Source organism: Halorubrum luteum (genome assembly GCF_054652935.1).
Genome location: NZ_BAAIGT010000002.1, coordinates 2,939,718 through 3,053,067, shown reverse-complemented (window position 1 = coordinate 3,053,067; position 113,350 = coordinate 2,939,718). Strand labels below are relative to the sequence as shown.

At 65.5% G+C, this 113,350-nt stretch carries 107 protein-coding genes, 4 tRNA genes and 2 pseudogenes (2 of these 113 only partly in view); 43 read left to right on the top strand and 70 right to left on the bottom strand.

Annotated elements, in window-relative coordinates; translation table 11 throughout:
- Positions 1-432 carry the 5' portion of a rhomboid family intramembrane serine protease gene (locus ACYQ0R_RS15140; protein WP_459825427.1) on the bottom strand. 129 nt of this gene lie to the left of the window's left edge, so 432 of the gene's 561 nt are visible here — the first part of the coding sequence; it begins with the start codon at positions 430-432; the stop codon falls past the left edge of the window.
- Between the two features lie 116 nt (positions 433-548).
- On the opposite strand from ACYQ0R_RS15140, the gene ACYQ0R_RS15135 reads away from it, so the two are divergent.
- Positions 549-620: transfer RNA gene (locus ACYQ0R_RS15135), tRNA-Ala, on the top strand.
- Between the two features lie 21 nt (positions 621-641).
- Here the strand turns inward: ACYQ0R_RS15135 and ACYQ0R_RS15130 are convergent.
- The 3 genes from ACYQ0R_RS15130 to cca all read right to left on the bottom strand — a co-directional run bounded on the left by ACYQ0R_RS15130 (position 642) and on the right by cca (position 3,928).
- A complete protein-coding gene (locus ACYQ0R_RS15130) occupies positions 642-1,943 on the bottom strand; it encodes a ribonuclease catalytic domain-containing protein (protein WP_459825425.1) in 1,302 nt (433 codons plus the stop codon).
- A 96-nt stretch (positions 1,944-2,039) separates the two neighbouring features.
- On the bottom strand, positions 2,040-2,357 hold the full coding sequence (locus ACYQ0R_RS15125) for a DUF7562 family protein (protein ID WP_459825424.1): 318 nt from the start codon (positions 2,355-2,357) through the stop codon (positions 2,040-2,042).
- A 170-nt stretch (positions 2,358-2,527) separates the two neighbouring features.
- Complete coding sequence (gene cca / locus ACYQ0R_RS15120) at positions 2,528-3,928, bottom strand: CCA tRNA nucleotidyltransferase (protein ID WP_459825423.1); 1,401 nt, start codon at positions 3,926-3,928, stop codon at positions 2,528-2,530.
- Positions 3,929-4,102: 174 nt separating this feature from the next.
- On the opposite strand from cca, the gene ACYQ0R_RS15115 reads away from it, so the two are divergent.
- Positions 4,103-4,211, top strand: a tRNA-Asn gene (locus ACYQ0R_RS15115).
- Between the two features lie 33 nt (positions 4,212-4,244).
- Positions 4,245-5,051 (top strand): aldo/keto reductase, encoded by an 807-nt coding sequence (locus ACYQ0R_RS15110; protein WP_459825421.1) that lies wholly within the window; start codon positions 4,245-4,247, stop codon positions 5,049-5,051.
- Between the two features lie 30 nt (positions 5,052-5,081).
- Here ACYQ0R_RS15110 and ACYQ0R_RS15105 read toward each other — a convergent pair whose 3' ends face one another.
- The 5 genes from ACYQ0R_RS15105 to cheB are packed head-to-tail and all read right to left on the bottom strand — an operon-like array spanning position 5,082 to position 11,381.
- On the bottom strand, positions 5,082-5,954 hold the full coding sequence (locus tag ACYQ0R_RS15105; protein WP_459825419.1) for a CheF family chemotaxis protein: 873 nt from the start codon (positions 5,952-5,954) through the stop codon (positions 5,082-5,084).
- A 24-nt stretch (positions 5,955-5,978) separates the two neighbouring features.
- Positions 5,979-7,187 carry a HEAT repeat domain-containing protein gene (locus ACYQ0R_RS15100; RefSeq protein ID WP_459825417.1) on the bottom strand — a complete coding sequence of 403 codons (1,209 nt, stop codon included), beginning with the start codon at positions 7,185-7,187 and terminating at the stop codon, positions 5,979-5,981.
- Positions 7,187-8,014 (bottom strand): CheR family methyltransferase, encoded by an 828-nt coding sequence (locus ACYQ0R_RS15095; RefSeq protein ID WP_459825415.1) that lies wholly within the window; start codon positions 8,012-8,014, stop codon positions 7,187-7,189. Before ACYQ0R_RS15095 ends, ACYQ0R_RS15100 begins: the two co-directional genes overlap by 1 nt.
- Positions 8,011-10,299, bottom strand: a complete 2,289-nt coding sequence (locus ACYQ0R_RS15090; protein WP_459825413.1) for a chemotaxis protein CheA — start codon at positions 10,297-10,299, stop codon at positions 8,011-8,013. Before ACYQ0R_RS15090 ends, ACYQ0R_RS15095 begins: the two co-directional genes overlap by 4 nt.
- The gene (gene cheB / locus ACYQ0R_RS15085) at positions 10,299-11,381 is read right to left on the bottom strand and encodes a chemotaxis-specific protein-glutamate methyltransferase CheB (protein ID WP_459825411.1); all 1,083 of its coding nucleotides are present in this window, start codon (positions 11,379-11,381) and stop codon (positions 10,299-10,301) included. Before cheB ends, ACYQ0R_RS15090 begins: the two co-directional genes overlap by 1 nt.
- 102 nt (positions 11,382-11,483) lie before the next feature.
- On the opposite strand from cheB, the gene ACYQ0R_RS15080 reads away from it, so the two are divergent.
- From ACYQ0R_RS15080 to ACYQ0R_RS15065, 4 genes are all read left to right on the top strand, one after another.
- The gene (locus ACYQ0R_RS15080; RefSeq protein ID WP_459825409.1) at positions 11,484-11,993 is read left to right on the top strand and encodes a chemotaxis protein CheW; all 510 of its coding nucleotides are present in this window, start codon (positions 11,484-11,486) and stop codon (positions 11,991-11,993) included.
- A 120-nt stretch (positions 11,994-12,113) separates the two neighbouring features.
- A complete protein-coding gene (locus ACYQ0R_RS15075; protein WP_459825407.1) occupies positions 12,114-12,809 on the top strand; it encodes an RAD55 family ATPase in 696 nt (231 codons plus the stop codon).
- A gap of 20 nt (positions 12,810-12,829) precedes the next feature.
- Positions 12,830-13,210, top strand: a complete 381-nt coding sequence (locus tag ACYQ0R_RS15070; RefSeq protein WP_459825799.1) for a DUF8057 family protein — start codon at positions 12,830-12,832, stop codon at positions 13,208-13,210.
- Between the two features lie 43 nt (positions 13,211-13,253).
- A complete protein-coding gene (locus tag ACYQ0R_RS15065; protein ID WP_459825405.1) occupies positions 13,254-13,862 on the top strand; it encodes a DUF7504 family protein in 609 nt (202 codons plus the stop codon).
- Here the strand turns inward: ACYQ0R_RS15065 and ACYQ0R_RS15060 are convergent.
- Entirely contained in the window at positions 13,859-14,032 is a 174-nt protein-coding gene (locus ACYQ0R_RS15060) for a hypothetical protein (RefSeq protein WP_459825403.1), read from the bottom strand. The two genes, ACYQ0R_RS15065 and ACYQ0R_RS15060, sit on opposite strands and share 4 nt — an antisense overlap.
- Positions 14,033-14,128: 96 nt before the next feature.
- Between ACYQ0R_RS15060 and ACYQ0R_RS15055 the strand changes: the two genes are divergently transcribed.
- The gene (locus tag ACYQ0R_RS15055; protein WP_459825401.1) at positions 14,129-15,487 is read left to right on the top strand and encodes a CobW family GTP-binding protein; all 1,359 of its coding nucleotides are present in this window, start codon (positions 14,129-14,131) and stop codon (positions 15,485-15,487) included.
- 24 nt (positions 15,488-15,511) lie between these two features.
- On the opposite strand, the gene ACYQ0R_RS15050 is transcribed toward ACYQ0R_RS15055, so the two are convergent.
- The 9 genes from ACYQ0R_RS15050 to ACYQ0R_RS15010 all read right to left on the bottom strand — a co-directional run bounded on the left by ACYQ0R_RS15050 (position 15,512) and on the right by ACYQ0R_RS15010 (position 26,728).
- The gene (locus ACYQ0R_RS15050; protein WP_459825399.1) at positions 15,512-17,218 is read right to left on the bottom strand and encodes a cation:proton antiporter domain-containing protein; all 1,707 of its coding nucleotides are present in this window, start codon (positions 17,216-17,218) and stop codon (positions 15,512-15,514) included.
- Entirely contained in the window at positions 17,211-18,965 is a 1,755-nt protein-coding gene (locus tag ACYQ0R_RS15045) for a cation:proton antiporter domain-containing protein (RefSeq protein WP_459825797.1), read from the bottom strand. The genes ACYQ0R_RS15050 and ACYQ0R_RS15045 overlap by 8 nt, the downstream gene beginning before the upstream one ends.
- A 142-nt stretch (positions 18,966-19,107) precedes the next feature.
- Positions 19,108-20,535, bottom strand: coding sequence for a dihydrolipoyl dehydrogenase (gene lpdA, locus ACYQ0R_RS15040; protein WP_459825397.1), 1,428 nt, complete (start codon positions 20,533-20,535; stop codon positions 19,108-19,110).
- Positions 20,535-22,142, bottom strand: a complete 1,608-nt coding sequence (locus ACYQ0R_RS15035; protein WP_459825395.1) for a dihydrolipoamide acetyltransferase family protein — start codon at positions 22,140-22,142, stop codon at positions 20,535-20,537. Before ACYQ0R_RS15035 ends, lpdA begins: the two co-directional genes overlap by 1 nt.
- Before the next feature lie 2 nt (positions 22,143-22,144).
- The gene (locus ACYQ0R_RS15030) at positions 22,145-23,131 is read right to left on the bottom strand and encodes an alpha-ketoacid dehydrogenase subunit beta (protein WP_459825393.1); all 987 of its coding nucleotides are present in this window, start codon (positions 23,129-23,131) and stop codon (positions 22,145-22,147) included.
- Positions 23,132-24,238 (bottom strand): pyruvate dehydrogenase (acetyl-transferring) E1 component subunit alpha, encoded by a 1,107-nt coding sequence (pdhA, locus tag ACYQ0R_RS15025; RefSeq protein ID WP_459825391.1) that lies wholly within the window; start codon positions 24,236-24,238, stop codon positions 23,132-23,134.
- A gap of 331 nt (positions 24,239-24,569) precedes the next feature.
- Positions 24,570-24,974: a DUF8146 domain-containing protein gene (locus ACYQ0R_RS15020; protein ID WP_459825795.1), complete on the bottom strand. Its 405-nt coding sequence runs from the start codon at positions 24,972-24,974 to the stop codon at positions 24,570-24,572.
- A 184-nt stretch (positions 24,975-25,158) separates the two neighbouring features.
- Positions 25,159-25,800: an RPA family protein gene (locus ACYQ0R_RS15015; RefSeq protein ID WP_459825389.1), complete on the bottom strand. Its 642-nt coding sequence runs from the start codon at positions 25,798-25,800 to the stop codon at positions 25,159-25,161.
- 1 nt (position 25,801) lies between these two features.
- Positions 25,802-26,728 (bottom strand): replication factor A, encoded by a 927-nt coding sequence (locus ACYQ0R_RS15010; protein WP_459825387.1) that lies wholly within the window; start codon positions 26,726-26,728, stop codon positions 25,802-25,804.
- Between the two features lie 209 nt (positions 26,729-26,937).
- On the opposite strand from ACYQ0R_RS15010, the gene ACYQ0R_RS15005 reads away from it, so the two are divergent.
- Positions 26,938-27,240 (top strand): DUF7091 family protein, encoded by a 303-nt coding sequence (locus ACYQ0R_RS15005; protein WP_459825385.1) that lies wholly within the window; start codon positions 26,938-26,940, stop codon positions 27,238-27,240.
- A 65-nt stretch (positions 27,241-27,305) separates the two neighbouring features.
- Here ACYQ0R_RS15005 and ACYQ0R_RS15000 read toward each other — a convergent pair whose 3' ends face one another.
- From ACYQ0R_RS15000 to ACYQ0R_RS14970, 7 genes are all read right to left on the bottom strand, one after another.
- Positions 27,306-28,148 (bottom strand): phosphatase PAP2 family protein, encoded by an 843-nt coding sequence (locus tag ACYQ0R_RS15000; protein WP_459825383.1) that lies wholly within the window; start codon positions 28,146-28,148, stop codon positions 27,306-27,308.
- Positions 28,145-29,956, bottom strand: a complete 1,812-nt coding sequence (locus ACYQ0R_RS14995; RefSeq protein ID WP_459825381.1) for an ABC transporter substrate-binding protein — start codon at positions 29,954-29,956, stop codon at positions 28,145-28,147. The genes ACYQ0R_RS15000 and ACYQ0R_RS14995 overlap by 4 nt, the downstream gene beginning before the upstream one ends.
- 111 nt (positions 29,957-30,067) lie before the next feature.
- Positions 30,068-31,243 carry a hypothetical protein gene (locus tag ACYQ0R_RS14990; RefSeq protein ID WP_459825379.1) on the bottom strand — a complete coding sequence of 392 codons (1,176 nt, stop codon included), beginning with the start codon at positions 31,241-31,243 and terminating at the stop codon, positions 30,068-30,070.
- A 47-nt stretch (positions 31,244-31,290) separates the two neighbouring features.
- Entirely contained in the window at positions 31,291-31,887 is a 597-nt protein-coding gene (locus tag ACYQ0R_RS14985) for a hypothetical protein (RefSeq protein ID WP_459825377.1), read from the bottom strand.
- Between the two features lie 82 nt (positions 31,888-31,969).
- Positions 31,970-32,491, bottom strand: coding sequence for a hypothetical protein (locus ACYQ0R_RS14980; protein WP_459825375.1), 522 nt, complete (start codon positions 32,489-32,491; stop codon positions 31,970-31,972).
- A 57-nt stretch (positions 32,492-32,548) separates the two neighbouring features.
- Positions 32,549-34,600 (bottom strand): excinuclease ABC subunit UvrB, encoded by a 2,052-nt coding sequence (uvrB, locus tag ACYQ0R_RS14975; protein ID WP_459825373.1) that lies wholly within the window; start codon positions 34,598-34,600, stop codon positions 32,549-32,551.
- A 131-nt stretch (positions 34,601-34,731) separates the two neighbouring features.
- Positions 34,732-35,517, bottom strand: a complete 786-nt coding sequence (locus ACYQ0R_RS14970; RefSeq protein ID WP_459825371.1) for an HAD-IIA family hydrolase — start codon at positions 35,515-35,517, stop codon at positions 34,732-34,734.
- 169 nt (positions 35,518-35,686) lie between these two features.
- Between ACYQ0R_RS14970 and ACYQ0R_RS14965 the strand changes: the two genes are divergently transcribed.
- On the top strand, positions 35,687-36,460 hold the full coding sequence (locus ACYQ0R_RS14965; RefSeq protein WP_459825369.1) for a GTP cyclohydrolase III: 774 nt from the start codon (positions 35,687-35,689) through the stop codon (positions 36,458-36,460).
- 91 nt (positions 36,461-36,551) lie between these two features.
- On the top strand, positions 36,552-37,130 hold the full coding sequence (gene thpR / locus ACYQ0R_RS14960; RefSeq protein ID WP_459825367.1) for an RNA 2',3'-cyclic phosphodiesterase: 579 nt from the start codon (positions 36,552-36,554) through the stop codon (positions 37,128-37,130).
- 117 nt (positions 37,131-37,247) lie between these two features.
- Here the strand turns inward: thpR and ACYQ0R_RS14955 are convergent, their stop codons facing one another.
- Positions 37,248-37,928, bottom strand: a complete 681-nt coding sequence (locus ACYQ0R_RS14955) for a DsbA family oxidoreductase (protein ID WP_459825365.1) — start codon at positions 37,926-37,928, stop codon at positions 37,248-37,250.
- Positions 37,929-38,061: 133 nt separating this feature from the next.
- Between ACYQ0R_RS14955 and thiD the strand changes: the two genes are divergently transcribed.
- The 3 genes from thiD to ACYQ0R_RS14940 all read left to right on the top strand — a co-directional run bounded on the left by thiD (position 38,062) and on the right by ACYQ0R_RS14940 (position 44,100).
- Positions 38,062-38,943, top strand: a complete 882-nt coding sequence (gene thiD, locus ACYQ0R_RS14950; protein ID WP_459825363.1) for a bifunctional hydroxymethylpyrimidine kinase/phosphomethylpyrimidine kinase — start codon at positions 38,062-38,064, stop codon at positions 38,941-38,943.
- 72 nt (positions 38,944-39,015) lie between these two features.
- Positions 39,016-41,796 (top strand): DNA mismatch repair protein MutS, encoded by a 2,781-nt coding sequence (gene mutS, locus ACYQ0R_RS14945; protein WP_459825361.1) that lies wholly within the window; start codon positions 39,016-39,018, stop codon positions 41,794-41,796.
- An 81-nt stretch (positions 41,797-41,877) separates the two neighbouring features.
- The gene (locus ACYQ0R_RS14940) at positions 41,878-44,100 is read left to right on the top strand and encodes an ATP-dependent DNA helicase (protein WP_459825359.1); all 2,223 of its coding nucleotides are present in this window, start codon (positions 41,878-41,880) and stop codon (positions 44,098-44,100) included.
- Between the two features lie 37 nt (positions 44,101-44,137).
- On the opposite strand, the gene ACYQ0R_RS14935 is transcribed toward ACYQ0R_RS14940, so the two are convergent.
- From ACYQ0R_RS14935 to ACYQ0R_RS14925, 3 genes are all read right to left on the bottom strand, one after another.
- Positions 44,138-45,097, bottom strand: a complete 960-nt coding sequence (locus ACYQ0R_RS14935; RefSeq protein WP_459825357.1) for a CPBP family intramembrane glutamic endopeptidase — start codon at positions 45,095-45,097, stop codon at positions 44,138-44,140.
- Positions 45,098-45,236: 139 nt separating this feature from the next.
- Positions 45,237-45,596 (bottom strand): DUF7473 family protein, encoded by a 360-nt coding sequence (locus tag ACYQ0R_RS14930; protein ID WP_459825355.1) that lies wholly within the window; start codon positions 45,594-45,596, stop codon positions 45,237-45,239.
- Between the two features lie 190 nt (positions 45,597-45,786).
- A complete protein-coding gene (locus tag ACYQ0R_RS14925) occupies positions 45,787-46,347 on the bottom strand; it encodes a TATA-box-binding protein (protein WP_459825353.1) in 561 nt (186 codons plus the stop codon).
- A 119-nt stretch (positions 46,348-46,466) separates the two neighbouring features.
- Between ACYQ0R_RS14925 and ACYQ0R_RS14920 the strand changes: the two genes are divergently transcribed.
- The 3 genes from ACYQ0R_RS14920 to rpiA all read left to right on the top strand — a co-directional run bounded on the left by ACYQ0R_RS14920 (position 46,467) and on the right by rpiA (position 49,599).
- A complete protein-coding gene (locus ACYQ0R_RS14920; protein ID WP_459825351.1) occupies positions 46,467-47,582 on the top strand; it encodes a TIGR01177 family methyltransferase in 1,116 nt (371 codons plus the stop codon).
- Positions 47,583-47,687: 105 nt separating this feature from the next.
- Positions 47,688-48,815, top strand: coding sequence for an ORC1-type DNA replication protein (locus ACYQ0R_RS14915; RefSeq protein ID WP_459825349.1), 1,128 nt, complete (start codon positions 47,688-47,690; stop codon positions 48,813-48,815).
- Positions 48,816-48,894: 79 nt separating this feature from the next.
- The gene (gene rpiA / locus ACYQ0R_RS14910) at positions 48,895-49,599 is read left to right on the top strand and encodes a ribose-5-phosphate isomerase RpiA (RefSeq protein ID WP_459825347.1); all 705 of its coding nucleotides are present in this window, start codon (positions 48,895-48,897) and stop codon (positions 49,597-49,599) included.
- A gap of 135 nt (positions 49,600-49,734) precedes the next feature.
- On the opposite strand, the gene ACYQ0R_RS14905 is transcribed toward rpiA, so the two are convergent.
- A complete protein-coding gene (locus ACYQ0R_RS14905) occupies positions 49,735-49,902 on the bottom strand; it encodes a DUF1931 family protein (protein WP_004267503.1) in 168 nt (55 codons plus the stop codon).
- 213 nt (positions 49,903-50,115) lie between these two features.
- Between ACYQ0R_RS14905 and larB the strand changes: the two genes are divergently transcribed.
- The 3 genes from larB to ACYQ0R_RS14890 all read left to right on the top strand — a co-directional run bounded on the left by larB (position 50,116) and on the right by ACYQ0R_RS14890 (position 51,589).
- Complete coding sequence (gene larB / locus ACYQ0R_RS14900) at positions 50,116-50,874, top strand: nickel pincer cofactor biosynthesis protein LarB (RefSeq protein ID WP_459825344.1); 759 nt, start codon at positions 50,116-50,118, stop codon at positions 50,872-50,874.
- Positions 50,875-51,011: 137 nt separating this feature from the next.
- Positions 51,012-51,164 (top strand): DUF7563 family protein, encoded by a 153-nt coding sequence (locus ACYQ0R_RS14895; RefSeq protein ID WP_459825341.1) that lies wholly within the window; start codon positions 51,012-51,014, stop codon positions 51,162-51,164.
- A 152-nt stretch (positions 51,165-51,316) separates the two neighbouring features.
- Positions 51,317-51,589 carry a GIY-YIG nuclease family protein gene (locus ACYQ0R_RS14890; RefSeq protein ID WP_459825338.1) on the top strand — a complete coding sequence of 91 codons (273 nt, stop codon included), beginning with the start codon at positions 51,317-51,319 and terminating at the stop codon, positions 51,587-51,589.
- Between the two features lie 277 nt (positions 51,590-51,866).
- Here ACYQ0R_RS14890 and ACYQ0R_RS14885 read toward each other — a convergent pair whose 3' ends face one another.
- Genes ACYQ0R_RS14885 through ACYQ0R_RS14870 form a run of 4 tightly spaced genes read right to left on the bottom strand, consistent with a single transcriptional unit; the run spans position 51,867 to position 54,664 of the window.
- The gene (locus tag ACYQ0R_RS14885) at positions 51,867-52,559 is read right to left on the bottom strand and encodes a competence/damage-inducible protein A (protein ID WP_459825335.1); all 693 of its coding nucleotides are present in this window, start codon (positions 52,557-52,559) and stop codon (positions 51,867-51,869) included.
- Positions 52,560-52,613: 54 nt separating this feature from the next.
- A complete protein-coding gene (locus ACYQ0R_RS14880) occupies positions 52,614-53,441 on the bottom strand; it encodes a DUF5803 family protein (RefSeq protein WP_459825332.1) in 828 nt (275 codons plus the stop codon).
- A 9-nt stretch (positions 53,442-53,450) separates the two neighbouring features.
- Positions 53,451-54,140, bottom strand: coding sequence for a DUF2110 family protein (locus ACYQ0R_RS14875; RefSeq protein WP_459825329.1), 690 nt, complete (start codon positions 54,138-54,140; stop codon positions 53,451-53,453).
- The gene (locus ACYQ0R_RS14870; RefSeq protein WP_459825326.1) at positions 54,140-54,664 is read right to left on the bottom strand and encodes a transcription factor; all 525 of its coding nucleotides are present in this window, start codon (positions 54,662-54,664) and stop codon (positions 54,140-54,142) included. The genes ACYQ0R_RS14875 and ACYQ0R_RS14870 overlap by 1 nt, the downstream gene beginning before the upstream one ends.
- A 115-nt stretch (positions 54,665-54,779) precedes the next feature.
- Here ACYQ0R_RS14870 and ACYQ0R_RS14865 point away from each other — a divergent pair, with 115 nt between their 5' ends.
- Entirely contained in the window at positions 54,780-55,724 is a 945-nt protein-coding gene (locus tag ACYQ0R_RS14865) for a M48 family metalloprotease (RefSeq protein WP_459825323.1), read from the top strand.
- Positions 55,725-55,742: 18 nt separating this feature from the next.
- On the opposite strand, the gene ACYQ0R_RS14860 is transcribed toward ACYQ0R_RS14865, so the two are convergent.
- Entirely contained in the window at positions 55,743-56,333 is a 591-nt protein-coding gene (locus ACYQ0R_RS14860; protein ID WP_459825320.1) for a tRNA (cytidine(56)-2'-O)-methyltransferase, read from the bottom strand.
- Between the two features lie 154 nt (positions 56,334-56,487).
- Positions 56,488-56,808: a BolA family protein gene (locus ACYQ0R_RS14855; RefSeq protein ID WP_459825317.1), complete on the bottom strand. Its 321-nt coding sequence runs from the start codon at positions 56,806-56,808 to the stop codon at positions 56,488-56,490.
- Between the two features lie 72 nt (positions 56,809-56,880).
- Here ACYQ0R_RS14855 and ACYQ0R_RS14850 point away from each other — a divergent pair, with 72 nt between their 5' ends.
- Positions 56,881-57,324, top strand: a complete 444-nt coding sequence (locus ACYQ0R_RS14850) for a DUF7988 family protein (RefSeq protein ID WP_459825314.1) — start codon at positions 56,881-56,883, stop codon at positions 57,322-57,324.
- Positions 57,325-57,383: 59 nt separating this feature from the next.
- On the opposite strand, the gene ACYQ0R_RS14845 is transcribed toward ACYQ0R_RS14850, so the two are convergent.
- Positions 57,384-57,722, bottom strand: coding sequence for a cupin domain-containing protein (locus ACYQ0R_RS14845; RefSeq protein ID WP_459825311.1), 339 nt, complete (start codon positions 57,720-57,722; stop codon positions 57,384-57,386).
- 149 nt (positions 57,723-57,871) lie between these two features.
- Between ACYQ0R_RS14845 and thrC the strand changes: the two genes are divergently transcribed.
- The gene (thrC, locus tag ACYQ0R_RS14840; RefSeq protein WP_459825308.1) at positions 57,872-59,155 is read left to right on the top strand and encodes a threonine synthase; all 1,284 of its coding nucleotides are present in this window, start codon (positions 57,872-57,874) and stop codon (positions 59,153-59,155) included.
- A gap of 66 nt (positions 59,156-59,221) precedes the next feature.
- On the opposite strand, the gene ACYQ0R_RS14835 is transcribed toward thrC, so the two are convergent.
- From ACYQ0R_RS14835 to tatC, 3 genes are all read right to left on the bottom strand, one after another.
- Positions 59,222-60,535 (bottom strand): hydroxyacid-oxoacid transhydrogenase, encoded by a 1,314-nt coding sequence (locus ACYQ0R_RS14835; protein ID WP_459825305.1) that lies wholly within the window; start codon positions 60,533-60,535, stop codon positions 59,222-59,224.
- Entirely contained in the window at positions 60,532-61,338 is an 807-nt protein-coding gene (locus ACYQ0R_RS14830) for an N-acyl homoserine lactonase family protein (RefSeq protein ID WP_459825302.1), read from the bottom strand. Before ACYQ0R_RS14830 ends, ACYQ0R_RS14835 begins: the two co-directional genes overlap by 4 nt.
- A gap of 197 nt (positions 61,339-61,535) precedes the next feature.
- Positions 61,536-62,798 (bottom strand): twin-arginine translocase subunit TatC, encoded by a 1,263-nt coding sequence (tatC, locus tag ACYQ0R_RS14825; RefSeq protein WP_459825299.1) that lies wholly within the window; start codon positions 62,796-62,798, stop codon positions 61,536-61,538.
- A gap of 140 nt (positions 62,799-62,938) precedes the next feature.
- On the opposite strand from tatC, the gene ACYQ0R_RS14820 reads away from it, so the two are divergent.
- Complete coding sequence (locus ACYQ0R_RS14820; RefSeq protein ID WP_459825296.1) at positions 62,939-65,155, top strand: twin-arginine translocase subunit TatC; 2,217 nt, start codon at positions 62,939-62,941, stop codon at positions 65,153-65,155.
- Positions 65,156-65,318: 163 nt separating this feature from the next.
- Here ACYQ0R_RS14820 and ACYQ0R_RS14815 read toward each other — a convergent pair whose 3' ends face one another.
- The 3 genes from ACYQ0R_RS14815 to pyrG are packed head-to-tail and all read right to left on the bottom strand — an operon-like array spanning position 65,319 to position 68,233.
- Positions 65,319-65,660, bottom strand: coding sequence for a DUF7126 family protein (locus ACYQ0R_RS14815; protein WP_459825293.1), 342 nt, complete (start codon positions 65,658-65,660; stop codon positions 65,319-65,321).
- On the bottom strand, positions 65,660-66,577 hold the full coding sequence (gene guaA, locus ACYQ0R_RS14810) for a glutamine-hydrolyzing GMP synthase (protein ID WP_459825290.1): 918 nt from the start codon (positions 66,575-66,577) through the stop codon (positions 65,660-65,662). Before guaA ends, ACYQ0R_RS14815 begins: the two co-directional genes overlap by 1 nt.
- Positions 66,578-68,233 carry a CTP synthase gene (pyrG, locus tag ACYQ0R_RS14805; protein ID WP_459825287.1) on the bottom strand — a complete coding sequence of 552 codons (1,656 nt, stop codon included), beginning with the start codon at positions 68,231-68,233 and terminating at the stop codon, positions 66,578-66,580.
- A gap of 252 nt (positions 68,234-68,485) precedes the next feature.
- Between pyrG and ACYQ0R_RS14800 the strand changes: the two genes are divergently transcribed.
- Together ACYQ0R_RS14800 and ACYQ0R_RS14795 are read left to right on the top strand one after the other, a co-directional pair.
- Positions 68,486-68,752 (top strand): AbrB/MazE/SpoVT family DNA-binding domain-containing protein, encoded by a 267-nt coding sequence (locus ACYQ0R_RS14800; protein ID WP_459825284.1) that lies wholly within the window; start codon positions 68,486-68,488, stop codon positions 68,750-68,752.
- Positions 68,753-68,755: 3 nt separating this feature from the next.
- Positions 68,756-69,157: a type II toxin-antitoxin system VapC family toxin gene (locus tag ACYQ0R_RS14795; RefSeq protein WP_459825281.1), complete on the top strand. Its 402-nt coding sequence runs from the start codon at positions 68,756-68,758 to the stop codon at positions 69,155-69,157.
- A 51-nt stretch (positions 69,158-69,208) separates the two neighbouring features.
- On the opposite strand, the gene ACYQ0R_RS14790 is transcribed toward ACYQ0R_RS14795, so the two are convergent.
- The 3 genes from ACYQ0R_RS14790 to ACYQ0R_RS14780 form a co-directional block, all read right to left on the bottom strand.
- Complete coding sequence (locus ACYQ0R_RS14790) at positions 69,209-70,390, bottom strand: metal-dependent hydrolase family protein (RefSeq protein ID WP_459825278.1); 1,182 nt, start codon at positions 70,388-70,390, stop codon at positions 69,209-69,211.
- 84 nt (positions 70,391-70,474) lie between these two features.
- Positions 70,475-71,377 carry a serine/threonine-protein kinase Rio1 gene (rio1, locus tag ACYQ0R_RS14785; RefSeq protein ID WP_459825275.1) on the bottom strand — a complete coding sequence of 301 codons (903 nt, stop codon included), beginning with the start codon at positions 71,375-71,377 and terminating at the stop codon, positions 70,475-70,477.
- Positions 71,378-71,422: 45 nt separating this feature from the next.
- Positions 71,423-72,070, bottom strand: coding sequence for a methyltransferase domain-containing protein (locus ACYQ0R_RS14780; protein ID WP_459825272.1), 648 nt, complete (start codon positions 72,068-72,070; stop codon positions 71,423-71,425).
- A gap of 79 nt (positions 72,071-72,149) precedes the next feature.
- Here ACYQ0R_RS14780 and ACYQ0R_RS14775 point away from each other — a divergent pair, with 79 nt between their 5' ends.
- Together ACYQ0R_RS14775 and ACYQ0R_RS14770 are read left to right on the top strand one after the other, a co-directional pair.
- Entirely contained in the window at positions 72,150-73,028 is an 879-nt protein-coding gene (locus tag ACYQ0R_RS14775; RefSeq protein WP_459825269.1) for a DUF6663 family protein, read from the top strand.
- A gap of 67 nt (positions 73,029-73,095) precedes the next feature.
- On the top strand, positions 73,096-73,614 hold the full coding sequence (locus tag ACYQ0R_RS14770) for a DUF4442 domain-containing protein (RefSeq protein WP_459825266.1): 519 nt from the start codon (positions 73,096-73,098) through the stop codon (positions 73,612-73,614).
- A gap of 15 nt (positions 73,615-73,629) precedes the next feature.
- Here ACYQ0R_RS14770 and ACYQ0R_RS14765 read toward each other — a convergent pair whose 3' ends face one another.
- Positions 73,630-74,562, bottom strand: coding sequence for an alpha/beta fold hydrolase (locus ACYQ0R_RS14765; protein WP_459825263.1), 933 nt, complete (start codon positions 74,560-74,562; stop codon positions 73,630-73,632).
- Positions 74,563-75,459: 897 nt separating this feature from the next.
- Between ACYQ0R_RS14765 and ACYQ0R_RS14760 the strand changes: the two genes are divergently transcribed.
- Positions 75,460-75,915 carry a hypothetical protein gene (locus tag ACYQ0R_RS14760; protein ID WP_459825260.1) on the top strand — a complete coding sequence of 152 codons (456 nt, stop codon included), beginning with the start codon at positions 75,460-75,462 and terminating at the stop codon, positions 75,913-75,915.
- 59 nt (positions 75,916-75,974) lie between these two features.
- Here ACYQ0R_RS14760 and ACYQ0R_RS14755 read toward each other — a convergent pair.
- Both ACYQ0R_RS14755 and ACYQ0R_RS14750 read right to left on the bottom strand, forming a co-directional pair.
- Positions 75,975-76,048, bottom strand: a tRNA-Asp gene (locus ACYQ0R_RS14755).
- 3 nt (positions 76,049-76,051) lie between these two features.
- A tRNA-Gln gene (locus ACYQ0R_RS14750) sits at positions 76,052-76,127 on the bottom strand.
- Positions 76,128-76,852: 725 nt separating this feature from the next.
- Here ACYQ0R_RS14750 and ACYQ0R_RS14745 point away from each other — a divergent pair.
- A complete protein-coding gene (locus ACYQ0R_RS14745) occupies positions 76,853-77,473 on the top strand; it encodes a hypothetical protein (protein ID WP_459825257.1) in 621 nt (206 codons plus the stop codon).
- Between the two features lie 391 nt (positions 77,474-77,864).
- Here the strand turns inward: ACYQ0R_RS14745 and ACYQ0R_RS14740 are convergent, their stop codons facing one another.
- The 4 genes from ACYQ0R_RS14740 to ACYQ0R_RS14725 form a co-directional block, all read right to left on the bottom strand.
- Positions 77,865-78,740 (bottom strand): DUF8172 family protein, encoded by an 876-nt coding sequence (locus ACYQ0R_RS14740; RefSeq protein ID WP_459825254.1) that lies wholly within the window; start codon positions 78,738-78,740, stop codon positions 77,865-77,867.
- Positions 78,741-78,867: 127 nt separating this feature from the next.
- Positions 78,868-79,158, bottom strand: a complete 291-nt coding sequence (locus ACYQ0R_RS14735) for a hypothetical protein (protein WP_459825251.1) — start codon at positions 79,156-79,158, stop codon at positions 78,868-78,870.
- A gap of 140 nt (positions 79,159-79,298) precedes the next feature.
- Entirely contained in the window at positions 79,299-79,706 is a 408-nt protein-coding gene (locus ACYQ0R_RS14730; protein WP_049987546.1) for a MarR family transcriptional regulator, read from the bottom strand.
- A gap of 104 nt (positions 79,707-79,810) precedes the next feature.
- A complete protein-coding gene (locus ACYQ0R_RS14725; protein ID WP_459825248.1) occupies positions 79,811-80,611 on the bottom strand; it encodes a DUF8170 family protein in 801 nt (266 codons plus the stop codon).
- Between the two features lie 115 nt (positions 80,612-80,726).
- Between ACYQ0R_RS14725 and ACYQ0R_RS14720 the strand changes: the two genes are divergently transcribed.
- Positions 80,727-81,215 carry an ArsR family transcriptional regulator gene (locus ACYQ0R_RS14720; protein ID WP_459825245.1) on the top strand — a complete coding sequence of 163 codons (489 nt, stop codon included), beginning with the start codon at positions 80,727-80,729 and terminating at the stop codon, positions 81,213-81,215.
- 62 nt (positions 81,216-81,277) lie between these two features.
- On the opposite strand, the gene ACYQ0R_RS14715 is transcribed toward ACYQ0R_RS14720, so the two are convergent.
- Positions 81,278-82,108: a type IV toxin-antitoxin system AbiEi family antitoxin domain-containing protein gene (locus ACYQ0R_RS14715; protein WP_459825793.1), complete on the bottom strand. Its 831-nt coding sequence runs from the start codon at positions 82,106-82,108 to the stop codon at positions 81,278-81,280.
- Between the two features lie 641 nt (positions 82,109-82,749).
- Between ACYQ0R_RS14715 and ACYQ0R_RS14710 the strand changes: the two genes are divergently transcribed.
- The 6 genes and pseudogenes from ACYQ0R_RS14710 to ACYQ0R_RS14685 all read left to right on the top strand — a co-directional run bounded on the left by ACYQ0R_RS14710 (position 82,750) and on the right by ACYQ0R_RS14685 (position 87,742).
- Positions 82,750-83,565 (top strand): IS5 family transposase, encoded by an 816-nt coding sequence (locus ACYQ0R_RS14710; protein WP_459825242.1) that lies wholly within the window; start codon positions 82,750-82,752, stop codon positions 83,563-83,565.
- 497 nt (positions 83,566-84,062) lie between these two features.
- Positions 84,063-85,442: an ATP-binding protein gene (locus ACYQ0R_RS14705; RefSeq protein WP_459825239.1), complete on the top strand. Its 1,380-nt coding sequence runs from the start codon at positions 84,063-84,065 to the stop codon at positions 85,440-85,442.
- A 236-nt stretch (positions 85,443-85,678) separates the two neighbouring features.
- A complete protein-coding gene (locus tag ACYQ0R_RS14700) occupies positions 85,679-86,065 on the top strand; it encodes a nucleotidyltransferase domain-containing protein (RefSeq protein WP_459825236.1) in 387 nt (128 codons plus the stop codon).
- A 32-nt stretch (positions 86,066-86,097) separates the two neighbouring features.
- Complete coding sequence (locus ACYQ0R_RS14695) at positions 86,098-87,063, top strand: IS1595 family transposase (RefSeq protein ID WP_459820822.1); 966 nt, start codon at positions 86,098-86,100, stop codon at positions 87,061-87,063.
- Between the two features lie 23 nt (positions 87,064-87,086).
- Positions 87,087-87,170 (top strand): annotated as a pseudogene (locus ACYQ0R_RS14690) (nucleotidyltransferase domain-containing protein); the annotation flags it as partial.
- Between the two features lie 73 nt (positions 87,171-87,243).
- Positions 87,244-87,742: pseudogene (locus tag ACYQ0R_RS14685) on the top strand (DUF8154 family protein).
- A 131-nt stretch (positions 87,743-87,873) separates the two neighbouring features.
- Here ACYQ0R_RS14685 and ACYQ0R_RS14680 read toward each other — a convergent pair.
- From ACYQ0R_RS14680 to ACYQ0R_RS14655, 6 genes are all read right to left on the bottom strand, one after another.
- A complete protein-coding gene (locus ACYQ0R_RS14680) occupies positions 87,874-88,719 on the bottom strand; it encodes an ABC transporter permease (protein ID WP_459825233.1) in 846 nt (281 codons plus the stop codon).
- Positions 88,712-89,281, bottom strand: a complete 570-nt coding sequence (locus ACYQ0R_RS14675) for an ABC transporter permease (RefSeq protein ID WP_459825230.1) — start codon at positions 89,279-89,281, stop codon at positions 88,712-88,714. The genes ACYQ0R_RS14680 and ACYQ0R_RS14675 overlap by 8 nt, the downstream gene beginning before the upstream one ends.
- Positions 89,265-90,698, bottom strand: coding sequence for an IS66 family transposase (tnpC, locus tag ACYQ0R_RS14670; RefSeq protein ID WP_459821240.1), 1,434 nt, complete (start codon positions 90,696-90,698; stop codon positions 89,265-89,267). Before tnpC ends, ACYQ0R_RS14675 begins: the two co-directional genes overlap by 17 nt.
- 111 nt (positions 90,699-90,809) lie before the next feature.
- Positions 90,810-91,268, bottom strand: a complete 459-nt coding sequence (locus ACYQ0R_RS14665) for a hypothetical protein (RefSeq protein WP_459825227.1) — start codon at positions 91,266-91,268, stop codon at positions 90,810-90,812.
- A 34-nt stretch (positions 91,269-91,302) separates the two neighbouring features.
- Positions 91,303-92,457 carry an ABC transporter ATP-binding protein gene (locus ACYQ0R_RS14660; RefSeq protein ID WP_459825225.1) on the bottom strand — a complete coding sequence of 385 codons (1,155 nt, stop codon included), beginning with the start codon at positions 92,455-92,457 and terminating at the stop codon, positions 91,303-91,305.
- A 6-nt stretch (positions 92,458-92,463) separates the two neighbouring features.
- Positions 92,464-93,525, bottom strand: a complete 1,062-nt coding sequence (locus tag ACYQ0R_RS14655; RefSeq protein ID WP_459825222.1) for an extracellular solute-binding protein — start codon at positions 93,523-93,525, stop codon at positions 92,464-92,466.
- 328 nt (positions 93,526-93,853) lie between these two features.
- Between ACYQ0R_RS14655 and ACYQ0R_RS14650 the strand changes: the two genes are divergently transcribed.
- Complete coding sequence (locus ACYQ0R_RS14650) at positions 93,854-95,107, top strand: Zn-dependent hydrolase (protein WP_459825219.1); 1,254 nt, start codon at positions 93,854-93,856, stop codon at positions 95,105-95,107.
- A 27-nt stretch (positions 95,108-95,134) separates the two neighbouring features.
- On the opposite strand, the gene hutH is transcribed toward ACYQ0R_RS14650, so the two are convergent.
- Together hutH and hutI are read right to left on the bottom strand one after the other, a co-directional pair.
- Entirely contained in the window at positions 95,135-96,784 is a 1,650-nt protein-coding gene (gene hutH, locus ACYQ0R_RS14645; protein WP_459825216.1) for a histidine ammonia-lyase, read from the bottom strand.
- Positions 96,781-98,229, bottom strand: a complete 1,449-nt coding sequence (gene hutI, locus ACYQ0R_RS14640; RefSeq protein ID WP_459825213.1) for an imidazolonepropionase — start codon at positions 98,227-98,229, stop codon at positions 96,781-96,783. Before hutI ends, hutH begins: the two co-directional genes overlap by 4 nt.
- Positions 98,230-98,288: 59 nt before the next feature.
- On the opposite strand from hutI, the gene ACYQ0R_RS14635 reads away from it, so the two are divergent.
- Positions 98,289-98,735: a RidA family protein gene (locus ACYQ0R_RS14635; RefSeq protein ID WP_459825210.1), complete on the top strand. Its 447-nt coding sequence runs from the start codon at positions 98,289-98,291 to the stop codon at positions 98,733-98,735.
- A gap of 53 nt (positions 98,736-98,788) precedes the next feature.
- Here ACYQ0R_RS14635 and hutU read toward each other — a convergent pair whose 3' ends face one another.
- On the bottom strand, positions 98,789-100,522 hold the full coding sequence (hutU, locus tag ACYQ0R_RS14630; RefSeq protein WP_459825207.1) for a urocanate hydratase: 1,734 nt from the start codon (positions 100,520-100,522) through the stop codon (positions 98,789-98,791).
- Between the two features lie 83 nt (positions 100,523-100,605).
- On the opposite strand from hutU, the gene ACYQ0R_RS14625 reads away from it, so the two are divergent.
- On the top strand, positions 100,606-101,253 hold the full coding sequence (locus ACYQ0R_RS14625) for a helix-turn-helix domain-containing protein (RefSeq protein WP_459825204.1): 648 nt from the start codon (positions 100,606-100,608) through the stop codon (positions 101,251-101,253).
- A gap of 152 nt (positions 101,254-101,405) precedes the next feature.
- On the opposite strand, the gene ACYQ0R_RS14620 is transcribed toward ACYQ0R_RS14625, so the two are convergent.
- The 6 genes from ACYQ0R_RS14620 to ACYQ0R_RS14595 form a co-directional block, all read right to left on the bottom strand.
- Positions 101,406-102,662, bottom strand: a complete 1,257-nt coding sequence (locus ACYQ0R_RS14620; protein ID WP_459825201.1) for an RNA-guided endonuclease TnpB family protein — start codon at positions 102,660-102,662, stop codon at positions 101,406-101,408.
- A 226-nt stretch (positions 102,663-102,888) separates the two neighbouring features.
- Positions 102,889-103,101, bottom strand: a complete 213-nt coding sequence (locus ACYQ0R_RS14615) for a hypothetical protein (RefSeq protein ID WP_459825199.1) — start codon at positions 103,099-103,101, stop codon at positions 102,889-102,891.
- Between the two features lie 240 nt (positions 103,102-103,341).
- The gene (locus ACYQ0R_RS14610) at positions 103,342-104,556 is read right to left on the bottom strand and encodes an MFS transporter (RefSeq protein WP_459825197.1); all 1,215 of its coding nucleotides are present in this window, start codon (positions 104,554-104,556) and stop codon (positions 103,342-103,344) included.
- Positions 104,553-104,714: a hypothetical protein gene (locus ACYQ0R_RS14605; protein WP_459825194.1), complete on the bottom strand. Its 162-nt coding sequence runs from the start codon at positions 104,712-104,714 to the stop codon at positions 104,553-104,555. Before ACYQ0R_RS14605 ends, ACYQ0R_RS14610 begins: the two co-directional genes overlap by 4 nt.
- Positions 104,715-104,908: 194 nt before the next feature.
- Complete coding sequence (locus ACYQ0R_RS14600; RefSeq protein ID WP_459825192.1) at positions 104,909-106,495, bottom strand: succinic semialdehyde dehydrogenase; 1,587 nt, start codon at positions 106,493-106,495, stop codon at positions 104,909-104,911.
- Positions 106,496-106,768: 273 nt separating this feature from the next.
- Positions 106,769-108,655 (bottom strand): bacterio-opsin activator domain-containing protein, encoded by a 1,887-nt coding sequence (locus tag ACYQ0R_RS14595; protein WP_459825189.1) that lies wholly within the window; start codon positions 108,653-108,655, stop codon positions 106,769-106,771.
- Positions 108,656-109,049: 394 nt separating this feature from the next.
- Between ACYQ0R_RS14595 and ACYQ0R_RS14590 the strand changes: the two genes are divergently transcribed.
- The 3 genes in view from ACYQ0R_RS14590 to ACYQ0R_RS14580 are tightly spaced (at most 2 nt apart) and all read left to right on the top strand, a layout consistent with a single transcriptional unit that may run on beyond the window.
- Positions 109,050-110,096: a 4Fe-4S dicluster domain-containing protein gene (locus tag ACYQ0R_RS14590; RefSeq protein WP_459825186.1), complete on the top strand. Its 1,047-nt coding sequence runs from the start codon at positions 109,050-109,052 to the stop codon at positions 110,094-110,096.
- Between the two features lie 2 nt (positions 110,097-110,098).
- The gene (gene nrfD, locus ACYQ0R_RS14585) at positions 110,099-111,358 is read left to right on the top strand and encodes an NrfD/PsrC family molybdoenzyme membrane anchor subunit (RefSeq protein ID WP_459825184.1); all 1,260 of its coding nucleotides are present in this window, start codon (positions 110,099-110,101) and stop codon (positions 111,356-111,358) included.
- Positions 111,351-113,350, top strand: the 5' portion of a protein-coding gene (locus ACYQ0R_RS14580; protein WP_459825181.1) for a molybdopterin-dependent oxidoreductase. 1,279 nt of this gene lie beyond the right edge of the window; only the first 2,000 of its 3,279 coding nucleotides appear in the window; it begins with the start codon at positions 111,351-111,353; its stop codon lies beyond the right edge, outside the window. Before nrfD ends, ACYQ0R_RS14580 begins: the two co-directional genes overlap by 8 nt.

The window sequence follows — 113,350 nt, the reverse complement described above, 5'->3', positions numbered from 1 at the left end:
AGCGAACTGCGCGCGATCGGAGAGTCGAAGGCGGTCGAACAGCGTCGCACTCACCACGTTGCCGGCGAGCAGATAGCCGCCGAGCGCGAACACCGCGCCGCTCAGTCCCAACACGGCGGGAGTCGGTCCAAGGAAGCCGCCGACAAGTACCTGTGAGACGCCCGCGATCGCGCCCGTCGTCACGACGAACGCGTGAAACCGTAGCCGAGTCGTGTGCCGCTCGACAAGCGGGCCGACGATCAGGAGCCCGACAGCGTTCGCGAGGAGATGTGTCGCGGAGCCGTGTGCGTACACGCTCGTGACGACCGTCCACGGTGCGACCGTGACCGGAGCCGATAGCGCGAACACCCACGCGAGATCGATGACACCTAACGCGAGCTGGGCGACGCCGACGATCATGATGACCCCGAGCGTCTCGACGGTGGCACGCATCACGCGACGGTTGGGCGCGAGGCGGGATAAATCCGCGAGCCGGAGGGTGACACTGACTCTCGGACGGGCCACCGAAAGGTAAGGTACAAGTACGAACGACGGTTTCATTGCTATGAGGGCTCGTAGATCAGCGGCAGATCGCTTCCTTCGCAAGGAAGAGGCCCGGGGTTCAAATCCCCGCGAGTCCACTTTTCACCCCCTTCGGTCGTTCAGACGGTGTGTTTCGCTTCCTCCGGATCCTCGACGACCTCCAGTCCACGGTTGTTCACGGCGTACGGATCGAGCCCCTGTTCCTCGAGGAACTGCTTATACAGTCGCTCGGCGGTCTCGCCGTCCTTCTGTTTGTCGCTTGCGCGGTCACACAGCTCGACGAGGGTCTCGGGCACGTCGTACTCGTGGACTATCCAGTGGTTGATCATATCCGAGAGCCGCCTGATCGGCGAGGTGAAGTGGCCGTAGATGTCGAAGTTGAGCGCGTGGTGACCGCCGAACGGGTCGTTCATGTACTTCGCTCGTGGCATCACCTTCAACACGGCGCGCTGGATCTTGTTGAGCTGGCGGTCCGGGGACTCCTCTAAGGCGGCGTTGACCGCCTTCCGCGGATCGTCTCCCCAGGCGTCGCCCGGTATGGAGACGCCGTTGAGCTCCTGAATCTCCTTGAGTGCGTCGTTCCACTGGTCGGGCGTCGGCTGTGGGTGGACCCGATACATCGCCTCGACCCCGCGGTCCCACATCAGCGTGTGCGTGACCGCCTTGTTCGCTTTCAGCATCGACTCCTCGATGATCGTGTGCGCGCGGTCCCGCCGGGGGTTCAACACGAGCGAGCCGTCCTCCTTGCGCTGTTCGTGCATCCGGTCGGCGAGCTCGAAGGCGAGTTCGTTCTCCTCACCGAGCGGAAGCGACGGGTCCTCGAGCCGCTCCTCACACTGCTTGTAGGTGAGTCGCTCGTCGGAGTTGATGACGGATTTGTAGATCTCGATATCCTCGAACGAGAGCGTCTCGTCGTCGATCTCCATCTCCACCGTGTGCGCGAGCCGATCCTCCTCGGGAACGAGCGAACACACCGTCTCGGCGAGGATCGGCGGTAGCATGTGGATCGTGTACGCCGGAAGGTAGACGGTGTTTGCGCGCTGAACTGCCTCCTCCCACATCGCCGTGTCGGGCGTAACGTAGTGTGTGACGTCGGCGATGTGAACCCAGAGACGGTACGCATCCTCCTCGCGCTTGATCGAGATGGCGTCGTCGAAGTCCTGCGCGTCGATCGGGTCGGTCGTCCACGTCGTCAGGTTCCGCAGGTCTCGCCGCTCGTCGATCTCGGATTCGATCTCGTCGTACACGCCCTCCGTCCGGGTCTCCGCCTCTCGAAGAACCTCGGCCGGGAACTCGTCGCGGATCCCGAACTCCTCGAACAGCTCCTCGCGCTTCTCGGCGAGGCGGTCCGCCAGCTCCTCGGTGATCGTGACGGGACCCTGGTCCTCTGCGGAGCCGGGCTTCGGCTCGTCGTCTGTCATACGCAAACTAACGCGCGTCCGTTAGAAAGGCCTGTCGGGGCGCACGGAGCGGTCGGTCGAGAGTTGATCCGCACGACACGGCTCGGGACTGGGTGACTACCGGTCGCGCTCGGAGTGCGTGCCGGAGTCGGTCGCGTCCGTGGAGTCCTCCACGGCATCGGTGTACCGGTCGAGGAACTCGGCTTGCGAGAGCCCGTCGGACTCGATCGAGAGGATCAGCGACTCGAGGCCGCCGCGGGGCTGATGGCAGATGTCGTCGTCACAGTCGGTACAGAGGTACTCGAACTCCTTGTCGAGTCGGTCCCAGCGGTTCCCCTCCTTATCGTACTCGCGTGCGTCCTCACGCAGCACGGAGTCGCCACACGCGATACACACCACCGTCCGCCGGTCCCGGCTCCTCCGGGCACGCCACATATCGATCCCCTCGACCCCATCCCACTTAGCGTTTGGTGCGTCCCTTGACGGCCGTGGCATCGACGGCCGGGGTACCGACGCGGGTGGGGAGGCCCGCACCGGCCGAGTCGATCCGGACACGCTTCGAACGGTCGTCGCCCGAGTGAGTTCGCAGGTGACTCGGTTATCGCTCACGGGTACGGCTCGTAGAACTCCCGAAGCGCGCCGCCGAACTCGTCAGCCAGCGTCGCAACTGCGTCGCCGACGAGGACGTCTCTGTCGGCGAACTCGCGCTCGACGTGTGCGCCGAGCGCGACGTCGCTCGCCGCGGTGCTCTCGAGGTACGCACGGACCGTCGTGAACTCGCGCTCGCGCTCGACGACGTACCGCTCGCCGTCGATGAACGGGCCGTACGTGTCGGGATCGACGTCGTCTGCGTACGTTTCGTAAAACCCCTCAGCGTGTTTCCGCACGGCGACCGGCGGCCCCTCGTGGCGTTCGACTCGCGGTCGTTCGGTCACCTCGAGCTCCGCGTACAGCGCCGCACGGTCGTGTGGACGCGCGCGGTCGCTGACGTCGTCCCCGGCGGGCTCCTCGCTTACCATCGCGCGCGCTCGGAGCACGTCGAACCCGTGGTCGTTCAGTCCGCGAACGATGCCGTCGAGCGACCGGCGGAGCTGGGGCCACAGCTGGTCGTCGACCAGCTCCGGGGCATCGAAGACGACGGCCACGGGCGTCGCGCCGCGTCGGTCGAGATGCTCGCGAACCGCGTCCGACTCGAGCGGCTCCGGCTCCTCGACGACGAACGGCTCCTCGCGCGGGGTTGCAAGCAAGTCGCGAGCGTAGTGCTGGAACCGAGCGAGGTTCGCGGCGGAGAGCACGGCCGCGACGTTTCGATTCGGGTCGGTCGGATCGACGACGACGAGCGGATCGTTGAACGTCGTCGCCGCGTGCCCCTCCGGATCGAACTCGACGGGCGGGTGCCAGCTGCGCGCGGATTCGACGAGCGGCACGAATCCGCCCAGCTCGACGACGAGCAGTTCGGTGAGATATCCCGAAAACCCCTCCGTCCGGAGGTCGCTGCCGTACGCCCCGATCCCCTTCAGAAACGCCTTCGCCAACACGACGTCCCCGGCGAGATCGTCGGTCAACCGCTCGGTGAGATACGCGTCGTGAAACGGGGTGCGGTCGACGGCAGACACCATCTCCGTCGCGTCCGAGACGCGATAGCAGGGAACGAGATCGACGTCGAACCCCTCGTGCTCTCCCCTGACGTACGGGTGCTCGGCGTACTCCTCGTGACCGTCCGGAAGCACCGCGTGGCCGACGGCGAGCCCGTACTCCTCCAGCATCTCGCGGTCGAGATCGGGGGGAAACCGGACGAACAGGTCGATGTCGCGGTCGCCCGCCACCCACGTCCCGCGGGCGGTCGAGCCGACCTGCACCACGTCGGCGTCGACCGGAAGCTCCGCGATCGCGTCGTGGGCGCGGTCCGCGAGCGCCGCCGCGGTCTCGCGCAGTCGCTCCCGCTCGCTCGGCTCCGGCGTCACACGGTCGCGGACCCGCGCCAGCACCGCGTCGAGTTCGCTCATGGCCGGAGTTCTCCCGGTTCGGCCGAAAGCGTGTCGGTCGGATATCCGTGAGAATCGGCACCGCCTGTATGTCAGTTAGCCTTGGGAGATCCGCGGGCCCACCCCGTCACTCGCCCGCGCAGTCGGGTGGAAACGAAAGCCCTATCAAAACGACGCGAGTACTGGGGAGTGCGAGCCGAAGTAGCTCAGTTGGTAGAGCGCCTCGCTGTTACGACGCTTGGCGGAGCGTCCCCCGAACGTCGCAGAGACGAGGCGGTCCCAGGTTCGAGTCCTGGCTTCGGCGTCTTTTTGTCCGTCGCACGACCGACAACGGTGTATGTCCGACACCTTCGACCGACTCGGCTACGGAACGTACAAGCTCGAGGACCGCGAGACCTGCGTCTCCGGCGTCGTGCACGCGATCGAGACCGGCTACCGCCACGTCGACACCGCACAGATGTACGACAACGAGGCGTTCGTCGGCGAGGCGATCGCGGACGCACCCGTCGACCGCGAGGAGCTGTTCGTCGCGACGAAGCTGAACACCGGCAACTGCGCGTACGACGACGCGATCGAGACGGCAAAGGCGAGCCGCGACCGGCTCGGCGTCGACACGATCGACCTGCTGTACGTCCACTGGCCGACGGAGACGTACGACCCCGACGAGACGCTGCCGGCCCTCGATCGACTCGTCGACGAGGGTGTCATCGACCACGTCGGCCTCTCGAACTTCCGTCCCGACCAGCTCGACGTCGCACTCGATCGACTCGAAACCGACGTGTTCGCCCACCAAGTCGAGTGTCACCCGTTCTGTCAGCAGGAGACCCTTCGGGAGTACGCCGTCGAACATGACCATTGGCTCGTCGCGTACTCGCCGATCGCGCGCAACCGCGTCGTCGACTCCGCAACCATGCGGGATATCGCGGAGCAACACGACGCCACGCCGGCGGCGGTGAGCCTCGCGTGGCTCCTCTCGAAAGAGCGCGTCGCGCCGATCCCGAAGGCCGCCTCCCCCGAGCACGTCGAGGCGAACTGGGCCGCCCGGGAGATCGCGCTCGACGACGAGGAGCTCGCCCGGATCGACGACATCGACCGCGAGGAGCGCGTCGTCGATTTCGAGTCGGCTCCGTGGAACCGGGCGTGAGCGGCGCCTGGCGGACGACGCCGCCGCGAACTACTGCTCGTTCATCGCCTCGCTGGCGATGTTGCGGCCGCGAGAGTTAAGCGTCACTTCGCGGCGCACGCGGACCTCCTCGACGACGTCGAGCTCTATCAACCGCTCGAACGTCTCCTCGACGACGTCGACGTCGATCCCGAGGAACGACGGGATCTCGAACGGTGACACCCCCGAGTACAGCGCCATCAACACCTCGCGCTCGCGGCCGGAGAGGTCGACGTTCGTCGAGGATCGCTCCTCGCCTTTCCGCAGCCACGCCTCGACGAACCGGACCCGCTGGGGCGATCCGGCGATGTGGGTCTCGATGCTCGTCCCGTCGTCGTCAGTGTGAGACACCTCGATGACGGGTTTCTTCTCGCCGTCGACGGTGCGTTTCGCCGCGTCGAGTCCGCTGATGTCGTCGAGATCGAACTGCACGAACGCGCCGCTTTCCAGCGCCGCGTTGAGCCCGTTTTCGTCGATCTTCACGCGAGCCTGCTCCCACTCCGTCTCCTGAACGACGCCGCCGGCGACCGCCGGGTGTTTCGCTCTCACCGTCCGCTGGTCGAGCAGCGCGCGGTACACGTCGCGCTCGAACGTCTCGTGGTCGGCGGCGGCGACGATAAGCACCTGGTCGCCGAGATCGAAGCTCACGTAGTTCGATACACGCGTGATCGACTGGTTCGCGTCGTGGCGACCGCCGAGCCCCTCAAGCTGCGATAGCGGGATCGTCCGTTTTCCGTCGTTGCTCGCGAGGATCAGTCGCCGATTCGACAGCAGCACGCGTCCGGGCGTCCACGAGACGTCGTTTACCGCCCGTCCGTCCCGCACGGCGACTGCGAACCGCGCTTGCGTGTCAGCGATCTTGTACTCGCTTTCGTTGTTGCTCATTCACTGGCCCTCCGAGGTGGTCATTCAGGTGCCTCCAGCACGAAGCTTCGAAACGGCCGAGAACGCCCGCTTTCTGACCTCGGTACTGTCGTCGTCAGTCAGATCCTCGAGCCGGTTGAGCGTCTCCTGTCCACCGACTTGGCCGAGAACGAACACGGCCTTTGCGCGGGCGTCATCGGAGTACTCCGGCGTGAGCCTGTCGAGTAGCGTCTCCTCGACGACCGGCCCGCCGAGAGCTTTGAGGCTGGTCGCCGCGAACTGTGCGGTCTGTGCGTCGTCATCGTCGAGAGCGTCTGCGAGCGCCTCGATCGCGTCCGCCGACTCCGGCTCCGCGACCCGACCGAGGATCCACGCCGCGTTCCGGCGCTGCCGGTCCTGTCGTCCCTCAGTGAGGATCTCGACGAGCGGCTCGACGACCGTCGCGTCGTCGGCCGCCTTCAGCTCCGAGACGACCTGGTCACGCACCGCGTGGCTGTGTTGGGTGGGGACGTTCGACAGCAGCTCGATGACGGAGTACACCGCCGCGTTGCGGACGACGGCGCTCTCGTCACCGAGCGCGCGAGCGAGCGGTTCGACCGGCTGTGGGTTGTTCGCCTTGCCGAGCGCGCCCGCAGCGATCCGACGAAGCGACTCGTCGGGGTCCTCGAGCAGCTCGATGAGGGGTTCGAGCGCTCGGTCGGTGCCGACCCCGCCGAGCGCGTTCGCCGCCGCCCGCCGGACGCGCGGCTCGTCGTCGAGCCGTTCGACAAGCGCGGGGACGGTCCGGGGGTTCGCAAACGAGCCGCAGGCGTGACAGGCGCGGAGTCTGACTCGTGGGTCCTCGTCCTCGAGCGCGTCGATGATCGCCGGGAGCGTGCTCGGCTCGTCGAGCCGTGCCAGCGCGTTCGCCGCCGCCATCCGAAGCTCCGGTCGATCCGACTGTAGCGCCCGTGCGAACTTCTTCGCGGTGACCCAGCCGGCCTCACCGGTGCTCCCGCCGGTGAGGTCCGCGAGGAGCTGCTCGACCGCGTCCTGACCGATCTCGTCGAGTGCGTCGACGGCCGCCCCACGAACGTCGGGGTCGTCATCGTCCGTGGCAAGCCGCAACAGCGCGTCGATCGTTGCCTGCTCGCTCTCTCCGGAGAGTTCGCCGAGGAACTCGACCGCACGCCTTCGGACCGCCGGGCTGTCGCTGCCGAGCGCGTCCCGAAGCTCCTCCACGTTCCCCTCACGGGCGTGCTGGTACAGCGACATTAGCGCCTCCTGAACACGCGCCGGCGTTTGTCGATCGGAGCGTATCGGTCCGACCGGTCCGGCGGAATGCTCTCGGTCATGCCGACGACGAGCACCCCGCCGTCGGAAAGCGATGCCTCCAGCGTATCGAACAGCGCCCCCTTATGATCGACGTCGATGTAGATGAGCAAGTTCCGACACAACACGATGTCGAATGGGCCGCGCGACCCGTCGCGTATCAGGTCGTGGCTGTCGAACTCGACGAGTTTGCGGGGCGCGTCGCGAACGCGGAACTCGGAGCCGTCCTGCTCGACGTACTGCCCGGGGTCGGAGAGCGGTTCGAGCTCCTCGGCGATGTCGGTCGTCCGGGTCGTGTGGTACACGCCCTTGCGCGCGCTTGCCAACGCCTCCTCGCTGATGTCGGTTCCCAGTATCTCGATCCGACGCTCGGCGATCCGGTCGTCGTCACAGGCGAGCATCGCGAGCGAGTACGGCTCCCGCCCGTCGGCGCTGGGTGCCGACCAGATCCGGACGCGGCGCTGCTCGTCCGTGAGATCGACGAGCAGCTCCCGGAGCGCCTCCCACATCTCCGGGTTCCTGAAAAAGCCCGTCACGTTGATCGTGAGCGAGTCCATCAGCGCCTCCCGCTCCTCGGCGTCCTCCCGGAGGATCCGCTGATACTCCTCGTGTGAATCCGTGTCGCGGCGTCGCATTCGTGCCGTGATCCGCCGGTCGAGGTACGACTCGTTGTAGTAGCCGGGCTCGAACGGAACCGAATCGTCGATCTGGCGTAACACGCCCTCGAACGGCGTCTCGCTCGCCACGGAGTCGCTGTCTCGTCCGGTCATAGACTCACCACGTCGAGCACCGCGACGACGTCACCGTCGCCGAGGACGGCAGTCCCGCTGAGTCCCGGCGTCCCGGAGAGCGGACCGTCGAGCGGTTTAACGACCACCTCCTCTTGGTCTAACACGTCGTCACAGTGGAGCGCGACCCGCCTCGTCTCCTCCCGGATCCGCACCAGCATCCCGTCGTCCGCCGTCGCCGAGGCCGCGTCGACGTGATCGGTGCCGCCGTCAGCCGCCGCGACCGGGTCGGCTCCATCCTCGCCAGCGGCAGGGCGGGCGTCGCCACCAGTGTCGTCCGCTTCGAGTCGGTCGTGCAGCCGGATCACCGGATAGAGATCCTCCTCGTGGCGGACGACCTCGTCGCCGTGGACCTCCTCGATCCCGTCCGCGCGGCCGACCTCCGCGATCGACTTGATCGGGATCCCGTACTCCGTGCCGCCGACGTCGACGAACATCACCTTCACGATGGCGACGGTCACCGGAAGTCGGAACCGGACGGTCGACCCCGCACCCGGCTCGCTGTCGATGGAGACGGAGCCGTCCAGATCGCGTGCCGTCGTGCGCACGACATCCATGCCGACGCCGCGTCCCGAGACGTCCGTCACCTCCTCGGCGGTCGAGAAGCCGGGATGGAACACGAGGTCGTACACCTCGTCGTCGGACATCGACTCGACCGTCTCCCGACTCTCGACGCCTTCGGCCACCGCCTTGTCGCGGAGCGCGTCCGGGTCGAGCCCGCTACCGTCGTCCGACACCTCGATGACGACGTGGTCGCGATCCCGGCGGGCGGTGAGTTTGACGTGACCGGTCGGGTCCTTCCCAGCCGCTTCCCGCTCGGCCGGCGGTTCGATCCCGTGGTCGACCGCGTTTCGAAGGACGTGCACCAGCGGGTCGCGCATCTCGGTGAGGATCGTCCGGTCGAGTTCGACGTCGTCACCTTCGATATCGAACCGCACCTGCTTGTCGACGTCGCGGGCGATGTCGCGGACGAGTCGGGGGAACGAGTCGGACACCTGCGAGAACGGGATGAGCCGCATGTCCATGGCGGTGTCCTGGAGGCTGGAGGCGAGCTTGTCCAGCTCGTCAAGCGCGTCCGACGTGACATCGGACTCCTCCAGCTCCCGACGGAGCTTGATCCGACTCGTCACGAGCTGTTCGACCAGCCCGTACAGCTCGTCGACCTGATCGACATCGACCCGGATCGACTTGATCTCGTCCGCCGCCGCTTCAGCAGGGCCGTCCTCGGAGGGCGTCTCGTCCTCGGAGGGCGTCTCGTCCTCGGAGGGCGTCTCGTCCTCGGAGGGCGTCTCGTCCTCGGAGGGCGTCTCGTCCTCGTTCGTCGAGTCCGTCTCCGAGTCGGAACCGTCATCCGCGGTCGTCTCCACGTCGCTGTCGGCGTCGGTATCGGTGACCGCGTCCTCCTCGCCGGAGGCGTGCGTCTCCGTTCCCGCGACTCGGACGGCGTCGACCGACTCGACCTGTGTGAGCGAGTTGAGTCCGTCGGCGACGATTGCGGGCTCGTCGGCGACGACGAACGCGTCGAACGCCTCATCGTACTCGCCGTCCTCCAGCGTGTCTTCGTCCGGCGAAGTGACGTGGTCGTCGAACCCGTCCTCGAGCGCCTGCAACACGAACGTCGCGTCGACGCCCGGCATCGCCGTCTCGCTCATTCGCACGTCGGCGTACACGAGCGAGTCGTCCGGGAGATCGCCGGCGTCGTCGGGAATCGGCGGAACCTCGACCGTCGAGTCGTCCGTCTCCACGACCGCGTCTCCGGCCTGCTCGGCTCCGTCATCAGTCGAACGGTCGGCTTCCGCACCCTTCTCGTCCGGCGACACTCCGGGCCTCGCGCCCGCATCGTCCGGCGACGCTCCGGGCTTTGCGCCCCCGTCGTCGGAGCTGCCGACGGTACCGTGTTCCTCCATCTCGCGCAGTCGGCGCTCGATATCGGACGGATCCGTCGCCACCTCGCCGGAGTCGGCGATCTCCGCGACCATCGCCTCGACTGCATCGACCCCCTCGAAGAGGAGGTCCATCAGCTCCGGCGTCACCTCACGGTCACCCTGCCGGACGGCGTCGAGAAGATCCTCGAGTGCGTGTCCGAACGAGGAGACGTTCTCGTACCCCATCGCCGCCGCGTTCCCCTTCAGCGTGTGCGCGACTCGGAACACGTCGTCCATCGCCGCGTCGTCGTCCGGGTCAGCCTCGAGCGCGAGCAGGGCGTTGTTGAGATCCGTGATCCCGTCCTCGGCTTCCGCGACGAACGCAGCGCGGTGGGAGTCCATCAGGCCTCACCCCCGACGATCGCGTCGGCGACGCCGTCGAGGTCGTGCACCTCGTCGACCGCGCCGGTTTCGACCGCACGTTTCGGCATCCCGTAGATGACGCAGGTGTCCTCGCTCTGTGCAAGCGTCCGCGCGCCAGCGTCCGCCATCGCGCGGATCCCCTCCGCACCGTCCGATCCCATCCCGGTCAAGATTGCCCCGACGAGCGGGTCGTCAACCGTTTCGGCGGCCGATCGCATCGTCACGTCGACGGAGGGTGCGACCGGCAGCGAGTCGTCGTCGACGAGCTTCACGCGGAGTCGTCCTGCGCGGTACCCGTCGATCCGGGTGTGGTTCCCGCCGCGAGCGACGAGCGCCTCACCCGCCCCGATCCGCCCACCATCGGTGGCCTCCCGGACGTCGTACGCCGACGCGGCGTCGAGCCGGTCCGCGAACCGCGAGGTGAACGCCTCGGGCATATGCTGGACGATCACGATCCGACAGTCCATGGCCGGCAGCGACGCCATCACGCGCTCGACCGCGTTCGGGCCGCCCGTCGACGCACCGATGATCACCGTCACCGGCTCTTCGAGCGACGTGTCGCCCGTGGTCGACGCTGCGCCCGCACTGGCGTCGTCGCGGACGGACCGACCGCGGGTCGCGGCGTCGAGGTCCGCGCCGGCGACGGACCGGACCGCTTCGACGAGCCGGTCCGCCTGACTCGAGACGCCGGCCGACACCTCGCCACCCGGCTTCGCGAAGAAGTCGACCGCGCCGCGCTCGAGCGCCTCAAACGTGACCTCCGCCCCTTCGTCGGTGTGTGCCGACAGCATGAGAACCGGCGTCGGCGTCTCGTCCATCAGTCGGTCGACCGCTTCCAGTCCGTCCATACCGGGCATCTCGACGTCCATCGTCACCACGTCCGGCTGCTCGGACGCGACGACCTCGAGCGCCTCCGCGCCGTCGCCCGCCTCACCGACCACGGAGATCCCGGCGTCCGCCAGAAGATCGGTGATCAACCCGCGCATGAACGGCGAGTCGTCGACGACGACCGTCCGTGGGAAGTCGCCGGGCTCGTCACGTCGATCCGTCGTCCTACTCATACTCAATAGCGGACGCAGAATCATCATAAACCCACGGACCCAGTAATCACCCCTGATAACTCGAGGGATACGGTTATGAGTCCGATCCCCACAATGACTGGTATGGCAGCCACCGAAACGGACACCGAGCCCACCAAGGTGTTGGAGTTCGGTCTCGGCGACGGAACGTACTGTCTGGACATCGGCGTCATCGACGAGATCGTCGATGCGGGCGAACTCACTCGCATTCCCAACTCCCCGGAGCACGTGGAGGGCGTCATGGATCTGCGTGGACGGACGACCACGATCGTCGACCCGAAGACGCTGTTCGGGATCGACGAGGACGGCCGGCGCGAGCGGATCGTGGTGTTCGACGACGACCACTTAGACGAGAGCGGCACGGTCGGCTGGATGGTCGACGAGGTGTTCCAGGTTCGCGACGTCGCACCCGAGGCCGTCGATACGGGCATGACGAACGATGACGACGGAGTCAGCGGGATCGTCAAATCCGACGATCGGTTCGTCGTGTGGGTCACACCGGACATCGACGAGCTGTCGGATGCCGTGGCGAACGCCGGCGACCGTTCGGACGCCGTGGCTGACTCCGCTGGATCGTCGGTGGCCGCCGAGTAAGCCAACGCTTGGAGAGTGTACCGGGGACTCCCGGCAGATCAAGCGACGTCGTGGCCCCTCGATTCTCATCAGTGAAAAACGGGGACGAACACTTATCCAAACTCCGGCAAGCATCGACGCATGCGCGTTTCAAGCGGCATCCCCGGGTTCGACGAACTCGTCGACGGGGGGTTTCCGTCCGAGCGGTTGTACGTGGTGAGCGGACCGCCCGGGAGCGGTAAAACGACGTTCTGCGCGCAGTTCGCTGCGAACGGCGCTCGAAACGGCGAGGACGTTCTGTACGTAAGCATGCACGAGACGAAAGCGGGAATCCAAGAGGATATGAGCGGTTACGAGTTCGGATTCGACCGCGCGCTCGACACCGAACGGGTGACGTTTCTCGACTCCTTCTCCTCGGACGGACGGCGGTTTTTCGGCCTTCCCGGGGACCGACGCGATCGGTCGGGGGTCACGAACCGGCTGACTGGATTTATAAACTCTCGCGGCATCGACCGCGTCGTGTTGGATTCGACGATGCTGCTACGGTTTCTCCTCGACGACGACGAGGACACGATGATCCAGCTGCTGTCCTCGCTGAAACGCACCGACGCGACGACGCTTCTCATATCCGAGATGACGGATCCGAGCGCGTATGCCGAGGAGCATTATCTCGCACACGGCGTCGTGTTCCTTCATAACTATCTGGAAGATGAGGGGATGCGACGCGGCATCCAGGTGTTGAAGATGCGCGGAACCGGGATCGACACGGCGATCAAAGACGTAATGTTCACCGACGGCGGCCTCCGCGTCGGCGACGCGGCGGCGGTGACCCGATGAGCCGAGACGACGACACGACGATGTACGACCGGACGTTCGGTACCGACTGGGACGAGCTGACACGCGAGGAGGCGATACACCGAGCGTTCGCTCTCGGCGTCGTCGTCGGAGTCGGAGCCGGACGCTCCGAGGAGTACGACAGCGTTCGAGCGGCCGTCGACAGCCCGTACGACCGGAGCCTCGTCGAGCTCGCGTACGATGAGGGTCGAACGAAGGCGCTCGAAGCCCCCGAATCGGAGCCCGAGGCGGTTTGGGGCCGCCTCGTCGACGAAGACGGAGCGGTCCGGTCCCAGCCGCTGCCGGCTGCGCTTCCGGGAGCCCTCAGTGAGCTGACCATCGGCCGAAAGCCGCGTGAGGGACCGCCGTCATCACTTACATTTCCCTCGATGTTCCGAAAGTGATCCCTCGGAAGGGTTTTACCGGACTCGCCCTCACTGATAACGTATGAGCGCACTTCCCGACGCTGTCGTCGGTGCCGACAGCGTGCTCGTCAGCGGGCCGCCGATGAGCGGGAAGTACGAGCTGTTCACGCGGCTGCTCGCCGAATGGTCCGATGCACCCGTGATCATCTCGACCGGAACCACTGCCGAGAAGGTGCGCTCCGACTACGAGCAGATAACCGGACACGACGCGGACGAGATCGTCGTCATCGACTGTGTCACCCACGAGCAGGGCGACAAGCGGGCCGATACCCCCGCCACGAAGTACGTCGCTAGCGCCGGGAACCTCACCGACATCGGGATCAAGTTCACCGACGTCGTCGAGTCGTCGGCCGGACGCGATCGCGCCGTCGGCGTCTACTCGCTGTCCCAGCTGTTGATGTACTGGGACCCCGAGCGAATCTACCAGTTCACCCGCGTCATGGTGTCGCAGGCGTCCGGTGAGGGATGGCCGCTGGTCGGCGCGGTCGGCTCGACGGCACACGACGAGCAGGTGATCCACACCCTCCACGAGCCGTTCGAGATCGTCGTACAAACGCGCGTCGAGGGCGACGAGCGACAGTTCCGCGCTCGCGGCCGAGTCGGCGGGCCGACCGAGTGGACGGCGTTTTAGGCGGTGTCCTCCTCGTCAGATCCGAGTTCGGGACGATCGGTTCCGTCGTCGAGCCGAGGTGTGTGAGCGTCGTCCCCGATGGCGAGCCACACGAGATACAGCGTCGCGATGACCATCACCAGCGTTGCGACCGATCCGACGACCGCGACCGGGAACACGAGCGAGTTCATACGCTCCGATCCACGATCGGGACGTATCAACGTGTCGGCTCCGCCCGGACCGTCGCTGTCGGGAGGTTCAAGGGACGAGCCGCCGAGGAGTCGGGTATGACGGACCGGATCCCGGTGACGGTACTGTCCGGAAGCCTCGGGGCTGGCAAGACGACGCTTCTGAATCATCTGTTGAAACACGCCGGCGACCGCGACCTGGCGGTGCTGGTCAACGACATGGGTGACGTGAACGTCGACGCCGAGCTGATCGCGGAGGGGTCGGAGCTCGACGTCGACGACGGCGTCGCGGAGCTGTCGAACGGCTGTATCTGCTGTGAGCTGCAAGACGACCTCGAAACCGCCGTCGTTCGGCTTGCGAACGATCGGTCGTTCGACGCCCTCATCGTCGAGTCCTCCGGGATCTCCGAACCGGCTCCCGTCGCGCGGCTGTTCACGACGGAGTCGCGTGCGGCCGCCCGATATCGCGTCGACGCGCTGGTGACCGTTCTCGACACGCCGCTGTTTCTCGACGCGTTCGCGGGCGAGGAGGTTCCAGAGCGACGCGGCACCGACGAGGAGGGACGACCGCTCTCGGATCTGCTCGTCGAGCAGGTGGAGGTGTCGAACGTCGTCCTCCTCAATAAGGCCGACCTGTGTACCGACGACCAACTCGCGGAGGCCGAGTCGCTCGTCCGGGCGCTCCAACCGGACGCCGAGACGATCCGGACGGAGTTCTCCGCCGTCGATCCCGACCGACTTCTCGACGTCGACCTGTTCGAGGAGCGTGCTGTCGGCGACCTCCCCGGGTGGAAGCGTGCGCTCGCGGAGAGCCACGAGGAAGGGAAGGATCCGGGACGTAACGACGACCACGACCACCACGACGACGACCACGACCACCACGACGACGACCACGACCACGACCACCACGACGACGACGACCATCACGACGACGACCACGACCATCACGACGACGACCACGACCACCACGACGAACACGAACACGATCACCGCCATCCGGACGAGCTGTACGGCGTCACCTCGTTCACGTATCGGCGCCGACGACCGTTTCACCCCGGACGGCTCGCGGCGCTGTTTCGAAACCTCCCCACGGGGGTCGTGCGCTCGAAGGGAACGCTGTGGGTCGCCGGCAACGACCTGAAACAGCAGGCGAGTCAGGCCGGACCGTCGGTTCGGGTCACCGCTCCGGCCCCGTGGATCGCGACGCTGCCGGAGATCGAACGCGAGATGCTCCGGTCGAATCGGCCCGAGCTCGACTGGGACGAGGAGCACGGCGATCGGCTCACCGAGTTCGTCGTCATCGGCACCGACATCGACGAAGAGACCCTCCGAGGGCGGTTGAATGACGCACTCGTCGACGACGACGAGTGGGCGGCCGTACGGGCGGGTGAGACGCTCGACGGAGCCGACGCGTTCCCGGGTGAGCAGGGCGAGGAGGTCGTGGTCGCCCAACCGTAACGCCAAGCCCCGAACGGGCTCTCGTCAGTCGTCGGAGGGTCCGGCTGTGTTCCGGTCGACCATCTCGGCGTACTCGGTCAGCTCCGCCCTGCGCTCCTCGCGGAGCTCCTCGGGGGTGAGCTCCGTCTCGAACAGCGACCGCATCTGCTGGATGACGTGTTCGCTCGCGAGCAGATCGGAGATGCTGACGTACAGTGCGCCCCGCCCGAGATACTCGAGCGCCCGCGAAACGTCGTTCGTCCGGAGCATCAGGTCGGCGTCGAACGACAGTGAGAGCAGCCGCTTCGACACCGGATCCGAGTCGATCGTCGAGACGACGAGCGTCGCGTCCTCGACGTTCGCTTTCGTCCACGTGTATCGCTCCATCGCATCGCCGAAGACGTACGCGTCACACTCGTCCGCCACGGCGTCGAACATGACGGGATCGTTCTCAATGACGACACAGGGTCGATCGAGCGCCTCGCACGTCTCGACGAGCTGCTGGCCGTGTCTCCCGTACCCGACGATGACGACGTGGTCGGCGAGGTCGTCGGGAACGGAGCTCTGTTCGTCGATCTTGCCGTGCTGTTCGCTTATAAGCCCGAGCTGCGCTACCCTCCGGTAGATCCGTTCGTTGTGTCGCTGTGTGAGATTCGAGGTGATCATCGTCACCGCCGCGGCGAGGATGATCGCGTCGAAGACGGCCTGGCTCAACAGCCCGAGTATCAGGGCTTCGATGGCGATGATGAGCGCGAACTCGCTCACCTGGTCGATGCTGAGGCTGGTCAGCGTCGCCGAGCGAGACTCGTACCCGCGATAAACGAGGATCAGCGTCGTAATGATGGGTTTGATCACTGCCGTCAGAACGACGAGTCCGGCGACGACGGCGAGCTTTTCGACCGACGCCGCCGGACCCATCTCGACGAACGGGAGCACGACGAGCGCTCCGACGGTGACGAAGAAGATCGCCAGGAAGAAGTCCTTGATCGATTCGATACCGTTGAACAGTCCGAGATTGCTAACTGGATCGTGTCGGATCGCCAGCCCGGCGGCGAACGCTCCGACCACGATCGACACGCCGGACAGCTCCGCCGCCGCGACGAAGACGACGAGCAGCGAGACGACACCGATGATCAGCAGCTCGTCTGAACCCCCGGCGAGACGCTCGACGACGTCGTACAGGTATCTGTTGATCAGCACCGCGAGGATGAGCAGCGAGACGCCGTACCCGATCTGGAGCGCGATCGGATCCGGTGCGAGCGTTCCGGCACCGAGCACGAGCAGGACGAGGATCGCGAAGAGGTCCTGAACGAGCTGGATCGATTCGGCCAGCCGCCCGCGAACGAGGCTTCGGCGTATCTCGGTCCGAACCAACGCCGTCCCGACGATCGTCGAGGACAGAGCGGCGGCGATACCGAGATACACCGACTCGGAGAGCGGAACCCCGACGACGAGCCCGAACCCGACCCCGACGACGCCGACGACGAAGATCTGTGCGACTGCGGCGACTTCGCTGTCACGAAGCACCAGTCGCGAGCTCGATAAGTCGATCCCGACGCCGAACGTGAACACCAGCAGCGCGATGCCGAACTGCGCGAGCTCCAGCGTCAACGCCTCCTCGACGACAAAGCCCGCGACGATCCCCGCCAGGATCAGGAACGGGACCGTCGGGAGGTCGAACCGGTTGGCGACGAGCAGGAACGGCCCGGCGATGATGAAAAGCAGCGCGACGGTGGTGAGCAGTTCACTCATCGAAACCACCCTGTACGTACGCGAAGGCGTCCGGGAACTCCTCGTGGGTTCGCAGCAACTCGCGGTCGCCCTCGACCGCGCTCTCGAACGTCTCCCGGTCCTCGAAGTACGCTCTGAGATATCCGGAGAGGCGGCCGGACGCGAGCTGTGAGCTCATAATGACGGAGTGAGCGCCCCGTTCGTAGAGCTCTCGCGCGTCCGCTATCGTTTCGGCTTCGACGAAGACGATGGCGTCGTCGCTCACCTCCCGGAGCAGCGCCTTGTTCACTTCGGGCTGGACGGACGAGGAGAGAACGAACCCGGCCTTCTTTATCCCCGCGTCCTTCCGAACCGTCGAGTTCCTGAAGTCGCCGTAGAGCGCATCGTAGCCGTTCGCTTCGAGCGTCTCGATGTGCTCGGAGCGACGGTCGGCGACGACGACGTCACCGTACTGCTCTCGAAGCAGCGAGAGCGCGTTTCGGGTCACGTCGTCGTAGCCGACCACCACAGCGTGGTCGGCGTACGACTGCTTGCCGTCCCGGAACGTCCCGTCCGTGTCCCACCGAGCGAGATACGGCCGCGCGCGCTCGAACAGCCGGTGGTTGTACTCGATGAAATACACCGAGACGCTCATCGTGAGGAGCGCGATCAGCGTCAGAAAGCCGAGCATCTCGACGTCGATGAACTCGCCCTGAAACGCGGCGACCCCGACGATGATCCCGAACTCACTGACCTGCATCATGGTGACGCTACCGAGGAACGTCGTCTCGAGGTCGAACCCCTGCCAGTCGATCAGCAGGAAGAAGACGATCAGCTTGCCGACCATCAACACCGCCGCGGCGATCACCGCCTCCTGCCAGTAGAACAGCAGCTCGCTTGCCTCGAGCGTCAGCGCGACCGAGACGAAAAACACCATCACGAACAGGTCCGTCAGCGGATTTACCCGGTCTTTAAGCTCCGTACTGTACGGCAGCTGCGCGATCGCGAGCCCGGCCAGAAACGCTCCCATCTCGATCGAGAGATACGCCTCGACGCCGAACGGGGCCAGAAAGAGGTTGATCTCGTCGGAGACGAACACGAACAGAAACGCCCACGAGATCGCCAGGAGGAAGAAGACGTCCTTGTTGTCGGCGACCCGTCGAAACACCGTCGGCAACAGGTACTGCGAGGCGACGAGCGCGGCGACCGTGATCGCCGCGACCAAAGCGAGCACGATCCCGAGCGTCGTCGCGACCTCAGCGAGGTCCTCGGGGCGTCCGGCGGCGAGCACCGCCAACAGGATGACGACCACGATGTCCTGAATGAGCAGCACCCCGACGTCGATCTTGCCGTGGAGCGACGTCGCCTCGTCCTTGTCGGTGAGCATCTTGATCACGACGGCCGTCGAGCTGTACATGACGGCGAGGCCGACGATCAGCGACTCGAGAAGCGAGAAGCCGAGCGCCAGCGACACCCCGATACCCACGGCCGCGACCGCCGCCATCTGTGGGATCGAGATCTTGACGATCGGCGCGAGCACGTGGCGAATATCGTCGATCTGCATCTTGATGCCGAGCAGGAACAACAGGAACGCGAGCCCGAGCTCCGAGAGCGTCTCGGTGAGCGCCGTCACCTCGACGATGCCGAGCGCCGCCGGACCGATCAGCACGCCCGCGATGATGTACGCGATGATCGTCGGCTGTCCCGTCTGCTTCGCCAGGAAGCCGACGAACGTCGCACTCAAAAGGATGACAGCCAACTCCGCCGTGAGACCGACCTCGATGACCATCGACAGTTGTTGCACACGTGTCGACTGTGCGGATTAAGCGTACCGGTACTCCCGAACGCGTACGCACTCCCCACCAAGGACGGTTGTCGTGGAGCGGTGGATCCCGTGAAGAGACGATTGCCGTGAAGAGACCAGCGCGACGCTACCGGTTCAGCGTGTGGATCGCCTGCCCCTGTGCGTTCTCGGCGGCCTCCATCACCGCCTCCGCGAGCGTCGGATGGGTGTGAACCGTCGAGGCGACGTCCTCGAGCGTCGCGCCCATCTCGACGGCGAGCGTGAGCTCCGCGATCAGCTCCGACGCCTCCGGACCGACGATCTGGCCGCCGAGGACGAACCCCGTGTCGGCGTCGGCGACGATCCGAACGAACCCCTCCGTGTGACCCGTCGTCAGCGCCCGTCCGGAGGCGTTAAACGGCATCTCGCCGACCGCGACGTCGAACCCCTCGGCCTCCGCGTCCGCCTCGGTCATCCCGACGGTCGCGACCTCCGGATCGGTGAAGACGGCGGCCGGGATCGCCTGCTGGTCGAGCGCGGCCGGCTCACCCGCGATCACCTCCGCCGCGACGATCCCCTCGTGAGAGGCGGCGTGCGCGAGCATCGGCTCGCCGGCGACGTCGCCGACCGCGTGAACGTGCTCGACCGCGGTGCGGGTCCGGTCGTCGGTCTCGATGAACCCCCGATCGGTCGTCTCGATCCCCGCGTTCTCGACGGCGAGCGTGCCGGTCACGGGCTCGCGGCCGACCGCGACGAGCACCGTATCAGCCGGGTACGAGGACGTCTCGCCCGCCTCCGTCTCCGTCTCGATCAGGTACCCGCCGTCCGGGCCCGTCGACCAGCCGGTGGCGCCCTCGCCGAAGTGGAACTCGATCCCGAGCGCCTCCGCGCGCTTCCGGACCGTCCGTTTCACGTCGTCCTCGTACGGGTCGAGGATATCCTCGAGCATCTCGACGACCGTCACCGAGGAGCCGAGCTTGGCGTACACCGTCGCCAGCTCCATCCCGATGTACCCCCCGCCGACGACGACGAGGCGGTCGGGAACCGAATCGGCAGACAGCGCTGCCTCGGCGGTCCAGACGTGGTCGTCGGCGAAGTCGAACCCGGGGATGGCGACCGGCCGTGACCCGGTCGCGACGATCGCGTGCTCGAACTCCACCGTCTCGGACCCCTGCCCCTCGCCGCCGTGAGCGATCCGCGCGGTGTGCTCGTCGACGAACGACGCCTCGCCCTCGATCAGGTTGACGCGGTTCGCCTTACACAGCTTCTCGACGCCGCTCGTGAGCCGGTCGACGACGCCGTCCTTCCAGTCGATCATCTTCGCGAGATCGACGGCAGGGTCGGCGTGGATCCCCATCTCTTCGGCGTTGCCGGCCTCGTGTGCGAGCCCGGACGCCGTGATCAGCGCCTTCGAGGGGATACAGCCACGGTTCAGACACGCCCCGCCGTAGGCGTCCTTCTCGACGAGCGTCGTGTCGAGCCCCCGCTGTGCCGCGCGGATGGCGGCGACGTAGCCGCCCGGTCCCGCGCCGATCACCAGTACCTCCGTCCCAGTTGAAACGTCTCCGACGACCATCACTCTGATAATAACAGCAACGGGTTTTCAAGGTGATCCATCACGGCGTTCGCGAACGACGCCGCCTCCGCGCCGTCGACGACGCGGTGGTCGATCGTCAGCGACAGCGGCAGCGTCGGCGCGGGGACGACCGTCGTCCCCTCCTCGTCGTCGAGGAACCCGTCATCGACGTCGGCGTGGCTCCGGACGACCGGCCGCTCCTCGATCGCACCGAGCCCGAGGATGGCGGTTTCGGGATAGTTGATGATCGGCGTCGCGTACTCGCCGCCGATCGCCCCGAAGTTGGTGATCGAAAAGGTTCCACCGGACATCTCCGCCGGCGTCAGCGTGCGGTCCCGGGCGCGGCTCGCGAGGTCGTGAACCTCCTCGGCCAGCTCGAACAGCCCCTTCTCGTCGACGTTCTCGACCACGGGTACCATCAGCCCGGCGTCGGTCGCGACCGCGACCCCGAGATTGTACTCGGGTTGTAAGAGGATCTCCTCGTCGTCCTCGCGGAGCTCGCTGTTGAGCACCGGGTACTCCTCGAGCCCGGCGACGACCGCCTTCATCACGAACGGCATATACGTGAGTTTCACACCTTTCGCGTCGGCTTTCGGCTTCAGTCGCTCGCGCGCCTCGACGAGCGCGTCGACCTCGGCGGTGTCGTGATGGGTGACGTGGGGCGCGGTGAACTTCGACTGCTCCATGCGCTCGCCGATCGTCCGCCGCACGCCACGGTACGGGATCGTTGCCGCCGCCTCGTCACTCGATCCGGCGGGCGACGCCTCGTCTCCCGCCGCGGCGACATCGTCGTCCGCCTTCGCCGTCTCTCCCTCCGCGTACGTACGGACGTGCTCAGCGGTGACGAACGCCTCGCCCTCCCGGGACGCGTCAGTCGGAACGTCGTCGATTTCGACGCCGAGATCCCTGGCGACCTTCCGGGTCGCGGGCGTCGCTAACGTGCGATCCCGTCCCGCCGGCTCGGAGCCACGAGCCGACGCCGCAGCGTCCGTCTCTCCCCGCTTGCTGACGGCTGACCGTCGGTCGGCCCCATCGATATCAACGGGCTTCGGGCCGGAATCGGTCGACGTCCCCGGCTCGTCAACCTCGTCCGTGGTCTTCCGGTCGACGCCGTCGGCAGCCGACCTGATGTCGGCCTCGCTGACCCGACCGCCGACCCCGCTTCCGGCGACCGCGTCGAGGTCGACGCCGAGTTCGCGGGCCAGTCGTCGGACCGACGGCGGGGCGAACGTCCGACCCGGCGGCACCGGCGGCTCGGAGTCGGTCGTCGACGATTCCGCCTCGACAGTCGACGACTGAGCGTCCTCGGACGGCGACACCCCCGTACCGGCCTCGGACGGCGACTCGGCCTCGGCCGTCCCCTCCTCGTCGACGCGGAACGAGATGATCACGTCGCCGACGGGGACGATCTCGCCCTCCTCGGCGAACAGTTCCTCGACGACGCCGTCGTATCGTGACGGCACCTCGACGAGCGCCTTGTCCGTCTCGACCTCCGCGACCGGCTGGTCCTCCTCGACGCGGTCGCCGGGGCTGACGAGCCAGCGAACCAGCTCCCCCTCCGCGACTCCCTCACCGACGTCAGGAAGCGTGAACTGCTCGATCGGCATGGTCAAAACTCCACCGCCTCCCTAATACCGTCCTCGATCCGAGCCACGCTCGGGAGGTAGTAGTCCTCCAGCGCGTACAGCGGATAGGGAACGTCGAACCCGGTGATCCGAGCGATCGGAGCCTCCTGATACAGCAGCGCTTCCTCCTGAATGATCGCCGTGATCTCCGCGGCGAGACCCGCGGTTTTCGGGGCCTCGTGGACGACCGCGGCCCTGCCGGTGCGCTCGAACGCCTCGAGTATCGCCTCGCGGTCGAGCGGCGACACCGTCCGGAGGTCGACGACCGTACACTCGATCCCGTCGTCGGCGAGCGTCTCCGCCGCCTCCATCGTCGGACGCGTCATCGCGCCGTACGTGAACACCGCGACGTCGTCGCCCTCGCGGCGGGTGGCCGCCTCGCCGATGGGCACCGTGTGCTCGCCCTCGGGCACCTCCTCGCGGAACGCCCGGTAGATAAGCTTCGGTTCGAGGAAGATCACGGGGTCGGGGTCGCGGATCGCCGATATCAGCAGCCCCTTCGTGTCGGACGGGGTCGACGGCATCACGACCTTCAGCCCGGCTTCGTGGGCGTAAAACGCCTCCTTCGATTCGGAGTGATGCTCGGGAGCACGAATCCCACCGCCGTACGGGGCGCGCAGCGTCATGGGGAGGGTGTACCGGCCCCGGCTCCGGGTCCGGAATCTCGCCATATGCGAGACGATCTGGTCGTAGCCGGGGTACATGAACCCGGAGAACTGGATCTCGGGCACCGGGCGCAGCCCCATCGCCGCCATCCCGACCGCACAGCCGACGATGGCGGACTCCGCGAGCGGCGTGTCGACGACGCGGTCCTCGCCGAACTCCTCGTAGAGCCCCTCGGTCGCGCGAAACACGCCGCCGTTCTTCCCGACGTCCTGTCCGAGCACGACGACGTCGTCGTCGGCTCGCAGCTCCGTCGCCAGTCCGTCTCGCACCGCCTGTACCAGGGTGAGGTTTCGTGTTTCGGTCATTTACTCCTCCAGAAACGCTTCGTCTCCGTATCGCTCGCGGAGCGCCGCGAACCGCTCCCGCTGTGTGTCCAGCTCCGGCGTGGACTCCGCGTACACGTGCGCGAACAGTTCGCTCGGTTCGGGACGCGCCATCGACTCCGCCGCGTCGATCGCGTCCGCGACTCGCCGCTCAACGTCGGCCTCGATCTCCGCGATCCGGTCGTCGTCGAGGACGCCCTCACGTCGGAGATACGTCTCCAGCCGCGGGATCGGGTCCTTCCGTTTCCACCGCTCGACTTCGTCCTCGTCACGGTACACCGTCGGATCGTCCGCGGTCGTATGCGCGCCGAACCGATACTGGACCGCCTCGATCAGGGTCGGGCGAGGGCGGTCGCCGTCCGCGGCGGTCCGGGCTTTCTCGACGGCGGTGTTCGTGACCGCGTACACCGCGAGCGGGTCCATCCCGTCGACCTGTACGCCGTCTATCCCGTACGCCTCCGCCTTCTGTGCCAGCGTCTCGCTTCGTGTCTGTCGCTCCCGCGGGACGGAGATCGCCCACTGATTGTTGTTACAGAAGAAGACGGTCGGCGTGTCGAACACGCCCGCAAAGTTGACGCCTTCGTGGAAGTCACCCTCGCTCGTCGCGCCGTCGCCGAAGTAACACAGCACGACCGCGTCGTCGCCACGGAGATCCGATGCCCACGCCGCCCCGGTCGCGTGCGGAACCTGCGAGGCGATCGGCACCGCGACGGGGAACACGTTGGCGTCCGCCGGTGCTTGGTTGCCGTCCTCGTGGCCCATCCAGTAGAGCAGCGTCTTTTTTAGCGGGACCCCGTGAACGAGCGCAGCCCCGTGTTCGCGGTAGGAGGGAACCATCCAGTCGTCGGTGTCGAGCGCGAACGCAGAACCGATCTGTGCACCCTCCTGTCCGGAGAGCGGGGGATACGTTCCCATGCGACCCTGACGCTGGAGGCTCACCGCCCGACCGTCGAAATGGCGGGCGAGTTTCATGTGACGATACATCTCGACGAGTCGCTCGTCGGACAGCTCCGGCACGTCCCCGACGACCGTGCCGTCCTCGTCGAGCACGCGAACCGGATCGTCGTACGCCCTGTCGAACACGCTCACGATCGTCCCCTCCCGTTCATGTACGGACAGTCCGACGCCCAGCTAATAGGGTTTTCGTAAAAGCGTTGGTATGCGCATAAATTTTGCTCACACGAGTTGAACCGTCAACCGAGGCCGTGGAGAATCAAACGTTTATACATGCTTTGCTGGTTCGCCGTCGATCCGTTCGGCGAAATCGGCGTTTTTCAAAATATCATGGACGAACGGGATAGTTCATCGAGAGATCCGAGGGCGGACCCGATCAGTCTCGCCGGACGGTGGAGCCGGAGCTAGAGGAGTGGACGTATCGGGGAAGCGAACGACAGTGGCCAAAACGACCGGCGGGATGCGGTCAGCCGAGCCGGAACGAGGGCTCGTCCGGCTCGCCGTCGAGGTCCTCCAGCTGGATCACGTCCTCGTCCTCGTCTTCCAGCTGCTCGCGGAGGTAGTTGACGTAGCGTTTGTGTTCCTCGAGCTGCTCGCGGAGGTGGTCCGCCTCCAGCTCCAGCCGCTCGTGTTCGCGGACGAAGCTCTTCGGCACCTCGATCTTCGGCGGGAACGACTCCCCGCTTTCGCCCATGCTCTCAAGCTCCGCCTCGGGGACGACGCGGACCTGTCCGTCGTGGGCAACGAGCTTGTCGACGTAGTCCCTGAAGACGGCCGACAGCGAGATGTCGCGCTCCTCGGCGATGTCGCGGAGCGTCTCGAACGCGTCCTCGTTGACGCGGAACGAGATCGTCTTGTTCTTGTTGCCCATCATCGGACGATTCGTGCCGCTGGCTACTTAAGCGTTTGTCAGACGAGCGCACGGTCCTCGGCGAGGACGGCGGTGTGACGGCTCACGCGACGCATCGCAGACGGTCGGCCGACGTGATAGCCAGGTCGTGATCGTCGACCGACGCGATCGGTTCGTCGACCGACGCGATCGGTTCGTCGACCGACTACGGTTCGGGGGCGTCCGCCGCGTCGACGGGAGCGTCCGTGCTCCCGCCGTCCGTCCCGGCGAGCTCGTCGCTCTCGTCGAGGTCCTCCAGCGCCGACAGCGCCGCGGCCTTGTACGTCTCGGGGTCGATCTCGTACTGATCGCGGGCCATCCGCGCGTACTCGTTGCCGTCGTCCTCGAAGGCGGCGACGCGCTCGAGCGTGCGCTCGGCGGTCTCGACGACCCACCGATCACGAACGTCGGCGCCGACCTCGGTGATCGACTCGGGGCGGACCGACACGCGGATCGTGCCGTCGTCGGTCTCGTACGTCCGGGGCTTGCCCACGACTGCGACGTACGCTGGCGGTTCCAGTTCACGGATCGCGGAGGCGGCCTCCGGCTGATACTGGCCGGCGTACACGAAGAACGTGCCCGTCGGATCGACGATGCGGGCGCGCCAGTACTCGTTATCCTCGCCGACGTCCTCCCGCTCGGTGAGCGTGCCGACGAAGAACACGCGGTTCGCGGACTCGCCGGTCGGTAACAGGAGGTAAACCGGTGCGCGCTCGTCGTCGGACTCCTTGAACGTGTAGCCGGCGTCGTTGAACTCGCTCGCGAACGTACGCCGGGCGATCTCTCGGGTGGGGGTTGACTGGCTCATTTCAGATCGACCTCGCTTTGATCAGCGCGCTCTCGACGTCCACCGGCCCGGGCTCCTCGAGCTCGTCCACGAGAACGTATCGACGGAACGTCGGGCCCGTGACGCGGTAGTAGCGTCCGAGCACGTCCTCGGACATCTCCTCGGCGACGACGGTCGTGTCGAGCGCGTCCATCGCCATGTCTTTTGCCGCCTCGAGGCCCATACCCGTGAGCTCCTCGGTCGCCTCGCGGTCGAAGATGACCTCGGTGACGCTCTCGCCGTCGTCCAGAACGCCTTTAATACGGAGATCGAACTCCCCGTCGACCTGGCCGTGCTCGGAGCAGCGACCGTTCTGGAGGACGCGCGTGCAGTCCTCCTCGGGGCATCGTTTGATCAGCCCGGAGCCGGACTGGATATCGACCAGCGCGCCCTCGACCGTCTCGGCGTTGTCGCCGACCTCGATCTCCTCGTCGATCTCCGTGATCCCCGTCGTCCGGTTGAGCTTCACCGAGTAGCTCCCCTCGTACTCGTCCGTGACGACGTTCGAGAGCTCGTACGTCGCCCCTTCCTCCAGTTCGGGGAGATCGGACGTCTCGAAGGCGACGAACTTGATCGTGCCCGACTCGTCGCCGAGCAGGCCGACTTGCGAGATCGAGTCGCTGCGAGGCTCCCACAGGTCGACGAGTGTCACGCGGAGGTCGACCCACTGCTCGTCCTGGTCGATCTCGTTGACGTGGACTCGCTCGGTGCCGCCGCGGCCGAGCTCGTCGCGCTCCATCCCGGCGTCGTCGAGGTAGCTGTTCGTGACGCTCCGGCGCGCCTCGTCGAGCGGGACGCGGTACTCGTTGACGAGGTTCTCAAGCCGCTCTTCGACCTCGTCGACGTCGACGTTCAGGTGATCCGAGAACTGTTCCGCTATCGCTTCCGCTTCCTGTCGCAGTTCGGTCATGGGTGTCTCGCCTCCGGTCGTGTTTCAATGGGAGGCGTACGCCGATTGGTTCCGTATCGTATTAAAACGTACGTGACCGTAGTGAAACTGAACGCGAAAAGCGGTCCTACGGAGCGAATTCGGCAGGTTCGAACAGTTTCCACCGACATTCGGCGACCGGTGGTCGGCGCGGGCAACGGACCTATGTGCGAGGCGGACGGATCCGAGGTATGGACGACCGGCTCGAACGGGTGATCCGCCAGCGGCTCCGCAAGGCGGGCCGACAGTTCGAGGAAGCCAAGCGCGCGTACCGGGAGGGGAGATCGGACCCGACCGGCGAGAACGCGGGGACCGATCTGTACGACCTCCCGAGCGACGAGGACGGACACGCACGAGTCGTTTGTCGGCGGTACGCTGAGCGGCGATCGGTCGCGGTCGACGCCGAGGGACGCCCCGCCTGCTTCGAGTCCGACCATCCCGACTGCGAGGGGTGTGCCGAGGACGTTCGCGACGGCTACGTCGAGACGTGGTAGCCCGGCGTCGAGACGTGGTAGCCCGGCGTCGACCCGCGGCGACACCGGGACGTGGGCGCTCGCGATCAGTCCGCGACCGGGACGGCGTCGTCCGCGTCGACGTCACACTCGTCGGTCGGCTCGACGAGGCGGTGCGACAGGTACACGCAGGCGACCGCGAGCCCGATCCCGCCGATCACGTCCACGAGCCAGTGGATCCCGAGATACATCGTCGAGACGGTGACCGAGAGCGCGAGCCAGACCGCGATCGGCGTCCACGCCGGATACTCCTCCCAGGTCAGCGCGGCGAACAGCCCCGCCGTGACCGCCAGAGAGGTGTGCAGCGACGGGAACACGTTCGTGTGCTCGTTGACCTCGGCCGTGAGCACCTGAAAGTCGGGGTCGAACGTGTACAGAAGCGACGTCACGACGTCGGGCATCACGTTTCGCGGTCCGTACGCGAGGACCAGGGTGTAGATGACGAGTCCGATACCATAGTTGAGCGCGTACGCCAGCAGGAGCCGTCGAAGCGTCGTTGTGTCCGACAGCGCGCCGTACGCGATGAACGGGAACACGAGCAGAAACACGTACCCGTACACGTACACCCACGAGAAGTAGATCGTCAACTCGGGAGCGACGAACGTCGCCTGTACCCATGCGACGAACTCTCCCTCCAGCGCGTAGATCGTGCCGGTCAGCCTGACGCCGACGATCTCCGAGACGGTCTGTAGGGGGCCGCGACCGACCGCGCTCAACACGACAACCCCGACGAGCACGGCGATCGGCGTCCGGGCCTCCCGGAGTCGCGGGCCGATCTCGTGGGCGAACTCGTACAGCCGACGAGGGCCGACGATCGCGACGCCCGCGACCAGACACATCGCGCCGACCCACAGCGCGATCCGGGCGAGAACCGCAAGCAGGACGCTCATTGGTCTCGAGCCACCAGCTCCCCAGCCTCGTTGAACCGATACCCCGCATCGCGAAACGCGTCGCGAGCAGCCTCGACGTCGACGGTGCCGTCGTCCCCGTAGAACGGTGCGACCGGATCGACGCCGTCCTCGCGCGAGAACGCGACGGAGGACGGAACCCACGACGGCGACGCGGCCAGCGGCGACGTCGCCGGAACCGCGTAGCCGTCGAACGCGTCATCGATGAGCGTCGATTTGTCCAGAAGCCCGGAGAGGATCGCCCTGAACCGGGGGTTCGAAAGCGGCGCACGACGGGTGTTGTAGCCGACGTGGTAGAACGCGGCCGACCGAGCACTGATGAGCCGTGCGTCCGCCTCACGCCCGATGCGAGGCACCGCATCGGGGCCGAGGTTCGATGCGGTGGCATCCGCGAGCCCGTCACCGACCATCTGTACGCTGGCGATGTCCGACGGGACGACCTCGAGCACCAGCCGCTCGAACGACGGGTTTCCGACGAACTCGATCGGGACTCCCTCGACGGTTTCCAGCTCCGAGTCGACCGGATCCGAGCCGAGTCGTCGGAGGAAGTGGTCCGGATTGCGCTCGAACACGACCTCCTCCTCCGGCGACGACTCCACGAACCGAAGCGGTCCGCTACCGACCGGGTCGTCGTTGTTCCAGACGAGCGCCTCGGTCGTCTCCTCGTCGATCTCGACGCCGGCGATCGCGACCGTCTCGGTCTGCTCGCTCCAGACGTGTTCCGGAAGGATCGGAAGCTGAAGCGCGCGCTCGCCGACCATCGGATTCACCTCGCCGACGCGCAGGTCGATCGTCTCGTCGTCGACGACGGTCGCGTCGCGAACGACGGAGCTTCGGCCCCGGTACTTGGGTGCCGGGATCGGCGTCTCCGTGTTCCCCATCGACGTATCCCTGAGAAAGGCGTACGTAAACGCGACGTCGGAGGCGGTCAGCGGCGTCCCGTCGTGCCACGTTCCGTGACGAAGCCGTACCCGGAGCGTGGCCGTGTCGATCCACTCCCACTCGCGGGCGAGCCACGGGATCGTCTCCCCGTTGTACGGACGGCCAAGCGGGTCGTACAACAGCGACGTGACCGTCCCGTGGCGACGGTACTCAGCCGCGATCGGGTTCCAGTTTTCCGTCGGACGGTCGTCGGTCGTCGTGAGCCGCAGCGTCGTGGGTTCGTCGTCCGTCTCACCGACGTACTGCAGGCCGAGCAGTCCGCGGGCGGAGGTTGGCTGGGCTCGCTCCCAGCCGGTGAAGCGACCGTCCCGGATCGCGGTGAGCGCGTCGGGAAACGCGATCACCGTAAACGGGTGTTGATTGCAGAGCGTCTCCTGAAGCTCGTCGACGGTGGCCCGGCGATCGGCGTCCCGCGCGAACCGCTGTTCGTCAAGCAGGTCGTCGACTGCGAGTTCGGTAAACCCGAACGGGTTCTGCCAGCCGGCCTCGGCCGTAAACGACGAGTGTGTGAGGCCGTACAGCGCGTCCGGATCGAACGGCTTCGCCTCGTGATACTGGCCGACGTACACGTCGAAATCGTGGTTCAACAGCACGCTTCTGCGAAGGTCCGCCTCGGTCATCGTGTTCACACGTGCGTCGACGCCGACCTCGTCGAGATTCTCGGAGAGGTGTCTCGCGATGCGAACGGCGTTCGGGTCGTCGTCCGCCGGCGCCGTGTTGATCTCCAACACGAGCTGGGAGGACGTCTCCCGTCCAGCAAGGTTCCGGACGCGACCGACGCAGCCGGCGCTCGCGACGGCGATTCCCGTCGCCGAGAGCACGGTCCGTCGGCTCGTCGTCCGGGTCATTCGTTTAGACAGCTTCGGTGCCAACGATATAACAGTGCTGTGGTCCGGGAGGAACTGCCGCAATGTCAACGTGACGGTAAGCCGATCCGACGTGACGGTAAGCCGATGCGATCAGATCACGTCCGCGAGCGGAAGTCCGAGTCCGACGACCCACGCGAGGAGTCCGACGACGAGGATCTGCCGGTCGTCGGCCGCCCGTCCGGCGGCGACGAGCGCCAGCGACGTCACCATCGCGACCCGGTGAACAACGAGCCCCGGCGGAACTGCGACCCCGAGGCTCGCAAAGTCGATCAGGAACCCAGCTCCGAGTCCGAAGACGACGCCGAGAAACGCCGCAGTCGGAGCACAGCGCTCGCCGACGTGGACGGCAAGCGCCGGAAGACCGGCTGCGAGGACGAGATACAGCGGCGCGGCGATCGTCTTTGGCGTGACGCCCGGATACGCGAGTTCGAGCCCGACGCCGGCGGCGCGCACCCCGAGGACGACGGCCGCGAGCGCGACACCGAGCACCGCGGCGTCGTCGTGTCGCGTCGCCTCCGATCGAACCCGTCCCGCCGTCTCGACGACCGCCTCCCGAGTCCGACGACGAAGCAGCGCGCCGGCGAGCGGAACCAGCAACGCCAGTTCGATCACGGAGAGCCAGCCGTCGCTCCAGCCGGCATCGATGCCGTGATGCTCCCGCGTGACCGTCGCCTCCGCGGCGATGAACTCGTCTTCGAGCCGCACTGCCGGGTCCTGGATGTCGGTCACGGTGTGACGAAGCCGGAACCAGTCGTAGTACTCCTCGTGGACCTGTATCGCCGTGTACGCCCCGTCAGGGGATTCGTACGCCCGGATGTGGTCGCGTGCGCCGAGATACGTCCCCTCGTGGAGCTCGTACGTCTCGTCGACCCACATGCCGCCATCGGCGCCCACGAAGTGGGAGTACCGGTCCGAGCCGTGGGCCGCCTCCCAGTCGGTGAGCACCGCCTCCCGAACCAGCTCCGGATCGGCGTCGCTCTCCTCGTCGTCCGTCTCCTCCCAGTCGGCGTCGGCACGGTCCGTCAGCGCGCGCCGGACCGCGTCGCCGTCGTCGAGAAAGACGACGTTGATCGCGAGCGTTCGCCCGTCGACGGACTCGCTCCGGCTGGTGTACGGCCACAGCTCGTACGCCCCGTCGATCTCGACGAGCGACTCTTCGGGCACCTCGGCGACGACCGGCTCGTCGGCCGTTCCGCCGAAGACGCCCGAAAGCGCGAGCCCGACGGCGACGACCACGAGCGCGGCGACGGCGGCCTTGCGTCGCATGCGCCTCGTATCGGTTCGAGACCCAAAAGACGTTGTGGCGCCGTCGCTCAGGGGCGCCACGTCTCCGCGTCGAGCGCCCAGAGAACGCCGACGGCGACGCCACCCCCGCCGACGCCTCCGACGAGTGCAAGCGCCGGATCGGGTGCGGCGAAAAGCGCCGTGAAAAACGCCACGACGCCCGCAAGGAGGGTGACGGTGTCATCTCTGGTTGCACCCAGCGTCACGGGAGCGAGCGACGCGCCGACGACCGCCCCCGCGGCGACGATCGGCGTCGAGCCCGCAAGCTCGATCCCCGGAGTCGAGAACGGCTCCGAGACCGGGACCACCTCCGAGATCGATATCGTCTCCGATCCGGCGGCCCCGTCCGGAGACGCCGCCACACCGACCGCGAGCGCGACGACCGCGGACACGGCGGGAGCCGCGAGACTCCACCGGGGTGTGAGACGTCGACCCCCGGTCGCCGCGCCGCCAGCCACGAGCGCGATGGCACCCGCGGCGACGAACGCGATCCTGCCTACGGTGACGAGTCCGGAAAACCCGGTTTCGACCGCGCCCGCGGACCGGAGGAGAAACGGCTGTGCGAGCAGCAGCGTCGCGAGCACGAGAAGCAGCACGCCGAGGACGCGACGAGGGACCGGAACCATGCGATCACGACGCCGCCGGATCGGTTAAAACATCTGGACTGCGGCGGGGTGAGACGACGGTAGGTGAGAACGTCGCGGCCACTCACACGGAGACGGACACCCGGTCACCCTCGACGGACACCGTGATACGCTCCGGAGGGCCGCGTTCGTCCACGAGCCGAACCAAAAGCGTGTGCACGGTCGGCTCCTCGTCGATCGGTGTCCCAACCTCGTCGACGCCGACTCGAAGCGCCCGGTCGCCGATCCGACTCACCGAGCCCAGTCGGACGTCGATCCCGGGTGACGCCAATCGCTGGACCAACACGAGCACGGCCCGGCCACCGTCATCGACGAACGCCGTCTCGGAGACGAACGTGCGGGCGTCGTCCGCATCCGACGAGAGGGTGCCGTTGGCGCTCTCGGCGGAGCGGAACGAGAGGGCGTGTGTCTCGGTGCCGGCGGGACGCGTGTCGAGACGATGGGATTCGACCAGAGGGTCCGCGTTTATGTAACGGCTCCGAACGTCGATGTCACCGGGAGTCGACGCCGCCACGTCGTGCAGCCGGTCGGTACAGCCGGCGGTCACCGCGGCACAGACCCCGATAACGACCGCACGACGCTTCATCGGCTGGTGCTCCGCGCCTCTCCGGTAAAAATCCCCTGAGTAGTCGCGTCCGATCGGTCACTCGTCGACGACGGGTGCGGGGACCCCGTCGTCGGCGTCGACGTCGAACGCACGTCGCAGCTCCGCGATCCGGTCGCGGATGTCCGCGGCGAGCTCGAACTCGAGGTTGCTCGCCGCCTCGTTCATCCGGTCCTCGAGCGTCTCGATCCGGTCTCTCGCCTCATCTTCCGTCTCGACGTCGCCGACGCTCACGCCGGAGGTGTCCGTCTTCGAGCCCGGAAGATTCGTCTCCCCGACCGGCTTGTCGATCGTCGTCGCCTCGTAGCCGTGCTCGGCGTTGTACTCCAGCTGGATCTCCCGGCGGCGCTGGGTCTCGTCGATCGCCGCCTGCATCGAGTCGGTGACCTCGTCGGCGTACAACACCACCTCGCCGTTGACGTTGCGGGCGGCCCGCCCCATCGTCTGGACGAGGGTCGTCGTCGAGCGGAGGAACCCCTCCTGGTCGGCGTCGAGAATGGCGACGAGGCTCACCTCCGGGATGTCGAGCCCCTCCCGCAGGAGGTTGATGCCGACGAGCACGTCGATGTTGCCGAGACGGAGGTCGCGAATGATCTCGTGCCGCTCCAGCGTGTCCGTCTCGTCGTGCATGTACGAGACGTCGACGCCGGCCTCCTCGAGGTACTCCGTGAGATCCTCGGCCATCCGTTTCGTGAGCGTGGTGACGAGGGTACGCTCGTCCCGTTCGATCCGCTCGTGAACCCGGTCGAGGAGGTCCTCGACCTGTCCTGTCGCCTCCCGCACCGCCACCTTCGGGTCGACGAGGTGGGTGGGCCGGACGATCTGTTCGACGACCCGGTCGGAGTGTTCGCGCTCGTACTCGCCGGGAGTCGCCGAGACGTACAGCGTGCGGTCCGTCTTCGCCTCGAACTCCTCGAACGTGAGCGGTCGGTTGTCGTAGGCGGTCGGCAGCCGGAACCCGTTCTCGACGAGCGAGTCCTTTCGCGATTTATCCCCCTCGTACTGCCCTTTGATCTGCGGGATCGTCTGGTGGGACTCGTCGATCACCGTCAGAAAGTCATCGGGGAAGTAGTCGAGCAGCGTGTACGGCGCGTCCCCCGGCTCCCGGTCGTCCATGTGGACGGAGTAGTTCTCGATCCCCGAGCAGTAGCCGGCCTCCCGAAGCATCTCGACGTCGAACGTCGTTCGCTCCTCTATCCGCTGGGCCGCGACGAGGTCGCCCTGTCGCTCGAAGTGACGCACCCGCTTTTCCATCAGCTCCTCGATCTCCGCGATCGCCCGCTCCAGTTTCTCGTCCGGGATCGAGTAGTGCTCCGCCGGGTGTAACATCACCGCCGGCTCCTCGGAGACGACCTCGCCGTGCATCGGATCGACTTTGATCATGCGGTCGATCTCGTCACCCCACAGCTCCACGCGGACGGCGTATCGACCGTACATCGGGTAGATCTCGACCGTGTCGCCGCGGACCCGAAACGTCCCCTGCGTGAAATCGACGTCGTTGCGGTCGTAGTTCAGATCGACGAGCCGGGCGAGTAGCTCCTCGCGGCCGATCCGCTCGCCGACCTCCAGTCGGAGTGCCATGTCGCGGTAGTTCTGTGGGTCGCCGAGTCCGTAGATCGCGGAGACGGAGGCGACGACGATCACGTCGTCGCGGGTGAGAAGCGAGCGCGTCGCGGAGTGTCGAAGTCGGTCGATCTCCTCGTTAATCGACATCTCCTTGTCGATGAACGTGTCCGTCTGCTCGACGTACGCCTCCGGCTGGTAGTAGTCGTAGTAGGAGACGAAGTACTCGACGGCGTTGTCGGGGAACAGCTCGCGAAACTCCTCGTACAGCTGGGCGGCAAGCGTCTTGTTGTGTGCCAACACGAGTGTCGGCTGGTTCAGCTCCTCCGCCACCCACGAAACCGTGTTCGTTTTGCCCGACCCCGTCACGCCGAGCAGGGTCTGTTTCGTCGCGCCCGACTCGAACCCCTCGACTAGCTCCTCGATCGCCGCCGGCTGGTCCCCGGCGGGCTCGAACGGAGCGTCGACCCGAAGCGGTCGGTCGACTGTCGGGCGGTCCTCGGAGAGTGGAGAGTCGGCGTCGCTCACGATGGGTGCCGTTGGCGTTCCAGTCACTTGAGCGGCGCGCTCGGTCGAGAGCCGTCGGGCGAGAGACGAGTCAGATCCCGGGAGCGCCCTCAGTCGAGCACGGAGCGCCCTCAGTCGAGCACGGAGCGCCCTCAGTCGAGCACGCGGTCGATCTCGCCGAGGTCGTCGATGACGTAGTCGGGCTCGACGTCGCCGGCGGCGAACGTCTCGTCGTCCGAAATGCCGGTACGGACGAGCACGGTCGTCATTCCCGCACGGACGCCGAGCGCGACGTCGGTGTTCAGCCGGTCGCCGACGACGAGACACTCCTCCGGCGGGTACGGGAGTCGCTCTCGGACGAGTTCGATCGCCGGGTCCGACGGCTTCCCGAGCACGACGTCCGGATCCCGCTCGGCGACGGCGGCGACCGCGCCGATCACGGCTCCGGAGCCCGGCTCGTCGCGCTCGGGCCCCGGGATGACGACATCCGGATCGGTGCCGATAAAGGGGATATCCCGATCGAGCGCCCACAGCGCGGTGGCGAGGTCGTCGTAGTCGAACTCGCGGTCGATGGAGGCGACGAATGCGTCCGCGGCGTCGACGTCCTCGGTCGTCGAGAGTCCCGCGGCGTCGAACTGGTCGAGCAGCCCGTCCGCACCGAGACAGAGCAGGTCGTCGTTCGCGTGGTGCTCCCGGAGATACCGGGTCGTCACGGTGCCCGCAGTGACCACCTGGCCGGCGTCGACGTCGTACCCCGCGTTTCCGAGTCGGTCGACGTACGCCGGCGGCGCTTTCGTCGGATTGTTCGAGACGAACAACGTCTCGACCCCGGCGTCGCGAAGTCGTCGGTAGCCGTCCGGCGCGCCGGGGATCGGCTCGTTACCGCGGACGACCGTTCCGTCGACGTCGAGGACCGCACCGCTGAACTCCGTATCCATACCGTACGTTTGGGGCGCGATGGATGTAGGAGTTGCGCAGTCGACCGATTTCGGGACCTCTCCCGCCGTGATCGCCGTCTCCGTCGGGTGTCGGTTCCAGAGTCGATATCGATACCACTGTCGTGATAACGGAAGCGTAAAGCGGGCCCGGGCCGAACGCCGAGTCACTGTGACGACGACTCAAGTCACCCTCGTCCAGATCGACAACTACGGCCCGTGGACGGTGACCCCGGAGCCGCGTCGAGAGATGGACTTACAAACGCTTCAGTCGCGGCTGTACGCCGATATCGCCCAGTTCCTCGGTCAGCGCGACGCGTACGTCTTCTTCACGCGCTTCGACAACATGATCGCGGTGACGAACGGGGTCGACGGCGACGCCCACGCCAACCTGCAGGAGTCGATCGGGAACCGCTACCCGGTGAGCGTGAGTCTCGGAACCGCGGTCGCCGAGCGACCGATCGACGCACTGGAAGCGGCAAACCGGCGGCTACAGACCGAAGGGAGCGCACAGGATGACGGTCGGCGGGAGGTGCTCGCCGGGGAGTATCTCACGGAGACGACGTCGTCCGACCTGCAGATCGCGCATTTCGACGTCGTGAACGCCACCGGGAAGTACACCGATCGTCTCAACGAGTTCGATACGTTCATCAACATCGAGCAGGCGTACGCCTCGCTCATGCAGTATCTCCGGGAGAGCCACGGCGCGCTCTCGTTTTTCGTCGGCGGCGACAACGTCATCGCGGTCTGTCCGGAGATCGACGAGCGAGAATTCAGCGCGGCGGTCGACCACGTCGCCGACGACGTCGACGTCGATCTGCAGGTCGGCGTCGGTCGGGGCGCGTCGGCCCACGACGCCGGATTCGCGGCGAAACACGCGCTCGAGGCCTGCCGCGACGACGGGACGACCGTCGAGCTGTCGGGCGTCGTCGCGACGGGTGACTGAAACGCCCCGAGACTCCGACCGCGGACGGTGTTTGAGTGTTCGCGTCCACTCGCGGCGGTTTTTAAGTGTTCGCGTCCGCTAGCGACGACACATGCGCGCGTTCTTCTCCGTGGACCTCCCCGATGACCTCGCGGAGCCGATCGCGGACGTGCAGTCCCATCTCGACGGAGCCGACGGGCTGAACGTCACCGATCCGGCGCAGGCGCACGTGACGCTGAAGTTTCTCGGCGACGTGCCCGAGACCGCCACCGACGCCGACACGGGTCCCGACGTCGAGGACGTCGTCGCCGCCGGCGAGCGGGCCCGCGATCGCGTCGATGTCGAGCCGTTCGAGTGTCGCATCGCCGGGCTCGGCGTCTTCCCCTCGCTGGAGTACATCTCGGTCGTCTGGGCGGGAGTGGAGGCCGGAGGCTCCGAGCTAACCCGGCTCCACGAGGCGCTGGAGGCGGAGACGACGGCCATCGGAGTCGATCCCGAGGACCACGCGTTCACCCCGCACGTCACGCTCGCCCGAATGAACGACGCCCGGGGAAAAAAGCTCGTGCAGGACGTCGTTCGCGAGCGAGAGCCCGACGTCGGCCAGTTCACGGTCGACGCGTTCCGGCTGACTCAGTCGACGTTGACCGCGGACGGACCGGTGTACGAGACGGTCGAGACGTTTTATATATAACGAGCCTGCCGCCGCAGCAAACTCGGTCGTGCGTAGCGCCCGTTCGGTTCTCGCTCGTCCCACGACCGTTCGGTGCTCGCTCGGCACACGACGCCCTACGCGTCCACCGCAGATCCCCTACTCGCCGTCGACCAGTCGCCGGAGCTGTTCGGGTGGCACCGCACCGCGGGCGGCCCGATCGTCGGACGCGAACGTCGGCACCCCCGTGATCCCCTGCCGTCGCGCCGCGTCGAACAGTTCCTCGAGCGACGCGCGGAGGTCCGCGTCGTTGAGCGCGGTGTCGACGACATCGTCCGGAACCCCTGCCACGTCGCCGGCGACGTCAACGAGCACCTCGCGGTCCCCGATATCCCGGCCCGCAACCCACAGCGCGTCGAAGATCGCGTCGTCGAGGGCGGGCCACGACTCCAGTCGCTCGCGTTTGACGTGCAGCGAGACGAGCTGGGCGGGCAGCGAGTCGACGTCGCGGCGGAGCGACTGCGCCATCTCGACGTCGTACCGCTCCCGGAGGCGCTCCACGTTCTCCCGCGCCTGCTCGTAGTAGTCGTCGCCTTTCCCGTCGTCGACGTCGTGGTCGATCTCGCCGTCCGGCCCGCGTTTCCCCGCGCGCAGATCGAACGGATGCCAGTCGACCGCGAGTGGCTCCGTCCGCGTCTCCCGGTACAGCGCAAGCGACGCCCGGCCGAGATAACAGAACGGGCAGACGTAGTCGGAGTAGACGGTGATCGAGTCGGGAGACGAGTCGGCGGCGACATCGGTCGTGGAGCCGGACGACGACTCGGGCTGTGAATCGGTCATGCTCCGACGGAGTGTCCCCACGACCAAAGCCCGTTCGACGACGGCGACCGAGTCCGATCGGTGGTCTCACGGTGTGACAATCGCTGACGATCGACCGCCAGCGCTTATAACAACCGGCGAATATCACTCGAATATGACCCGACGGTACGATCCGATGACACCGCCAGTCGCGTTGACGATCGCGGGCAGTGACAGCGGCGGGGGCGCGGGGATCCAGGCGGATTTAAAAGCGATGACGGCACACGACGTGTTCGGCACGTCGGTCGTGACGGCGACGACCGCACAGAACAGCCGCGGCGTCCACGACGTCCGCCCGATGCCGGGAGATCACGTCGCGAGCCAGTACGACGCCGTCGTCGACGATTTCCCCGTCGCTGCCGTCAAGACGGGGATGCTCGCGACCGCCGAGGTCGTCGAGACGGTCACCGGTCGGCTCGCCGGCTTCGACGGTCCGGTCGTCGTCGATCCGGTGATGGTGGCGGCGACCGGCGACCGACTGCTCTCGCCGGAGGCGGAGGCCGCCTACGACGACCTGATCGCCGAGGCGGCCCTCGTTACGCCGAACATCGACGAGGCCGAAGTCCTGGTCGACGAACCGATCGAGACTGCCGCCGACGCGGAGGCCGCCGGACGCGAACTGGTCGACCGCGGCGCGTCGGCCGCGCTCGTCAAGGGCGGCCACCTCGACGAGGGTGACGCCGACGACGTGATCGATCAGCTCGTCATCGCAGACGACGGTGATCGACGCTCCGGCGACGGCGATGATCGACGCTCCGACCACGGCGACGGGGCTGCCGTCGAGGCGATCCAGTGTGTCAACCCGCGCGTCGAGACGACCGCGACCCACGGCTCCGGCTGCACCCTCTCGAGCGCGATCGCGGCTCGACTGGCGCGCGACGAGCCGCTCCGCGAGGCGGTCACGGCCGCCGTCGGCGAGATGCACGAGACGATCCGACGTGGCTACGACGTCGGCTCGGGATCCGGCGCGGTGAACCCCACGGTGATGGACGGATGAGTCGCCGCTCGGTCGAGCCGATATGACGCGCCGACCCGCAGGGTTTTAGCCGACCACGGTGGGAGTACGGGTATGGCTACGGGCATCGTCGGCGAGTTCCTCGAGTTAAAAGAGGAGACGGACGCCGACGTCCTCGCGATGCAGTGTGGCGATTTCTACGAGTTCTTCGCGGACGACGCCGAACTCGTCGCCGAAGAACTCGATTTAAAGGTGTCCCAAAAATCCTCCCACGGCTCCTCGTACCCGATGGCGGGCGTCCCGCTCACGGAACTCACGCCGTATCTGAAGGCGCTCGTCGAGCGTGGCTACCGCGTCGCGGTCGCCGACCAGTACGAGACCGAAAGCGGCGACCACGCCCGGGAGGTGACCCGCGTCGTCACGCCCGGCACCCTCCTCGAGACGACTGACGCGGAGGCGCGATACCTCGCGGCGATCGTTCGCGAGGATGAGACGACACGGGGGTCGGTCGCCGCGACCGCCGACGAGCCTCCGTCGGACGACGGTCCGTACGGGGTCGCGTTCGCGGACGTGACGACGGGGCGGTTTCTGGTGACCGAGCTCGCGGATCTCGAGGCGCTTCGGTCGGAGCTGTACCGGTTCGATCCGACCGAGCTACTTCCCGGTCCGGCGGTTCGTACCGACGACGCTCTCCTGACGGCGATCCGCGAGGAGCTGTCCGGCTCGACGTCGCTGTTCGACGCCGAGGCGTTCGCACCCGGCCGGGCCCGGCACGCCGTCCGCGAACGGTTCGGCTCCGAGACGGTCGACAGCGTCGGGCTCGACTCCGAGCTAGCGACCCGCGCCGCGGGGGCCGTCCTCCAGTACGTCGAGGAGACCGGTGCGGGCGTGTCGGCGGCGATGACGCGGCTCACCGTCTACGGCGCGAACGACCACGTCGACCTCGACGCGACCACCCAGCGCAACCTCGAGCTGACGGAGACGATGACGGGCGACGCCGACGGCTCGCTGTTCGACGTCATCGACCACACCGCCACGGCCCAGGGTGGCCGGCTGCTTCGCGAGTGGCTCACCCGACCGAAACGCGACCGCGAGACGATCGAGCGTCGTCTCGACGCGGTCGACGCGCTCGCTTCGGCCGCGCTCGCGAGGAACAGGCTGCTGGAGACGCTTTCCGGCGCGTCCGACCTCGAGCGTCTCGCCGCCCGGGCGACGAGCGGCAGCGCGGGCGCACACGAGCTGCTCTCCGTCCGGGACACGCTCGCGCTGCTTCCCGCGCTCGCAGACGCGGTCGAGGGGACGCCCCTCGCCGACTCCCCGGTGACGGACGTGCTTCGCCGCCCGGATCGCGAGCACGCACGCAGGCTGCACGAGGAGCTCGCCGACGCCCTCGCCGAGGACCCGCCGAACACGAAGACGCAGGGCGGGCTCCTCCGAAAGGGGTACGACGAGGAGCTCGACGCGCTGATCGAGCGTCACGAGGAGGTGAACCGCTGGCTCGACGGGCTCGCCGAGCGCGAGAAGCGCCGCCACGGGCTCAGCCACGTCACGGTCGACCGGAACAAGACGGACGGCTACTACATCCAGGTCGGGAAATCGGTCGCCGACCAGGTGCCCGACCACTACCGCGAGATCAAGACGCTGAAGAACTCGAAGCGGTTCGTCACCGACGAGCTGGCCGAGCGCGAACGGGAAGTCCTTCGCTTAGAGGAGGCGCGCGGCGACCTCGAGTACGAGCTGTTCGAGGAGCTTCGCGAGGGGGTCGCCGAGGCGGCCTCGCTGCTGCAGGAGGTCGGTCGCGTCGTCGCCGAGATCGACGCGCTCGCGTCGCTCGCGACTCACGCCGCCGGCAACGACTGGACGCGACCGACGCTGGCGGAGCCGGGAACGCTGTCGATCGAGGCCGGTCGGCATCCGGTCGTCGAGCGAACCACCGACTTCGTGCCGAACGACCTCCGGCTCGACGAGGAGCGTGGCTTCCTGATCGTCACCGGACCGAACATGAGCGGGAAGTCGACGTACATGCGGCAGGCGGCCCTGATCCAGCTGCTCGCGCAGATCGGTTCGTTCGTCCCCGCACGGGACGCGACGGTCGGGATCGTCGACGGGATCTACACCCGTGTCGGCGCGCTCGACGAGCTGGCGCAGGGGCGGTCGACGTTCATGGTCGAGATGCAGGAGCTGTCGAACATCCTCCACTCCGCGACCGAGGAGTCGCTCGTCATCCTCGACGAGGTCGGTCGCGGCACCGCCACCTACGACGGTATCTCGATCGCGTGGGCGGCGACGGAGTACCTCCACAACGAGGTGCGCGCGCGGACGCTGTTCGCCACTCACTACCACGAGCTGACGACGCTCGCGGAGCATCTCCCACGGGTCGCGAACGTCCACGTCGCCATCGACGAGCGCGACGGCGACGTTACCTTCCTCCGCACCGTCCGTGATGGACCGACGAACCGGTCGTACGGCGTCAACGTCGCGGATCTGGCGGGCGTCCCCGATCCCGTCGTCGAGCGCGCGGACGAGGTGCTCGATCGCCTCCGCGAGGAGAAGGCGATCGAGGCGCGCGGCGGCTCCGGAACGGGAAGCGGCGGGGAGACCACGCAGGCCGTCTTCGACCTCTCCGCCGGGTCGTTCAAGCAGGCGACCGGCAACGGCGGCGGTCCGCAGTCCGAGCATCGAACGGCGGGGGCTGACGGGGATGAAACGGCGGGATCGGCCGGGAGTTCGAGCGTGGAGGCGGACGCCAACGCGACCACGCCGGACACCCTCGACGACGGCCTCGATCCAGAGACCGAGGCGGTGATCGAGGAGCTGACCGACCTCGACGTGAACGAGACGCCGCCCGTGGAGCTGCTCGCGCGCGTCCAGCAGTGGCAGGAGCGGCTGGAGTGAACGACGTAGCTGCGTTCGGATCCGTTCCACATCCGCCGAGCTACCCGACCCCTTTTAATCGATGCCGCCGAAATCGGAGTCGTGTCAGAGTCGGCGCATCTGCGGTTCTTCCCGTACGAGGAGCCGTACCCGAACCAGCGCGAGGCGATGGACAGGGTCGCCAACGCGCTGACCCGCGGGCAGGACGTGCTGTTCGAGGGTGCACCCGGAACCGGAAAAACGCTCTCGGCGCTCGTGCCTGCGCTGGAGCACGCCCGCGAGCACGACCGGACGGTCGTCATCACGACGAACGTCCACCAGCAGATGCGGCAGTTCGTCGAGGACGCCCGCGCGATCACCCGGACGGAGCCGATCCGAGCGGTCGTGTTCAAGGGAAAGTCGTCGATGTGCCACATCGACGTCGACTATCAGGAGTGTCAGACCCTGCGCGATACGACCCGGGAGATGGTGGAGACGAAAGGCGACCTCCGGGAGCTGGAGTCCCGCCAGCGGGAGCTGCTGGCGGAGAGCCGCGAGGGCGACGCGGGCGCTGCGGAGGCCCGCGAGGCGGTGATGGACGAGCTCGACGAACTCGAAGAGCAGCTCGCTGCCTACGAGGAGACGAACGTCTGTGATCATTACCACAACAATCTGGTTCGCGACACCGACGACTTCTTCGCGTGGCTCTTTGACGACGTCCGCACCCCCGAGGACGTGTACGCGTACGCCGACGAGCGCGAGCTCTGCGGCTACGAGCTGCTGAAGGAGGGGATGGAGGGCGTCGACCTGGTCGTCTGTAACTACCACCACCTGCTCGACCCGACGATCCGCGAGCAGTTCTTCCGGTGGATCGACCGGGACCCCGCGGAGATAATCACCGTGTTCGACGAGGCACACAACGTCGAGGACGCGGCTCGCGACCACGCGACCCGGACGCTCACCGAGAACACGCTCGACGCCGCTCTAGAGGAGCTGGTCGACAGCGACGACTCCCGCGCGGAGGCGGCCGCGAACGTGCTCGGCGCGTTCCGAGACGCGCTCGTGGCGACGTACGACGAGGAACTCGGGTTCGGGGCACGAGAGGGGGTCGGCGAGAGCTGGGAGGACATTACCATTGCGAACGAGGACCGTCGCGACGACCTCACGCTGAATTTCCTGCGCGGCTACGAGGGGGCGGGTATCGACGTCGAACTCGAACTCGCGATCCAGTTCGGCACGGCGCTCGACGAGGAGTACGAGCGCCGCTACCGCGAGGGGGAGACGACGAGTCGGGCGGAGTGCCGGACGCTGCAGGCGGCTCGATTCGTCTCGACGTGGATGGATGAGGGAACGGAGCTCGGACAGTATCCGGTCGTGTCCGTGCGGCGTGACGCCGGCACGGACGAGGTGTACGGCCGCGCGGAGCTGTACACGTGTATCCCGCGAACCGTCACCGAGCAGCTGTTCGACGAGGTGGCCGCGTCGGTGCTGATGAGCGCGACGCTCCGTCCGTTCGACGTCACCAAGGAAGTGCTCGGTCTGGAGGACGTCGCCAGCCTCGCGTACGGGATGGCGTACCCGGAGGCGAACCGCCGCACGTTCGCCGTCGACACGCCGCCGCTTTTCGCCTCGGAGCGCAACGATCCGGAGACTCAAGAGACGGTCGGCACGCTGCTCCGGGATGCGATCCGCTTTACGCCCGGGAACACGCTCGCCTTCTTCCCCTCCTACGGGGAGGCTGAGCGATACTACGAGCGGCTCGGTGGCGGCTCAGACGGCCCTACCGCTGGCGGCTCCGGCGGTGGTGGCCTCGTCGGGGCTGATCTCGGGAGTCTCTATCTCGACGGCCCGGGCGAGGACGAGGAACGACTCAGACGACGGTTCGTCGAGGATGACGATGCCGCCCTGTTCACCTCGCTGTGGGGGACGCTCGGCGAAGGGGTGAGCTTCGACGCCGACGATGCTCGAACGGTGGTGGTCGTCGGCGTGCCGTACCCGCATCTCTCGGACCGCATGGAGGCGGTCCAGAAGGCGTACGACCGGGCGTTCTCCGACCGCGACCGCGCCCGCGATCCGGGGTGGTCGTACGCGGTCGAGATTCCCACGATCCGAAAGACCCGGCAGGCGATAGGTCGCGTGATCCGTGGCCCGGACGACTTCGGGGTCAGGATCCTCGCCGACCGCCGCTACACGACCGCCGATATGGGCAAGTACTCCGTACGAAGCGCGTTCCCGCCCGAGGAGCGCGAGGAACTGATCGACATCGACCCGGAGAAGCTGAAGTTCGCAATGTTGAACTTCTACGGCGACCACGACGCCTACGACGGCCCGCCGCCGGAGCCGTAGTCGCGTCGTACCCGCGTGTCGAACGGTCCGATTCCCGTCACCGATCCGCGGCGTCGGGGTCCGTTCCGGTGGCGTCGGGATCCGTTCCGGTGGCGTCGGGGTCGGAGTCGGTCTCAGTACCGATCTCTGCTCCCGCCGCGGATCTGCTCGCGACTGCCTCTGCGGAGTCCGTCGAGCGATCTTCTCGGAGCGCTGGCGTCGTAACAGCGGGGTGGAGCCGGACTCGACCCGTCCGGGCTCGGACCCACGCGACGACGGCGACACAGCCGAGACCGACGGCGAACAGCCCGAGCAGCCCGCCTTCGGGACCGAACCCGCCCCCGGTCCACAGCGCGGGGCCGGTCGTCTCGGTCGCGAGAACGGTCACCGTCACGTCGAGCCCGCTAACGCCGTGGCCGAACAGCCCGCCCTGCGCGAGATTCCACGTCACGTGGATCCCGATCGGGATCGCCAGCTCTCCGGTGAGCAGGTATCCGGCAGCCAGCAGCACGCCGGCGAGCGAGATGACGGCGATCGAAAGCGGCGTCGCTCCCGGATTGCCCGCGTGAAGCAGCCCGAACACCCCCGAAGAGAGGACGAGCGCGACCAGAACGGCCGGCCCCCGACCCGCAAACCGGAACCCCTCGGCGAGATTCGTCAGCAGCCACCCCCGAACCAGCAGCTCCTCGTACACGCCGACGACGAGAAACAACACGAGAAGCCCGGCGAACGCCGGCAGAAACGAGCCGGGTGCACGGAACGCGCCGACAACGGTGAACCACCCGGCCGTCCATCCCACCGCAAAGACGGCCGCCTGAAGACCGACGCCGAGCGCGAGGCCGAATCCGAGATCGATCCACCAGTCGCGGTCGATCCGCAGTCCGTAATCGGAGAAACGCCGGCGGTCGATGAACCGGGCGACCGGGTACAACACCAGACACACCGCGACGCCAGCCGCAACCGCGGTGACTCCGAACGCAAGCGGTGACGCCAGATCGAGTGCGGCCGGACCGACCACGAGAAAGACGGAAAGCTGTGCGGCGACGACGGCGACGACGAGCGCGAGACCGCCGGCGAACAGCCGGACCGGAGAACGAACGCGTCGCTCGGAGGGATCTACGAGAGCGCGTCTGACCGCTTCGGGGACGATTCCGCGGTCACGCCGGACGCGTCCCGAGTAACAGCGCGATCCCGCCGAGGACGACGCCGAGAAGGACGGTGATAACGACGTGGAACCCGGTCATCGTGATCGCAACGCGTGCGTCACGGTCGTAGCTCCACGAGAACATCGCCGCGTCGACCACGAGCGCGAGGGGGACGGTCACGGCCGGCGTAACGGCGAACGCCCCGCCGACGATTCCGATGACGGCCGGGAGGGGACCGACGTACAGCGCACGACGGGGGTCCACGTCGCCGAGAACATTTCTAGCGGCCAGATGGGCCGTCAGGGAGAGAAACAGCGCGAACAGGACGGTAGTGCCGAGCACTGCGACGGGGGAGACCGTCTGTAAGAGCATAGTTGAACTACGGTTGAGGCGTTGAAAGACCCCCCGAAAACCACCGTGGAGCGTCCCGACGACATGCAAGGGAGCGTCCCGACGACATGCAAGGGAGCGGCCCGACGACATGCAAGGGAGCGGCCCGACGACATGCAGGGAATCGTCCCGACAATCCACCGAGAAACCGCGCTTTCAGCGCGGGAGGGGATCAATCAAGCAGGCCGAGTCCGTCGAGCTCCTCGACGATGTGATCGACTGCGGCCGCCGCATCCGCGGGCTCGGTGCCACCGGTGATCACGAGCTTCCCGCTGCCGAACAGGAGCGCGACGACGTCGAGCTCGTCGAGCCGGTAGACGAGTCCGGGGAACTGTTCGGGTTCGTACTCGATATGTTCCAATCCGAGCCCGATCGCGATCGCGTTGAGGTTGAGGCTCTCGCCGAGGTCCGCGGAGGTGACGATGTTCTGTACGGTTATCTCCGGGTCGTCTTCGATCGGGATCTGGAGTGCACGGAGCTTCTCGAAGACGATACCGAGACTCTCATGGACGGCGTCCGTGGAGTTCGCGCCCGTACAGACGATCTTCCCGGACCGAAAGATCAGCGCGGCGGATTTCGGGTCGGTCGTTCGGTACACGAGCCCGGGGAACTGCTCGGGGTCGTAGTCGGCACCCTCGAGATCCATCGCGACGCTCTGGAGGTCGAGCTCCTGTCCGATCCCGGTCGAGGCAACGACGTTTTCTATCGAGATTGTATCCTTCGGATCGCCCATTAGTACGTCAACTCATTCTTTAAAGAGTTAAAAAGATTGGTAGGCTGCTCCGGCGACGTCGACATCGGATGAGGAGTCGAACCGGCATGCTCTTTTGACCGCCCGCCGGAGCGTGAGCCGTGTACTGGCTCGAACTCGCAGGCGAGGAGGACGCGTTCGCCGCCTTCGAGGCATCGACGGCGGCGACGACCGTCGAACTTCTCGCGCCCGGCGTCGCTCGCGCGGGTGCTGTCGGCGACGGCATCGGTCGGCTCGCGTACACCCGCGCCGTCCACGAGGCCCTCGGACGGACGGACGCCGACGTCGACGCCGCGGCCGCACTGGTAGCTGCCGCCCCGATCGACCGATCGGGAAGCGTCGCCGTTCGCGCACGCAACGTCCGAAACACCGCGACCGTCTCGACCGGCGAGGCCGAACGAACGCTCGGAAGCGTTCTCGTCGACCGGGGGTTTATGGTGGATCTGGAGGACCCGGACCACGTTCTCCGCGCGCTGTTCGCCGAGGGACCCCGCGCGACTCACGACTCGGTCGCCGGAGCCGACGGGGAGCAGGCCTCCGTCTGCGCGCTCGGCTGGGTCGCCAGCGAGGCCGACCGGGAGTTCGCGCCCAAGCCGACCGACAGACCCTTCTTTCAGCCGGGAAGCATGGCTCCCGCCGACGCCCGCGCGTACGTCAACCTTGCCGGGGCCGCACCCGGTCGAACGATGCTCGATCCGATGTGCGGGACTGGCGGGCTCCCCCTTGAGGCCGGCCTCGTCGGAAGCGATGTCGTCGCCTGCGACGCGCAGCCGAAGATGGTCCGAGGAACGCGGGAGAACCTCCAGGCGTCTCTGGGGCCCCCCGGCGGCGAGACGGCCGACGGATCCCGAAACGGCGGCTCGGAGTGGCACGTTGCGCGTGGCGATGCCACGTCGCTCGCGGTGGCCGACGACGCCGTCGACGGCGTCGTCTTCGACGCGCCGTACGGCCGCCAGTCGAAGGTCGCTCGCCACGAGCTTGCCGACCTCGTTGGCGGCGCGCTGGCGGAGGCGGCCCGGGTCGCCCCTCGGGCCGTCCTGATCGCCGACCGTGACTGGCGAGGACCGGCCCGCGACGCCGGGTGGGACGTCGTCGCGACGTTCGAGCGCCGCGTTCACCGGTCGCTGACGCGACACGTGTTGGTCGTCGAGCGAAAGTCGTCCGAGGAGTTCGGCGTCGGGCGGAGGTCGTCCGCGGAAACACCGTCACGGTACTGAAACCGCTCCGCGGGCTTCCGATCGGTAGCGCCCTGCTCGCCGTCGATTTTACTTTCGCCGCGCCTCCGGGCAACCGTTAAGTGGACGGCGGGTGGTTGATTCCACATGACTCGGGACGCCGACGACGATATGCTCGCGTGGGATGAGTCGGTGTTCCGCGACGAGTCGGTGTTCGAGATCGACCACGTTCCGGAGACGTTCCGTCACCGAGAGAGCCAGCTCGAGAGTCTGAAGTACGCGCTCCGCCCCGCCGTCCGTGGCTCACGTCCGCTGAACACGATGGTCCGCGGGCCGCCCGGAACGGGAAAGACCACCGCGGTCCAGAAGCTGTTCGCCGAGCTCCGCGCCCGCACCGACGTACGAACGGTGCACGTGAACTGTCAGGTCGACTCCACGCGATACGCCGTCTTCTCGCGGCTGTTCGAGGGGATCTTCGACTACGAGCCGCCCTCTTCGGGGATCTCGTTCAAGAAGCTGTTCGGCCAGATAACCGATCGGCTCGTCGAGGAGGACGACGTGCTCGTCGTCGCGCTCGACGACGTGAACTACCTCTTCTACGAGAACGAGGCGTCGGACACGCTGTACTCACTGCTTCGCGCTCACGAGGCCCACTCGGGCGCGAAGATCGGCGTTATCGTCGTCTCCTCGGATCTCGCGCTCGACGTCGTCGATGACCTCGACGGCCGCGTGCAGTCGGTGTTCCGTCCCGAAGAGGTGTACTTCCCGGTGTACGACGCGACGGAGATCTACGACATTCTCGGCGAGCGGGCGAAGCGCGGCTTCCACGACGGAGTGATCGACGGAGCCGAACTGGAGCTCGTCGCCGAAAAGACGGCCGAAAGCGGGGATCTCCGGGTCGGGATCGACCTCCTTCGACGCGCCGGGCTCAACGCGGAGATGCGGGCATCGAAGACGATCGCCGCCGAGGACGTCGAATCCGCCTACGACAAATCGAAGTACGTCCATCTCTCGCGCTCGCTTCGCGGCCTCTCCGACTCCGAAAGCGCTCTCGTCCGGGTGCTTGCGGAACACGACGGGGAACGCGCGGGCGAGGTGTACGAGGCGTTCCACGAGGAGACCGACCTCGGCTACACGCGATACTCCGAGATAATCAACAAGCTCGACCAGCTCGGCGTGATCGAGACGGCGTACGCCGACGTCGAGGGACGCGGCCGGTCGCGGGAGCTCTCGCTCGCGTACGACGCCGACGCGATCCTCGACCGACTGGAGTGAGGGTTACGTGTTGACGCCGGCGTCGACCGCGGAGCGCGACGGCGACGCCTTTTCAACACCGGCGCCCGCAGTCGGGGCCATGAAGACGAGCGGCGGCAGCGACGCAGCGAAGCGACGGGCGGGCGAGTCCGCGGCCGAGGCGGTCGACGACGGCGACGTCGTCGGGCTCGGAACCGGGTCGACGGCGGCACACGCGATCCGCGCGATCGGTCGAGCCGTCGAGTCCGGCGTCGACGTGCGCGGCGTCCCCACGTCGTTCGCGAGCCGCGAGCTCGCCCGGGAGTGTGCGATCCCGATCGTCGACCTGGACGACGTCGTCGGCGCCGACGCAGCCGGCGGGATCGACGTCGCCATCGACGGAGCCGACCAGATCGCCGGCGGCGACTTAATAAAGGGAGGCGGTGCAGCACACGCCCGCGAGAAGGTCGTTGACGACGCAGCCGACCGATTTCTCGTCGTCGTCGACTCCCCGAAGGAGTCGGACGTTCTCGACCGGTCGGTTCCCGTCGAGGTGCTGCCGGGCGCTCGCACCGTCGTCGCCGAGGCGGTTCGCGCTGCGGGCGGTCGGCCGACACTCCGGCACGCCGAGCGGAAGGACGGGCCGGTCGTTACCGACAACGGGAACCTCGTGCTCGACTGTGCGTTCGGCCGCATCGACGAGCCCGAGGCGCTCGCGACGACGCTGTCGCGGACGCCGGGCGTCGTCGAACACGGACTGTTCGTGGGGATCGCCGACGAGGTTCACGTCGGAACGGCGGACGGGGTGCGCGTGGCGCGCTTGTAGCTAGTCGGAGCGGCCGACGGCGGAGTCGGAGTGGCCGACGGCGGAGTCGGAGTGGCCGACGGCGGAGTCGGAGTGGCCGACGGAGACATCGCTCTCGATCGTTGCTCGCGATAAAAAGGTGGGTCTGCAGCCGTTTTAAAGGTCGCGAGGCTGGACCGTCTTCCGGTCGTTGGCCTCGGCGCGACGGGCGGCGTCTTCGAGCAGCTCGTCCACTTCTTCGTCCAGTGCGTCGTAGAAGTCCGAAGCGACGTTCTTGTCGTCCAGCGCTTCCTTGACGGCCGCTTTGACAATGAGATCTGCCATGCGTTCGACGATATCCGTCCACACTTAATAAGAGTTCCTGAATTCCCCCGCGAGGACCGCCATGCTTGCTGTTCGCGGAAAGCTGCGGTCACGGGTAGTTATAAACCTTGCGGGGTTCGAGCGTCCGGTCGCGTTTGGGTCCGACATCGAAACGGCGTCGCGCGACTCGGGTCCGATCGACAGCTACGACTGCGTCCGCTCCGACGGGTGCGTATGCGCGAAACGCTCGAGTCGCTCGCAGCGGGCACGATCTCGATCTCGGAGGCGGAGTCACGTCTCGCGGGCTACGCGACGACGGACGCCGGGCGGTTCGACGCCGACCGCGAGCAGCGTCGCGGGATCCCGGAGGCGGTGTTGGCGGATGGAAAGACGCCGGCGGAGACGGCGGCGCTGGCGGCGACGGCACTGGAGACGACGGGTCACGCACTCGTCACGCGCGCTGACGCCGCGGTCGCGGAGGGAGTCCGCGAGATCATCGCGGATGAGGCACCCGACGCGACGATCGAGTACGACGAGCGGACGAACACGGTCGTAGCACACGCCGGCGGGTTCGAGCCGCCGTCGCTGTCGGCGTCCGTCGCGGTCGTCACCGCGGGGACGTCGGACGCGCCCGTCGCGGGCGAAGCGGCGGTCGTCGCCCGCGAGATCGGCGCGGACGTCGACCTGATCGAGGACGTCGGCGTCGCGAACCTCGACCGACTGCTCGATCAGCTCGATCGGATCCGGGAGGCGGCCGTCGTCGTCGTGGCGGCCGGTCGCGAGGGCGCGCTCCCGACGGTCGTCGCCGGACTGGTCGACTCCCCCGTGATCGCGCTCCCCGTCTCGACGGGGTACGGCGTCGGCGGCGACGGGCGTGCAGCGCTGTTCGGTACGCTCCAGTCGTGTACCGTCCTCTCGACCGTGAACGTCGACGCCGGGTTCGTCGCCGGCGCGCAGGCCGGCCTGATCGCTCGGGCCATCGATCGAGAGTAGCGGCCGACCACCCTCCGATCATGCGAGCTTGTTCGACGGCGGCTCCCGGAAAAACGTGCTACAACTGCGGTCGAACAAGGGTATTTGGTGCTTGGTCACGTATGTCTTTTGCCGGCAGCGGTGGATGCCGGTCCAACATGCCACGTTGTGACCATTGCGGGTCGCACGTCTCGGACCGCTTCGCTCGCGTGTTCGCGGACGAGGTCGGGAACCTCAATGCGTGTCCCGACTGCGCCGCGAACGCCGGGATCGCCGAAGTGGCACGAACGCGAGCCCGCACTCAAAACTGATCGGAATCGTACCCGAAACCCGACCGGGCATCGACGCCCGACCGGAACCGGCCGAACGGCCCTCATGGACGTCGACCGCGTTCGACGACCGACACCCGACGTCGGTTCCCGGATCCGTACCTTCTTTGAGCCGTGCGTCCGGAGTCGATCCCGTGTCGAATGAACCGTCAGCCACCCACTACGTGTACGTGATCGAGTGTGCAGACGGGACGCTGTACACCGGCTACACGACGGACGTCGAGCGCCGCGTCGCCGAACACGACGCCGGCACGGGTGCAAAGTACACCCGCGGACGGACGCCAGTCACGCTGCGGTATACGGAGTCGTTCGACTCCCGGTCGGCAGCGATGTCGCGTGAACACGAGATCAAGTCGCTGACGCGACGCCAGAAGGAGCAGTTGGCCGCCGAGAGCACGGAGCAGTAGCGAGTCAGGACTCCGCAACAAACGTCGCCGAGCGGCCGACACGAAGGATCAAGAATTAAGACCGCCCCCGGTCAACTGCCGAGTATGATACCGCTTGCCGTCCAGCCGGAGCCGCTTCCGATCGACGCCACTGCGACCGTCATTCTCGTGGCCAGCCTGCTGGCTACGGTGCTGTGGGTCGCGTATCTGTATCGATAGCCGGATCGTCATCACTCGACTCGCAGAACTCTCGGTCCGCCCGACTCTCGGTCCGCCCGACTCTCGACCCGTTACCGCGCTAGCTTCGCTCCGGTGCAGTGGAACGATCCCGGAGCCACGCGGCCGCACGCTCCGCCTCGCTCGCGTCGTCCGCGGTGATCTTCACCGTGACGTGCTCCCCGGGATAGGAGCCGACCGCCACGTCGAACCGCTGCTGTAGCTCCGTAAATCGGTCGAGCAGCTCGCTTTCCGGCTCCGCGACGTTCACCGCGACGGTGTGAGTCGGCGTCCCCTCGAACTCGTCGGCGATCGTCTCGAACATCGCCTTCATCTCCGCCGGCACACCCGGCAGAACGTACACCGACTCGACGACCGCACCCGGTGCGACCCCCTCGATGTTTTCGAGCGGCCGACAGTCCGTCGGGAGATGCGTCGTCTCAGCGGCGAGGTCGTCGGCACTGTAGCCACGGTCAGCGAGCCACGTCGCGGCTCTATCGTTCCGAACGACGTCCCGGCCGAACGCCGCCGCGACCGCCTCCATCGTCACGTCGTCGTGTGTCGGCCCCAGCCCGCCGGTGACGATCACGGCGTCGTACTCCGCGTGGTACTCGTTGACGACTCTCGCTATCTCGCCGATCTCGTCGGGAACGACGGTCACGCGCCGGACTCGGACCCCACGCTCGGAGAGTCGGTCGCAAAGCCACGTCGCGTTCGTGTTGACGGTGTCCCCGACGAGAAGCTCGTCCCCGACGGTGACGATCGCTACGTGCATACCGAACCCACGTGGGGCTCGCTCAAAAGACCGCTGAAGACCGGGCCACAGCGGTCATCCGCCGCCACGCTCGTCGTCGTCATCGTCTCCGCCGTCCCAATCATCTTCGTCGTCGCCGTCTTCGTCGTCCTCGTACACACCGAGACCCATGTCCAGCCGTCGTTGCCGGAGCTCCTCGAGCTGTCGCCGGAAGTGGACCGTCCCGATCGCGCCGACGACGACGGCGACGACGAGGATGACACCGAACACGAACACGTCGCGCTCGCGGTACGACTGGACGACGATCGATCCGCCGGTCACCGACTCCCAGGTGATCCGGGTGCGTCCGTCGACATCCGTTACCTCGTGACTTCGTGGGGACACGTGTCCGACGATCGGTATGTCCGTGCTGAACCCCTCGGGAAGCGTCACCGCGTACGACCCGTGCACGTACGCCAGCATCGTGAACCGTCGCGGCGAGCCGGTGCCGGAAAAGGCCACCTGTCCGTCGTCCATCTCGTCCGCGAAACGGATCCACGTTTCGTCGGGGGTGCGATCTATCTCGCCGCCGCGAGCCCGGAACTCGCTGCCGTTGATCACGGTGCCGTCGGCGTACCGGTACCGGAACGCCTCGAACTCGAGTGGCTGATCGCCGCCGTACACCGTGGCCTCGTACAGTCTGATATCCTCCCGATCGGTTGCGTTGTACACTACGGTGTACGTCCCGTTGGCGGCCAGATCGAAGTCGGCGTCGCGGTCGGTGTCGAACTGATACTCTCGGGGCGGCTCGGCGTCGAGCGTCTCGTTCGTGACCTCGCCGCCGCCGGTCACGTAGCCGAGACAGCCGGCGCTCACGGCGACGATCGCGACGACGACGACCGCGAGGACGAAGCGACGGTTCACGGACACGGATCAGACGACACAGCGCATCTCGGCCGGGAGATAGCTGCCGATGGCGGCGAGCAGTCCCGGCGGATCGGTTCCCTCCCCACAGACGATGCTCTGTTCGAGGAGTCCGAGCCGCTCGACCGTGACGATGTCGCGGGCGTGGCCGGCACGGTTCACCGTGGCACGAACTTCGCCGCGCGTCGCGGAGTTGACGTTCACCCGCCCGTCGCCGCGCTGCCAGTCGTACAGCCGGTCACGCTCGTCGTCGGCCAGCCGGCTGGGGTCGGCGTCCGCCCCGTCGCCGCCGTACACGAACCGTAACGGGAGATGTTGGACGAGCCCGAACCGCTCGACGACCTGCGCCGGCGCGCCGACGCCAAGTCCGATCTCCGTGGCGGGAACTCGCACGTCCGACCCGGCGTCGAGAACGAATCCGTCGTCGTCCCACGATTCGAGCGTTCCGACGTACGTCTCACCCGCCTGCAGCCCCTCGTCGTGGGCGATGATCTCGCCCCACGTCTCCGCGAGGGCGTTGCGTGCGACCGCGGCATCCTCGCCGGTCAGGTCAACCTGCACGAACCCGTCCGCCCTGACGCCGATCTGCCAGTCGACGTGGAGCTCGCCGACCGCGTTGTCGACGAGCGAGTCCATCCCGTCGAGCGCGCGCTCACGAGCGTCGCCGTCGACGTAACATTTGGTTGCGAGAACGACCATTAGCCGGTCACGTCCACGTTGAGCTCCTCGCGGAGTTCCTCGCCGCGACGCTGCATCGCCTCGAGGAGTCGGTCGTTATCCATCGACTCGACGGGCGAGCCACACTCGGGACACTCGAAGCCGAAATCCATCGCCTCGCCGAACTCGAAGCGGATCGAACACACCTCACACAGATAGAACTCGTGGGTGCGCTCGTACTCCTCGCGCTCCTCGATGGCGTCGAGCAGGCGGTACATCTCCTCCTGAAGGTTCTCGGGGATGTTGTCGTAGTGGAACGTCCAGAGATACGTGAGCCATCCCGAATCCTCGTCGCGGACCCGCCGATAGGACGCCAGGTCGTTCTCGTAGAGGATAAACAGCGCACGCCTGACGTCGTTCAGCTCGAGTCCGAGCTCCTCGGCAAGCTCCTCGTCGGTCACCTCACCGTCCGGCGGTGCCGCCGCGACCGGCATCCCCGTCGGCCCCACCAGCTCGTGGAGGTACTTCTGGATGACGGGGTCGTTCAACAGATCCTCAAAAGCCATTACACGAACGTGGGGTAGGAAATAGGTTAAAAGCTCCGAAAACCGTATCGACGCGGTCGCGGTCGGTCACCGACTCCGGCAGAACTTTACTGCGGGTGGTTCATCCCTCTCGCATATGTCGGGGTCGTCGGCAGCGAGACGCGGGCGGACGCTCGTCGGACTCGTGGCGCTCGCGCTCGTTCCGACCAGCATCGCTGCGGTCCCGGTCGTCCCAGTCGCCGTGGTCGTCGGGCTCGGCGTCGGCCCCGCAGTCCTCGCCGCCGGCGTAGTCGGTCTCGGGACGTCCGCGATTCTCGGTCCACTCCTCGTCGACCGGCGGATCGAGGAGCTGCCCGACGCCGACCTCGAGGACCGTCCGACGGCGTTCATCGAGGACCGTGTCGCCACGATCGCCGGGGATCTCGGTGTCGACCCGCCGGAGCTCACGGTCGTCCGCGGCGACGCGGCCAACGTCGCCGTCACGGACGGCTATCGCGGCGCGCGGCTGGTCGTCTCAACGCGACTGCTCTCGTTGCCGGAGACGGACCGCGACGCCGCGCTCCGACACGCGATCGTTCGGCTTCGGAGCCGGGAGGCCGCGGTCACGACCGCGCTACTGCCGGCGCTCCTCGTCGTCGAGACGCTGGCGCTTCTCGCGACGCTGCTCGTCGGACGACGGAGCGATCGGACCGAGGCCGACCGCCGTGTCAACCGGATCCACGGATACGAGCCCGAACGGGAGCGTATCCCCGCGCCTGCGTACACTCTCGTCGGAGTGTTGCTGTGGCTTGCGCTGCTTCCCATCTGGTTCCCCGCGGTCGTCGGGGACCGGCTGTACGTCGGCGAGCGTCGCCGCGCCGCGGACGCCACGGTCTCCCGAACTGGTCGGGCCGAGCGGACCGGTCTCGCGAACGCGGTCGCGTTCGCCCGCGACGCCGCCGGCGCGGCCGACTGGCCGCCGCTGCTCGACCGCCTCTCGCTCGTCTCGATGGCCGACCACGAAACTGGCCGGATCCGCGGCACGAGCCGCCACGAGACGCGCGTTCGGTTGGCTCGACTCCGGTCCAAGCGAACCCTTTGAGCACGGATCATTCCTCCGCTACTCGCCGGTATCCGAGCCGTTCTTGCCGATCGAACTCCCCGCGTCGTCGTCGCCGTCGACCACTTTCTTTCCGGTCGCCATCGGGACGACACGTCGGTCGGCGTCGGCCCACTCGCGGTCCAGCTCCGCGCCGTCGAAGAGTCGGTCGAGAAACACGGCGAGGCCGGCGACCTCGGAGTGCGGCTGGTTGGTGACGCCGACGTTGAAGTCCGCGCGCTCGTACAGCTCCCACGGCACCTTCTCGCCGCCGACGACGACGAGGAGGTCCTCGTGCTCGTCGACGACCGCCGATCGGATCTCGGCTTCGACGTCCTGGATCCGCTCGCCGTACATCGTGAGATGGACGACGACGCCGTCGAACTCGCGGACGATCGCCGCCTGATCCTCCCGGAGTTCGACGGTGAAGGGGCCGCCGAACCGGGACGTAATGTCCCGGACGGTCGCCGCGGACTGGCCGGCGTTGTCGGGGAGCACGACCCGATCCGCCCCGAGCGCCCGCGCCGTCAGTCCGACGTGGGTCGTCATGCGATCGTCGCGCCCCGGTCGGTGGCCGTACCGGAGGACGACGACCTCGCGTTCGTCGTTCATACGCGTCCTGTCTCGGGAATCGCCGTGGACCTTTCGATGCGCGGATCACGCTCGGTCGCCCGCTCTTGCGACTTCCCATGGCGTCGGGGGCACTGACGACGGTCGGATAATCCAACGGTACGATCGATGTCGAACGATTCGATGCTCCGGCGGCTCACTCCTCGTCCGGAAGCACTCCCGCCGCACGGAGGTCGGCGTCCAGTTCGCCGTCGCCGTGTTCGGCGTACGCTTCGGGCGTGTACGTCTTGATCTCCAGCGCGTGGACGGACCGAGTCATATGGTCCCCGACGGCGTCGTACACGCGCTGATGCTGGTCGACGAGCGACTCGCCCTCGAACGCGGGCGACACGACGAACGCCGCGAAATGGGCATCCTCGTCCTCGTCGTTGTGCACACGCGGGGCAACGACACGCGCGACGGCGTCCGGGATCTCCGCTTCGATCAGCTCTTCCACGTCGGCCGGCTGAATGGTCATACCGATCCCATCGGCGCGCGGGTGCAAAAGCGGACCGCAACCGGTTTCTCGGAGCGGGTCGGAGCGCCGGGCGTGGTGAAGCCCGACTCGACGCTCGATCCGGATGCGGCTCGCGACCGGCTGCTCGCGGCTCACTCGGCGGTCGTCGAGACGACGCTCGACTGCGCGGCGGCGGTCGCGACGGGGTTCGAGGAGACCGTCGAGACGGCACCCGCAACCCGTGATTCGCGGGCCGCCAGAGCCGGGCTCCGAGCGACGCTCGAACGGGCCGGCGTGCTCGAGTCCCTCGCGGACGTGCTCCCGGAGCTCGTCGACGCCGCGGGCGGAACGCTCCGGGCGTCGCCCGTTCCAGCCCCGCCGTACGTCGCGGTCACTGCGGACGGCCCCGTGCTTCGCGCGACGGTCGGCGACGTGCGGCTCGTGGCCCGGATCGCCGTCTACGAGGTCGTCGACGGCGCGTTCGTCTGGCGAGAGCCGTCGCCCGAGACGGCGGTGTGCGTGGCCGTTCTGGCGTGACCACTCCATGGACCGATTGGCGGGCCCCGCTCTTCGAGCGTCGAGCCGCCGAACGACCGCTACTCCTGCCAATCCGGGTCCGGTCGCGGGGGAGAGAACACGTCGAATCCCTCGACCGGGACGTCCCGGTCGTTGACGGCCGCATGTGGCTCACCGCCGGGGATCACGAACGTGTCGCCCTCGTGGACGACCAGTTCCTCGCCGTCGATGCGGAACGTGAGGGTCCCCTGCGTGATGGTGCCGACCTGTTCGTGTGGATGGTCGTGTTCCGGAACCCTCGCGCCCGGCTCGATGTAGAACCGCTGGATGCTCGCGTTCTCGCCCGCTGCACCCTGCGTGAGATGAACGCCCTCGACGACCTCGACCGAATCGACGTCGGCGTCGGTGATGATATCCATACCGAGGAGGCGTCGCGGTCGGAGTTAAAAGGGGCGACCGATCCGACCGCGGGGCTCGGACGACCGATCCGACCGCGGAGCTCGGCCGGCGACGACGCAGCTCACCCGCATCGTCCGTCTTAAGAGGCGCGGGGACGGAGACGACGGTAATGAGTCTCGCCATCGACGCTCCGGCTCCGGCGGCACCCGACTGTGCTCAGGACGGCACGTGGCTCGCCTGCATCGAGTGCGGGGAGACGTTCGCGCCGTTCGAGGACGTGCGATACACCTGCGACGACTGCGGCGGCCTGCTCGAAGTGCGGTACGACGACCCGCCGACGTTCGAGGAGTTCGGCGCCGGCGCGCCCACGGACGGCCCGGACCGCGGCGTCTGGCGCTACCGCGAGGCGCTCCCGTTCGACCTCGGCGTCACCCTCCCCGAGGGCGACACCCCGCTGCACCGCGTCCCGCGGATCGAGGAGGCGGTCGGCGTCGACACGCTCCGGGTCAAACACGAGGGGATGAACCCCACCGGCTCGTTCAAGGACCGCGGGATGACCGTCGGCGTGCGCGTCGCGAAGGAGCTCGGCGTCGGCGCGCTGGCGTGTGCCTCGACGGGAAACACGTCGGCTGCGCTCGCGGCGTACGGCGGCCGCGGCGGGATGCAGACGCTCGTCCTCCTTCCGCAGGGAAAGGTCGCGGCCGGCAAGGTCGCGCAGGCGAGCCTCCACGGCGCTCGGATCCTCGAGGTCGACGGCAACTTCGACGCGTGCCTCGACATCGTTCAGGAGCTCGCAACCCGCGGTGAGGCGTACCTGCTCAACTCGCTGAATCCGTTCCGACTCGAGGGGCAGAAGACGATCGGCTTCGAGATATTAGAGGAGTTTCACGCCGACCACGGGACGTACCCCGACCGGATCGTCCTCCCCGTCGGCAACGCCGGGAACACGTCGGCGATTTATAAGGGGTTCCGCGAACTCGTCCAGTCGGGCGCGCTCGACCCCGCCGAGGTGCCGAAGCTCACCGGCGTGCAGGCCGCGGGCGCAGCCCCGATGGTCGAAGCGATAGAGGAGGGGAACGACGAGATCCGGCGGTGGGAAGAGGTGGAGACGCGCGCGACCGCGATCCGCATCGGCAACCCCGTCAACGCGCCGAAGGCGATCCCCGGAATCCGCAACACGGGCGGGACCGCCGTCGCCGTCAGCGACCCGGAGATCAGCGCCGCACAGCGTCACCTCGCCAGCGAGGGCGTCGGCGTCGAACCCGCCTCCGCCGCGAGCCTCGCCGGCGTCAAGAAGCTCCGGCGGCAGGGCGTTATCGACGCCGATGAGCGGGTGGTCTGTCTGACGACGGGGCACCTGTTAAAAGACCCCGAGGCGGCGTACGAGACCGGCGGCGACCCCGAGCCGGTGCCGAACGACGTCGACGCGGTCCTGAGCCACTTACACGAGTGAGCGGGCACCGAACCGCTCACACGTACGGACTCCGAACCGCTCACGCGGGAGCTGGATCCGAACCGCTCACTCCCAGTTGTGAAGCGCGTCCTGGAACACCTGCTCGACGTCAGCTTTCGTCACCGGGCGCGGGTTACATCTGAGCAGCCGCTGCTGGCTCTCGACGGTCCGTTCGGCCAGTTCGCCGGTGTCGTCGACGGTGATGCCGGCGAGCTCGTGCAGCCCGCTCGGCAACACGTTGAGATCCCGCTGGAGCCGGACGAACTCCTCCCGGGCCTCGTCGGCGGCCTCGCGGGTGCTCAGCCCGGAGGTGTCCGCGCCGAGCATCTCGGCGACCGTCGCGAACCGCGGCGGATCGCTCGCGACGTTGTAGCCGAGCGTGCTCGCGGGCGTTAACGCGGCGATCGTCTCGCCGTGGTACGTGTGGTAGTTGTTGCCAACTGGGTACGCCATCGCGTGCGCGAGGCTCGCACCAGCCGTGAGCCCGGCGACCGCACCGAACAGCGCGCCTTTCAACATCGCGCCACGCGCCTCCACGCCGTCGCCGTTGTTGACGACACGTCGGACGTTCGACGCGAGGAGGTCGATCGCCGTCTCGCTGAACATCTCCGTGAAATCGGTGCGACCGGCGTACACCGGCCGGTCGGCGGGGTCCGTCGGACGGAGCAGGTCGTCGTAGCGGTGCGTGGTGTACCCCTCGATCGCGTGGCCGAGCGCGTCCATCGCGGTTTTCGCGGTGAGGTCCGGCGGGAGCGTCGTCGTCAGCGTCGGGTCGAGCACCGCGGCATCCGCGCGGACGTGAGGACTGGAGATCCCCTCCTTGATGTTCTTCGCTTTCACCGAGAGGATCGCCACCGGAGAGATCTCCGAGCCGGTGCCGGCGGTCGTCGGCAACAGGATGAGCGGCGGTCCCGACTCCGTCAGCGCCTCGCCGGCGCCGGTCGGCTCGGCGACGTAATCGAGCAGCTCTCCGCCGTTGGCGATCACGGCTCGGGTCGCCTTCGCGGTGTCCAGACAGCTCCCGCCGCCGAGCCCGAGATAGAAGTCGTACCCCGCCTCACCCATCGCCTCGCGGACGAACGAGATGCAGTCCTCGACGGCCGCGATCGACGGTTCGCGCTCGACGCCGTCGTACACGTCGACGTCGAAGCCGTCGGCGTCGAGCTCGTCGACGACGCGGTCGACGTGGCCGATCGATACGAGCGTCTCGTCGGTGACGATGAGCCCGCGAGCGTTGCCGTCGATCCCGAGCTGTGCGAGCTGGTAGCCGAGTTCGTCGGCCGCGCCGGCTCCCACCCGGATCGCTGGCATTCGCACCTCCCAGACGGTTTCCGGCGACAGCTCGTGGGGGTCCGCGGAGACGGAGCGCTCGTAGCTCACAGCCCCCACCCGGGTTGGATCGCCTCGAACTGCTCGGGGTCGTGCCCGAACACGACCTCCGCGTCGTGTCGGCGCTCGTACGACCGGATCCGCTGGAGGCTGTCGCGCCACTCGGTTTTCCCCCACATGAGCGGTCCGCCGAGGGGCACCTCGTCCTGATAGTTCTCGTCCATGTACACCTGGTCGCCGGTGAACACGACCGTTCCGTCGTCGTCGAGATGGATCACGGAGCCGGTGAGCCCCGGGGTGTGGCCGGGGAAGCGGACGAACTCGAGGTCCTCGAACTGCTCCTCGCAGTCGTCGTGGAGGATCTGCCAGTTGAGGTCGTGGTCGAAGTCGTCGAGCACGTACGCGCTGCTTCCCTCGGCCGTCTTCGCGCTGTAGTAGGCGAACTTCATCTCCTTCTCGTGGACGTACACGGGGACGTCGGTGCCGTCGAAGAACTCCAGCCCCCCGGCGTGGTCGAGATGGAGGTGGCTCTGGAACACGGCGTCGATGTCGTCGATCGAGTAGCCGGCCGCCTCCAGGTCGTCGTCGAGTCGGTGTTCGCTGGCGTCGTGCGGATAGAACGCCTGCGTGAGCCCCGCCGGCCAGTGGCCGTCGGCCGCCTCGTGATGCGAGCCGGTGTCCCAGAGGATCGTCGCCTCCGGGTGGTCGATGACGAGGTTCCAGACGGGGATCTCCCCGTACTCGATATCGGGGTTCTGCTCGTCGTACGTCGCGATGGTGTTCGCCTCCATCATGTAGTTCATGTCGCAGTACAGCCCGCCGCGGTCGATGACGTGAATTTCGGCGTTGACCATGCCGATCTATGTTGGTGAACTTTAATGATAAATGTGAGTGTGCACGCTCCCACCATCGGCGCGACGAGACACGAACCGTCGAACGACGTCGACGCGGGACGAAGCCGGACGAAGCCGGACGTCGAACGGCAGGGAGAGCGTGGCGCAACCGATGTGACGAGTTTCGGGTCCCGGTGGAGTTCACCCCCGCAGGCGGGTCAGTTGCCCGTCCAGCGGAGGATCGCGAGCGTGCCCTCGTAGAGGACGATCATCGTGAGGGTGACGATGATCGGGGCCATCCCGGTCGGGTCCGGGCTGAAGATGAACGCGATCCCGAGGAACGCCCCCCAGAAGATGAGGCGTTTGTCCTCGAGCCACTCGCGGGTGACGAGGTTCATCATGATCGCGAGCATGATGAAAAGCGGGATCTGGAACACGATCGCCATGAACGCGAGCATGACGACGATGAGGTTGAACGTCTCCGCGAGCCCGAACGCGATCACGGCGGCGTCGGCAGTGTAGGTGGTGAAATACGAGAAGATCGCCGGCAGCACGAGGAAGTGTGCGAACGCGACGCCGATCGATCCGAGCACGAGGCTCGTCGGGACCGCGGCGAGGTAGTAGCGCCGCTCGTTCTCGTACAGTCCCGGCTTCATGAACCGATACGTCTGGTAGACGAACGCGGGGAGTCCGATGACGACGCCGGCGATTCCCGCCACCTTCAACCGGGTAAGCGGGAGTTCGAGGGGACCGTACAGCCGGGGACGGTTCTCCGCCGGGGCTGGGATGTGGTAGTTCCAGAAGTAGTTGATCATCGACGTCGACTCCGTGAGCGCGACGAGCGTCGCGAGCCCGCCGACGAGAAAGACGACCGCCAGACGACGCATCATCTCCTCGATGTGTGCCGCCAACGGCATCTCCTCGTCCGATTCGGGCCCCTCGATACCGCCGAACGCTGCCTCTTCGTCCACGTCGGCTTCGTCGATCTCTCCGGTCTCGTCTTCGTCGATCTCTCCGGTCTCGTCTTCGTCGGTCTCCTCGGCTTCCACGTCCTCCTCAGAGCCGTCTGTGTCGTCGGAGCTGTTCAGTTGACTCGCTTCAAACAACCCGAGTTCGGAGTCTTCATCACTCTCGTCGCCTTCCCCGTCACTCTCATCGTCGTCGCCGTCCGCGTCGCTCTCTCCGCTCTCTTCATCTTCGCCGTCCGCATCCGTACCGCCATCGTCGTCGGGCGTGTCCGGGCGGCCCGTCTCGGACATCCCGGCTTCGGAGTCATCCTCGCCCGACCCGGCATCCGTCTCCGCGACGGCATCGTCCGCCTCGGAGCCCTCGTCCGCTGTGACGCCATCACTGGCGTCAGGATCGCCGACCGGGTCGCTATCGGGTGATTCGGCCTCCGTCATCGACCCGCCGTCGCCGTCTCCCCCGGACGGGGAGTCGGGATCGGATGGCTCGTCGCGCGACCGGTCGGAGTCCTCCATTCAGTTCTTCTACGCCACGGGGTGATTATAGGCCTTTTCGGATAGCTCCGACGAGGGGTGCCTTTCGTCCCGTTGCTTCCGGCCCGCCAGCACGGACGCGGTCGAAAAGGTTGATAACCGCGACGGACTTCGGGGTCGATATGGCGAGTGCCCTCGACGAGGATACCCAGCAGTCACTCGCGGCGGGCCGCGAGTCGGCGAAGGCCGTCCTCCGGTCGGTCCAGAAAGATCTCCAGAAGGTGTTCATCGTCTTCCTGTTGGGGTTCCTCGGTACGTTCTGGGCACTCCGAATCTACGTCTGGGACTTCCTCAAAGGCGTCACCGAGGCGAACATGACCCCGGATGTCGCCGAGAGCACGGAGATCATCGCACAGACGCCGTTCGAGGTGATCCTGCTACAGGCGAAGATCGGACTGATCATCGGCGGCATCGTCGCGATCCCGCCGTTGATCTACTTCGCGCGCGACGAGCTCCGCGAGCGCGGCATGTGGCCCGACGCGCCGATCCCCCGGTGGAAGCTCGCCGCGATCGCGCTGCTCGCGACCGGCCTGTTCGCCGTCGGCGTCGCGTACGGGATCTACGCGTTCTTCCCGATCATGTTCTCGTTCCTCGCCGGGTTCGGTCTGGAGGCCGGACTCCAGCCAACCTACTCCATCGTGATGTGGACGGAGTTCATCGTCTTCCTCTCGCTGTCGTTCGGTCTCGCCGGACAGATGCCGCTTCTCGTCACCGGCCTTTCGTACTCCGGGATCGTCCAGTACGAGACGTTCCGTGACAAATGGAAGTACGCGGTCGTCGCGATCTTCGTGTTCGGCGCGCTGTTCTCACCGCCGGACCCGTTCACCCAGCTGATGTGGGCGTTCCCGCTCATCGCGCTGTACGGGTTCAGCCTCTATCTCGCCAAGCTGGTCGTCACCGCCCAACGCAGCTCCGACCGGATCGACGTCGGCGACGCGGTCCGAAACCACTGGAACGTCGTCGCCGGCGCGGCCGTGTTCGGCGGCGGGGTCGTGTACGCCTTCTACGAGTACGGCGGTCGAACCGGCGCGAACGACCTCCTCCGGTGGGCCGGCAGCGACTGGCGATTCCTCCCGCCCGGCGGCGGACTCGGACTCGACCCGGTCGTCGCCGCGGGCCTGTACGCGGTCGCGTGGGCGGCGTCGTTCGCGTTCCTCGCGACGCTGTGGGCCGTCTACGTCGACCTCGACACCACGAGCGCGGGGTACCAGTACGGGGATCCGACAGCGATCGACGTCGGCGAACTCGACGCCGCGGGGGTTCGTGCGGCCCCCGACGACGCGTTCGTCGAAATGAGCGAGGAGGAGTCGCTCCGGCTCGCGCAGACGGCGCTCGACGAGGGGAACCCCGAGAAGGGACAGGCGATACTCGACCGGTTCGACGCAGCCGCCGCCGAGCGCGACGCGGCGGACGCCGACGGCGACGATGGCAACACTGATTCGGACGCCTCGGCTGGCGGGGGCGGCTCCGGCGGTCTCACGAGCGAGGTGAGCGACCGGACCTCCCGAGCCAGTTCGACGTTCCTCTCGGAGCTTACCGAGGGCGACGACGCGGAAGACGACATCGGCGGCTACTACAAGGACCTCCGATTTATCCTCGATTCGCTCCGGTCGCGGTCGTTCCACCTCCTCGTCGTCTTCGGCGGGGTGATGGCGGCGGCGTTCACGTGGCTGTATCTCGGCGGGCTCCGGAGGATCGTCGCCGACCTCGAATCTCGCGTCCCAGCGGAGATCGACGGCGGGATCAACGTGATCACGCTCCACCCCGTCGAGGCGCTGATCTTCATGGTGAAGGTGTCCATCCTGCTCGGGCTGATCGCCGTCTTCCCGCTGGTGCTGTACTACGCGTGGCCCGCGCTCCGCGAGCGCGGGTTCGTCGCCGGTCGCGTCCGACAGGTGTACGTCTGGACCGGCTCGCTCGCGGCCGGACTGGTCGGCGGGTTCATGCTCGGCTACACGTACATCGCACCGGGGATCATCGGCTGGCTGATCACGGACGCGGCGAGCGCCGACATGATCATCACGTATCAGGTGAGCGATTTCCTCTGGCTCGTGATCTTCACGACCATCGGGATCGGCTTCCTCGCCGACGTTCCCGTGGTGATGGTGCTTTTAAATAAAGCGGGAGTCCCGTACGACGCCTTCAGAGGGCGGTGGCGCGAGGTCACCGTGGGGATCATGCTGTTTGCAGCCGTGTTCACGCCCGCGGACGTGGTCACGATGTTCCTGATGACGGTTCCGATCATGGCCGCGTACGGCGTCGGGGTCGGGATGCTGTTTTTCGTCACGTTCGGCGGAAAACGGAACCTCTCGCCGCCGGCCGCGATCATCGATCGATAGCGAGCGCCGCTGTCACAGAGCTGTTGTCAGGGTGCGTGGTCCGCGATCGCATACCCGCATCAGCCGTGCGACGCTGCGTACTTCCTGAGAGAGGTCGGGCGTACGTCGCTCATGAGCGTGGATAGGTGGGTTTATTCGCGCGGTGAAAAACGACCTTCGCGGCTCAGCCGTCCGCCGTCAACTCCTCGGCGACCGCGTCCGCGTCCAGAAGTGCCGGGTCGACGGCGAGGTCGGCGACGGCAGCAACGAACTCCGGCAGCGACCGCCCGGAGTACGTCACGGCGACCACGTCGGGATTGAGATCCTTCGCGACCGGGATGCCGGTCGCCTCCTCCACGTCGGTCAACACGAAGTAGTCGGCCGTCTCGATCCCTGCGGCTTCCAGCTCGCTCGTCGTGACGACGTCGCCGATCCGCGACACGTCGACATCGAACGCCTCCAGCGCCGTGCCGATGCCGTGCTCGTCCGGGCCGGCGACGATCGCCCGTAGTCGGTCCCCCGACATCACTCGTACTCGATCGTCGCGGGCGGTTTGTGGGTGACGTCGTAGACGACGCGGGCGACGTTGTCGTTCTCGCCGGTGATCCGGCTCTGGATCCGCTGGAGCGTGCTCCAGTCGATCTCCTGAGCGCGCGCGGTCATTCCGTCGCGGCTCTCGACCGAGCGCACGGCGACGATCCAGCCGTGAACGCGATTGTCCCCTTTCACGCCGGTTCCTTTGCCGATCACGGCGGCGAACGCCTGCCAGGGCTCGTACGCTGCCAGCTCATCCTCGACGACGTGGCAGGCCTCGCGGGCGACCGCCGCCTTCTCGCGGGTCACCTCACCGATGACTCGCACGGCGAGTCCGGGGCCGGGGAACGGCATCCGCTCGGAGATGATCTCCTCTAACCCGAGCGCGCGAGCGACCTCGCGCACCTCGTCTTTGTACAGGTCGCGGACCGGCTCGACGATCCCCTCGAAGTCGACGACCTCCGGGAGGCCGCCCACGTTGTGGTGGGATTTGATGTTTCCTTCCGACTCGATCCGGTCGGGATAGATCGTCCCCTGCACGAGGTACTCCGCGTCGACGTCGCGCGCGACCGTCTCGAACTCGTCGATGAACCCCTCGCCGATGACGTGTCGCTTCGCTTCGGGGTCGGTGACCCCCTCCAGCCGGTCGAAGAAGCGGTCCTGCGCCTCGACGATCCGCAGCGACTCCATGAACGAAAACGTCTCGCGGATCTCCGCAGTCTCGCCTTTCCGCATCAGCCCGGTGTCGACGTAGACGGGCGTGAGCTGGTCGCCGACCGCCTCGTACGCGAGCGTCGCCGCAACCGAGGAGTCGACGCCGCCGGATAAGGCGATCACCGCGTTCGCGTCACCTATCGCCTCGCCGATCTCCGCTACCGCCTCGTCGATGAACTCGTCCGGATCGACCATCTATACCCTCACGTTCGCGTCCCGCTCGGTTGTCTCCGTCGATTCCAGTGCGGCCTCCACCAGCGCGACGAACGGCGGGCTCGCCCGGTCGGGACGTGACCGGAACTCCGGATGCGCCTGCGTCCCGAAGAAGAACGGGTGGTCCGCCCGTTCGAGGATCTCCATCCGGTTGTCGGCGCGACCCGAAAACCGCAGTCCGTCGCCCTCCAGCTCGTCGATGTACTCGGGGTTCACCTCGTAGCGGTGGCGGTGACGCTCCGTACAGGAGTCGGCGTCGTACACCTCGGCGGCGAGCGTTCCCGGCTCGATGTCGGTTACGTGCGCGCCGAGCCGCATCGTACCGCCCATCTCCTCGGTCTCGTACTGGCTCGGAAGCAGGTCGATGACGGGGTGGGGGGTGTCGGGGTCGAGCTCCGCGGAGTGGGCGTCGATGAGCCCGAGCACGTTCCGAGCGTGTTCGACGACCGCCATCTGGAAGCCCAGACAGAGCCCGAGGAAGGGAACGTCGTTCTCGCGGGCGTGACGGATCGCCTCGACCTTCCCGTCCGTGCCGCGGGAGCCGAACCCTCCGGGGACGACGACGGCGTCCGCGCTTCGGAGCCGCTGTTCGTGGTGGTCCCGCGTCTCGTCGGCGTCGACCCAGAGCACGTTCACCTCCGTCTCCGTCTCGATCCCGGCGTGTTTCAGCGCCTCGTGGATCGACATGTACGCGTCCTCCAGCGCGTACTTCCCGACGAGCGCCACGTCGATCTCCTTGTCGCGGTCGCGGGTAACGAGCTCGCGCCACTCCGTCGACCGTTCCGCCTTCGGGAGCGCCTCCCCGGTGAGCTCGAGCCGCTCCATCACGTACTCGTCTAACCCCTCGTCCTCGACCATCAGCGGGACGTGATAGATGTCCTCCACGTCCGGGTTCGAGAAGACGGCGTCCGTCGGCACGTCACAGAACAGCGCGATCTTCTCTTTGACGTCGGGTTCGAGTCGGTCCTCGCACCGACCGACGAGAACGTCGGGCTGGAGCCCGATGGAGCGTAGCTCCTTTACGGAGTGTTGGGTCGGTTTCGTCTTCTGCTCGCCGTTTTTCGAGTACGGAACGAGCGTGACGTGTGCAAACAGAATGTCCTCGGGCGCCTCCTCGTGAGCGAACTGGCGAAGCGCCTCCAGGAACGGCATCGACTCGATGTCGCCGACCGTTCCGCCGATCTCGACGAGACAGACGTCGGAGCCCTCGGCGGCCTCTCTGATCCGGCGTTTGATGTCGTCGGTGATATGGGGGATGATCTGCACCGTCTTTCCGAGGTAGTCGCCGGCGCGCTCGCGCTCGATGACGTGCTGGTACGTCTTCCCCGTGGTGACGTTGTGGTCGAACGTCATGTCCGTCCCGAGGAACCGCTCGTAGTTCCCCAAGTCGAGGTCGACCTCCCCGCCGTCTTTCAACACGTACACCTCGCCGTGCTCGTACGGGTTCATCGTCCCGGCGTCGACGTTGAGGTACGGGTCCACTTTCACGGCGGTGACGTCGAACCCGGCGTTCGCGAGCAGTCGGCCGGTGCTGGCGGCGGTGATGCCCTTTCCGAGCCCGGACATGACGCCCCCCGTTACGAAAACGAACTTGCGACCCAGCGAGGGGTCGTACCCCGTATCGGGATCCGTCGGCATACCGACCGTCCGTCAGGCCTCGGCAAAACCGTTTCGGAGGGGCGCTGGATAGTGAACGCGTGTCACGTTCAGGGTCGTTTTGGGAAGATCAAGTAGGGAAAGAATGGGATCGAGAGGAGTGAGCGACCTCGGGCCACCTAAAGACACTGTTTTTCGGATGACGAGAGCGATCTCGTGAGCCGAGGTAGACGGGAAAAACGCCATAACTACGGGAACGTTTTTCTTTTCTCCCGTACAACGAGCGAGTACGCCATGTCGAAATCGACGGACGAACGGGGGCGGATCTACCTCCCGAAAGACATCCGGAAGCGGTTCGGTGACCGGTACCGAATCGTCGAGCTCCCGAGCCACGTCGCGCTCTTCCCCGTTGACGAGGACCCACTGGAGGGCCTCCGAGCGGCTGTTGGCGATGCCTTCGCGGAGACGACGGCCGACGAGCTGAAAGCGGAAGCGCGCGAGACGATCTCCAAAGAGATTCGGACAGAAGCGGAATCCCGGTCACGGGACAGCGGGGAGTGAGCCGTGTACGTCGAGACGGACTTCCTCACCGCGCTGGTGAAAGACGACGACTGGCTGCAGGACGCCGCAGTTCGAGCCCTCGAAGAGCGCGACGACATCCACACCTCGATACTCACATACGCCGAGGTACTGGTGTTGTTCTACGACCGGGAGACCGCCGAGTATGCGATCGATGCGCCACGGGCGATTACCAACCTGCTCGAACTGGTTCCCATCCTGCCGAAAGAACACGAGGACGCGGTTCTGGCCGCCGCGGCGTTCCTCGATGAGTACGATCTCACCCCGTTCGATGCACTTCACGCCGGGATCGTCACAACGGGGACAGAGCGTGTGCTTTCGACTGAGCAGGACTACGACACCGTCGGCCTCGACCGCACACCGTTGGAACCCGGATCCTCCGGATAAAACCCCGTGAGCCGCCTCGAGGGCACTCAAATCGGATCGATGTGACGTGCCTCACACGACCCGCTCGCCGTCGACGAACACTGCCTCGGGGTCGCGCCACGCGTCGACCGTTTCGGTGGGGTCGTCGTCGAGGACGACCAGATCCGCGCGATAGCCTGCGGCAACCCGGCCGCAGTCGTCGAGCCCGAGCAGCTCCGCGGCGTTGACCGTGGCGGCCTCGAGCGCCTCCGCGGGCGAGAGCCCGTGCTCGACCATGTACGCCATCTCCTGCGGGATCTCCTCGAAGAAGTTAAAGGGGGTACCGGCGTCCGTCCCCATCGCGATCCGCACGCCCGCCTCGAGCGCGTGCTCCCACGCCGCCTCGAAGCGGTCGGCGGCGTCCTCGGCTTTCGCCACCGCGTCCGCCGGGATCCCGGCCTCGACCCCGTGGTCGACGATGCCGTGAAGCGCGCTCGCGGTCGGTACCCAGAACGTCCCGCGCTCGGCCATCAGCTCGGCGGCCGCCGCGTCCATGAACGTCCCGTGCTCGATGCTCGTGATCCCCGCCCGGACCGCGTTCTTGATCCCCGTCTCACCGTGGGCGTGTGCTGCAGTCGGCGTGTCGGTCGGCGCGGCCGCGTCCGTGAACGCCGCCAGCTCCTCGGGCGTTAGCTCCGGCGCGCCCGTCACCGCACCCTCGGTGAGCACGCCGCCGGTCGCCATGCATTTGAGCACGTCCGCCCCGGCCTTCAGCTGCTCGCGGGCGGCCTTGCGCACCTCGGCGGGGCCGTCGGCCTCCCGTCCGAACCAGTTGCCGTGGCCGCCGGTCATGATCACGTTGCGGCCGCAGGCGACGACGCGGGGTCCCGTCAGCACGCCGTCAGCGACCGCCTCCCCGGCGTCGAGCGCGAGCGTCCCCCGCGAGCCGAGATCCCGGACCGCGGTGACGCCAACGCTCACCGCGGCGTCGAGGTTCCGTGCCGCACGGTAGCTCGCCGCGTAGTCGCTCTCGTCGACCGCGCTCGCGACGTCCGGACGCCCGTCCATCATCAGGTGGACGTGCGAGTCGATCAGCCCCGGCGCGACCGTCTTCCCCGAGACGTCGGTCGTCTCCGCGGCGTCGAGGTCACCGTCGAGCGTCTCCTCGAGCTCGTCTCGATCGCCGACCGAAAGGATCTCGCCGTCCTCGATCACGACATCCGCCGTCCGCGTTCCCGCGGCGTCCGCCACCTGTCCGCCACGCAGTACGTGCATACGACATCGATCGCGGGATGGTGCCTAAAAGGTCGGATCGCGGAAGTCGGTGTATAACCCCGATAGCTCGGTCCGATCCGGCGCTCAGGTCGGATCGGGCTCCGGTTCGGTGACGTACGCCTGCAGGTCGTCGGGATCGACGCCAAGCCCCTGTCGCGTGAAGAAGGCAGCCACGTTCTCGCAGTCGCGGTCGAGGAACTCCCCGGCGTTCGGATGATGCACCGTGACCGCCTGCCCGAGGTCGATGACGACGAGCTCGCCCTCGTGGATGATCATGTTGTACTCCGAGAGGTCGCCGTGGATCAGCCCGGCGCGGTACAGTCGGCGCATGTACTCGCGGACGACATCGTACGCCGTCTCCGGGTTCTCGACGGTCACCTCGGAGAGTCGCCGGGCGCGGTCGTCGGCGTGACCGACCAGCTCCATCACGAGCACGTTCCGCTGGACCGCGATCGGCTCCGGGACGCGCACGCCGGCCGTGCGAGCGCGTTCGAGGTTCGCGAACTCCTTTTTCGTCCACGCCAGCACGACCGCCTTCTTGTCGTTCGCGATCCCCTCGAACCGCGGGTCGCCCTCGAGATACTCGCGCATCTGCCGGAAGTTCGAGGAGTTGATCCGGTACACCTTCACCGCGACCTCGCGGGCGCGCTCGTCGGCCGCCTCGGGGGATCCAGGCTCCGGACGCTCGCCCGCCTGCCCGCCGAGCGCTTCGAACACGCTCGCCTCCTTTCCGGTCGAGACGGGTCCGCCGAACGCGTCCACGTAGCCGTCCTGGACCAGCTTGTAGATGGCCGCCAGCGTCGCGTCGTCGAACACCGACTCCTGGAGCTTGAACTGCTCGGTGTCTTTCACCCGTTTGCGGAACTCGTCGAACTCCCGGTCCTGCCGGCGAGCGATCCGGTCGGCCTCCGTGTCGGAGACGTCCAGCTCCTCCCACTCGTCGCCGGGGCTCGTTTCGGGCTCGAGCAGCACGAACTCCTCGGTCATTCGCATCGACGTTCGGTCGCGGAACGTATAAGCGAGCGGGTCCGGCTACTCCTCCGTGACCGGCGAGTCGGACGCCTCGGGAACTCGCGCGACGGTCGTGATGGCGCGGGGGCTTCGCGGCGTCGCGCGCTGGATGTGGTGTTCGAACTCCTCGAATCCGGCCGCCGTGAACATGCGGTCGGCCTCCTCGGCGTCGTAAAACAGCATGATCGCGTCTGCGACGCGCTGGAGCACCGGGTTGTGGGGGTAGTCGGGGCCGACGACGAGCACCTGTCCGCCGGGTTTTCCGACGCGGCGGAGCTCCGCGAGCCCCTGCACCGGGTTCGGCCAGTACTCGATGGAGCCGGACGACCAGACGATGTCGAAGCTGTCGTCACGGAACGGGAGCCGTTCGGCGTCGCCACGGTAGAAGCGCACCGCGTCGTGTTTGCCGAACTTCTCGAACGCCTTCTCCATCTGGTGGACGCTCTGGTCGAGTCCGTGGACGTCGTCGGCGTGTTCGAGCAGCCCTTCGGTGCCGAAGCCGGTGCCGCAGCCGACATCGAGCACGCGGTCGTCGTCGCCGAACTCCAGCCAGGAGAGCGCCTCCGAGCGCATCTCCTCGGTCCAGTTGAACCGGTTCACCCGGTCGTACACCTTCGAGAGGTACTTGTAGAACAGCCGGGCGTTCGACTTGTCCTCGAGGATCCCCATTTGCCACTCGGTAGGGTTGCCCGCCCCATAACGACACGGATCCGCCCTGCTTAACCGGCCGCTCGACGATGGTGATCGTATGCACCCGACGACGCGCGGTCGATTCCGCATCCACGACCGTCGCCAGCGGCCGAACGTCGACGGACGCGTGGGCGGCGACGACGGACGCGTGGGCGGCGACGACGGACGCGTGGGCGGCGACGACGGACGTGTGGGCGGCGACGACGGACGCGTGGGCGGCGACGACGGACACCCTGACGAACTGGAGCCGACGACCGAGACGTCCGAGGAGTTCGTTATCGTCGAGCTTCCGTCCGAACCGGTCGATCCGACCACGCCGGAAGCCGCGGACGTGTACGACCCGATCTACGTCGACGTCGACGAAGGGGAGAGCCGGACCGCCGAGCTATCTCCCGGATACGTCGTCGACGCGACGCTCGCGTGGGACGACGGGACGGCCCGATTTTCGGCGCTCACCGTCGTTCGCGAGAGCCGGTTCCGCTTCGCCGACGGCGTCGAGGGGATGTTCGAGGCCGCCGTCGACGCGTGGGAGGGGATCCACGCGGCGGGCGAGGCGATGGGGTCGGTCACGACCCGATCGAACGACGGCGACCCGAACGGGGCGTTGTACCTGTTCGCCGACGGGCCTGGCAGCGACACCTTCGAGGCGATCCGCGCGGGGCGAATCCCGATCGAACCGTTAGTCGGTCGCGTCAACGCCGAGCGCGGCGACGCCCGCCGCGAGGTGTTCGTCCTCCGACCGGCCGCCCACGCGTTCGTCGCCGTCTACGTCGTCTTCGACCCGGACGGCGTCCTCGCGCGGACGGTCCGGGACACGTACGATCTCGGCGGCGGACTGGCGTCCGAGCTGGGCGCGGGAGGGGCTGCAGGCGTCGACGGCACGGAGACGGACGGTGCGAGCGAGTTCAACATCGGGATCGACGACGACCCAAAGTAGTCGACAACCGATCGCGCGTTGTCGGCGGTTCCGACACGCGTTTGCCTTCGGACGCGAGTGAACGAACGTGACTGACACGCCGACCGGACTCGACCGGGACCCGGAGCCGCGACCGCTCCGCGAGGATCCGCCGCCCGAAAGCCGCCGAACACGGCTGTGGCGGGTCGCGTACAACGTCTTTCCCGCCTACCGTGGGACCGGGGCACGAGTCGCACACATCGCCGGTAACTGGCAGTACGTGCGGGTGAAGATCCCGTACAACTGGCGAACGCGAAATCTGCTCGGTGCGATCTTCGGCGGGAGCCTCTACGGCGCGATCGACCCCGTGTACATGACGCTGTTACGCCGAAATCTCGGCGACGAGTTCACGGTGTGGGATAAGTCGGCCGCCATCGAGTTCCTCCGCCCCGGTCGCGAGACGCTGTACGCGGAGTTCGAGCTCGACGACGCGGCGATCGCCGAGCTTCGAGACCGCCTCGATCCCGGCGAGTCGGTCGATAGACGCTACCGCGTCTGCATCGTCGACGAGGCGGGGACGGTGTACGCCGTCTGCGAGAAAACGCTGTACGTCAGACGCGACGGTTGACCGGGGGGGACCGGTTCAGGCCGCCGCCCCTGCGATCAGGCTCTCCCGAACCGTCTCGACGAACCGGTCCGGATGCTCGACGTGCGGCAGCAGGCGTGCGCGGTCGAAGACGACGAGACGAGCCCCGGACTCGTCCGCGAGATCGCGACCGTCCGAGAGGGGACTCACTTCGGCTTCGCGACCCCAGACGATCGTCGGCGGCACGTCGAGGTCGGCGAGCGCGGCAGCGAGCTCCACGTCGCTGTTGAGGTAGCCCGAGATGAACGAGGCCGGCGCGAACTTGGCGTTGTCGACGTGGGTCGTCCGCCACTCGTAGTCGATCCACTCGTCGGTTGCGTTCGTCGGGTCGAAGTAGCCGTGGTCGGCGTTGAAGTACCGGATCGACGGTTTCGAGGTGATCAGATTGAACATGGCTGTGCCGACGAGCGGCGACCGAACCAGCTCCCGGAGCCACGACTTCGGTGGGCTCGGGCCCGCAACCGTCGTCGGACAGACGCCGACGAACCCCGAGAGTTCGAGATCGTCGGCGGCGGCAACGTAGGCGGCCGACAGCGACGAGGCGACGACGGCCGGCTCGGTGAAGCGGTCGAGGAAATCTCGGACGAAATCCTCGTACAGCGCAGCCGAGTAGCGGAGCGGCGGGCGGTCAGACCGGCCGTAGCCGGGGAAGTCGGGGGCGACGACGTGGTAGTCGGCGGCCAGATCCTCGAACACCTCGCGCCACTCGCCCGCGGAGCCTGCCGCGTTGATCCCGTGGAGCAACACGAGATCCGGATCCGACGGATCACCTCCTTCCGTGTACGCCACGTCGATCCCACGCCACCGGAACGTCCGGTCGGCTCCCGCAAGCGGAGACTCCAGTTCACCATCGTACCGGAGCCCGACGTTCGCGGTCGCCAACGCGCCGACACCGAGGAGGGCCGCTCCCGCAATTCGACCGTAGTTCATGGAAACCTGTTGGTTCGCGGGCGACTTATAGCTCGTGGCGGGCCCGACCCGCTCGGGCGACGAGGTCGGGCGGGCGACGAGGCTGGGAGCCGGCGATCGTTGGGCGGGCATCGGCGGCGTACGGAAGCGCGTGCGAACTGCCCGAAACAGTATATTTTATCTGCCTGCTTTCGCATTAAACGAGTACACCACTCGGGACGGGGGTTTGACATCCTCCCCGCGCTGAAGCGCGAGGATTCCAACGTGGGACAGCAGGCCGGTCCTACGTCCCCGCTGGCAACTTCTCGCCTGCCGAACGGGATCCGGCGAGGCGATACCGGGTTCGTGCGCGATACGTCGGCCCCGCGAGGGGTGTGGCGTATTCGGCGTCCATTCGGACGCGGTATCCGCTTGCACCGTGCATCCCGTTCGTCTCGGAGAGACGGCGGGGATGCCCCCAGTCGCAAGTTTCCCTGCGTCCGGGCACGGGCCGTGCCATCGGCCTGCCTGCCCTTCGTGCCACGGTGGACAGGCACAAGCGGGCGAGGGTCGCTTTTTGCCTGCCGTGTTGCCACGGCCTCGGAGACGCCCTCTCGGGAACGGTGTGGTGGCCTTCGTCGCCCGGGCGGACCCCAATCCAACCGCCAGTTTTTGCCCGTTGTGCTTACCCACCAAGACGCTGTCGAGAGGCTTAATTCCGGCGGTTGTGGCCGTGTTGTCGGATTCATCCCCGCCGTGAACGGCGAGGCTTTCTCCTTGACTTTCCGTAACTTCGCCTACGTCTCCATCATCATCGTAGTCGAGGATGATGCCGACCCAGGGGAATTCTCGGGCACACTCGAGATCCGGGCCGAAGGCGCGGTCAGTCAGGTCTAACCAGCACAGAGATCTCGGAGATTTCTGTAGCGACTACCAACTATGAAACGACGAAAACTGCTCATCGGCGCAAGCGGGGTTGCAGCGAGCGCGCTGGCGATCGGTACGGGTGCGTTCAGTGCCGTCCGCGTCGAACGAAACGCAAGCATCACCGTAACTACCGATGCCGATGGGCTCGTCGGTCTCGTCCCGAATCCGGACGTGGCAGGTGTGAAGATGAATAGCTCTCAGCTCGCGATCGATCTCGAAGATCCCGGTGTCAACGTCAACTCAGTGTATCAGTTCGGGCTGTTTGAGGGTGACCTCGATAACGACTATCCCGAGAACTTCCCGTTCAAAGCTGAATGTACGACTTTCCAACTGCGCAACCGCGACCGAGTAGTCGTGGTTGCGCGTCTCATCGCGGGGGCGTACTTCGGGTGTTCCCGGGAATACCACACCGGCTCATGTAGGTTGCAGACCCTGCTGGGCCCAGCATCGTCGGAACGATCCAGCTGATCGCACCAACGGGCTGCCTACCTCGATGGGTATCCCCACGTGGCCACGCCACGCATCCACGCCGACGCCGGGATTTGAACCCGGATCACGGCCGTGACAGGACCGTATGCTCGTCGGATTACACCACGTCGGCATGTCGCCCCGGCCGGAATCGAACCGGCGACCTCCGGATTCAAAGTCCGGCGTCCCTCGCCAGCGGAGACTCCGGGGCTCGACGTAGCCGCAGCTCTCGCTGCGGGGCTGTTGGCTAACGACTTCCGTACGCTCAGCGCGGACGGAGGCCGCTCGCTCCTGTATCGGGACGAACGGAAACCAAGCAGCCGCGAGCCTGGCATCCTGCACTCGCATCAGGCTGTGTCCTGAGCGAGTACTGAGCACAGGCAGGCGGCAATCCCGTGTTCCCCGACCCCTGACGGGTAGTCCGTATGGGGGCCGAGTTATGCGGGTGAGAGTGTCCGGACGTCGCCGGATTGCGTCGAACTCTCGTATTCGAAGTCGACGTGGATCCGGCGGTTTGCGCCCGGGCTCTTCGCACGCTGATCTTGTAGGCACTCGCCGAACACGGGACCCGCGGCTAAGCGAGAACGAGCACGCCGCGGGGTGAGGCGAGTGATGATCATCGTGTTGAACTCTCTCGGTTTGAGGGGTGTATCGGACGTCAACCTGGAATATCGTGGCAATTGTATTAAAATTAGTTAGGGTGTGTTACCCACAGACACGCCAGTCACACTCCAAGATGCGGTTGCACACGACGTTTAATGTCCTAGCATTGGCTGTCGTCGATAGCCGGACGCTGGCCGGTGGTCTCGGTTGGACCCACAGAAACTATTTACACCAACCTGCTCTCTGTGGCGATAGATGAGTGGCCGATCGCCGGTCCGGTGCTAGCCGGGAGCCCAGTCACACGGCGTGACTGACGGTTCTCGGTTAGATACCAATGACCGAGAATACCGACTCAAACGAATCTCAGAAGCCAGGGAGTGCACACAGCGGGTGTTCCAACCACACCGAACAGCGATCATCCACTGGATGCCAGGGTAGTGGTGCTTCCCCGCCGTGCGATGCGTGTGACACCACCCAGTACGACAAACTCCACGAAGTCTCTCTTGGTGAGCGGGCGTATGATGTGTGTGGAGATTGCCTCCAGCTCCTCGTTGACGACGTCGAGGAGTACCACTGGTGGGACCGCCTGACTGAAGCGCACTACAATCGCGCTGCCGAGTTTCTCCGCTCCCGTGATGCAGTCTGGTGCGTCAAAGATCAGGCGTACGCTGGCGGGGAACTGTGGGTCCACACGCCCTATTGCGATGCTGCCGTCGTCAGAGATGTGTGTGACCACTTTGGGTTCCAGATTCGCTGGTTTAGCGTTGTATACCCCGTTGACGATGGCTTCGAGTGCGTCTCAGAGCATGGGCCCTGTATCGAGATCAACCTCACGTTCACGACCCACCGTTCGGATCCACTCCCGCTTGAATACGACATTCAGAACGACGTGACGTACCACGAGATCGAGTGGCTTGACGAGTATCGGCGCCTGTTCACGTCGCCTCCCGAGTAGTTCGGACTCGCAGATCGAATTGCCTCTCCAAAATACGGTTGCACAACTGTCTCACTATTTGACGACTCGATCTGTGCGCCAAGAGTCTGTATTCCACTCTACCCGATATAGTTATGAGTACATCGGAGAGATTGGAATCTGTGAGAGGGGGCGGAGCTACGGGTTATCGACTGTTTGCGGGATCGGTCCTGCACGGTTGGCGAGTTGGCCGATGCAATGATAAACGCAAATCGTGCGAGACTTTATCCGTCGGCAGAGCCAAGATTTGCCTGACCAATGAGTCTGGACGACGCGGTTGAAGAGGCTCTCGCAACATACGGGATGTCGCGGAGCGAAGAGGCCGAAGAAACCGGCCGGACGGTCGCGACGCTCCAAGACTAGCGCACGCCGCTTACTTGAGGGTCCGAATTTTCTCTGCGAACTCCGCCTTCGATAGCCCAGGGGCCTCCATCAGCTCGGGGTTGTCGGTGCGCTCAACTGCCTCTTCGACGAATTCGATCCAGAGCACCTCGTGCGCTGTTGCGTAGACTGTTTTCGCTTCTGCAGGATACATATTCAGCTCGTATGCCGTCAGGTCGATCTGGACCTCGTGTTTCCGCTCAAGCGTTTTCGCTCCGAAGTCAGAGAGATGTTTGAGGAGCACATTCTTCCGACGAACCGTCAAGAGACGCTTTGACTCGTTAATATACTCGTTTACCCACTCCCGCCAGTCGTATGTCTCTGAGTCGATTTCCACGGAGGTTTCTGGCATCGAGAAATCGGGAGCAATCCGACGGAGGTAGAACTGAACCAGGGCAACAGCAGTCCGATGGTTCGCATTCGGAAGCGCGTGTTTGAGAATGAGATTTGAGGCGAGACGGCCTGCAACATCAGTCGCGCTGCCCTCCCACGATGTCCGGTTGAGCGCGTCTGGGAGTGCATCGATGTCGATGCTCTTGTACGCTTCAACGGGAACTCCTTCTTCTTCCTCGTTCTGGGCTATGAGCGCTTGATAGATCTCGAGGAGCCGGGCAACGATAGTACCGTTGTCAGCACCCATCTCTGAGAGTGCCTCGCCAAGATCGAATTCGAGATCGCCGACGTCCCCACCACCGACGCGGGAGGTATAGATACCGAAAAACTCGCTGTCAAGATCGTACCTGCGAACCTTCACCGCCACGTCATCGTCGTACTCGACAATCCTGGCAACGATCTCTGATGGAGCCTCGTGGACAAAATCAAGAGAGAACTGATTGTCGCCCGGATGGTGATAATAGACGTGACCCATCTACCTGATCCGCTGTACTTGGAGGAGCATCTTAATTCACGCTACCTTTCGGACCGACCTGGCATCAGGATTCCATCGAATCGAGTCTCTCCCAGTCGACGTTGATTCGGAGATGATACTCACTGTCCTAGCGTCCCTGTTCGCTTCGCGTTGGGTCGAGAAGCGGATACCCGCTTGTGAATGACTTGAGGAGCGTCTCACGCGCCGGGAGGTCGATGCCGAGCTGGTCGACGAGGTAGACGATCCGCTTGGTCGCAACGCCGTTGTCGGGTCGCTGGAGGCACTCAACGACCGTCGCCCACGAATAGTCTCGATCCTCCGCGACGATCATCGCCTGTACGAGTTCTCGGATGCCACCACAGAGTTCGAGATGGTCGGTACAGTCAACGGTCGTCTTTTCCACATCTGCGACGTTCACGGGGCTGTCCTCGATGAGCCTCGACTCGTAGCCGAAGAATTTGATCTTGAGCGGAGCGGCTACGTCCGTGAAGTCGGTCAGTCAGGCTAACCTCCGGGAATAACGGCAGACTATCGCTCCCTATTCTCTGACAACCACTCCTAATCTGGACGGGGCGCGTCCTCGTACTTGACCATCTTCTCGGGCTTATCGGCGATGGTGTCGTAGATCTGCTGAAGTGTCTCCTCCGCGGCAAGCAGATTGTGCGTCTCCAGGAACTCGCGGCCGTCTTCGGTGAGGCCGTAGAACTTCCAGGGATACCCCTGCCGGCGCTGGTCGTCGTCCAAAGCGACCTCCGTGACGATGCCGGCGTCGATCAGCTTCTGGATGTGCTTGTAGACGGTCGCATCGCTCACACTGGGATTGAGCTCCTCGAGTTCGTACATCGATGGGAGCTGTTGAGGGTGAGCGAGAATATCGCTGATAAGCGAAAACCGTGTCTGCTGTGTAATGAAGTGGATGACTTCCCGTGGTGTCGTGTCGTCACCGACACCCGAACCAGCCTCCATAACGATGTATTCGACCGGGCATAGTAAAGTAGTTTATCCGAGAGTAAACTACCGAGCCGGCTCACTATGATGAGTGTACCGCCAAGCGAGTAGGACAGGACAATTCACTGGTCCTCACGCTCTTCCCATTCCGGACGTGGTGTCGGGGACGGAAGTTCGTCAACCTCAGTTCGAAGTTCGTCCTCTGTCGTCCACGGGAAGCACCGTTCGTGGAGTTCGAATTTGCGGAACTTGTTGAGATGGACCCAACTGTACGTTGCCGGCTCTTCGTCCTCATCTGCCCGCTCGTCGATCACATCCCACACCTCCTGTTCGTCGATGTCGAGACCGCTCTCTTGGGCGCGATCGACGAGCGACTCGACGTTTGCTTGGACTTCATCCGCCGACAAATCGTCTGTGAACGCTATCTCAAGGGCGGCCTGAATGACGTGCTGTGGCGAGTCAAGGTTCTCGTCAGTCACCCACGCGTAATCACGTGGGTACACGTACGACTTGTCGAAATACGGCGGGTCATCGATCTCGCCCAATTCAGGCGCCTCCCCACCACTCTCCTTCTCGAAGACCCCAACGATGTAGTCGCTGTACGTCGCGAGCAACGAAAACATGATATCGAACGTATTGAGGCGGTCAGTCGGAAGTTCGAGGAGATCACCCATGATGAACGGATAGGCACCGAGCTGCTTCGTGAGTTCGTTCTGGACGGCGCGAAGCCGGCGGATATAGGGGTCGCGATAGCTCCCCAAGATGAAATACGATGTCCGCTGACTCCAGAGATACGGTAATTCACGCTGGGTGAACCGCCAGATTTCCCGTTTCTCTGCAGGCTCAAGTTCGATGCCCCCGACGGCCTCGTGAACAACGGTCATAATCTCCCCAGCGTCCGGCGGCGGGCTTGGGTCGGTCATTAGCTGCCGATTCAAACCACACCACCTTATCCCTTCTGAATCACTTTGGTTTTTTCTGGATTAACCAACTTGGATGACCCTAACTGTTATAGCGTCCTACCTCGTACCAGCACGTATGAGCGAAACCGACACTGGGGCGGCCGATGCAGGGCCGTTCGCGGAACAGCAGCGGCTGTTCAAGCTGCTGTCCCAGGATACGCGCCATCTCATCATCCAGGAGCTGCTGGGCCATCCCACCCATCTAATGTCGCTCGCCGAACTCGAGTATATGACCGGGAAGAGCCAGGCGGCCATCAAAGACCAGTTGGAGACGTTGATCGACGCCGGGCTCCTCGCACGCTACACGTACGAACCAAGCGAGGGGAAACGTGATCTCCCCTCCCAGTTCTACGGATTCACAGAGCGGGGGGTCGAGGTCCTCCACGACTACAAGTATCTCCGTGGGCTTCCGGTCGCACGTGCCCTCTACGAAAACACGCGCAAGACCGAGAAAATCGAGCGCCACGAATCGGCCCCTCGCCCGGAGCTTCCGGATGCCGTCGCGAACGCACTCGAGTTCGACGAGCCCGATCTCGACGCCGTCGATGGTGGCACAAACACATAGTTCGTCGTTGAACAGCACCGTTCTCGACGCTGCAGAGAAGGTACGCCGACTTCGTACCTAGGTCAGGACTCCGTGGGCTCCAGCATGGCTGGCTCGACGTTGATTCGGAGGCGGTACGTACTGTCGGTCGATCCGGTGTCGGGCCGCGTGGGGTCCAACAGGGAGTACCCACTCGTGAACGACGCAACGAGTTCTTCGCGGGCGGGGAGGTCGATGCCGAGCTGGTCGGCGAGGTAGACGATCCGCTTGGTCGCCGCGCCGTTATCGAGGCGCTCGAGGTACTCGCCGACGGTGTCCCAGTCGCAGCCCCAGTCGTCGGCGGTGCGCATCGCGGTTGCGAGTTCTCGAAGGCCACCACAGAACTCGGGGTGGTCCGCACAGTCGACCAGCGTCTTCTCTTGGTCGCTGACCTGAACGGTCGTGCCCTCGATCGATGTCGGCTCGAATCCGAAGAATTTCCGCTCGGTGACTGTCGTGACGCGGTACGGGACGCCGTGGATCTCTCGGCTTTGCGCTCGGGTCGGCGTAACGACATACACCGTCCTGGGGGCCTGTTCAGTCAGTCCGTGGTGGCTGAGGGCGCTGTAGTAGCCGATGTACATCGGCTCGGCGACGTGGGCGGCGATGAGGTACTCGTGGGTTGTGTATACGGCCTCCTCGCCGGCAGTGAGTGGAATAATGAGATACGTGCCGGGGAAGAGCCGGTCGAGCCAGCCCTTCTCGGTGAGCCGGGAGGCGATCTCGCGGGCGGTGTTTGGGGGGACCTCCAGCGTCGTCTCGATGTCGTCGACGGAGATGATCTGGTGCCCCGCGCCAGCGAGTTGTGCAAGGAGTCGACTTTCTCGAGTCGAGAGACCCTGGCGTATATTTTGCGATTGTTCTATGATACCTATACCTGCGTTTCTTACATAGAATATAGTCTCAGACCTGCTTTAGCCTTGCCTCATCCTTCTTAGCTTCCTTAACCAACACAAAATCATCAAATAGATATGTGTGTTGGTTAAGAACCGTGGAGACTGTGGATGAACAAATCGGATGTGGCAGATTCTGTCGGCAGTATCTTCCAACCCCGTCTTCTGGCTGGTCCAACTATTGATGGGACATTGGATCGAGTTCGAATTAGTCATTCGATACAAAATCCCGATCGTATTCAAAAACAAGGTGGAGGGGCTTGTTGACGTGCCCACAGCGTTGACTTGCCGGCACTACGAGACACAGGTATGAACCCACGCGATATCATTCGTCGAGACCATGATTCACGTGACGGTGAGGACCCGCTGTGCGTACTGGTGGATACCGCGTCACTGAACGAGCAGCTCGCCGATGGTAACCGATCACCTGGCTCGCCACGTCCTCGATGCGTTCGTCAACGAGAGTGGTCAGATAGTGCTCTATGTCCGTAGCACTGTTGAGGGTCACGAGCGACCACGGAAGCACGTGACTTGCCTTGTTGCGGGTCCGATCAGCGGACTGTGCAGTCGGTCTGCGAGTGATTTCGTGAAATTGACGGAGGAATTGGACGCTGTCTTGCGGTATGAGGTCGAAACGACCGCTGGTGAAGAAGTGTAAGCACCTTGCTAAACAGCACGCTGATAACCCAGACGAACCCGCTGCGCCGGACGGCGACAGCGGGTTCGCCGAGTGGGTTCAGATCGCCTTGATTCTCATGCACGCTGAACTCGACAAAAGCTTCCGCGAGACCGAAGCGTGGTTTAACGATTCTCTCGCCATCCGTGAGGAACTGAATCTCGAAGCCTCGCCAGACCATACGACCCTCTGTCGCTGGGAGAAAGAGTACCAGATGCGTGAACTCCGCCGCCTGCTCCGCCGAAGCGCGGAGCAGGCGGGCTGGAGCGGTGAAGCTGCAATCGACGCCAGTGGCTTCCAACGCGATCAGACCAGCTACCACTACCGCGACCGCGCGAACTACTCGTTCCAGTCGATGAAGACGACGATCTTGATCGACGTGAACTCACTAGCGATCAAAGACGTTCATTTCACCACGCAGAAGGCGTGGGACGGCCATATCGGGATGCAGGTCTTCCGCCGGAACGCGGAAGACCTGCGGGTCCTGTCCGCTGATGCGAACTACTCGTGGGGTGAGCTCCGCGAGGAGTGTCGCTCCAACTCGACGCGACCGTTGATCAAACACAGAGAGCAGACACCGCTTCAGAAGGCTCACAACGCCCGGATGAACGAGGACTACAACCAGCGGTGGATGAGTGAAACGGGCTTCTCGCAGTTGAAGGAAGACGACGGCGAGAAACTACGCTCCCGGACTTGGCACGGCCAGTTCCGGGAGCTCACGCGGAAGTGCATCGTGCATAACCTCACGCAGGCGGCGAGTTAGGGCTCGCCGCCTGCTCCCCTTCTCCGGACGTATCCGGGAGAGGTATCGCCGTCGTCATCAGAACAAGATCGCTAGCTACCATAGTTCTGACTCTTCGACAGCCACCTTTAGCCACCGCTACTGCATCTTCTGTATCCAGAATACCGCTTCTAACGCCATGGCTCGCCGAATTACTGACCCCGCCCCTATGCCGTCTTGCGATCAACAGGACATTTCAACTGCGCCGCTTCCATTCCTTGAGGCCGCATCAACGAGTATTACTTTCGGCCCCGGGACCCCTCGTGCGTCGTATGCAACCCCCCCTGCACGACGACGTTCCTCGCCGCCCTCGCGGCCGTGATCCTTCCACTCACGGCCGTCCCCGGCGTCGACATCCCCGATGCCCTCACCCCCTGCTTCTCGCACGAACGCCTCGGTAGCACGTCGATCGAGGCTTGCTCCACGTCACTCACCTGCCGAACAGTTATTATGCATGCGATCATATGATCGTGTGCATAATGATCGACCGCGATGCGGAGCTCGACTGGCTGGTCTCCCGACTCGAGCGGTCGGAGCGACAGCTTCTCGTGGTGTACGGCCGACGCCGGATCGGCAAGACCACGCTCGTGACGGCCGCCCTGGACGCGATCGAGGCCGACGCGATCTACCACCTCTGTGACCAACGCGGACCGACCCACAACGCCGATCGGTTCGCGCGCGAGTGCGCCGACGCGTTCGACGACGTTCCCCCCGCGGTGGACGACTTCGTCGACGCCTTCCGATACCTCCGCGGTCGCGTCGACGGCCCCTGTGTCGTCGCGATCGACGAGTTCTCGTACCTCGTCGAGGCCGACGAGGCGATCCCCTCCGTGTTCCAGACCGTCGTCGACGACGTGCTCGCCGACACCGGGATCTCGCTCGTGCTGCTCGGCTCGTCGATCTCCATGATGGAGGAGGGTGTGTTGAGCTACGAGAGCCCCCTGTACGGCCGCCGGACCGGCCAGTGGAAGCTGACCCCGCTCGCGTTTCCGGACGTCCGCGGGTTCGCCCCGGACGCGGACGTCGAGACGCGGATCCGACTGTACGCCGTGTTCGGCGGCGTGCCGGCATATCTGGAGCAGTACGACCCTGACTGCTCGCTCATGGCGAACGTCGAGGAGCGCGTGCTCTCGAAGGGGGCGTTCCTCTACGAGGAGCCCGAGTTCCTGTTGCGCCAGGAGCTGCGCGAGCCGGCGACCTACCTGGCGATCCTCGAGGCGATCGCCGACGGCGCGACCCGCGTGACCGAGATCGCCAACGCCATCGGTGCCGACGCCAGCTCCATCTCCCGGTATCTCCGGAACCTCTCGGAGCTCGCGCTCGTCGAGCGCGAGACGCCCGTGACGGATCCGGACGGCCGCGGCGTCTACCGGATCGCGGACGACTTCCTCCGCTTCTGGTTCCGGTTCGTCGCGCCGAACCGCGGCGCGCTCGAACGGGGACGCACCGACACCGTGCGGGACGCGATCGCCGAGTCGCTGCCGACGCACACGAGCCGAACGTTCGAGACGGTCTGTCGGCAGGCGGTCGAGCTGGCCGCCACGCCGGTCGAGTGCTCACGCGTCGGTCGATGGTGGTACGAGGGCGACGAGATCGACGTCGTCGGCCTCGACCCGGCGTCGGAGACCCTACTGCTCGGCGAGTGCAAATGGACGACCTCGCCCGTCGGTCCGGACCTGCTGGCCGACCTCGAGGCGCTAGAGCCGACGGTTCGGTGGCGAGGAAGCGATCGACGCGCCGTCTACGCGCTCTTCTCGCGGTCGGGATTCACCGACGAACTCTCCAGTCTCGCCGACGAGCGCGCGGACGTCTCCCTCTACACCCCCCGGGACCTCGAGGAGGCGTTCCGAGCCGCGTGATCGTCCCCCGGCACTGGGTCCCGAGATCGTCTCCCGAGGTCATCGCGTCCGAGCCGTTCGACGTCGCCAACCGTGCTCGCCTCCTTCGGTGGCCTTCGCGCGTCCCCGCCACGTATTCATACGCTGTTTCGCATGGTCGGACAGTGTCCGAAATGACGGAACGAGGTATAAGTGTCCGTATCGACGTCCCCCCTGAGAGGGATGCCGTCGTGTTTCGTATCGGTGCTGCGGATGACATGCTCCGGCTGTTGGCCGACGCCCACGAAACGGAGTTTATCCTCCAGGAGCTGGCCACGGGTATCGACCGGTCGACGGTCTGGCTGGCCGTCGACCTTCTCGCGCGTCTCGGCGCGGTGCGGATCCGGGAGACGCCACAGCGGAACTACGTCGCCATCGACCCGGACCGACTTCACAAGGACGACCCGATCCTCGTCGTCCCACAGTCGGAGTTCCACCTACCGTTCCGGGCCTTTCTCAACCGCGTGCGGGCGACCGTCGAGGACGCGGATGCCGTCGATGAACTCCTCGGCATCGCGGTCTTCGGAAGCATCGCTCGCGGCGACGCCGACCGCCGGAGCGACGTCGACTGGGCTCTTGCCGAACTGAGTGAAACAGCACCCTGAGAATTACAGCATCCCGCCGTGCGCTAGTTGCTATGTGCAAGCGGACAGCCTTCGGCGGGATGCTACAGGATCTTGTTGAGCTCACCTCAATAGTGTTGCGCCCAGAGCCGCTCGATGCGGAGATCGAGCGGCGCTGTAAGCAAGCTTGGGAAGAAGCTCCCTGTCCGGAATGTGGTGAAACCGCCATCCAGAGCGGGGACGACAGTCCCCGACTCTGGTGTCGAAACTGCCGCTACGGCTTTACCTACACACGCAACACTCCCTTCGAAGGACGTACTCTCACACCCGGAGAGGTCGTCATCGCGTTCGTTCTCTACGCTGATACACTCCTCAGCATCAACCAGGTCGCTCGGCTCTTTGAAGCGGTCTACGATACCGTTCACACGACAATTCGAGAGGTAGAAGCCGCTTTCGAGCGCGGCTTCTACCTCGTCTTCGAACGCATCCAACACACCATCGACGGCCCAACACAGATCGACGAAACCGGTCACAAGTGCTCGGGCTACAAGGGACAGACGCCGCCGCGGGACGGGCTCTCCCGCGGCGGCTCTGGAAAGAAGGGACGATCACGGTGGAAGGGTGCCCCCGGTGATACCATGACGTTGATCGGTGCCTGTCGTGACGTGCTCCGCGTCATCCGCCCTGAACGAGGAGCTCAACCAGAGGAACTCAAGCCGGCACTTGACGAGGTCGAGATCCTTTCTGGGAAGCTTGACGAAGTCTGGCACGACGGGTGGCGCGGGTACGCGCCACTCGTCTACGAAGACGAGCAAACGGTTGTCCACTCCGAAGAGTTTGTCACTGATGAGGGCGTTCACATCAACCAGGTCGAATGCCTCTGGTCACTCGTCAATCCGTGGCTACGGAAGTTCCGCGGCCTCTCAAAGCAGGGCTTGGAGCAGTCCGTCCGAACCTACGGGTTCGTACGGACATTAAACCTCGCTGGAGCACCGCTACACGGCCTTCTTGACTGCTTCGTCCTCGACGTGTTTCACTGAGTTATGCAAGAGCCCGACTGTTTCGACGTCGCGACGGGGATCGGTTCGTCTTCGAACCGTACGTCGAGTCCACGGAGAGCGCACGCAGGGGCGGCTCGAAACTCCGCTAGGTTTTCGCCGAGGGGATTACCGTGTGCGGCAGCGATCGACTCGACTAGCTCTGGAAGGCGGTGATCACCTATGAGTAGCACGCGTGGCGAGCAGCTCATCGACAACGCTCAAGCGGCGTTTGACCGCCGCGTGGCGGCGATCGAAGCCGGGATTGACATCGAGGACCGCACTCCTCCAGTTGCGGAAGGCCTGTCGGTTGCTCGCGGGTACTAAAGCACTTCGTGATGTCAGCTACTACACGCTCGTGATCGAGGCGTCGTTCGTCGCGATCGAACGAACTGTCGAGTGCCGTCTCCTCGAACGTGGGACGATGCAACCGAACGATCTGCCCGGTACGTATCCGAGAGTGTACCGTGAGGCGACGGCGGTCGGCATCTTCGAGGAATCGATCACGGCCGATCTCGATGATCTCTGGCGTGATCACCGGGCGAAAACCTACTATCAGGACGACCCTGCCCCGGCGACATGGGCGGACGCGATGTACGAACTCGGCACCGAAGTTCACGTATACGTTCCGGGCCAGTCTCGACGGGGTCACGACTGTATTTGCAGCGATTCGACATCGTGAGCAACGAGTAGTGATCGACGTTCGTCGCCATCACCGTGCTCGCCCTCTTGCTTCTCGGATGAACGCAGCGGTAGCGCGTCGGGAGAGACCCGCCTCGAAAGCAGCCGAGAGCGACGAGAAGCGGCACTCGGTCACGACCCGAGAAGCTCCTCGAGGCCGACCACGCGATCGGCCAGGATGACCGCCACGACTGCGACGATGACGTACACGCTGGCGACGGCCGCAATGAGCGGACTGATGTCCGCCCGAATCGAGGTGTAGATCACGACCGGTAAGGTGACGATATCGGGCGTGGTGATAAGCAGACTCACGAGGAACTCGTTGAGGCCAAGGATGAACATCAGCAGTGCGCCGCTGACCACGCCCGGCAGGATCGCGGGTATGGTAACGTGCAAAAACGTTTGCAGCTCTTCAGCGCCGAGGTTCTGCGCGGCGTCGTGAAGGTCCGAGTCGAGCGCATTGACACGGGCAGTCACCGACCAGATCATAAACGGGATGTTGATGATCGTGAGCGCGAGCCCGACCGTCCAGAGCTGGCCGAGGACGCCGATCTCGCCGAAGATGATGAGTAGAATCGTCCCGGACACGATCAGCGGGACGGTGAACGGCAGCAGAAAGTACAGCTGCAGGAACTGCTTGAATCGGAGGTCATAGCGGATCAGTCCCAATCCCGTGAGGATGCCGACCGGGATGGAAAAGAGGGTACAGAAGACCGCCACGTAGACGCTGCGCCAGAAGGCGGCGACGAACTCGCCCCGCTCCGGCAACGCCGCATACCACCGCAGCGAGAGCCCATCCGGCGGAAAACGAATGATCTCGCCGGGGTGGAAGGACCCGGCAAGCACGATCAGCGTCGGCAGTAACAGAAACACGATCTGGACAGCGACGATCGTGGTGACGATCGGTCGGTTCCCCGGCAGCCGTCGTCCCAGTCGAGTGATCGAGCCGGTCACTCGACCGTGCTTCGGGTCACGCATTCCCATCACCGGCACGAAAGCCCAGCGTTCCGGTGCCGAAGAGCCGGAAGATACCGAACACGACCGTCGACGCGATAACTACCAGCGTCACGCTCACCGCTGCAGCCAGCGGCCAGTTCTGTGAGACGAACAACGTGCGATAGATGTAGTTCGCGACGAAGTCGATTCGACCGCCGCCGAGGAACTCAGGCACTGCGAACGTCGCAACGGTGATCGTGAACACCACCACCGTCGCGCCGGCGATCCCCGGCGCTGCGAGCGGGATGACGATCCGTTTGAACGTCACCCACCGATTGGCACCCAGATTCTGTGCAGCCATCTCGAGGGACCGGTCGATGTTCTGCATCGCCGGCACGATCAGGATGATCGCAAACGGGAGCATTATCTGTATAAGCCCCACCACGACGGCCGCCTCCGTGCCGATAAACCGGTAGGGACCGAGCCCGCCGACCGCGAGGACGGCGTTCAGCAACCCCTCTCGCCCGAGGATGATCAGCCAGCCGTACGCCCTGACGATGACACCCGTAAAGAACGGAGGTATGTATTTACCCCGAGGACGCAACAGCGGGCACTGCCTGAGTTCGTGAAATCATCTCATTGTTTCGAGCGATTCGCTTGAATTCTTCGTAGGGATTACGTCCCTGCTGGCGGCAGGTCGCCAGCAGGGACAGCAGCGTCTCATGCACGAACATACCGCGGTCGTTCCGGAGCGTTCCAATGATCTTCCGGAGAACCACCGGCTCACGAAGCGCGTTTTCAGCCGCGTTGTTCGTCGGAGAGACCGCTGGCTCACCGATGAAGGTGAGCCAGTGGTCGAGGCCTCCTTCGATCTTCCCGAGTAGTGTTGCCACTGGTCCGTCGGGCACTGACCGCTCTATCAGCGACTCAAGCTCTCTCCGGGCCACGTGCTGGAGTTCTGCTCGCTCACGAACTGTCAAGTCGCTCTCCAGTCGAATCTGGAGAGCGACGTACAGCTGTTTGAGAGCACGGTGGATCGGTTCGCCTTCCGGTTGCTTCTCAGCGGCGTCTTCAGCCTCCCGTAGAATATGCGCCCAGCACCGCTGGAGGTTGCTGCTGAAGGCCGGATACGCCGTCCAGCCATCACAGACGACCGTTCCCGCGAAGTCCTCGCCGAGGACTTCTGCGGGAACATCGCTTCCTCGACTCTCCCTGACCGCGTACAGCGTATGTTCCTCGGTAGTGAACGTCCAGATCCACGCCTGTTCGCCGTCACGTTTGATTCCAGTCTCGTCAACGTGGACAACGTCGGCTTGCTGGATCTGGTGGCGGATCTGCTCGTACTCACAGCGACCGGCGCGCGCAGCGCGCTCGGTCGCGTGCCATGCAGACGCGCCAGACAACTCCAGTCCGTGGAGCTGTTCGAAGCGGTCGCCGATCTTCCGGTATGGAAGACGGTGGTCGTACCGAGAGAGCGCTGCCTGTGCGATGACGTTCACCCCGAACTGCCCCTCATCGGGGCAGTCGGGGTGTGAGGCGACGGTTTCAGCTCCACAGGAGTGACACTCGTAGTGGTGCCGGTTGTACTGAGTGACTTCCGGTGGCTGTGGGTCAGGGAGTTCCTCGACGAGTCGGGGGCTGACGCCCGCCGACTCGTCGAACGCCTCACCACAGTCTGGACAGCAGTCACAGGTGACCTCGATTTCTTGATCTGGATCGGGAGCGTCGCGCCATTCCGGGTCATGTCCGGACTTTCGGCCGGGCGTGCCACCGTCAGTACGCTGTTCGTCGTCCTCGTCCCCGTCGGACGAGGACGACTCCTCTTGCTCCGACTGGTCCTTGCTCGGCGGTGTATGTGGTCCTTCGTACCATCGGATCTTGGCTCTGAGGCGCTTGTTCTCTTTACGGAGTTGCTGATTTTCTTGCCTCAGTTCTTCGTTCTCCTGCTCAAGTTCATCAACGCGGTTTTCGAGGGCAGTGATCCGCTCAAGCAGTTGCTTCACTTTCTCATCAGTAACCATCAGAACCCCCCTCGGCTAGTGCAGAAGACACGGGACGGTCTCCCTGCCGGAGACCGTCCCTCGGGGAATACCCTGTCGTCTGCATTGCTCTACTACGAGGTCAGGGGCAACTTACGAGAGAGTGGCGAAATCGTTCTGGGGGTAAACACGTACGAACGGAGCAAAGATGCTCGCTAAAAGGAGCTTACGGAGGACGGCGGATCTCGTCCTGACCGTCAGATAGGCGTACGGGAGCGCGAGCCCCACCGAGATGACGGTCACGACGAGCGTAAGCCCGATCGTCCGCGCGAAGATCCGATGAATGCCGCCTGCAGAGAGGATCTGCAGCCAGTTCTCGACGGTGAACTCGTAGATGATGAACTCGAACGGATCGGAGACGAGAACGCTGTAGTAGAGCAGGATCACCATGCCGATGAACAACAGACTGATCAACGCGACCCCGAAGCTGATCAGGAGATAGCCAAACCAGGATGGAGGGTCCCGATAAAGCTCGCTCGGCAGCCGCTCTTTCAGCGAGATCGCCCGGTCAACAGCCCTCCGACGAACTCGGCGAGTGATCCGCTCGTTCATCCTTCGAAGCGTCCGTGTGGTGCTCCCGATTGCGTCATCTCCCACCCCGGTCAGGGTACACCATCGCGGTTTCACGCTCCCACCCGACGGCCACCGAGGCTCCCAACGAGTACGGAGTAGCGCGGGAGGAAGTCAGCTCCGTTACGGTGAGCGTCTGGTCGCTACGTTCGAGGCCGATGCGGTACCCGACCGTCTTACCGTTAAATATGACGTCCTCGACTTCCCCCTCGAGGACGGTGTCAGTGTGAAGCTCCGTCCCGATCCGTACCTGTTCGAACCGAACGCCGACGACCACCGACTCGCCGCGCGAATACGCCTCACCGTCGGTCACCGTCCCACGGATCGAGGGTGACGAGCCATCCAGCGCCACGCTGCAGTACGTCCCGTCAACCGTCTCGACCAAGCCGGTGAGGAAGTTCATATCCCCGACGAAATCCGCGACGAATCGAGATGCAGGACGGCTGTACAGCTGGTTGGGACTGGCGAGCTGTGCGAGCTCGCCCTCGCGTATCACCGCGATCCGGTCGGCCATTTCGAGGGCTTCTTCCTGATTGTGCGTAACGTGAACCGTCGTCACGTCCGTCTGACGGTGGATCCGACGGAGTTCGTGACGCATCTCTTCACGGAGTCGTTTGTCGAGTGAACTCAGCGGCTCGTCCAGCAGGAGCAGCGCCGGTTCGAACGCCAGCGCCCGCGCGACGGCGACACGCTGTTTTTGGCCCCCGGACAGCTCATTCACGCCACGGTCCGCGATGTCGGGGAGCCGAATCAGCTCCAGCATCTCCGCGATCCGCTCTTCGATCACCGCGGGGTCGTACCGGCGCATTTCCAGCGGAAAGGCGATGTTTTCACCCACAGTCATATGTGGGAACAGTGCCATACTCTGGAACACCATCCCGATGTGACGCTCGTACGGCGGCCGGTCGGCCATCGTCTCGCCGTGGATCCTGATCGTCCCATCATCTGGCTTGATGAACCCCGCGATCATGCGGAGAATCGTCGATTTGCCGGCGCCGCTGGGACCGAGTAAGGTGATGTACTCGTTGTCGGCGATCTCCAAGCTGACCTCGTCGACCGCAGTGACCGCGTCGAATCGCTTGGAGACGCCGTCGAGGGTAACGGCTGGCTGTGCGTCCTGCCCGCTGTCACTGCGGTCAGGAGTCTTCCGAGAGGTGTCGCGCCGTTCCATGTCGCGTCAGGCGAGTAGCAACGCGACCTCGTCGAACCACTCCGGGCTATGCTCAACGTACGCGTCGAGGTCGGTGTCGATCAGCTGGTCGAACTCGGCCTCCGTGCTGGGATAGGCCGGATCGCCGTCCATCCACTCGAGGGGCTCGACGTTCTCGTTGAACATCGGCACGGCCAGCGCGTCCATCCACTCCGCCTGTACGTGCCGTCGACACGCCACATCGATGAACCGCTGGCTCCAGTACAGTTCGGACTCGCTTTGTCCGCGTGGCGTGTACATACAGTCCATCCGCCAGGTGGCGCCTTCATCGGGGATCGTCCAGTCGACCGGCTCACCCTCCTCGATCGGCGTCAACAAGTTGTTCGGGAGATATCCCGCCGCATAGGCGATCTCACCCTCCTGCAGGTTGGTCGATAGCGACGCGTCCGAGCCGAGATAGCCGATGTTCGGCTCGATATCCTCGACGAGCGACCAGACGTCCTCCATCTCGTCGGCCGCCCCAAGATCCTCGTCCGCCAGCTCCGCTAAGACCGGATACAGCCCGTCCGCAACCGGATCGTCGTACAGTCCGATCCAGTCCTCGTACTGGGCATCCCACAAGTCTTCCCAGGAGTCGACCGGCTCCGAGTGGCCCTGGACCTCCTCCAGCACCGCCTCGTTGTAACAGAGCGCGTACGTGTATCCGTACAACCCGACGTAGGGGAATCCATCGGTGTCGGGATGGCCGATATCTCGAATCTCCGATGCGTGGTCGACGATCTCGTCGTGTAGCGGACTGGCGAGCCCCTGTAAGTACTCCCGGTGGACGAAGTTCACGATGCTCCAGTTGACGTTGACCGGCGGTTCTCGCCCGTCCTGGACCGCCGAGCGGATATCACTCCCAGTCACCTCGATATCCGTATTGTCGTAAGTGACCTCGATGCCGGTCTCCTCGGTAAACGTCTCGCCGACGTGTTCAGCCAGCGACTCCTCCCAGACGCCACCCCAGGCCCGAACCGTGATCGAATCCGGTTCCGCGGGTGGGTCGTCGGGATCCAAGGTCGGTTCGTCGTCCTCGTCGTCCGCCAAACAACCCGCGAGACTTGCCGCCACAAAAGTGCCCATACCGCCCAAAACCGTGCGCCGATCCGTTGCAGTGCTACTGGAATGCATTGATCATTTCTTTGTGATCTTTCAGTTGCGAGGGGCTAACGTGGCAGGAGTTCACGGGGATGGGTTATAATTCAATCGAATCCACACAGTTCTCTCCCGATCGCATCCGTGCACTCACCCCGGAGTTGCGTGATTCGAGACCAAAGCGGCTCGTCATCGCGAAGTTCGTTGATCGAGATCGATGTCGTCCGCAAGTGGCCCGCGGGAAACAGTTAATGACGAGTGCCGTTTCGTTCCCGTCGATATGCAAGTACGCGAGGAGCGGCTCAAAGACGATCTTCTGGCGAACGGGTCGTTCGGAGCCGTTGACGTGGAGACGGGTCGTGGTCGGACCGTGCTAACGGGGTCGGAGGCGGACGAACGAGCGAGAACACGGCTCGTGGAGACGCTCGAATCGAACGGCATGGACGTACGGATCGACCCCGTGGGCAACGTCGCCGGCCGGTGGACACCGCCGAGTGCCGACCCCGATGCCGACCCCGTGGCGGCCGGAAGCCACCTCGACAGCGTGCCGGAAGGCGGGATCTTCGACGGCCCCCTCGGCGTATACGCGGCCGTCGAGGCCGTCCGCGCGATCCGGGACGCCGGGTACGAGCCGAAACGCCCGATCGACGTCGTCTCATTCACCGAGGAGGAGGGTGGGCGGTTCGGTGTTGGACTGCTCGGATCGTCGGTTGCGGGCGGGCATCGAACCGTGGAGGAGGCTCTCGAGCTGGAGGACGATGGCGACACGCTCGGTGAGCTGCTTGCCGAGATCGGGTTCCACGGATCAGCCACGATCGCTCCCGAGCAGTGGACTGCGTGGCTCGAACTGCATATCGAACAGGGGACGGTGCTCGAACGCGAGGGCCTCCCGGTGGGGATCGTCAACGCAATCACGGGGATCACGAACTGCCGCGTCGAGATCCGAGGCGAAGCCGACCACGCAGGCAGCACCCTGATGAACGAACGGACCGATGCACTGGTCGCCGCCGCCGAGTTCGTCGAGCGGACCGACGAGATCGCACGCGAGATCACCGCCACGGACAGCGAGTTCGTTGCCGCGACGGTTGGGGAGCTTGATGTGAGCCCCGGCGCACGAAACATCGTGCCGGGCCGGGTTGCGCTGTCGATGGACGTACGCGACGTGGACCGGTCCGTGATGGATGATGTGGTGACACAGGCCCAGCGACGGCTCGCCAGACTCGAGACCGACCGGGGAGTCGACACGGAGCTCGACAGGTACCGGACACAGGACGCCGTCGAGATGAGCGACCGGTGTATGGACGCGCTCGCCGCCGCCAGCGATCGCTACGGGGTCGATCGGCTGCAGCTCCCGTCCGGCGGCGGTCACGACACGATGAATCTCGCGCACGCGACGGATGTCGGACTCCTGTTCGCCCGGTCACGGGACGGGATGTCCCACTCACCCCGTGAGTGGACCGACTGGGAGGACTGTGCGACCGCCGCGCAGGTACTCGCCGGGGCACTCGTAGAGCTGACGGACGCCGACCGGTGACCGACTCGGACCGGAACAGTCGTCGCGTCAGGGCTCGTACTCGACGGGAGTCGACCACGACACCTCATCCACGGCGTCGTCGATCGCCACGTCGAGCAGCCCCGACCGGACGAGGGTGTCGACGTTCCGCAGATCGTCGGTGAGCACCCGGTCGCCGGCGAGTTCGGGAGCCACGTCCCGAACCGCGGCGTGGGCCGCCGCCGTGCCGGTTCCCAACTCGAGATCTCCGAGATGCTCGGCTGCTTCGGCGGCACAGATGAGCTCTATCCCGACCACCTGCCGCGTCCGTCGGAGCACGGTCCGGGCGTTCATCGCGGCGGTGGCGCTCATGCTGACGTGGTCCTCTTGGCCACCCGAAACGGTCGCGTTGTCGGTGGCTGCTCGTCCAACACTTCGACACTCCGCGACGAGGGAGGCGGCGGTGTACTGCGCGATCATCAGCCCGGACTCGACGCCGGATTCTGCGGCCAGAAACGGTGGTAGATGGTCCTCCTGGAGGTTCGGATTGAGCAGGCGGTCGACTCGTCGCTCCGCGACGGCTGCCAGATCCGTGAGCGCGGCGACCAGATAGTCGAGTCGGTGAGCGAGCGGCGCGCCGTGGAAGTTCCCGCCGGAGACGACCGCGGCGTCGTCGGTCCCCGACGCCCGATCGTCGAGTGCTCTGCGCGGAAAAACCAGCGGATTGTCCGTCGCGCTGTTCAGCTCGATATCGACCGCCTCCCGCAGGTGGTCGACGGCGTCGCGGACCGCACCGTGGATCTGTGGGAGACACCGGATCGCATACGGGTCCTGCACGCGGTCGCAGTTGCGATGCGACTCTACCACCTCGCTGTCGCTCGTGAGACGTCGGACGATCCGTGCGGACGTGGCCTGCCCGGCGTGCTGGCGGACGTCGTGGATCGGTTCGGCACATGCGGCAGTCGTTCCCATCGACACCTCGGTCGTGAGCGCGCCGGCGGCGTCGGCTGCGCGGCAGACCCGGTCCGCATCGTGGACGAGAAGCGCGGCGACGCCAAGCGTGAGCTGCGTCCCGTTGATGAGCGCGAGTCCCTCCTTGGCGCAGAGCTCGACCGGCTCGAGCCCTACCTCGGCAAGCGCCGTCGCCCCGCCGTATCGCTCGACGCTGACGGCGGTCGACTCGCGTCCGGCACCCGATCGATGTCCGGCGTCTTCGGCAACGCGCTCGACGTCAGCGTCCCCCTCACCGATGAGCACGAGCGCGAGATGAGCAAGCGGCGCGAGGTCGCCGGACGCGCCGAGACTTCCACGTGCGGGAATGACAGGGTGGACGCGTCGGTTGAGCATCGCGACGAGAAGGTCGACGACATCGAGACGGATCCCGGAGTAGCCTTTCAACAGGGCGTTTATCCGCGTACAGATCAGCGCACGGACGAGCTCGCGCGGGAGCTCCGGCCCGAGTCCGGCCGCATGACTTCGTAGGAGGTTCGTCTGGAGCTCCGCGAGTCGGTCGGGCGGGATGCGTTCGTCCACGAGTTCGCCGAACCCCGTGTTGACGCCGTACACTGGGTCCCCGACATCGAGGATCCCGTCGACCCGGTCGCGGGCCTCGCGAACGCGCTGACGCGCCGGCTCCGCAAGCTGCACGGGTTCGTTCTCCCGGGAAACCGCAACTACCTCCGCGATCGTCAGCGTCTCGCCATCCAGCGTAACCGTCATTGGTCGTTCCTCTCCCGGGCGTCAGTCCCTCTCCGGTCGGTGGTCTCGGATCGGGGTATGCCGCCGTTCCGTTCGCTGACGTCGACCCGGCGAACGCCCGGATCGCGAGCGTACGCGAGGTCGCCGCCGACGAACGCGAGTTCGACCGGCGACTCGTCGAACCGGTACGCGACGTGCGCGTGTGACGGTGCGGTCAACACGAGCAGGTCTCCCGGCGCACCGGGTTTGAGCGTCCCGGAGCCGGCGGGAACGACGTCGTCGGGAACTCGGGGGTCGTCGGCACCGAGCGCTATCCCCCCGGCGTACGAACACGCGCGGACCGACTCGGCCGGCGACAGCCCCATGCCGACCGACGCGAGCGTAGCGGCGAAGCTCGCTCCCGGCGCGTAACAGTTCGGATTGAAATCAGTGGCGACGGCGACCTCCGACCCGGCAGCGAGAAAGCGCCTGGGGTCCGCGTAGTCGGTGCCGAGTGCGAACGCGGTCCCCGGAAGCAGCGTCGGAACCACTCCGGCGTCGGCGAGCGCGGTCGCATCCTCGTCGGTCGCCTGCAGGAGGTGATCCGCGCTAACCGCGTTGCTGTCGGCCGCGAGCTGTGCACCGCCGATCCGCTCGAACTCCTCGGCGTGAATCGTCGGCACGAGCCCCGCGTCCGCACCAGCCTCGAGCAGACGACGGGAGTCGGCGACGGAGAAGACGCCGGCCTCACAGAACACGTCACAGAAGACGGCGTCGTCGGCGACCGCCGGGAGCTGGTCGTCGATGACGTGGTCGACGTACGCGCTCGCCGAGTCGAACGCCGGAGGGGTAGCGTGTGCCCCCATGAACGTCGGGACGAGCCGGACGGGGTGCCGCTCGCCTGCCAGCGAAACGACCGCCAGCATTCGCGCTTCTGTCTCCGGGTCCAGCCCGTAGCCGGATTTCACCTCGACGGTCGTTGCGCCCGCGGCGAGCATGACGTCGAGTCGGTCGAGGAGCTCCTCGAGGAGCGTCTCCGTCTCCGTCTGCCGGGTCGCACGAACCGTTCGAAGGATCCCACCGCCCTCGTCCATGATCTCCTGGTAGCTCCGCCCGCGGAGCTTGGCCGCGAACTCGTCGGAGCGGTCACCCGCGAACACCGCATGGGTGTGGCTGTCGACGAACCCCGGGAGGACGGCCCGTCCGCTCGCGTCGACCGCGTGAGCTGCGTTCGCTGGCGGATACTCGCGGACCACCTCGTCGGTGGGGCCGACGGCGACGACCGCACCGTCCGCGACGGCGACGGCACCGTTCTCGATCCGGTCCAACACGGCGTCGGGGTCGTCCGGCGGCCCGTCGCCGCCGGGATGGGGAGGGGCGCTCGTGGCGTCTTCCGAGTCGGCAACGTCGCTGATCGACGCCGTTCGCGTCGCAGGTCCGACGACCAGCTCGGTGGCGCTGTGAACGACGCAGTCGAGTCGGGTCATGTACCCACCTCCGTACGGTGCCCGGAACGCTTTTTCGCCGCTCGACTGATATCCGCAGCATGGAGCGGATCCACGTCAACCCCGCGGCGCTCAAGGACGCCAACGAGATCGGGTACAACCACGCGATCATTGCGAACGGCGAGTTCTACATGGCCGGCCAGGTCGCGATGAACGCCGACGGAGAGGTCGTCGGCGACGACGTCGCCACGCAGGCGCGGAAAGCCTACGAGAACGTCGAGATACTGCTCGAGACGGTCGGAAAGGAGCTGTCGGACGTTACCAAAGTCACCACCCACATCATCGAGCCACACGAGCGATATTTCGACGGCTACAAGGAGGTTTACTGGGAGACGTTCGAGGAGCCGTACCCCTGTCATACGGTTCTCGGGGCACACCAGTTGGCTCACGAGGAGTATCTGCTCGAGATCGAGATCGAACTCCCGTTCACCGAGCGAGACGTCGCCGCGATCGAACCCGACGGCGAGGAGATCGTTCGTATCTCCTGACGCCGCCGTCGAGCCTGCCGTACGAGCACGCGCGATGCAGTCGGTAGCGACGGTCACTGTTCGTTCATCGGCACGTGGACGTCCGACCGTGCCGCCTCCTCGAGCGCTTCCTCGTACCCCGCGTCGGCATGCCGGATGACGCCCATCCCGGGGTCGGTGGTAAACACGCGTCTCGCTTTTTCCGCGGCGAGATCGGTCCCGTCGAGCACGACGTGGTTGTTTGCATGCAGTGAGTTCCCGATCCCCACGCCACCGCCGTCGTGGACGGAGACGATGTCCGCGCCCGCGGCAGTGTTCAAAAGTGCGTTGAGGATCGGCCAGTCGGCGACCGCGTCGGTGTCGTCCCGCATCGCCTCCGTCTCACGGTTGGGGCTCGCGACCGATCCCGCGTCGAGATGGTCGCGAGTGACGACGATGGGTGCCTCGATCTCCCCGTCAGCCACGAGTTCGTTGATGCGGAGCGCGAACCGCGCACGCTCGGTGAGCCCCTCCTCGTCGGTCTCGTAGCCGAGCCAGCAGACGCGAGAGGGGAGCCCCTGGAACTGCACCTGCTCTTGGGCCAGCTCGATCCACCGTCGAAGCTGCTCCTTCTCGGGGAACAGTTCGAGGATCGCCTCGTCGGTACGGTAGATATCCTCCGGGCTCCCCGAGAGCGCCGCCCACCGGAACGGCCCCTTCCCGCGACAGAACTGCGGCCGGATGTACGCGGGGACGAACCCGGGGAACTCGAACGCGTCCTCGACGTCGCGCTCCGCACGAACCTGCCCGCGGATGTTGTTACCGTACTCGAAGGCGATCGCTCCCTCCGCTTGCAGCTCGAGGATCGCCTCCACGTGCCGAGCCATCGTGTCCAGACTCTCCTCGACGTATCGGTCCGGCTCCGTCTCCCGGAGGTCGTCCGCCTCGTCGACGGTGTACCCGGAGGGGTAGTACCCCTCGAGCGCGTCGTGGGCGCTCGTCTGGTCGGTCACCACGTCGGGCACGAACCCCCGATCGATCAGCGCTTCCAGCAGATCCGCCGCGTTCAGATGCACGGCGACGCTGTACGGCTCGCCGTTCTCGGCGGCGGTCTCGGCACGCTCGATCGCCTCGTCGAGATCCGACGTTTTCTCCTGACAGTAGCCGGTTTCGATGCGCCGGTCGATGCGCTCCTCGTCGACCTCGGCGGCGATACAGACGCCGCGGTTCATCGTGACCGCAAGCGGCTGCGCACCGCCCATGCCGCCGAGTCCGCCCGTGACGACGATCCGCCCCTCGAGGTCCGCCTCGCCGTACTCCTGTCGGGCAAGCGCCGCGAGCGTTTCGTAGGTTCCCTGAATGATCCCTTGCGTACCGATATACGCCCAGGATCCGGCCGTCATCTGGCCGTACATGATCTTCCCCTCGGCTTCCAGCTCGTGGAAGTGCTCCCAGTTGTCCCAGTTACCGACGAGATTCGAGTTGGCGATCAACACCCGCGGCGCGCGCTCGTGCGTCTCGAACCGTCCGACCGGCTTGCCGGACTGCACGAGAAGCGTCTCCTCGTTGCCGAGCGCACGTAGCTCGTCGAGGATCGCGTCGTAGGCGTCCCACGACCGGGCCGCGCGACCCGTCCCGCCGTACACGACGAGATCCTCCGGCTTCTCGGCGACCTCGGGATCGAGGTTGTTGTTTAACATTCGAAGTGCCGCCTCCTGCCGCCACCCCCGACACTCCGTGTCAGTCCCGGTCGGCGCGCCCTTGTAGCGTCGCCACTGCTCGCTCGGTTCACCGATGCCGCCCGCTGAGCGGTGTTGCTGTTCGCTCATATGCTATGGTGTGTCCTCACAAGCAGAAAAGTACGATCGCCGTGCGGAGTAGGGTTTATATACATCGGTCGGAACTACCGGACATGTTCGAGACGACGTTCAGGATCGGGAACGGCGGCGAGCCGATCCCGACTGCCGGTCGGGCGGTCCGGGTCGATCTCTGGTGTAACGACCACTGTGATCTCGTCCGTGCGGTTGGGGACGACGCGCCGGCGGTCGTCGCGGACATCGACGCGACGATAGGGGTGGCCGATCGAATCGTCGACGGCGAAGAGCACGTCGTGGTGACGGACGGCTGTCTGGCCACACACCGATCGGACAACGTCGAACGATACGTCGGTTCCCACGGATGTCTCCTATTACCCCCGCTGCAGTACACGGACGGCCAGCGGGTCTGCCGTATCCTGTCGCTTGACGCGGGCGCGCTGAGCGAGCTGTACGCGGAGCTTCTCGACGACGGCTACGACGTAACCGTGCAGTCGAAGCGAAGCGTCGAGTCGGTCAGGAGCGACGCCCCCGTACTCGATCCGGCGGGGCTCGTTCCCGAACTGACGGCGCGTCAGCGGGAGGTGTTGCTCGCTGCGATCGAGCGCGGGTACTACGAGATTCCGCGGGAGACGACGACGGCCGAACTCGCGGACAGCGTCGGCGTCGAGCGACGCACCGTCGAGGACCACCTCCGACGGGCCGAACGGAAGATCGTGGAGGCGGTACACGAGTATCTGCAGTGACGGGATCCGGAACTGCGGATCGGACGTGCACGCTCGGGACGACTACAGCATACCGAGCGCAACCAGCCCGTGGGTCATCGCGGCGATCACGGGCACGAGGGTGACATCCTCCGCGCCGTGAACGGCGCGGCTTCCCGGCGTGGGAATACCAGCTAATCGCTGGCAGAGGGTTCCGACCCGAATGCTCCGAGCGTCATCTGCTGAGGTGAGCTCTGCTCGGAGTGGATCATGGCGCTGTCACAGGCGCTCCCGTCCCGTGAGATGTCATCGCCCGCCGATTTCACTGGCAGGCTCTCACCCCACGGGTCAAGGCGGTCTGCAATGTTGACCGCCGCGTTGATATCTGCGTGATACTCCGTGACCCAACACTCCTCGTTCGTACACCGGAACTCGTCGCCATTGCGGGAGCCAACGTGTTGGCAGGCGTGGCAAATCTGACTAGTGTACTCCGGCCAGACGTACTCGACTGGAATCCCGGCCTCGCGCGCCTTGGCCTCAATCCGACCTTGGAGACGAGCGAACGCCCAAGCGTGGAGACGGCGGTTCATCCACTCGCCGTAATCCAGGTCTTCACGAATGTCCGAGAGGTCTTCCAGCACTACCACTGGCTTCTCGAACCGTTGAGCGTATCCGATAGCCTGCCGGGACACCTTCTCGACAATATCGCTGAGTGCGTTCTGATAGTGGTCGAATCGCTCGTCAATGCGCCACTGAGCGGCATCGCGTTCTTGCAGGCGCGTGAGTGTCGTGAACATCTCTTTGCGAAGGTGGCGGGCGCGGCCACCGTTCACGAGGAGCGGGTCACTCGGAGAACCGTTCTCGCAGGCACAGCCCGCGAGCAAATGTGCTTCGCCAATGTCGAAGCCAACTGGTGTCACCTCATCGTCGGCACTGTCGTAGTCGGGTTCTTGCGCCTCGTAGTCGACGGTGACGTGGAGTTCCCAACTCGTGCGGTGACGCTGGAGGCGGAACTCTCCCAGGTCAACACTCTCTTGGAGCAAATCGTGCCAGAGGTCTGCCTGCGCGGGATTAATCCGCACCGGCAACCAGAGGTGGTAATCCTCGTGGTGTGGGATCTTGACGTACCACTCGATAGCGTTCTCGGGTTGGTGGTCAAGAGTGAACCCCCGTTCGGTGAACCGTACTGGATGATCGTCTGCAAGTCCGTCAGCGTCGTAGCTGTCACCGCAAAGTTGTGGGACGTAATTTTTGAGGGCGTCCTTGGCGTAGCTGGACAGATCGTACGGTGTCACGATGTCGTTGACGGCACTCTTTGACTCACACCCGGCGTCGAATGCTTCAGCCAGCGCATCACGGTAAGCCGCCACCGTCTCACCGAGTTTACGCTCTTTGTGCTGAGTCGGCGGAGCGAGTGTAGCCTGCAACGTTTTAGTGACTGTCGCAGCCATTGACCCTACAGTATGGACAAAGGGCGTAAGGCACATATGTGTTACGTATGTATGCATAAATATGGGGAAGACAGTGAAGTTTGAAGTGAGTGATGAACAGCACGAGAAACTGACTGATCTGAAAGACCAGCGTGGCTACACCTGGAAAGGACTCATGTTAGAAGGAGCAAAGTGCCTCGAATCGTAGCCATGTGGGGTATTCAGACAGTCGGAGCTTTAAGAAAAGTCAACAAAGCGTACGCGATTCCTTCCCGGTCTGAAGGCCGGGATTTCCTCGCTGAAGGAAGATGAATCCGATCAGAAACGCGATGACGAACTTTCCGATCGGTCCGGAACGCAACTCGACCAGATCAACCTCCCGGATCGTCTGTGCGTCCGCCTCGTCAGGTGCCCGATACGTCTCCTGATCCTCCCGTTCCCAGACGTCTGGTTCGAACATGTACGTCCTTGTGTGTACTTGACTCACACGATACTGCAGGTGCCGTATGGCGTATATATTAAGTCAGACGATTCGAGCCGTCCGTTATCACGATGCGCTGTACAGACACCGAATCGGGGATCCGAGTGGACGATCCCGGAGAGTCCGGAGCCCGTCCCTGCCGCCGGAGCCCGTCCCCGCCGCCGGAGCCCGTCCCCGCCTCGTGTCCGTTTCGATGGAACAGTGCGATCCCGTACGTTCTCATCCCTCGACATCGGGCAGTCGCGTCGCGACGAGGGCGGCAACCCCCGCTATGACGCCGAGAGCGACGAACAGCTCGTCGAAGAAGCCGCGGTCGGCGATCGCACCGAACGCCACCGGACTCCCCGCACCGATCGCGAAGACGGTCGTCCTGAGGATGCCGAACCCGGTTCCCTCGGCGTCCGCGGGCAGTTCGGCGACCAGGTACGACTCCGTCGACGTCTCGAAGCCGAGGAGCCCGCCGAGCAGCACCGACACGACCGCCAGCCCCCACACGCTCTCGACGATCGGCAGCGCCGCGAGTCCGACCGCCGCGACGACGACGGGGAGGTAGGTGTACCGGACGTTCAGCCGGTCGTAGATCACGCCCGACAGCGGATGGACGAGCGCAGTCGTCGCGAAGTACAGCCCGAACAGCGTGTTTGCCGCCAGTGCGGAGAGTCCTTTCGACTCCACGAGATACGTCGGGTAGAAGCCGGTGAACGCCTGCCAGACCGAGATGCCGAGCACCAATGCGACGGTGCCGAGGACGACCGGTGGTCGGCGGAGCGCGTCGGTCACGTACCGAAGCGTGTCGGCCGTCAGCGAGTCGACGGCGCTCATCCGATCGGGCGGCTGCGAGGGGACGAGCAGCCACAGCCCGATCGCCACAACGCCGAGGACGGGGATGACGGCGCCGAAGCCGACCCGCCAGCCGGCGGTGACCGCTATCAGTCCCGCGACCGGCGGGACGACCGCCTGCCCGACTTCAGGTGCGGCGTTCGACAGTCCGATGGCGGTGCCGTATCCCTCCGGATACGTGCGAGCGATCGCGGTGAACCGTGCGATAGCGTAGAAGCCAACCGCGAAGCCGAAAGCTCCGGTCGCGACGAACAACGCCGCCGTCGACCGGCTCACCACCACGAACAGTAGCGCTCCGGCCGACACCGAAGCCGAGAGCGTCAGCGTCGATCGCTCCCCGACACGATCCGCGAGCACGCCCCCCGGTAGCTGGCCGAGTGCGTACGCCGCGAACAGCACGGACAACAGGAGACCGGCGGTCGCCAGGTCGAGCCCGTAGGTGGTCCGAAGCTGTGGCAACAGCGCGGGATACACGGTCCGACCGCCGATCGTGACCCCCCAGCCGAGCGCGATGACGAGCAGAATGCGACCCCGGCCGTCCCCACGGAGCCGCCGAAGCTCACTCGCCGCCGACCGGATAGCACCGCGGATCACGGCCCCTCCGGCGCTGTCACGCCGCCGATCATCGGCGCTCGTTCGGCCGGCGTCGTCGCTCGTTCGGCCGGCGTCGTCGCTCGTTCGGCCGGCGTCGTCGCTCGTTCGGCCGGCGTCGTCGCTCGTCCGAGTCCGGTCGTCGGTTGCAGTCGTCTCACTGATCCGTTGTCTCGCTGTCGGCCGCGACTGATCGACGCCCCGGAGCACGTAAAAAATCGAGCGTTCCGGGGAACGAGGATGCGGCAACGACCCACATACCCGACTTGCGGAACGACCGCCGACGAGCCCACACACGTGATCGAAAACCGTCGATGATGTGTCTGTGACATTCGCTGGTGCATCCGAAACCGACTCAGCGCCGCCACCGACGTATTCTTCTCCGGACGGTCGTCACGCCGCGTGCCACACTGGCGACCCACCGCATCGGAACGCTCGACGGGAACGCGAGCGGGCCAACTCGCGAGGTCGCGACCGTCCGGGTGGCGAGGAATCGTGACACGCCCTCGGGGCCGTGGCGGCGGCCGAGCCCGGAGTCGCCAATGCCGCCCATCGGTGCGTCGATGGCCGACCAGCCGACGACGAAGCCGTCGTTGACGCAGACGGTGCCACAGTCGATCCGCCGGGCGACGGCCCGCCCGCGCTCCCGGTCGCCCGTCCAGACGCTCGCGTTCAGCCCATACGGCGAGTCGTTCGCGCGCTCGACGGCCTCCGCCTCGTCGCTCACGGGCGTGACGGTGACGACGGGCCCGAACGTCTCCGCGCAGGCGATCCGGTCGGCGTGGTCGACGCCGGTGAGTATCGTCGGCTCGTACCAGCAGGGGCCGACGTCGGGGCGAGCTCGCCCGCCGGTGACCACGGTTGCGCCGTCGTCGACGGCCTCGCGTACGAACTCGTCGACTCGGTCGCGATGCGCCTCGTCGATGAGCGACCCTACGTCGGGGCCGTAGTCGAACGCGTGCTCGAGCGTCAGCGAACGGGTTTCCTCCACCAGGGCGTCGAGAAACGCCTCGTATCGGCGTTCGTCGACGTAGATCCGCTCGGGCGCCAGACAGAGCTGGCCCGCGTTCGTGAACGCCGCTTTCGCGGCGCCGCGAGCGGCCTCGTGCACGTCCGCGTCGTCGAGCACCACCAGCGGATTCTTCCCGCCGAGTTCAAGCGAGCACCCGATGAGGTTTCGGCCGGCGCGCTCGGCGACGGTGCGCCCCGTCTCCGTCCCGCCGGTGAACGCAACGTAGTCGACCTCGTCGATCAGCGCCGGACCGACGGTCGCACCCTCGCCCGTCACCACCTGAAACACGCCCGGAGGGACCCCCGCCCGTTCGAGGAGGTCGGCGAGCGCGAGCGCGACGAACGGCGTTCGCTCGTCCGGCTTGCAGACGACGGCGTTGCCAGCCATCAGCGCGGGCACGGCGTCGGTCATCGACAGCGTCAGCGGGTAGTTCCACGGGGAGATGACCCCGACGACGCCGAGCGGGTCGGCGGTTACGACCGCGTCCGTCACGAGCGGGAACGCCCCCCTGCGCCGGTCGTCCGCCAGCACGTCCGCCGTGATGTCGGCGTAGTACGAGCAGGTCGACGGCACGTCGAGCAGCTCCTCGAACGCGTGGCTGCGCGCCTTGCCGGTCTCGAGTTGCACGAGGTCCTGAAGCGTCTCGCGGTTGGCCGTTACCAGATCCCCGAACCGTTCCAAGACGGCGGCGCGTTCGCTCACGGACGTCGCCTCCCACGCACGCTGAGCCTCGCGGGCGCGAGCCACGGCCGCCGAGACGTCGGCCGGCGTGCTCGCCGGGACTGATGCGAGCGTCTCGCCCGTAACCGGCGTTCGAACAGCGATCGACGACTCCGCGTCGGCGACGTGGACCCGCCCAGCGAGCTCGTCTAACCGGCGCGGAGTGACGGAGGTGTTCGCAATGAGGGCCGACGAGGATGTGTTCGACATACGCCGTCTACGGGGTCTCGACTCAAAAAAGGGTACAGAAGCTATCACCGTCCGGGACGCCAGCGCATACCGTCTACAGAAACAATACGCGAGCATTACACTGTGTGAAAAACGAACGACTGGAATCCGTCGCCGACTGTGTCGGAGCGCTCAGCGCCACATAGAATCAGCTAGTCTAACCGCCTCGAAGCTGCTGAAAACTGGAGACGCGCCAAGTGAATCAGTACCGACGATATGCGTCACAAACGCGTACGTCCGTTCTCCGCCGATCGATCAGCCACTGGGTGCGAATTCGATGCCATCCCTTTCATCGAAAAACGTCTCGAAGAGCTTTCGTTGTCCGGCCCGCAAATGTTGGAGATACGTCGACTGGCTAACGTCCATATTCTCCGCAAGCTCCGTCCCGCTCAATCTGCGTGGCCATTCGAAATATCCACCAAAGTGTGCGAGCTGGAGCGCCTCGAACTGTCGGTCGGTGGTACGCTCCTCGACGGTGGCGCGGAACTGCCCTCGAGTTTCCGGTGTCCGATCGCATTCCTGTCGACTCACGAGTTCGGTGCCAGGATGTCGACCGGTAACTGCCTCAACGACGGTCCGGACGTCGGCGCTCTCAGCAAGCGTAGCCTGTATCACCCCTCCATTGTTATCTACGACGAACGACCGGACGGAACTCCCGTACGTCGCAAGCGTCCGTACGATAGATGGTCCGGTTACTGAGAGACGTATCAACGACTCCGTGCCATCGCGGAGCGACTGGAACGAGTCGAGTTCGGGGATGCGCTCGATCGCCGGGCCGATGTTGTCGACGGTCGTTTCACGGACCGTTACATACATGGTGAGATCCTCTTCGACGGTCGTGGCTGAGACGCGCTCAAGTTCGACTTCACAGTTGAGATCCGCAGCGAGCGCCACCAGCGGATCGTCAGCCGCCAGATCAAACTCGAGCATCGTGACTCTGTCGGCCAGCAAAGACCGTTGACTCTCGATGGCGGTCATTGCATACGCGATCGTCTCCCCTAGTTCATCGAGGACACTGACATCGATCGCCTCCATCGTATCGTCGTTGTTCGCATGGATCACGAGAACACCATATTGGGCATCCCGGTAGCAGAGGGGCACTGCGAACGTGGCGTCGGCGTCGATCCGTCCATGGCACGGGCAGGGATCGTCCTCGGACGCGACGGTGTCCGCCCGTGCGACATGCGTCTCGTCAGTTTCGAGGGCCTGCGCGACGATCGTGGCGTGGTCGGCTTCGTTGATCGAGTCGACCACGCCGTTAAGTCTGTCCTCCTCGATACCGATGGCGCTGCCGGCGCGGAAGGTGTCCGTTGCTACGTTGCGGGTCGCAAACCAAGCGGAATCGTACGGTTCGGCGTTCGCGAACTGCTCACAGGCGACCTGTTCGACCTCCGATTTCGAGCTCGTCTTGAGGAGCTCACGATTGACGTCTCTGATCACCTCGTTCGTTGTATTTAAAACGGCTAATCGAGCGTTCTGGTCTTTGATCCGCATCTCACGTTCTTTCCGGTCCGTCACGTCCGCTTCGACCGCTACGAACCGCTCGATATCGTCGTCCGCATCCGTGACCGGAGCGATCGTCACATCGGTCCAGCACAGTTCACCGTCTCGGCGTCGGTTTACGATCTCCCCGTCCCAGATGTCGCCCGCGGTGATCGTCTTCCAGAGGTCCTCGTAGAGCGCCTCGTCGTGAGTCTCGGAGCTCCACAGTGCCGGCGTTTTGCCGACGACCTCCGATGGCGTGTACCCGGTTACGCCTTCGGTCGCCGGATTCGCGTACTCGATCGTTCCGTCAGGGTCGGTGAGCAGAATCGCGTGTCCGGCCTGTTCGACCGCCTCCTTGAAGCTTCGGAGCTGCTCGTTGGTAGCCGCAAGTTCCGATTTGATGCGTTCCTCCTCTTTGACGTACTGTGATAGGTAGTACACGGTCGCGACGGCGAAGACGCTCACGATCAGGCCGGGGAGCTCGGAGAGTCCGGCGCTGCCGGTGGTTTGAAGCGTCCAGATCTGCCGTGACGTCATGAGAGCCAGCGTCGCGGTTAGAAACGCGAAGCGACGGTCACCGATCTGGTATAAGAGAAGAATCGAGAACGCGGTTCCCGCGATCCGAAGAACGATCGATGCGAACAGAATGATGCTCATCCACTCTCCCCCTGCCGCGGTGTCGGCCGGCGGCGCACGGCTAGGCTCATACGTGTGAGTCACGACCGAAAGGGGATATACCCCCGGACTCGGAAGCCACGGGACGAGATCTCGTGTAAGGCTCCCCCTAGTTCGCTCGCTCTCTCCGACATCGCGTGATGAGCTGGTGCGCGCGCTCCGCGGCGACCCGACTCACCGGACCACGATCCTGCCTGTTGGTGGATCCAAACAGTATGGGTATCGGCCACTTGTGGGAACATCCTGCTCTGCGGTACCCCCAACAGTATTGGTAGTACTCTCAGGGGCCCGTAGAGCCTCTGTATAACCATGGAACGACAACCAACTGCGATCGAAACGACGCGGACGCCTCGGAGACGTTCGGTGGAGGATACCCATGGATAGCACCCGGGGATCGATGCCGAGTGTCCCCGACGCGGGTGACGATACGGCGATGACGGACCCAGAACGTATCGAGCGGTTCGACGCGATGATCGATGTTGAGAAGGCGGACCCGCGCGAGGAGCTCTCAAAAACGTCTTACCGAACGGATCTCGGAGTCAAGATGGCCGAAGACGCGCGCCGGGTTAGTCGTGGCGAGATGTCAAGCGACGAGTTCTGGGAGAGCTACGATGCCATCGCAGCCGCCGAGTTCGGTGACGCGTATCGTAACACTCCGAATCCGGCCGTCGATGCCGAGTGTGGAACGATCGACGACGAGACGGCGGAGTCGTTGAGCTGCTCGGTTGACTCGCTCGCGAGCGTCGCCGAGGAGCTCGATGAAGCGGATACGGCGGAGGCTGGCGATGACGACCGGCGATGGGGGATGGTGATCGACCTCGAGAAATGTGTCGGGTGCGACTCCTGTACCGTCGCATGTAAAGCCGAGAACCGAACGCCACCGGGTGTTTCGTACAACATGGTTATGAAGCGTGAGGAGGGGACGTACCCGAACGTCACGCGAACCAACCTTCCCCGTCCGTGTATGCAATGCGAGAACCCGCCCTGCGTCCAAGTGTGCCCGGTCAGCGCGACGTACAAGATGGAGAACGGTGTCGTAAACATGGACTACGACCGGTGTATCGGCTGTCGATACTGTATGGTCGCGTGCCCGTACGACGCACGCTACTTCGACTTTGGCGAGAACTACGACGAGGAAGTCGGTGAGGGCGGCACGGTCACGAGCCCCGAGCACGGAATGGATAGGGGTCCACGGGAAGACGGTGAATCACCGATCGGCAACGTCCGGAAGTGCAACTTCTGTCATCATCGACTCGAGCGGGGGGAGGAACCAGCGTGCGTCGAGACCTGTATCGGGGATGCACGATACATGGGAGATCTCGACGATCCCGAAAGCGAGGTAAGCGAAATGGCGTCGTCTCGCCGCGCATTCCAGCTCAGAGAAAAGGAAGGAACCGAGCCGAACGTCTACCACCTCCGATAACTATGGCAACAAAAACACAGCGAACGTCGGCATCGGAACGGGGACAGGAGCTTCGGTTAGCGTGGTACGCCCTCCTTATCGGACTATTGGCGCTCGGTGTCTATGGCGGATACCTTCGCTTCACCCAGGGCCTTGCGTCGACGAACCTGACGAGCACCGTTCCGTGGGGCGCGTGGGTGGCGTTTTACATCTACTTCGTGGGACTCTCGGCCGGTGCGTTTCTCGTGAGCACGCTCGCGAACGTGTTCGAGGTGGATGGCATGCACGCGATCGAGCGTGAGGCGTTGTTCGTCGCCGTCGTGTCAATGCTCGTGGCGTTAACGTTCGTTTGGATCGACCTCGGACGGATGGATCGTCTGTGGCACCCGTTCGTGTGGCGTCAGTCGTTCTCCGTGCTCTCTTGGGAGGTCCACGCGTACGTCCTATACATCGCCGTGCTCGCCGGGGAAGTGTACTTCTCCATGCGTGAGGATCTCGTGGCAGTGAGCGAGGCCAATGACGGCCTGAAAGGGTGGATCGCTGGACTTCTGACGCTCGGCCGCACGGCTACTGACGAGGAGACCGTCGCGGCCGACAGAGTCTGGGTCAAACGACTTGGATTCGTCGGGATACCGCTCGCTATCGTGTTCGTTCACGGTGGCACCGGAAACCTGTTCGCGGTCGCCGCCGCGAGAGATTATTGGTTCAGTGCGCTGTTCCCGGTGATATTCATTACCTCGGCGGTCGTCAGTGGCATGGCGCTCATCGTGCTGCTGTACGTTGTTCGGTCGTGGCTCTCACATCGAGATCTTGATGTATCTCTCCTGGAGAGATTGGCCGCGCTGTTTGCGGGGTTCATCGTGCTCGACGCCTCACTCAAGATACTTGAGGCGTTCGTCGGGTTGTACAGTCTTCATCCGGGCGAGATATCCGCATGGATGACGATCATGACCGGCGAGATGTGGTGGTCGTTCTGGATCGTTATGGTTGGGATGGGATGGGTGCTGCCGCTGGCTCTGCTCTCTCGCCGAGAATGGCGTCAGCGACCGGCGTTCGTCGGCATCGCCGGGTTGAGTGGCGTGCTCGGAGTTGTCGGAACGCGGTTCAACATCGTCGTTCCGGCACAGATCGAGCCCTCGCTGTACGGCCTCGCGACAGGCGCGTACGTCCCGTCGGCTCCCGAATGGGCGTTATCGATCGGCATCATCGCGTTCGGTGCACTCCTGTACACCGTTGGTGCCGAACTCCTACCACTGGTCCCACAAGGTGATCACAATGAGTAATACACAGAAGACGACGAAAACGACCGAAGAATCGGATGACAGTAGCATCGAGCGTCGCGATTTCGTGAAAGCCGTTGGCGGACTCGGGGCGCTGTCGTTCTCGGGCGGGCTCTCAGGGAGTCTCCTCGATATCGACAGTTGGTTCGAGGGTGACGGCAACGGTATCGGCACGGAGTACGGCGAGTACGAAGGGTCTGACATCATACACACCACCTGCGGACAGTGTAACACGTTCTGTCCGATCAAACTCCGTCTCTCGGATGCGAGTGGCACCGGTGAGTACAGCTCCTTAGTCCGGAAGCTCGCGGGGAACCCGTACTCGTTCCTCACCACCCAGCCGTATGCGCAGGTCCCCTACGACAGCGATCCCGAAGCCGTCGCGATGGGCGATCTCGAAGGCACCGGAGAAGTCGAGACAAGTCGGTGGGCTTTGTCGGGAGGACGAATCTGTCTGAAGGGTCAGGCCGGCATCCAGACCGCGTTCGACACCTACCGGCTTCGCAAGCCGATGAAACGCGTTGGCCCCCGCGGGAACGACGAGTGGAAGACGATCTCGTGGGAGCAAGCGATCGAGGAGATCGTCGAAGGAGACGACGAACTCGGACACGACGGACTTCGCGAACTGTGGGGATACGCGCCGGAGGCCGACGTGATGAACGACTGGGAAGCCGTCGAGAACGGTGAGTTGAGCAAAGACGAGTTCGATGAACGCTACGAGGACATCCTCATCGACACCGATCATCCGGATCTCGGTCCGAAATCAAACCAGATAGTCGATGTCGGTGGGTTTCGGCGAAACTTCATACGGAATCGGCTGTGGCACCAAGGCCTCGGATCGATCAACAGCATCCATCACGCGGGGGTCTGTGGTCTCTCCGGTGTGCTTGGGTTCAACCGCTCGCACGCGGGTGAAAAAAAGCGGCAGTATCCGGATATCGAGAACTGTGAGTATCTCCTCGTGTGGGGGACGAACCCGATGGTCGCAAACAAGGGGCCGACGTGGCTCGCCCCAAAGCTGACGACCGCGATGCGCGACGGGATGAAAATGGATGTCGTTGATCCGCGGCTCTCGAAAACGGCAGAGAAAGCCGACAACTGGATCCCGGTCAAGCCCGGAGCGGACGGCGCTCTCGCGCTCGGAATGGCCCGATGGATAATCGAACACGAGCGATACGACGAAGCGTATCTCCGAAACCCGGGCACTGACGCGGCCGCCGAGGACGACGAACCGACGTGGAGCGATGCGACGCATTTAGTGATCGTCGACGAGGACGACCGCCCGAAGGCTCGCGCCGGTGACCTCGGTCTCGCGGCCGACGACAACGAGGACGCGTTCGTTGCGATAGACGCCACGACCGGCGACCCGGCGCCTGCCGACGAGATCGATGAGGGCGTGCTCGACGTTGACATCACGATCGACGGGCGGCGAGTCGTCAGCGTATGGTCGCTGTATCGCGAGCGCGTCTTCGAGTACTCGCTTGGGGAGTATGCCGAGATGGCCGGCGTCGATGTCGAGACGATCGACGAGATGGCCGACGAGTTCACCAGCCATGGTAAGCGCGCGGCGATCATGGCATACCGCGGCCCGGGAAAACACACGAACGGCTTCTACAGTACGCGTGCTATCTCGACGCTGCAACACCTGATCGGGAACTTCGACTGGAAAGGCGGACAGATAACCCCCTACGCCGGCTACCAGACGATGAGCGGCCGGTACGAACTTGGGCAGGTTCCTGATGGACACGAACCATGGGGGATCCCGATCCTGCGTGGCGGCATCAACTACGAGGATACGTCGCTGTTTGAGCGCGATAACGGGTATCCCGCGAAGCGGCCGTGGTTCCCCGTTGCGCCGCCGATGGCAACCCAAGAGCTGTACGCCAGCGCGGAGGATGCGTATCCGTACAGCGTGGAGGCGCTTTTCATCCGTCCGTATTCGAACAACCACATCATGGCCGCCGCTGGCGGCGACACGATCCCCGACCAGCTGAA

Coding starts and splice junctions, on each gene's coding strand:
- ACYQ0R_RS14705 (WP_459825239.1), top strand. CDS start 84,063: ATGATCGACCGCGATGCGGAGCTCGACTGGCTGGTCTCCCGACTCGAG.
- ACYQ0R_RS14930 (WP_459825355.1), bottom strand. CDS start 45,596: ATGCTCTTACAGACGGTCTCCCCCGTCGCAGTGCTCGGCACTACCGTC.
- tnpC (WP_459821240.1), bottom strand. CDS start 90,698: ATGGTTACTGATGAGAAAGTGAAGCAACTGCTTGAGCGGATCACTGCC.
- ACYQ0R_RS15070 (WP_459825799.1), top strand. CDS start 12,830: ATGTACGACCGGACGTTCGGTACCGACTGGGACGAGCTGACACGCGAG.
- rpiA (WP_459825347.1), top strand. CDS start 48,895: ATGAAGACGAGCGGCGGCAGCGACGCAGCGAAGCGACGGGCGGGCGAG.
- ACYQ0R_RS14955 (WP_459825365.1), bottom strand. CDS start 37,928: ATGACCGATTCACAGCCCGAGTCGTCGTCCGGCTCCACGACCGATGTC.
- ACYQ0R_RS14885 (WP_459825335.1), bottom strand. CDS start 52,559: ATGCACGTAGCGATCGTCACCGTCGGGGACGAGCTTCTCGTCGGGGAC.
- ACYQ0R_RS15045 (WP_459825797.1), bottom strand. CDS start 18,965: ATGGTCATCGAGGTCGGTCTCACGGCGGAGTTGGCTGTCATCCTTTTG.
- ACYQ0R_RS14765 (WP_459825263.1), bottom strand. CDS start 74,562: ATGAACTACGGTCGAATTGCGGGAGCGGCCCTCCTCGGTGTCGGCGCG.
- ACYQ0R_RS15050 (WP_459825399.1), bottom strand. CDS start 17,218: ATGAGTGAACTGCTCACCACCGTCGCGCTGCTTTTCATCATCGCCGGG.
- ACYQ0R_RS14760 (WP_459825260.1), top strand. CDS start 75,460: ATGAAACGACGAAAACTGCTCATCGGCGCAAGCGGGGTTGCAGCGAGC.
- ACYQ0R_RS14905 (WP_004267503.1), bottom strand. CDS start 49,902: ATGGCAGATCTCATTGTCAAAGCGGCCGTCAAGGAAGCGCTGGACGAC.
- ACYQ0R_RS15095 (WP_459825415.1), bottom strand. CDS start 8,014: ATGACCGGACGAGACAGCGACTCCGTGGCGAGCGAGACGCCGTTCGAG.
- ACYQ0R_RS14615 (WP_459825199.1), bottom strand. CDS start 103,101: ATGTTCGAACCAGACGTCTGGGAACGGGAGGATCAGGAGACGTATCGG.
- tatC (WP_459825299.1), bottom strand. CDS start 62,798: ATGGAGGACTCCGACCGGTCGCGCGACGAGCCATCCGATCCCGACTCC.
- ACYQ0R_RS14590 (WP_459825186.1), top strand. CDS start 109,050: ATGGATAGCACCCGGGGATCGATGCCGAGTGTCCCCGACGCGGGTGAC.
- ACYQ0R_RS14680 (WP_459825233.1), bottom strand. CDS start 88,719: ATGCGTGACCCGAAGCACGGTCGAGTGACCGGCTCGATCACTCGACTG.
- ACYQ0R_RS14730 (WP_049987546.1), bottom strand. CDS start 79,706: ATGGAGGCTGGTTCGGGTGTCGGTGACGACACGACACCACGGGAAGTC.
- ACYQ0R_RS14865 (WP_459825323.1), top strand. CDS start 54,780: ATGTCGGGGTCGTCGGCAGCGAGACGCGGGCGGACGCTCGTCGGACTC.
- ACYQ0R_RS14845 (WP_459825311.1), bottom strand. CDS start 57,722: ATGGATATCATCACCGACGCCGACGTCGATTCGGTCGAGGTCGTCGAG.
- ACYQ0R_RS14855 (WP_459825317.1), bottom strand. CDS start 56,808: ATGACCATTCAGCCGGCCGACGTGGAAGAGCTGATCGAAGCGGAGATC.
- ACYQ0R_RS14720 (WP_459825245.1), top strand. CDS start 80,727: ATGAGCGAAACCGACACTGGGGCGGCCGATGCAGGGCCGTTCGCGGAA.
- ACYQ0R_RS14695 (WP_459820822.1), top strand. CDS start 86,098: ATGTGCAAGCGGACAGCCTTCGGCGGGATGCTACAGGATCTTGTTGAG.
- ACYQ0R_RS15100 (WP_459825417.1), bottom strand. CDS start 7,187: ATGTCGCTGTACCAGCACGCCCGTGAGGGGAACGTGGAGGAGCTTCGG.
- ACYQ0R_RS14980 (WP_459825375.1), bottom strand. CDS start 32,491: ATGAAGCGTCGTGCGGTCGTTATCGGGGTCTGTGCCGCGGTGACCGCC.
- ACYQ0R_RS14710 (WP_459825242.1), top strand. CDS start 82,750: ATGAGGTCGAAACGACCGCTGGTGAAGAAGTGTAAGCACCTTGCTAAA.
- ACYQ0R_RS14660 (WP_459825225.1), bottom strand. CDS start 92,457: ATGGAACGGCGCGACACCTCTCGGAAGACTCCTGACCGCAGTGACAGC.
- ACYQ0R_RS14970 (WP_459825371.1), bottom strand. CDS start 35,517: ATGGATACGGAGTTCAGCGGTGCGGTCCTCGACGTCGACGGAACGGTC.
- ACYQ0R_RS15000 (WP_459825383.1), bottom strand. CDS start 28,148: ATGAGCGTCCTGCTTGCGGTTCTCGCCCGGATCGCGCTGTGGGTCGGC.
- ACYQ0R_RS15080 (WP_459825409.1), top strand. CDS start 11,484: ATGGCAGCCACCGAAACGGACACCGAGCCCACCAAGGTGTTGGAGTTC.
- ACYQ0R_RS14635 (WP_459825210.1), top strand. CDS start 98,289: ATGGAGCGGATCCACGTCAACCCCGCGGCGCTCAAGGACGCCAACGAG.
- mutS (WP_459825361.1), top strand. CDS start 39,016: ATGGCTACGGGCATCGTCGGCGAGTTCCTCGAGTTAAAAGAGGAGACG.
- ACYQ0R_RS14860 (WP_459825320.1), bottom strand. CDS start 56,333: ATGAACGACGAACGCGAGGTCGTCGTCCTCCGGTACGGCCACCGACCG.
- ACYQ0R_RS14915 (WP_459825349.1), top strand. CDS start 47,688: ATGACTCGGGACGCCGACGACGATATGCTCGCGTGGGATGAGTCGGTG.
- ACYQ0R_RS14775 (WP_459825269.1), top strand. CDS start 72,150: ATGCACCCGACGACGCGCGGTCGATTCCGCATCCACGACCGTCGCCAG.
- ACYQ0R_RS15130 (WP_459825425.1), bottom strand. CDS start 1,943: ATGACAGACGACGAGCCGAAGCCCGGCTCCGCAGAGGACCAGGGTCCC.
- ACYQ0R_RS15075 (WP_459825407.1), top strand. CDS start 12,114: ATGCGCGTTTCAAGCGGCATCCCCGGGTTCGACGAACTCGTCGACGGG.
- ACYQ0R_RS14700 (WP_459825236.1), top strand. CDS start 85,679: ATGCTCCGGCTGTTGGCCGACGCCCACGAAACGGAGTTTATCCTCCAG.
- ACYQ0R_RS14925 (WP_459825353.1), bottom strand. CDS start 46,347: ATGGGCGATCCGAAGGATACAATCTCGATAGAAAACGTCGTTGCCTCG.
- lpdA (WP_459825397.1), bottom strand. CDS start 20,535: ATGGTCGTCGGAGACGTTTCAACTGGGACGGAGGTACTGGTGATCGGC.
- ACYQ0R_RS15060 (WP_459825403.1), bottom strand. CDS start 14,032: ATGAACTCGCTCGTGTTCCCGGTCGCGGTCGTCGGATCGGTCGCAACG.
- ACYQ0R_RS15125 (WP_459825424.1), bottom strand. CDS start 2,357: ATGTGGCGTGCCCGGAGGAGCCGGGACCGGCGGACGGTGGTGTGTATC.
- ACYQ0R_RS15090 (WP_459825413.1), bottom strand. CDS start 10,299: ATGGACTCCCACCGCGCTGCGTTCGTCGCGGAAGCCGAGGACGGGATC.
- nrfD (WP_459825184.1), top strand. CDS start 110,099: ATGGCAACAAAAACACAGCGAACGTCGGCATCGGAACGGGGACAGGAG.
- ACYQ0R_RS15005 (WP_459825385.1), top strand. CDS start 26,938: ATGGACGACCGGCTCGAACGGGTGATCCGCCAGCGGCTCCGCAAGGCG.
- ACYQ0R_RS14595 (WP_459825189.1), bottom strand. CDS start 108,655: ATGAGCATCATTCTGTTCGCATCGATCGTTCTTCGGATCGCGGGAACC.
- thiD (WP_459825363.1), top strand. CDS start 38,062: ATGACCCGACGGTACGATCCGATGACACCGCCAGTCGCGTTGACGATC.
- ACYQ0R_RS14745 (WP_459825257.1), top strand. CDS start 76,853: ATGACCGAGAATACCGACTCAAACGAATCTCAGAAGCCAGGGAGTGCA.
- ACYQ0R_RS14815 (WP_459825293.1), bottom strand. CDS start 65,660: ATGTCGGGGGACCGACTACGGGCGATCGTCGCCGGCCCGGACGAGCAC.
- ACYQ0R_RS14995 (WP_459825381.1), bottom strand. CDS start 29,956: ATGACCCGGACGACGAGCCGACGGACCGTGCTCTCGGCGACGGGAATC.
- ACYQ0R_RS15055 (WP_459825401.1), top strand. CDS start 14,129: ATGACGGACCGGATCCCGGTGACGGTACTGTCCGGAAGCCTCGGGGCT.
- ACYQ0R_RS14830 (WP_459825302.1), bottom strand. CDS start 61,338: ATGGTCAACGCCGAAATTCACGTCATCGACCGCGGCGGGCTGTACTGC.
- ACYQ0R_RS15015 (WP_459825389.1), bottom strand. CDS start 25,800: ATGAGCCAGTCAACCCCCACCCGAGAGATCGCCCGGCGTACGTTCGCG.
- ACYQ0R_RS15110 (WP_459825421.1), top strand. CDS start 4,245: ATGTCCGACACCTTCGACCGACTCGGCTACGGAACGTACAAGCTCGAG.
- ACYQ0R_RS15020 (WP_459825795.1), bottom strand. CDS start 24,974: ATGGGCAACAAGAACAAGACGATCTCGTTCCGCGTCAACGAGGACGCG.
- ACYQ0R_RS14800 (WP_459825284.1), top strand. CDS start 68,486: ATGTCGAAATCGACGGACGAACGGGGGCGGATCTACCTCCCGAAAGAC.
- cca (WP_459825423.1), bottom strand. CDS start 3,928: ATGAGCGAACTCGACGCGGTGCTGGCGCGGGTCCGCGACCGTGTGACG.
- ACYQ0R_RS15105 (WP_459825419.1), bottom strand. CDS start 5,954: ATGAGCAACAACGAAAGCGAGTACAAGATCGCTGACACGCAAGCGCGG.
- ACYQ0R_RS14665 (WP_459825227.1), bottom strand. CDS start 91,268: ATGAACGAGCGGATCACTCGCCGAGTTCGTCGGAGGGCTGTTGACCGG.
- thpR (WP_459825367.1), top strand. CDS start 36,552: ATGCGCGCGTTCTTCTCCGTGGACCTCCCCGATGACCTCGCGGAGCCG.
- cheB (WP_459825411.1), bottom strand. CDS start 11,381: ATGAGTAGGACGACGGATCGACGTGACGAGCCCGGCGACTTCCCACGG.
- ACYQ0R_RS14740 (WP_459825254.1), bottom strand. CDS start 78,740: ATGGGTCACGTCTATTATCACCATCCGGGCGACAATCAGTTCTCTCTT.
- ACYQ0R_RS14990 (WP_459825379.1), bottom strand. CDS start 31,243: ATGCGACGCAAGGCCGCCGTCGCCGCGCTCGTGGTCGTCGCCGTCGGG.
- ACYQ0R_RS15030 (WP_459825393.1), bottom strand. CDS start 23,131: ATGACCGAAACACGAAACCTCACCCTGGTACAGGCGGTGCGAGACGGA.
- ACYQ0R_RS15065 (WP_459825405.1), top strand. CDS start 13,254: ATGAGCGCACTTCCCGACGCTGTCGTCGGTGCCGACAGCGTGCTCGTC.
- ACYQ0R_RS14985 (WP_459825377.1), bottom strand. CDS start 31,887: ATGGTTCCGGTCCCTCGTCGCGTCCTCGGCGTGCTGCTTCTCGTGCTC.
- ACYQ0R_RS15035 (WP_459825395.1), bottom strand. CDS start 22,142: ATGCCGATCGAGCAGTTCACGCTTCCTGACGTCGGTGAGGGAGTCGCG.
- hutU (WP_459825207.1), bottom strand. CDS start 100,522: ATGAGCGAACAGCAACACCGCTCAGCGGGCGGCATCGGTGAACCGAGC.
- ACYQ0R_RS14870 (WP_459825326.1), bottom strand. CDS start 54,664: ATGGCTTTTGAGGATCTGTTGAACGACCCCGTCATCCAGAAGTACCTC.
- ACYQ0R_RS14600 (WP_459825192.1), bottom strand. CDS start 106,495: ATGTCGAACACATCCTCGTCGGCCCTCATTGCGAACACCTCCGTCACT.
- guaA (WP_459825290.1), bottom strand. CDS start 66,577: ATGGTCGATCCGGACGAGTTCATCGACGAGGCGGTAGCGGAGATCGGC.
- rio1 (WP_459825275.1), bottom strand. CDS start 71,377: ATGACCGAGGAGTTCGTGCTGCTCGAGCCCGAAACGAGCCCCGGCGAC.
- ACYQ0R_RS14895 (WP_459825341.1), top strand. CDS start 51,012: ATGCCACGTTGTGACCATTGCGGGTCGCACGTCTCGGACCGCTTCGCT.
- ACYQ0R_RS14625 (WP_459825204.1), top strand. CDS start 100,606: ATGTTCGAGACGACGTTCAGGATCGGGAACGGCGGCGAGCCGATCCCG.
- ACYQ0R_RS14620 (WP_459825201.1), bottom strand. CDS start 102,662: ATGGCTGCGACAGTCACTAAAACGTTGCAGGCTACACTCGCTCCGCCG.
- ACYQ0R_RS14725 (WP_459825248.1), bottom strand. CDS start 80,611: ATGACCGACCCAAGCCCGCCGCCGGACGCTGGGGAGATTATGACCGTT.
- hutH (WP_459825216.1), bottom strand. CDS start 96,784: ATGACGGTTACGCTGGATGGCGAGACGCTGACGATCGCGGAGGTAGTT.
- ACYQ0R_RS14875 (WP_459825329.1), bottom strand. CDS start 54,140: ATGGTCGTTCTCGCAACCAAATGTTACGTCGACGGCGACGCTCGTGAG.
- thrC (WP_459825308.1), top strand. CDS start 57,872: ATGAGTCTCGCCATCGACGCTCCGGCTCCGGCGGCACCCGACTGTGCT.
- ACYQ0R_RS14780 (WP_459825272.1), bottom strand. CDS start 72,070: ATGGGGATCCTCGAGGACAAGTCGAACGCCCGGCTGTTCTACAAGTAC.
- ACYQ0R_RS14820 (WP_459825296.1), top strand. CDS start 62,939: ATGGCGAGTGCCCTCGACGAGGATACCCAGCAGTCACTCGCGGCGGGC.
- larB (WP_459825344.1), top strand. CDS start 50,116: ATGCGCGAAACGCTCGAGTCGCTCGCAGCGGGCACGATCTCGATCTCG.
- ACYQ0R_RS15010 (WP_459825387.1), bottom strand. CDS start 26,728: ATGACCGAACTGCGACAGGAAGCGGAAGCGATAGCGGAACAGTTCTCG.
- ACYQ0R_RS14790 (WP_459825278.1), bottom strand. CDS start 70,390: ATGCACGTACTGCGTGGCGGACAGGTGGCGGACGCCGCGGGAACGCGG.
- pyrG (WP_459825287.1), bottom strand. CDS start 68,233: ATGCCGACGGATCCCGATACGGGGTACGACCCCTCGCTGGGTCGCAAG.
- ACYQ0R_RS14650 (WP_459825219.1), top strand. CDS start 93,854: ATGCAAGTACGCGAGGAGCGGCTCAAAGACGATCTTCTGGCGAACGGG.
- hutI (WP_459825213.1), bottom strand. CDS start 98,229: ATGACCCGACTCGACTGCGTCGTTCACAGCGCCACCGAGCTGGTCGTC.